The organism is Bacillus sp. AFS029637, from assembly GCF_002584985.1.
Taxonomy (GTDB): Bacteria; Bacillota; Bacilli; order Bacillales; family Bacillaceae_G; genus Bacillus_A.
This window is the reverse complement of record NZ_NUPZ01000010.1, coordinates 57352-172694: the sequence shown is the minus strand read 5'-3', so window position 1 is coordinate 172694 and position 115343 is coordinate 57352. Positions and strand designations below refer to the sequence as shown.

117 protein-coding genes, 5 pseudogenes and 6 other annotated features (2 of these 128 only partly in view) are annotated in these 115343 nt (G+C 36.7%); of the genes and pseudogenes, 28 read left to right on the top strand and 94 right to left on the bottom strand.

Going from position 1 to position 115343, the window contains the following annotated elements:
- The 8 genes from COE49_RS03310 to zapA all read right to left on the bottom strand — a co-directional run.
- A protein-coding gene (locus COE49_RS03310) for an NEAT domain-containing protein (protein WP_141556605.1) crosses the window boundary here: on the bottom strand, positions 1-2308 show its 5' portion. It extends 638 nt beyond the left edge of the window; only the first 2308 of its 2946 coding nucleotides appear in the window; the start codon lies at positions 2306-2308; its stop codon lies beyond the left edge, outside the window.
- Positions 2309-2362: 54 nt separating this feature from the next.
- Entirely contained in the window at positions 2363-3073 is a 711-nt protein-coding gene (gene isdC / locus COE49_RS03305) for a heme uptake protein IsdC (RefSeq protein WP_088230786.1), read from the bottom strand.
- A gap of 485 nt (positions 3074-3558) precedes the next feature.
- Positions 3559-4884, bottom strand: coding sequence for a branched-chain amino acid transport system II carrier protein BrnQ6 (brnQ6, locus tag COE49_RS03300; protein ID WP_088230787.1), 1326 nt, complete (start codon positions 4882-4884; stop codon positions 3559-3561).
- A gap of 114 nt (positions 4885-4998) precedes the next feature.
- Positions 4999-5250, bottom strand: a binding site (T-box leader).
- A gap of 108 nt (positions 5251-5358) precedes the next feature.
- Positions 5359-6048 carry a 23S rRNA pseudouridine(2604) synthase RluF gene (locus COE49_RS03295; protein WP_088230788.1) on the bottom strand — a complete coding sequence of 230 codons (690 nt, stop codon included), beginning with the start codon at positions 6046-6048 and terminating at the stop codon, positions 5359-5361.
- A gap of 193 nt (positions 6049-6241) precedes the next feature.
- On the bottom strand, positions 6242-8602 hold the full coding sequence (locus tag COE49_RS03285; RefSeq protein ID WP_088230789.1) for an endonuclease MutS2: 2361 nt from the start codon (positions 8600-8602) through the stop codon (positions 6242-6244).
- 19 nt (positions 8603-8621) lie between these two features.
- Complete coding sequence (gene polX, locus COE49_RS03280) at positions 8622-10340, bottom strand: DNA polymerase/3'-5' exonuclease PolX (RefSeq protein ID WP_088230790.1); 1719 nt, start codon at positions 10338-10340, stop codon at positions 8622-8624.
- A 55-nt stretch (positions 10341-10395) separates the two neighbouring features.
- Positions 10396-10935: a CvpA family protein gene (locus COE49_RS03275; protein ID WP_088230791.1), complete on the bottom strand. Its 540-nt coding sequence runs from the start codon at positions 10933-10935 to the stop codon at positions 10396-10398.
- Between the two features lies 1 nt (position 10936).
- Positions 10937-11206, bottom strand: a complete 270-nt coding sequence (gene zapA, locus COE49_RS03270) for a cell division protein ZapA (RefSeq protein WP_000082701.1) — start codon at positions 11204-11206, stop codon at positions 10937-10939.
- 124 nt (positions 11207-11330) lie between these two features.
- Here zapA and rnhC point away from each other — a divergent pair, with 124 nt between their 5' ends.
- Positions 11331-12269 (top strand): ribonuclease HIII, encoded by a 939-nt coding sequence (gene rnhC / locus COE49_RS03265; protein WP_088230792.1) that lies wholly within the window; start codon positions 11331-11333, stop codon positions 12267-12269.
- Between the two features lie 175 nt (positions 12270-12444).
- Here rnhC and COE49_RS03260 read toward each other — a convergent pair whose 3' ends face one another.
- The 6 genes from COE49_RS03260 to COE49_RS03230 all read right to left on the bottom strand — a co-directional run bounded on the left by COE49_RS03260 (position 12445) and on the right by COE49_RS03230 (position 20298).
- Entirely contained in the window at positions 12445-12579 is a 135-nt protein-coding gene (locus tag COE49_RS03260; RefSeq protein ID WP_002138569.1) for a YuzL family protein, read from the bottom strand.
- A 75-nt stretch (positions 12580-12654) separates the two neighbouring features.
- Positions 12655-13557, bottom strand: a complete 903-nt coding sequence (locus tag COE49_RS03255) for an SDR family oxidoreductase (RefSeq protein WP_088230793.1) — start codon at positions 13555-13557, stop codon at positions 12655-12657.
- A 175-nt stretch (positions 13558-13732) separates the two neighbouring features.
- Entirely contained in the window at positions 13733-15124 is a 1392-nt protein-coding gene (gene asnS, locus COE49_RS03250) for an asparagine--tRNA ligase (protein ID WP_088230794.1), read from the bottom strand.
- A gap of 52 nt (positions 15125-15176) precedes the next feature.
- Positions 15177-15428, bottom strand: a binding site (T-box leader).
- 235 nt (positions 15429-15663) lie between these two features.
- On the bottom strand, positions 15664-18084 hold the full coding sequence (gene pheT / locus COE49_RS03240; RefSeq protein WP_098253176.1) for a phenylalanine--tRNA ligase subunit beta: 2421 nt from the start codon (positions 18082-18084) through the stop codon (positions 15664-15666).
- Between the two features lie 18 nt (positions 18085-18102).
- Positions 18103-19137 (bottom strand): phenylalanine--tRNA ligase subunit alpha, encoded by a 1035-nt coding sequence (gene pheS, locus COE49_RS03235; protein ID WP_088230797.1) that lies wholly within the window; start codon positions 19135-19137, stop codon positions 18103-18105.
- A 43-nt stretch (positions 19138-19180) separates the two neighbouring features.
- Positions 19181-19409: a binding site (T-box leader), on the bottom strand.
- A 91-nt stretch (positions 19410-19500) separates the two neighbouring features.
- Positions 19501-20298 (bottom strand): TrmH family RNA methyltransferase, encoded by a 798-nt coding sequence (locus COE49_RS03230; RefSeq protein WP_140417361.1) that lies wholly within the window; start codon positions 20296-20298, stop codon positions 19501-19503.
- Positions 20299-20380: 82 nt separating this feature from the next.
- On the opposite strand from COE49_RS03230, the gene sspI reads away from it, so the two are divergent.
- The 3 genes from sspI to COE49_RS03215 all read left to right on the top strand — a co-directional run bounded on the left by sspI (position 20381) and on the right by COE49_RS03215 (position 22207).
- Positions 20381-20590: a small acid-soluble spore protein SspI gene (gene sspI / locus COE49_RS03225; RefSeq protein WP_000009509.1), complete on the top strand. Its 210-nt coding sequence runs from the start codon at positions 20381-20383 to the stop codon at positions 20588-20590.
- A gap of 177 nt (positions 20591-20767) precedes the next feature.
- Entirely contained in the window at positions 20768-21325 is a 558-nt protein-coding gene (locus COE49_RS03220; RefSeq protein WP_098945702.1) for an HD domain-containing protein, read from the top strand.
- 168 nt (positions 21326-21493) lie between these two features.
- Positions 21494-22207 (top strand): CPBP family intramembrane glutamic endopeptidase, encoded by a 714-nt coding sequence (locus COE49_RS03215; RefSeq protein WP_088230800.1) that lies wholly within the window; start codon positions 21494-21496, stop codon positions 22205-22207.
- 27 nt (positions 22208-22234) lie between these two features.
- On the opposite strand, the pseudogene COE49_RS27140 reads toward COE49_RS03215, so the two are convergent.
- The 4 genes and pseudogenes from COE49_RS27140 to COE49_RS03200 form a co-directional block, all read right to left on the bottom strand.
- A pseudogene (locus tag COE49_RS27140) lies at positions 22235-22378 on the bottom strand (DUF4179 domain-containing protein); the annotation flags it as partial.
- Positions 22371-22538, bottom strand: a pseudogene (locus COE49_RS03210) (sigma-70 family RNA polymerase sigma factor); the annotation flags it as partial. The pseudogenes COE49_RS03210 and COE49_RS27140, both read right to left, overlap by 8 nt.
- Positions 22539-22649: 111 nt before the next feature.
- Entirely contained in the window at positions 22650-24443 is a 1794-nt protein-coding gene (locus COE49_RS03205) for a DHA2 family efflux MFS transporter permease subunit (RefSeq protein WP_098945701.1), read from the bottom strand.
- Positions 24444-24455: 12 nt separating this feature from the next.
- Complete coding sequence (locus tag COE49_RS03200) at positions 24456-25109, bottom strand: HlyD family secretion protein (RefSeq protein WP_071771032.1); 654 nt, start codon at positions 25107-25109, stop codon at positions 24456-24458.
- Between the two features lie 296 nt (positions 25110-25405).
- Between COE49_RS03200 and COE49_RS03195 the strand changes: the two genes are divergently transcribed.
- Entirely contained in the window at positions 25406-26023 is a 618-nt protein-coding gene (locus tag COE49_RS03195) for a TetR/AcrR family transcriptional regulator (protein WP_088230804.1), read from the top strand.
- Positions 26024-26064: 41 nt separating this feature from the next.
- On the opposite strand, the gene COE49_RS03190 is transcribed toward COE49_RS03195, so the two are convergent.
- From COE49_RS03190 to COE49_RS03065, 24 genes are all read right to left on the bottom strand, one after another.
- Positions 26065-27150, bottom strand: coding sequence for a M42 family metallopeptidase (locus tag COE49_RS03190; protein ID WP_060632484.1), 1086 nt, complete (start codon positions 27148-27150; stop codon positions 26065-26067).
- A gap of 70 nt (positions 27151-27220) precedes the next feature.
- Positions 27221-27712: a dUTP diphosphatase gene (locus COE49_RS03185; RefSeq protein WP_000365050.1), complete on the bottom strand. Its 492-nt coding sequence runs from the start codon at positions 27710-27712 to the stop codon at positions 27221-27223.
- Positions 27713-28182: 470 nt separating this feature from the next.
- Complete coding sequence (gene rplT / locus COE49_RS03180) at positions 28183-28539, bottom strand: 50S ribosomal protein L20 (protein WP_001138362.1); 357 nt, start codon at positions 28537-28539, stop codon at positions 28183-28185.
- Positions 28540-28576: 37 nt separating this feature from the next.
- A complete protein-coding gene (gene rpmI, locus COE49_RS03175) occupies positions 28577-28777 on the bottom strand; it encodes a 50S ribosomal protein L35 (RefSeq protein WP_001125945.1) in 201 nt (66 codons plus the stop codon).
- 21 nt (positions 28778-28798) lie between these two features.
- A complete protein-coding gene (infC, locus tag COE49_RS03170) occupies positions 28799-29302 on the bottom strand; it encodes a translation initiation factor IF-3 (protein ID WP_000973214.1) in 504 nt (167 codons plus the stop codon).
- Positions 29303-29364: 62 nt separating this feature from the next.
- Positions 29365-29485: a sequence feature (ribosomal protein L20 leader region), on the bottom strand.
- A gap of 210 nt (positions 29486-29695) precedes the next feature.
- The gene (thrS, locus tag COE49_RS03165) at positions 29696-31633 is read right to left on the bottom strand and encodes a threonine--tRNA ligase (protein ID WP_098253179.1); all 1938 of its coding nucleotides are present in this window, start codon (positions 31631-31633) and stop codon (positions 29696-29698) included.
- A 48-nt stretch (positions 31634-31681) separates the two neighbouring features.
- Positions 31682-31910 (bottom strand) — a binding site (T-box leader).
- 31 nt (positions 31911-31941) lie between these two features.
- Positions 31942-32823 (bottom strand): putative sporulation protein YtxC, encoded by an 882-nt coding sequence (ytxC, locus tag COE49_RS03160; RefSeq protein WP_098945700.1) that lies wholly within the window; start codon positions 32821-32823, stop codon positions 31942-31944.
- 279 nt (positions 32824-33102) lie between these two features.
- Entirely contained in the window at positions 33103-34041 is a 939-nt protein-coding gene (gene dnaI / locus COE49_RS03155) for a primosomal protein DnaI (RefSeq protein WP_088230807.1), read from the bottom strand.
- Positions 34042-34074: 33 nt separating this feature from the next.
- Positions 34075-35481 carry a replication initiation and membrane attachment family protein gene (locus COE49_RS03150; protein WP_088230808.1) on the bottom strand — a complete coding sequence of 469 codons (1407 nt, stop codon included), beginning with the start codon at positions 35479-35481 and terminating at the stop codon, positions 34075-34077.
- Between the two features lie 139 nt (positions 35482-35620).
- Complete coding sequence (nrdR, locus tag COE49_RS03145) at positions 35621-36082, bottom strand: transcriptional regulator NrdR (protein WP_001203687.1); 462 nt, start codon at positions 36080-36082, stop codon at positions 35621-35623.
- A 286-nt stretch (positions 36083-36368) separates the two neighbouring features.
- Complete coding sequence (gene speD, locus COE49_RS03140) at positions 36369-36752, bottom strand: adenosylmethionine decarboxylase (RefSeq protein WP_098413228.1); 384 nt, start codon at positions 36750-36752, stop codon at positions 36369-36371.
- Positions 36753-37137: 385 nt separating this feature from the next.
- Positions 37138-38166 (bottom strand): glyceraldehyde-3-phosphate dehydrogenase, encoded by a 1029-nt coding sequence (locus COE49_RS03130; protein ID WP_088230810.1) that lies wholly within the window; start codon positions 38164-38166, stop codon positions 37138-37140.
- A 109-nt stretch (positions 38167-38275) separates the two neighbouring features.
- Entirely contained in the window at positions 38276-38878 is a 603-nt protein-coding gene (gene coaE, locus COE49_RS03125; protein ID WP_088230811.1) for a dephospho-CoA kinase, read from the bottom strand.
- A 53-nt stretch (positions 38879-38931) separates the two neighbouring features.
- Positions 38932-39564: a sporulation membrane protein YtaF gene (ytaF, locus tag COE49_RS03120; RefSeq protein ID WP_000281732.1), complete on the bottom strand. Its 633-nt coding sequence runs from the start codon at positions 39562-39564 to the stop codon at positions 38932-38934.
- Positions 39565-39636: 72 nt separating this feature from the next.
- Entirely contained in the window at positions 39637-40467 is an 831-nt protein-coding gene (mutM, locus tag COE49_RS03115) for a DNA-formamidopyrimidine glycosylase (RefSeq protein WP_098253180.1), read from the bottom strand.
- A gap of 12 nt (positions 40468-40479) precedes the next feature.
- Positions 40480-43113: a DNA polymerase I gene (gene polA, locus COE49_RS03110; RefSeq protein WP_141556604.1), complete on the bottom strand. Its 2634-nt coding sequence runs from the start codon at positions 43111-43113 to the stop codon at positions 40480-40482.
- 285 nt (positions 43114-43398) lie between these two features.
- On the bottom strand, positions 43399-45168 hold the full coding sequence (phoR, locus tag COE49_RS03105) for a sensory box histidine kinase PhoR (RefSeq protein ID WP_098841308.1): 1770 nt from the start codon (positions 45166-45168) through the stop codon (positions 43399-43401).
- Entirely contained in the window at positions 45161-45880 is a 720-nt protein-coding gene (gene phoP / locus COE49_RS03100) for a two-component system response regulator PhoP (protein WP_088230815.1), read from the bottom strand. The genes phoR and phoP overlap by 8 nt, the downstream gene beginning before the upstream one ends.
- Positions 45881-46042: 162 nt before the next feature.
- Positions 46043-46279 (bottom strand): hypothetical protein, encoded by a 237-nt coding sequence (locus COE49_RS03095; RefSeq protein ID WP_088230816.1) that lies wholly within the window; start codon positions 46277-46279, stop codon positions 46043-46045.
- A 77-nt stretch (positions 46280-46356) separates the two neighbouring features.
- A complete protein-coding gene (locus COE49_RS03090) occupies positions 46357-46830 on the bottom strand; it encodes a MaoC family dehydratase (protein WP_088230817.1) in 474 nt (157 codons plus the stop codon).
- Between the two features lie 216 nt (positions 46831-47046).
- Positions 47047-47985, bottom strand: coding sequence for a malate dehydrogenase (gene mdh, locus COE49_RS03085; protein ID WP_088230818.1), 939 nt, complete (start codon positions 47983-47985; stop codon positions 47047-47049).
- A gap of 19 nt (positions 47986-48004) precedes the next feature.
- Positions 48005-49297: an NADP-dependent isocitrate dehydrogenase gene (gene icd, locus COE49_RS03080; protein ID WP_000206898.1), complete on the bottom strand. Its 1293-nt coding sequence runs from the start codon at positions 49295-49297 to the stop codon at positions 48005-48007.
- Positions 49298-49457: 160 nt separating this feature from the next.
- Positions 49458-50606, bottom strand: a complete 1149-nt coding sequence (citZ, locus tag COE49_RS03075; RefSeq protein WP_140417363.1) for a citrate synthase — start codon at positions 50604-50606, stop codon at positions 49458-49460.
- 376 nt (positions 50607-50982) lie between these two features.
- Positions 50983-51444, bottom strand: coding sequence for a DUF441 domain-containing protein (locus tag COE49_RS03065; RefSeq protein WP_000625505.1), 462 nt, complete (start codon positions 51442-51444; stop codon positions 50983-50985).
- A gap of 577 nt (positions 51445-52021) precedes the next feature.
- On the opposite strand from COE49_RS03065, the gene ytvI reads away from it, so the two are divergent.
- The gene (gene ytvI / locus COE49_RS03060) at positions 52022-53140 is read left to right on the top strand and encodes a sporulation integral membrane protein YtvI (RefSeq protein ID WP_088230821.1); all 1119 of its coding nucleotides are present in this window, start codon (positions 52022-52024) and stop codon (positions 53138-53140) included.
- 504 nt (positions 53141-53644) lie between these two features.
- On the opposite strand, the gene COE49_RS03055 is transcribed toward ytvI, so the two are convergent.
- The 8 genes from COE49_RS03055 to dnaE form a co-directional block, all read right to left on the bottom strand.
- Complete coding sequence (locus COE49_RS03055) at positions 53645-54034, bottom strand: FxsA family protein (protein WP_088230822.1); 390 nt, start codon at positions 54032-54034, stop codon at positions 53645-53647.
- A gap of 195 nt (positions 54035-54229) precedes the next feature.
- Positions 54230-55987, bottom strand: coding sequence for a pyruvate kinase (gene pyk / locus COE49_RS03050; protein WP_098882753.1), 1758 nt, complete (start codon positions 55985-55987; stop codon positions 54230-54232).
- Positions 55988-56040: 53 nt separating this feature from the next.
- Positions 56041-57000 (bottom strand): 6-phosphofructokinase, encoded by a 960-nt coding sequence (gene pfkA / locus COE49_RS03045; RefSeq protein ID WP_088230824.1) that lies wholly within the window; start codon positions 56998-57000, stop codon positions 56041-56043.
- 129 nt (positions 57001-57129) lie between these two features.
- Positions 57130-58104: an acetyl-CoA carboxylase carboxyl transferase subunit alpha gene (gene accA / locus COE49_RS03040; RefSeq protein WP_098945698.1), complete on the bottom strand. Its 975-nt coding sequence runs from the start codon at positions 58102-58104 to the stop codon at positions 57130-57132.
- On the bottom strand, positions 58092-58961 hold the full coding sequence (gene accD, locus COE49_RS03035) for an acetyl-CoA carboxylase, carboxyltransferase subunit beta (protein ID WP_088230826.1): 870 nt from the start codon (positions 58959-58961) through the stop codon (positions 58092-58094). Before accD ends, accA begins: the two co-directional genes overlap by 13 nt.
- 185 nt (positions 58962-59146) lie before the next feature.
- Positions 59147-59791 carry a FadR/GntR family transcriptional regulator gene (locus COE49_RS03030; protein WP_088230827.1) on the bottom strand — a complete coding sequence of 215 codons (645 nt, stop codon included), beginning with the start codon at positions 59789-59791 and terminating at the stop codon, positions 59147-59149.
- 14 nt (positions 59792-59805) lie between these two features.
- Positions 59806-61014, bottom strand: coding sequence for an NADP-dependent malic enzyme (gene ystJ, locus COE49_RS03025; protein ID WP_161508111.1), 1209 nt, complete (start codon positions 61012-61014; stop codon positions 59806-59808).
- A 133-nt stretch (positions 61015-61147) separates the two neighbouring features.
- Positions 61148-64474, bottom strand: a complete 3327-nt coding sequence (dnaE, locus tag COE49_RS03020) for a DNA polymerase III subunit alpha (RefSeq protein WP_088230828.1) — start codon at positions 64472-64474, stop codon at positions 61148-61150.
- Positions 64475-64516: 42 nt separating this feature from the next.
- On the opposite strand from dnaE, the gene ytrH reads away from it, so the two are divergent.
- Positions 64517-64930, top strand: coding sequence for a sporulation membrane protein YtrH (gene ytrH, locus COE49_RS03015; RefSeq protein WP_140417364.1), 414 nt, complete (start codon positions 64517-64519; stop codon positions 64928-64930).
- On the top strand, positions 64927-65430 hold the full coding sequence (ytrI, locus tag COE49_RS03010; RefSeq protein ID WP_088230830.1) for a sporulation membrane protein YtrI: 504 nt from the start codon (positions 64927-64929) through the stop codon (positions 65428-65430). Before ytrH ends, ytrI begins: the two co-directional genes overlap by 4 nt.
- Positions 65431-65484: 54 nt before the next feature.
- On the opposite strand, the gene COE49_RS03005 is transcribed toward ytrI, so the two are convergent.
- Complete coding sequence (locus COE49_RS03005; RefSeq protein WP_088230831.1) at positions 65485-66417, bottom strand: DHH family phosphoesterase; 933 nt, start codon at positions 66415-66417, stop codon at positions 65485-65487.
- A gap of 156 nt (positions 66418-66573) precedes the next feature.
- Here COE49_RS03005 and COE49_RS03000 point away from each other — a divergent pair, with 156 nt between their 5' ends.
- Positions 66574-66879: a YtpI family protein gene (locus COE49_RS03000; protein WP_088230832.1), complete on the top strand. Its 306-nt coding sequence runs from the start codon at positions 66574-66576 to the stop codon at positions 66877-66879.
- Positions 66880-66886: 7 nt separating this feature from the next.
- On the opposite strand, the gene COE49_RS02995 is transcribed toward COE49_RS03000, so the two are convergent.
- The gene (locus COE49_RS02995) at positions 66887-67150 is read right to left on the bottom strand and encodes a DUF3949 domain-containing protein (RefSeq protein ID WP_140417365.1); all 264 of its coding nucleotides are present in this window, start codon (positions 67148-67150) and stop codon (positions 66887-66889) included.
- A gap of 221 nt (positions 67151-67371) precedes the next feature.
- Complete coding sequence (locus COE49_RS02990; protein ID WP_088230833.1) at positions 67372-68685, bottom strand: CBS domain-containing protein; 1314 nt, start codon at positions 68683-68685, stop codon at positions 67372-67374.
- 244 nt (positions 68686-68929) lie between these two features.
- Between COE49_RS02990 and COE49_RS27500 the strand changes: the two genes are divergently transcribed.
- On the top strand, positions 68930-69091 hold the full coding sequence (locus tag COE49_RS27500; RefSeq protein WP_088230834.1) for a hypothetical protein: 162 nt from the start codon (positions 68930-68932) through the stop codon (positions 69089-69091).
- A 39-nt stretch (positions 69092-69130) separates the two neighbouring features.
- Here COE49_RS27500 and COE49_RS02980 read toward each other — a convergent pair whose 3' ends face one another.
- On the bottom strand, positions 69131-69814 hold the full coding sequence (locus tag COE49_RS02980; protein ID WP_088230835.1) for a metal-dependent hydrolase: 684 nt from the start codon (positions 69812-69814) through the stop codon (positions 69131-69133).
- Positions 69815-69963: 149 nt separating this feature from the next.
- Between COE49_RS02980 and pepQ the strand changes: the two genes are divergently transcribed.
- On the top strand, positions 69964-71061 hold the full coding sequence (gene pepQ / locus COE49_RS02975) for a Xaa-Pro dipeptidase (protein ID WP_088230836.1): 1098 nt from the start codon (positions 69964-69966) through the stop codon (positions 71059-71061).
- A gap of 30 nt (positions 71062-71091) precedes the next feature.
- Here the strand turns inward: pepQ and COE49_RS02970 are convergent, their stop codons facing one another.
- From COE49_RS02970 to COE49_RS02935, 9 genes and pseudogenes are all read right to left on the bottom strand, one after another.
- The gene (locus tag COE49_RS02970; protein ID WP_088230837.1) at positions 71092-71454 is read right to left on the bottom strand and encodes a DUF3221 domain-containing protein; all 363 of its coding nucleotides are present in this window, start codon (positions 71452-71454) and stop codon (positions 71092-71094) included.
- A 129-nt stretch (positions 71455-71583) separates the two neighbouring features.
- A complete protein-coding gene (locus COE49_RS02965; RefSeq protein ID WP_140417366.1) occupies positions 71584-71790 on the bottom strand; it encodes a hypothetical protein in 207 nt (68 codons plus the stop codon).
- 63 nt (positions 71791-71853) lie between these two features.
- Positions 71854-71928 (bottom strand): annotated as a pseudogene (locus COE49_RS28405) (anti sigma factor C-terminal domain-containing protein); the annotation flags it as partial.
- A 198-nt stretch (positions 71929-72126) separates the two neighbouring features.
- Positions 72127-72471 (bottom strand): DUF6176 family protein, encoded by a 345-nt coding sequence (locus COE49_RS02960; RefSeq protein ID WP_088230839.1) that lies wholly within the window; start codon positions 72469-72471, stop codon positions 72127-72129.
- Positions 72472-72473: 2 nt separating this feature from the next.
- Positions 72474-73262, bottom strand: a pseudogene (locus COE49_RS02955) (GNAT family N-acetyltransferase).
- On the bottom strand, positions 73259-73591 hold the full coding sequence (locus COE49_RS02950; protein WP_088230841.1) for a cupin domain-containing protein: 333 nt from the start codon (positions 73589-73591) through the stop codon (positions 73259-73261). The pseudogene COE49_RS02955 and the gene COE49_RS02950 overlap by 4 nt, the downstream one beginning before the upstream one ends.
- 35 nt (positions 73592-73626) lie before the next feature.
- On the bottom strand, positions 73627-74055 hold the full coding sequence (locus COE49_RS02945) for a hypothetical protein (protein ID WP_098945697.1): 429 nt from the start codon (positions 74053-74055) through the stop codon (positions 73627-73629).
- Positions 74056-74195: 140 nt separating this feature from the next.
- Entirely contained in the window at positions 74196-75329 is a 1134-nt protein-coding gene (gene ald / locus COE49_RS02940) for an alanine dehydrogenase (RefSeq protein ID WP_097905731.1), read from the bottom strand.
- A gap of 213 nt (positions 75330-75542) precedes the next feature.
- On the bottom strand, positions 75543-76301 hold the full coding sequence (locus COE49_RS02935; protein WP_141524791.1) for an SDR family oxidoreductase: 759 nt from the start codon (positions 76299-76301) through the stop codon (positions 75543-75545).
- Positions 76302-76482: 181 nt separating this feature from the next.
- On the opposite strand from COE49_RS02935, the gene COE49_RS02930 reads away from it, so the two are divergent.
- Entirely contained in the window at positions 76483-76941 is a 459-nt protein-coding gene (locus COE49_RS02930) for a universal stress protein (protein WP_001066672.1), read from the top strand.
- Positions 76942-77256: 315 nt separating this feature from the next.
- Here the strand turns inward: COE49_RS02930 and COE49_RS27490 are convergent, their stop codons facing one another.
- Positions 77257-77406, bottom strand: coding sequence for a hypothetical protein (locus COE49_RS27490; RefSeq protein ID WP_088232193.1), 150 nt, complete (start codon positions 77404-77406; stop codon positions 77257-77259).
- Between the two features lie 245 nt (positions 77407-77651).
- Here COE49_RS27490 and COE49_RS02920 point away from each other — a divergent pair, with 245 nt between their 5' ends.
- Positions 77652-77831, top strand: coding sequence for a ProA domain protein (locus COE49_RS02920; protein ID WP_140417458.1), 180 nt, complete (start codon positions 77652-77654; stop codon positions 77829-77831).
- A gap of 95 nt (positions 77832-77926) precedes the next feature.
- Complete coding sequence (locus COE49_RS02915; protein WP_088232195.1) at positions 77927-78493, top strand: DinB family protein; 567 nt, start codon at positions 77927-77929, stop codon at positions 78491-78493.
- A 56-nt stretch (positions 78494-78549) separates the two neighbouring features.
- On the opposite strand, the gene argH is transcribed toward COE49_RS02915, so the two are convergent.
- Both argH and COE49_RS02905 read right to left on the bottom strand, forming a co-directional pair.
- Positions 78550-79938, bottom strand: a complete 1389-nt coding sequence (gene argH / locus COE49_RS02910; RefSeq protein ID WP_088232196.1) for an argininosuccinate lyase — start codon at positions 79936-79938, stop codon at positions 78550-78552.
- Positions 79935-81140, bottom strand: coding sequence for an argininosuccinate synthase (locus COE49_RS02905; protein WP_088232197.1), 1206 nt, complete (start codon positions 81138-81140; stop codon positions 79935-79937). Before COE49_RS02905 ends, argH begins: the two co-directional genes overlap by 4 nt.
- Before the next feature lie 167 nt (positions 81141-81307).
- Here COE49_RS02905 and COE49_RS02900 point away from each other — a divergent pair, with 167 nt between their 5' ends.
- Positions 81308-81625, top strand: coding sequence for a hypothetical protein (locus COE49_RS02900; RefSeq protein ID WP_000417201.1), 318 nt, complete (start codon positions 81308-81310; stop codon positions 81623-81625).
- A 737-nt stretch (positions 81626-82362) separates the two neighbouring features.
- Complete coding sequence (locus tag COE49_RS02890) at positions 82363-83031, top strand: YitT family protein (protein WP_088232198.1); 669 nt, start codon at positions 82363-82365, stop codon at positions 83029-83031.
- 31 nt (positions 83032-83062) lie between these two features.
- On the opposite strand, the gene COE49_RS02885 is transcribed toward COE49_RS02890, so the two are convergent.
- Complete coding sequence (locus COE49_RS02885) at positions 83063-83896, bottom strand: EcsC family protein (protein WP_088232199.1); 834 nt, start codon at positions 83894-83896, stop codon at positions 83063-83065.
- Between the two features lie 178 nt (positions 83897-84074).
- Here COE49_RS02885 and COE49_RS02880 point away from each other — a divergent pair, with 178 nt between their 5' ends.
- Positions 84075-84506, top strand: a complete 432-nt coding sequence (locus COE49_RS02880) for an NUDIX hydrolase (protein ID WP_088232200.1) — start codon at positions 84075-84077, stop codon at positions 84504-84506.
- Between the two features lie 24 nt (positions 84507-84530).
- Here the strand turns inward: COE49_RS02880 and ackA are convergent, their stop codons facing one another.
- From ackA to COE49_RS02855, 5 genes are all read right to left on the bottom strand, one after another.
- Positions 84531-85724: an acetate kinase gene (gene ackA, locus COE49_RS02875; protein WP_088232201.1), complete on the bottom strand. Its 1194-nt coding sequence runs from the start codon at positions 85722-85724 to the stop codon at positions 84531-84533.
- Positions 85725-86023: 299 nt separating this feature from the next.
- Positions 86024-87010 carry a class I SAM-dependent methyltransferase gene (locus COE49_RS02870; protein ID WP_141524792.1) on the bottom strand — a complete coding sequence of 329 codons (987 nt, stop codon included), beginning with the start codon at positions 87008-87010 and terminating at the stop codon, positions 86024-86026.
- 198 nt (positions 87011-87208) lie between these two features.
- A complete protein-coding gene (gene tpx, locus COE49_RS02865; RefSeq protein ID WP_000024529.1) occupies positions 87209-87709 on the bottom strand; it encodes a thiol peroxidase in 501 nt (166 codons plus the stop codon).
- A gap of 134 nt (positions 87710-87843) precedes the next feature.
- The gene (gene ytfJ, locus COE49_RS02860) at positions 87844-88236 is read right to left on the bottom strand and encodes a GerW family sporulation protein (RefSeq protein ID WP_088232203.1); all 393 of its coding nucleotides are present in this window, start codon (positions 88234-88236) and stop codon (positions 87844-87846) included.
- A 12-nt stretch (positions 88237-88248) separates the two neighbouring features.
- Positions 88249-88887, bottom strand: a complete 639-nt coding sequence (locus COE49_RS02855) for a DUF2953 domain-containing protein (RefSeq protein ID WP_088232204.1) — start codon at positions 88885-88887, stop codon at positions 88249-88251.
- Between the two features lie 204 nt (positions 88888-89091).
- Here COE49_RS02855 and COE49_RS02850 point away from each other — a divergent pair, with 204 nt between their 5' ends.
- On the top strand, positions 89092-89895 hold the full coding sequence (locus COE49_RS02850; protein WP_088232205.1) for an NAD kinase: 804 nt from the start codon (positions 89092-89094) through the stop codon (positions 89893-89895).
- A gap of 120 nt (positions 89896-90015) precedes the next feature.
- Here COE49_RS02850 and COE49_RS02845 read toward each other — a convergent pair whose 3' ends face one another.
- The 8 genes and pseudogenes from COE49_RS02845 to COE49_RS02810 all read right to left on the bottom strand — a co-directional run.
- Positions 90016-91584: an amidohydrolase gene (locus COE49_RS02845; RefSeq protein WP_098945696.1), complete on the bottom strand. Its 1569-nt coding sequence runs from the start codon at positions 91582-91584 to the stop codon at positions 90016-90018.
- A gap of 71 nt (positions 91585-91655) precedes the next feature.
- Positions 91656-92087, bottom strand: a complete 432-nt coding sequence (locus tag COE49_RS02840; RefSeq protein ID WP_088232207.1) for a VOC family protein — start codon at positions 92085-92087, stop codon at positions 91656-91658.
- Between the two features lie 104 nt (positions 92088-92191).
- Positions 92192-93778 carry an acyl-CoA synthetase MbcS gene (gene mbcS / locus COE49_RS02835; RefSeq protein WP_088232208.1) on the bottom strand — a complete coding sequence of 529 codons (1587 nt, stop codon included), beginning with the start codon at positions 93776-93778 and terminating at the stop codon, positions 92192-92194.
- 176 nt (positions 93779-93954) lie between these two features.
- Positions 93955-94149, bottom strand: a complete 195-nt coding sequence (locus COE49_RS02830) for an alpha/beta-type small acid-soluble spore protein (RefSeq protein WP_088232209.1) — start codon at positions 94147-94149, stop codon at positions 93955-93957.
- Positions 94150-94229: 80 nt separating this feature from the next.
- On the bottom strand, positions 94230-95444 hold the full coding sequence (thiI, locus tag COE49_RS02825) for a tRNA uracil 4-sulfurtransferase ThiI (protein ID WP_088232210.1): 1215 nt from the start codon (positions 95442-95444) through the stop codon (positions 94230-94232).
- A gap of 6 nt (positions 95445-95450) precedes the next feature.
- Positions 95451-96593 carry a cysteine desulfurase family protein gene (locus COE49_RS02820; RefSeq protein WP_098945695.1) on the bottom strand — a complete coding sequence of 381 codons (1143 nt, stop codon included), beginning with the start codon at positions 96591-96593 and terminating at the stop codon, positions 95451-95453.
- Positions 96594-96825: 232 nt separating this feature from the next.
- Positions 96826-98535 (bottom strand): septation ring formation regulator EzrA, encoded by a 1710-nt coding sequence (gene ezrA / locus COE49_RS02815; RefSeq protein ID WP_088232212.1) that lies wholly within the window; start codon positions 98533-98535, stop codon positions 96826-96828.
- 393 nt (positions 98536-98928) lie between these two features.
- Positions 98929-99735, bottom strand: a pseudogene (locus COE49_RS02810) (LysR family transcriptional regulator); the annotation flags it as partial.
- Between the two features lie 124 nt (positions 99736-99859).
- Between COE49_RS02810 and COE49_RS02805 the strand changes: the two are divergent.
- Positions 99860-100804, top strand: a complete 945-nt coding sequence (locus tag COE49_RS02805; protein ID WP_088232214.1) for a DMT family transporter — start codon at positions 99860-99862, stop codon at positions 100802-100804.
- A gap of 11 nt (positions 100805-100815) precedes the next feature.
- Here the strand turns inward: COE49_RS02805 and refZ are convergent, their stop codons facing one another.
- Positions 100816-101454, bottom strand: a complete 639-nt coding sequence (refZ, locus tag COE49_RS02800; protein ID WP_088232215.1) for a forespore capture DNA-binding protein RefZ — start codon at positions 101452-101454, stop codon at positions 100816-100818.
- 147 nt (positions 101455-101601) lie between these two features.
- On the opposite strand from refZ, the gene COE49_RS02795 reads away from it, so the two are divergent.
- Entirely contained in the window at positions 101602-102081 is a 480-nt protein-coding gene (locus COE49_RS02795; RefSeq protein ID WP_088232216.1) for a GAF domain-containing protein, read from the top strand.
- Between the two features lie 62 nt (positions 102082-102143).
- On the opposite strand, the gene megL is transcribed toward COE49_RS02795, so the two are convergent.
- Entirely contained in the window at positions 102144-103319 is a 1176-nt protein-coding gene (gene megL, locus COE49_RS02790; protein ID WP_098253191.1) for a methionine gamma-lyase, read from the bottom strand.
- 399 nt (positions 103320-103718) lie between these two features.
- On the opposite strand from megL, the gene rpsD reads away from it, so the two are divergent.
- A complete protein-coding gene (gene rpsD, locus COE49_RS02780; protein ID WP_071710345.1) occupies positions 103719-104321 on the top strand; it encodes a 30S ribosomal protein S4 in 603 nt (200 codons plus the stop codon).
- A gap of 216 nt (positions 104322-104537) precedes the next feature.
- Here rpsD and COE49_RS27485 read toward each other — a convergent pair whose 3' ends face one another.
- The 3 genes from COE49_RS27485 to COE49_RS27900 are packed head-to-tail and all read right to left on the bottom strand — an operon-like array spanning position 104538 to position 105081.
- The gene (locus tag COE49_RS27485) at positions 104538-104684 is read right to left on the bottom strand and encodes a hypothetical protein (RefSeq protein ID WP_170933782.1); all 147 of its coding nucleotides are present in this window, start codon (positions 104682-104684) and stop codon (positions 104538-104540) included.
- The gene (locus tag COE49_RS27480; RefSeq protein ID WP_170933783.1) at positions 104681-104830 is read right to left on the bottom strand and encodes a hypothetical protein; all 150 of its coding nucleotides are present in this window, start codon (positions 104828-104830) and stop codon (positions 104681-104683) included. The genes COE49_RS27485 and COE49_RS27480 overlap by 4 nt, the downstream gene beginning before the upstream one ends.
- Before the next feature lie 38 nt (positions 104831-104868).
- Positions 104869-105081 carry a hypothetical protein gene (locus COE49_RS27900; protein ID WP_088232343.1) on the bottom strand — a complete coding sequence of 71 codons (213 nt, stop codon included), beginning with the start codon at positions 105079-105081 and terminating at the stop codon, positions 104869-104871.
- Positions 105082-105135: 54 nt separating this feature from the next.
- Between COE49_RS27900 and COE49_RS02770 the strand changes: the two genes are divergently transcribed.
- The 4 genes from COE49_RS02770 (at position 105136) to COE49_RS27130 (ending at position 108447) form a co-directional block, all read left to right on the top strand.
- Entirely contained in the window at positions 105136-106761 is a 1626-nt protein-coding gene (locus tag COE49_RS02770) for an EndoU domain-containing protein (RefSeq protein ID WP_088232218.1), read from the top strand.
- Positions 106762-106781: 20 nt separating this feature from the next.
- Positions 106782-107096 carry a hypothetical protein gene (locus tag COE49_RS02765; RefSeq protein WP_098356947.1) on the top strand — a complete coding sequence of 105 codons (315 nt, stop codon included), beginning with the start codon at positions 106782-106784 and terminating at the stop codon, positions 107094-107096.
- 478 nt (positions 107097-107574) lie between these two features.
- Complete coding sequence (locus tag COE49_RS02760; RefSeq protein WP_088232220.1) at positions 107575-108009, top strand: hypothetical protein; 435 nt, start codon at positions 107575-107577, stop codon at positions 108007-108009.
- A 138-nt stretch (positions 108010-108147) separates the two neighbouring features.
- Positions 108148-108447, top strand: coding sequence for a hypothetical protein (locus tag COE49_RS27130; protein ID WP_098356948.1), 300 nt, complete (start codon positions 108148-108150; stop codon positions 108445-108447).
- On the opposite strand, the gene COE49_RS02755 is transcribed toward COE49_RS27130, so the two are convergent.
- A complete protein-coding gene (locus COE49_RS02755; RefSeq protein WP_088232221.1) occupies positions 108394-108999 on the bottom strand; it encodes a beta family protein in 606 nt (201 codons plus the stop codon). The genes COE49_RS27130 and COE49_RS02755 overlap by 54 nt on opposite strands.
- Before the next feature lie 105 nt (positions 109000-109104).
- Here COE49_RS02755 and COE49_RS02750 point away from each other — a divergent pair, with 105 nt between their 5' ends.
- Both COE49_RS02750 and COE49_RS02740 read left to right on the top strand, forming a co-directional pair.
- Entirely contained in the window at positions 109105-109392 is a 288-nt protein-coding gene (locus tag COE49_RS02750; protein ID WP_088232222.1) for a hypothetical protein, read from the top strand.
- 286 nt (positions 109393-109678) lie between these two features.
- Positions 109679-110143, top strand: a complete 465-nt coding sequence (locus tag COE49_RS02740; RefSeq protein WP_088232224.1) for a hypothetical protein — start codon at positions 109679-109681, stop codon at positions 110141-110143.
- A 61-nt stretch (positions 110144-110204) separates the two neighbouring features.
- On the opposite strand, the gene COE49_RS02735 is transcribed toward COE49_RS02740, so the two are convergent.
- Positions 110205-110333, bottom strand: coding sequence for a transporter (locus COE49_RS02735; RefSeq protein ID WP_088232225.1), 129 nt, complete (start codon positions 110331-110333; stop codon positions 110205-110207).
- Positions 110334-110520: 187 nt separating this feature from the next.
- On the opposite strand from COE49_RS02735, the gene COE49_RS02730 reads away from it, so the two are divergent.
- Positions 110521-110823, top strand: a complete 303-nt coding sequence (locus tag COE49_RS02730; RefSeq protein WP_088232226.1) for a YjdJ family protein — start codon at positions 110521-110523, stop codon at positions 110821-110823.
- A gap of 78 nt (positions 110824-110901) precedes the next feature.
- Here the strand turns inward: COE49_RS02730 and tyrS are convergent, their stop codons facing one another.
- From tyrS to acsA, 7 genes are all read right to left on the bottom strand, one after another.
- Positions 110902-112158: a tyrosine--tRNA ligase gene (gene tyrS / locus COE49_RS02725; RefSeq protein WP_000512075.1), complete on the bottom strand. Its 1257-nt coding sequence runs from the start codon at positions 112156-112158 to the stop codon at positions 110902-110904.
- A 70-nt stretch (positions 112159-112228) separates the two neighbouring features.
- Positions 112229-112457 (bottom strand) — a binding site (T-box leader).
- Positions 112458-112534: 77 nt separating this feature from the next.
- The gene (locus tag COE49_RS02720) at positions 112535-112780 is read right to left on the bottom strand and encodes a hypothetical protein (RefSeq protein WP_088232227.1); all 246 of its coding nucleotides are present in this window, start codon (positions 112778-112780) and stop codon (positions 112535-112537) included.
- Entirely contained in the window at positions 112761-113306 is a 546-nt protein-coding gene (locus COE49_RS02715; protein WP_088232228.1) for an RNA polymerase sigma factor, read from the bottom strand. The genes COE49_RS02720 and COE49_RS02715 overlap by 20 nt, the downstream gene beginning before the upstream one ends.
- Positions 113287-113742 (bottom strand): hypothetical protein, encoded by a 456-nt coding sequence (locus tag COE49_RS02710; RefSeq protein WP_088232229.1) that lies wholly within the window; start codon positions 113740-113742, stop codon positions 113287-113289. Before COE49_RS02710 ends, COE49_RS02715 begins: the two co-directional genes overlap by 20 nt.
- Positions 113743-113808: 66 nt before the next feature.
- Positions 113809-114369, bottom strand: a complete 561-nt coding sequence (locus COE49_RS02705) for a maltose acetyltransferase domain-containing protein (protein WP_088232230.1) — start codon at positions 114367-114369, stop codon at positions 113809-113811.
- Between the two features lie 75 nt (positions 114370-114444).
- Entirely contained in the window at positions 114445-114993 is a 549-nt protein-coding gene (locus COE49_RS02700; RefSeq protein WP_088232231.1) for a GNAT family N-acetyltransferase, read from the bottom strand.
- A 67-nt stretch (positions 114994-115060) separates the two neighbouring features.
- On the bottom strand, positions 115061-115343 hold the 3' end of the coding sequence (acsA, locus tag COE49_RS02695; RefSeq protein WP_088232232.1) for an acetate--CoA ligase. Its footprint extends 1436 nt past the window's final position; the window shows 283 of its 1719 coding nt (coding positions 1437-1719); its start codon lies beyond the right edge, outside the window; its stop codon occupies positions 115061-115063.

Below are 115343 nucleotides of genomic sequence, written 5' to 3'. Positions count from 1 at the left end.
CTGTTACGTGTCCATTTTTGTTATTATTTCCGCCTTGGTTACCGTTACCATCTTGATTATTGTTTCCACCTTGGTTACCTTTACCATCTTGGTTGTTGTTTCCGCCCTGGTTACCTAAAGCTTTAATACTACCTTTATCAAATGCAAATTGAATATCGTAAACATGGTGATAGTTCATCGCATCGATATCTACTTTCACTTTTGCATTTAGCTTTTTCGATAAATCATCTACTTCCACTTCTACTACTCTTGTATCTCGCTCTTTACTTGTACCTAATACTTTTGCATCGACGAACGCGCCATTCTTTTCAAACTCAAACTTTGTAATCCATGAGCTATTCGTTAATGTGAAGGATACATACTTCTTACCATCTTTCACTTTTAATACGCCTGGACTCTTCGTATATGTGTTCATCATTGAAATTTCTTCAGTTTTATCTTTTAACACTTTAAAACCGATACTGTATTCACCATCTTTAAGAGCATTTGGATCAATTGTTATGTTATTGTCTTGATTGTTGTTTCCACCTTGGTTGTTGTTTCCGCCTTGGTTGTCTTTTCCATCTTGGTTGTCTTTTCCGCCTTGGTTGTCTTTTCCACCTTGATTGTTGTTTCCAGCTTGGTTGTCTTTTCCACCTTGGTTGTTGTTTCCGCCTTGGTTGTCTTTTCCATCTTGGTTGTTGTTTCCGCCTTGGTTGTCTTTTCCATCTTGGTTGTCTTTTCCACCTTGGTTGTTGTTTCCGCCTTGGTTGTCTTTTCCGCCTTGGTTGTTGTTTCCGCCTTGGTTGTCTTTTCCACCTTGGTTGTCTAAAGACCGTATGCTGTCTTTATCAAATGCAAATTGAATATCATAGAAATGGTGGTAATTCATTGAATCGATATCTACTTTCACTTTTGCATTCAATTTTTTCGATAAATCGGCTACTTCTACTTCCACTACTCTTGTATCAGCTTTCGAATCTTCGCTTAATACACTTGCATTAACAAACGAATTATTTTTCTCAAACTCAAACTTTGTAATCCATGAACTATTCGTTAATGTGAAGGATACATACTTTTTGCCCTCTTTCACTTTTAATACACCTGGACTCTTCGTGTACGTGTTCATCATTGAAATTTCTTCGGTTTTATCTTTTAACACTTTAAAATTGATGCTGTATTCGCCATCTTTAATTGTTTCAGCATCTGGTTGTTTGTCTCCGTCTGGTTGTTTATCTCCATCTGGTTGCTTGTCTCCGTCTGGTTGTTTGTCTCCATCTGGTTGTTTGTCTCTGTCTGGTTGTTTGTCTCCATCTGGTTGCTTGTCTCCGTCTGGTTGTTTATCTCCATCTGGTTGTTTATCTCCGTCTGGTTGTTTATCTCCGTCTGGTTGTTTATCTCCACTTTTAATTGGTTCAAGTTTGTCTTGCTCAAATACAAGTTGTACGTCATGCGTTTGCTTGTAATTTTTTGATGCCATCTCGATGAATACTTTTGTATTCAGTTTTTTTGATAAATCGGCTACTTCAAACTCTACTACTCTTGTATCTTTTTCTTTATCCTCACTCACTACTTTTGCATCAACAAATGCACCATCTTTTTCCGTTTGGAAATTTTTAATTAATGAGCTACTTTTTAGCGTTACAATTGCTTTTTTCTTACCATTTTCCACTTTCAATACCCCTGGATTTTCCATGTAAGTATTCATTTTAGATTCTTCATTTGTTTTATCTTTTAACACTTTAAATGGAATGCTGTACTCACCATCTGCAATTGTGTTAGAATTTGGTTGTTGATCTGGGTCAGGCTTTTGGTCGGGCTTCTGACCTGGATCCGTAGTTTCATTTGGATCTGGCTTATTAGCTGGGTCCTCTTTTTCGTCTGGTTCTTCTACATGAATTGGTGTAATGCTATTTTGATCAAATGCGATACGAACGTTATAGTCATGATGATAATTTAAAAAGTCAATATCTACTTTTACTTTCGCATTTAATACCTTCTCTACATCTTCTACATCAAATTCTACTACTCTTGTATCTTTTTCTTTATCTTCACTAATTACATTTGTCTCAATGAACTGACCTGCTTTTTCTGTTTCAAACTTCGTAATCCACGAACTATTCGTTAATGTAAAGGATACTTTCTTTTTCCCATCCTTCACTTTTAAAGTTCCCGGGCTTACTGAATATTGATTCATCATTGACTCTTCATCTGATGTATCTTTTAACACTTTGAACCCAATTGAATACTCACCGTCAGCTAAAGTTGTAGCTGCTTGAACTGCAAGGGGGTGTAGTGTTGATACGAATGTAAAAATCGTTAGAAACATTGCAACAACAATCTTTAAATACCTGTTCAATAGAATTACTCTCCCTTTTAAAATTTATTTACTTAACTTCACTTTACGAACTAAGAAAACGCCCGAGATAAGAACTAACGCTGCAAATAATCCAATGCGTGCATCATCACCTGTTTTTGGGTTATCTGTTTTTTCAGCCTTGCCACTCTCATTTGTTCCTTTATTTGCATCTTTGTTTGTTTCTTTACTTTCTTCTTTCTTTTGCTCTTCTTTTACTTGTCCATCTTTTTTAGTTTGATCATCAGTTTTTGTTACAACAGCTGCATTGTTATCGTCGCCTACAGCTTTTACGTTTGCATCAAATGCAAAACGAATTGTGTAGTGGTGATCATAGTTTGCACTTGGTACAACAACATGAATTTTTACTCCTAACGGTTTAGATAAATCATCAACTTTAAATTCAACCGTTCTTTTATCTGCTGCTTCGTCCTTACTAATTACTTTTGAATCAACAAAATTACCATTATCTGGTGATTTAAATTCTGTAATCCAAGCACTATGATTCATTGGAACTTGTACTTTCATCTCACCATTTTTTACAACTAACTTAGCTGGTTTTTCAAAATAATCATTTGCCATTGAAGCCGAATCATCTTCCGCCTTTTTGATAACGTAGTTAATATCGTAAATACCGTCAGCTAATTTTGCTGAAGCTTGTCCAGATGGCATTACGAGAAAAGCTAGCATACATACTAACGTTATGATAAATGCGGGTAATACTGAAAACTTTCTCATCTTGCTTACTTCCTCCTTGTTTATCTTTCGCTTTATAATTTGAAAATGATAATTATTCTCAATAAGTAAGAGAAAATAATCTCTTCTCCTTTATTTAATTGTCATTACTTTATGTAACATAAGCATCGTTGATTATCATTCTCATTGAAGGTCAAAAAAATAATTCCCTTCATTTCCGCTATAATAAGCTCTATAAAATACTTCAATTGTTTTATTGATTATCATTCTCAATGAAAATCAAAAAAAATAACCTACCTCTTCTATTGTTCTATCACCTCTTCTTCCCAAAATGATATAGTCATAGAAAACCTCTTTCCTTGCTCCCGTCACTTCCTTTCCAATATTTCCACAACTAAGTCAATCTTAGCCTACTCATAATTTTTTTGTCAACTATATTACGTATAAAATTTTTAATATCTAAATTTCCCTATATACGGCTTTTCCTACAAAAAAAGAGGCCTCCTTTCATAGAAAGCCTCTTTTCTCTATTTTTCTACAGCAATTTCATGCTTTTGAAACTTAGAAATTATATAACCAAATCCTATACCGATCATACCTGGAATTAACCAGCCAATCCCTACACTATATAATGGGATCTTATCTAAAATAGGTGCTAATGCTGCAATTTGAAGATTCGCATTGTGTAGTCCATCAAAGAAACTTATTGCAAATGCTCCTACAATCCCCCCCACGTACATCGCTAATGGAAGACGAACGTAGTTTTCAACGAGTGATAATACGATAAGAACGATTCCAATTGGATAAATTGCAATTAAAATTGGTAATGCTAATGCATTTAACTGAGTTAATCCAAGATTCGCTACCATAAATGCTAATACACAGAAAATGAAAACAACTTTTTGATATGAAAGTTTCGGTAATAAGGAAGAAAAGTATTCTCCACAAGCAGCGACGATACCTACAGAAGTTGTTAAACATGCTGCTGTAATCGCAATACCTAGTAATAAAGTTCCGTAACTTCCAAATAAATGATTCACAACATTTGTTAAAATAATTCCTCCGTTTGCACCCATTCCAAGTGATACACTAGAAGCTCCAAGGTAAGCAAGTGCTAAATACACAAGTAATAAACCAAGTGCTGCAATAAACCCTGCAAAGATTGTTACTTTCGCAATGCTATTCTTATTTGTAACACCTTTTGCTTTTAACGCATTAATAACAACATTTCCGAAAACAAGTGCTGCAAGTCCATCTAACGTTAAATATCCGTCAATAAAACCTTTAAAAAGAGGAGCACTATATGCTTCTGTCGGTGCACCAAATTCTCCGATTGGTGTAATAAGTGCTTTCCCTACAATAATTGCAATAACAGCTAACAAAATTGGAGTTAATACTTTACCGATGCGTCCCACTAATTTCGATGGATTTAAAGCTAAATAGAAAGTTAGTGCAAAGAAAATAAATGTAAAGATAACAAGTGGATATGATTGACCAGCTACCTCACTAGGTAAAAACGGTGCAACACTCATTTCATAAGCAACTGTTCCTGTACGCGGAACACTTACGAATACACCTAAACATAAATAAATGGCAGTGATAAAAACAAGTGCAAATATAGGATGTACACGTCCCGCTAGCTCGTTAATATCTCCCTTTAACGCTATAACAATTACGCCTAATAAAGGCAATCCAACTCCTGTTACAATAAAACCAAACAAGGCGATCCATACATCAGTTCCAGCACCTTGCCCTAACGCTGGTGGAAAAATCATATTACCTGCGCCAAAAAATAGTGCAAATAACATTAAACTTATTGCAAACATCTCAGAAAACTTTAAAGATGATTTCATTTCTACTAACCCCCTAAATGATTTATTAACAAAATATTCTGAATTAAAATCCGTCAAATATCCTCTTTCAAGCATACTTCCCCGTAAAAGAACGCAAAAAACACCCGTCCCTAACAAAGGGACGAGTGTTGAAATCGTGGTTCCACCCTTATTCTAATAAAATGAATTTATAACGAAATAAGCTCATTTTATAGCTCGTGTAAATTGATAACGGTTTTATCCGTCAAGAATTACAATGCATCATGCAGTTCACTCTTGAAGTTTAGAGGTGGTAAGCTTGTCTTTTCGTATTAGGAAGCTCACAGCCTAAGGCTTCCCTCTCTGAGAATCGTAAAAAACAACTCATGTCCTCATCATTACTTTTATTAAATATCTTGTCGAAACTTGTTGTTTTTTATTATATGGGCTATTTTTTTAAAAATCAATAGTTTTATTTTTTCTGACAAAAAAATATAGGGAGAAAATTTTTCCTCCCTATAACTGTCCTATTAATAATTCTAATTCTTCAGCTGTAATGTCTCGCCACTTTCCTACTTCAAGATCATTTAGCTCTATATTCATAATGCGTTCTCGCTTTAGCTTTATTACAGTAAACCCGAAAGCTCGGCTCATTCTACGAATTTGTCTGTTCATTCCTTGCGTTAAAACGATGCGGAATGTAGACTGATCCACTCTCGTCACTTTACACGGCTTCGTCATCCCATCTTTAATCTGTACACCGCTGGACATCTCATCAATAAACCAATCTGTAAAAGGCTTATCGACCGTCACAACATATTCTTTCTCATGCTCATGATCTCCGTGTAAAATTTGATTCGCAATCGCACCATCATTCGTTAATAAAATAAGTCCTTCTGACGCTTTATCTAATCGTCCAACAGGAAAGATACGCTCTGGGTAATTGATATAATCAATTATGTTATCTTCAATATGATCAGCTGCTGTACAAGTAATTCCGACTGGTTTATGAAAGGCGATATACACTTTTTCTTTCTCTTCTTTTACAATAATCTGTCCATCTATCGTTACAACATCACCATCGCTCACGAGTGCACCGTGCGTACATATTTCCCCGTTAATAGCCACGCATCCAGCTTTAATAAGGCGATCTGTTTCACGTCTTGAGCAGGATTTTGCTTCGCTTATGTATTGGTTGATTTTCATAGCTTATTCCTTTTCATATATTAAAAGCGTCAATCTATGGCAATATTATTATGCCACGATTGACGCTCTTTCACTTCGCAAAAACAACTAAATAAATAACCCCAATCACCAAAAATATTCCACAACAAGCTAACAATACTTTTGCAAGTTTGTCCATAAACATATAATGGTTTCCCCTTTGTTTCGTTGTTTTCTATTTTAATTCGACAACTGTTACGCCTAGGCCTCCCTCGCCCATGTCACCGTAACGGAAGGTTTTCACACCGCGGTGCTTCTTCAAGTACTCTTGAACACCTTGGCGAAGTGCTCCCGTTCCTTTACCGTGAATAATTGATACGCGCGGATAGCTTGCAAGCTGGGCATCGTCTAAATATTTCTCAACGCGCGCCATTGCATTTTCAAATCGTTCACCACGAAGGTCAAGTTCTAATGAAACGTGATAGTCTCTACCTTTTACTGTTGCGACTGCTTTTTTCTCTGTTTGTTTCGGTGTGTTAATGTATTCCATGTTAGACTCTTTCACTTTCATCTTCAGAATACCGATTTGTACGCTCCACTCTGTATCGCTTACTTTTTCAAGTAATTGACCTTTTTGACCGAACGTTAATACTTTTACTTCATCACCTGCGCGCAACTGTTGTTTCGGCGCAGTGTTTTTCACGTTTACTTTTTGTTTCTTCACAAGCTCTGGTGCTGCGCCTTCTAGACGGCTCTTCGCTTCAATAAGCTCATGGTCTTTCACATTTACAAGCTGTGCTTTGCGCAATTGACGTAGTTCTTGAATAATGCCTTCTGCTTCTTTCTTCGCAGCTTCGACTTTTTCTTCGCCTTCTTTTTGCGCTTTTAATAATCGCTCATCACGATCTTCGTTAAATTCAACAATTTGACGTTGTAATTCACGATGAAGTTTTTCAGATTGTTTGCGAAGCGCTTCTGCTTCGTTCCAGTCACGCTCTGCGTTCTTTTGACTTTCTTCTAACTTCGCGATCATATTTTCAATTTTATTTGTATCTGTACTAATATGGTTACGTGCTTGATCAATCACGCGATCAGATAATCCAAGACGCTTCGAAATTTCAAAGGCGTTACTGCGCCCTGGTACACCGATTAATAATTTATACGTTGGACTTAACGTGTTCACATCAAACTCAACGCTCGCATTAATAACTTGCTCACGGTTATATCCGTATGCTTTTAATTCTGGGTAATGCGTCGTTGCAACAACGCGAGCACCACGATTACATACTTCATCTAAAATTGAAATTGCAAGTGCAGCCCCTTCTTGTGGGTCTGTTCCAGCACCTAGTTCATCGAATAAAACTAAGCTTTCAAAATCCGCTTTTTCTAAAATATCAACAATGTTCACCATATGTGAGGAGAACGTACTTAAACTTTGCTCAATCGATTGCTCATCACCGATATCAGCAAAGATATTTTTGAATACACAAATCTCTGACTCATCCATTACTGGAATGTGGAGACCCGATTGCGCCATTAATACACAAATACCAACTGTTTTCAGCGTAACTGTTTTACCACCTGTATTCGGTCCTGTAATAACAATTGTCGTGAAATCTTTACCTAACATAATGTTATTTGGCACGATAATTTCTGGATCAATAAGCGGATGACGTGCTTGTCTTAAATCCATGTAACGCTCGTTATTTACGATTGGTTTCGTTGCTTTAATACGTTTCGCATAAAAAGCTTTCGCAAAAATGAAGTCAAGATTCGCAACTACTTCTACGTTAGATAAAACGATATCTGCTTCTACTGCCACTTCTTCTGTTAACATCAATAAGATGCGTTCAATTTCTTGTTTTTCTTTCACACGCGCTTCTTGAAGCGCGTTATTTAATTCTACAATGACTTGCGGTTCAATAAATAACGTTTGTCCAGAAGCCGATTGATCGTGAACAATACCGCCATATACGCCGCGGTATTCTTGTTTTACCGGGATTACGTAGCGTTCGTTACGAATCGTAACAATCGAGTCAGACAGCATCTTTTGCGCGTTTGAAGAACGCGTCATATTTTCTAACTTTTCACGAATACGGCTTTCCGCAGTACGAATTTGAGTACGAATACCACGCAGTTTATCACTTGCGCTATCGACTACTTCACCGCCATCACCGATGCAATTTGTAATTTTCTTTTCTAAGTCATATAAAGATACAATTTGAGCGACATGAGTTTCTAAAATTGGAAGCTCGACACCATTATCAACCATATCTTCAATGAAACGTTTCATATTACGACTACCGTACATCGTATTCGCAATATCCAGTAGTTCATTTGGGCTTAACATACTTCCGATCTTTGCACGCTTCACATTTGAGCGAATATCCGTAATACCACCTAATGGTGCACTACCTTTTAAACGAATGACTTTCGCTGCTTCATCCGTTGTATCTTGCATCTCTACAATTTCTTCAAAATCGGTGCTCGGCACTAAATGCTTCACTTTATCACGACCAAGTGAAGAGGCTGTATGTTCAAGTAATTGTTCTTTTACTTTATTGTATTCTAATACACGCAACGTTCTTTCTAACATGTTGCAGGTCCCCCTTGTGTTACTTATTACGTTTAATATAGTCTAATAAACGTTCAATATCCCACGTGTTAATCACGTTATCTTTTTGAATCCAACCTTTACGTGCTGCCGCTACACCTGTTTCCATATCTTCTAACATTTCAAGCGTATGAGCATCCGTATTAATCGCTACTTTTACACCAGCATCTTGTGCTTGTTTTAATAATTTCGCGCTTAAATCTAGGCGGTTCGGATTCGCATTTAATTCTAAAACTGTATTTGTCTCTTTTGCGAGCTCGATTAATAAATCTGTATCTACATCATAGCCTGCGCGTCGTCCAAGAAGACGTCCTGTCGGATGAGCAATCATTGTGACATGCTTATTCTCTAGCGCAGCGCGAAGACGTTTCATAATCGTTTCACGGTCTTGTGAGAAGCTAGAGTGAATCGCTCCAATGACATAATCTAGTTCTGCCAATACTTCGTCATCAAAATCAAGCGAGGCATCCGGTAAAATGTCCATTTCAATTCCGCGTAAAATTGTAATGTCTGGGTACTTCTCATTCATACGTTCAATTTCTTTCGCTTGTTCACGAAGACGCTCTTTCGTTAAACCGTTCGCTACTTTTAAGTATTGTGAATGGTCCGTAATCGCCATAAACTTATATCCACGAGCACGACATGCTTGTACCATTTCTTCAATGGAAAAGGCACCGTCACTCCATGTTGTATGCATATGTAAATCACCTTGTATATCAGAGAACTGAATTAAGTTTGGATACTCTTTAATTAATTCAATTTCTTTTCCATCTTCACGTACTTCTGGCGGGATAAATGGAAGACCGAAATGAGCAAAGAACTCCTCTTCTGTTTCAAATGTCTTCACTTCACCTGTTTCCAAGTTCTCTACACCGTACTCACTAATTTTCTCGCCTTTATCTTTTGCGATTTGACGCATTTTTACGTTATGGTCTTTTGATCCTGTGAAATGGTGAAGAGTTGTAATAAACTCTTCTGGTTTTACTAAGCGGAAATCAATTGAAATATCATATTCATATTGAAGACGAACAGAAACTTTCGTATCACCGCTCGCGATTACTTCAATCATATTATCGAATTGCAGTAAATGCTCACGTACTGCAGCTGGTTCTGTCGTTGCAATAATGAAGTCTAAATCTTTCACTGTCTCACGAACACGGCGCAAACTACCAGCGCGAGAAAAACGAATTACTTCAGCAATATTCGACAATTTCTCCTCTATTTCCCCGGCAATAGGCAATACCATCGCAATTGGTAAACGCTCTGGACGAGACCCTACTTGCTCAATTGCTTCTAATATTTTCTCTTCTGTTTTCTTACCAAAACCTGCTAAAGCTTGTACTTTATTTTCCTCACAAACAGCTTTTAGCGAATCCATATCAACAACACCAAGTTCTTTATATAACTTAGCTACCTTCTTACCACCAAGGCCTGGAAGTTTTAATAACGGTAGTAAACTACTCGGTACTTCTTTTTCAAGCTCTTGCAATACTTCAGATGTTCCCGATTCTATATATTCTTGAATAACTGCTGCTGTTCCTTTTCCGATGCCTGGAATCTTTGTAAAATCTTCAATTTCAGAAAGACTACGATCATCAATTTCTAACGCTGCTGCCGCTTTACGGAATGCAGATATTTTAAATGGATTTGCACCCTTCAGTTCCATAAAAAGCCCAATTGTTTCCAGTAATTTAATAACTTGTTTTTTATTCACTTTCATCATTGCCCCGCCTTTCTTTCATAGAAAAAAACTTCCCTTTCCGAAAAAAGAGAAGTTATACTCTGCTACCTGTCTGCCATAGCTCCTTCACCTTTTCAGAAAGAATCGGTGTATCGTCTACAATTATTTTGCTAATTGATGATTTTTGTAATGGTGTTTGTATTTGTTCAATTGGAAGAATCGTTCCAACGATAATTAAGACAAACAAAATAATATACACTTCTAAAAATCCGAGGATTGCCCCCGCAAACGCATTTACTTGCTTTAAAACCGGTATTTCTGCAAACATATTTAATAAATTACCAAGCAATGAAAGTGCGATTTTTGTAATAATAAATAATACGATAAACGCAATCGCTTGATAAAATACAGTTTCGATATTATTTGCATCAATCCATTCTGGAACAGATACATTTTTATCAAATGGATACGGAATAAATTTCGCAAGTGCTGGCGCTAAATCTTTACAGTACCAGTATGCAACAAGGTATGCGATAATAAAGCTTGTTAACTTTACAAGTTGTAGAATAAACCCTCTGCGTAAGCCGAGGAAAAACCCCATAACAAGCAGTAAAATGATAATAATATCAATCATGTTATTCCATTCCTTTTTTTGTCATACTTTCTTTCAATTTTTCATGTTCTTCTTTTAATTTTATGTAATCGTGTATGACGTTTACCGCCGTCAATACCGCTAGTCTACTCGTGTCAAGCGAAGGATTCTTGGCATTGAGTTCGCGCATTTTATCATCCACAATCGCTGCTACCATGCGGATATGACTTGTACTTTCATCGCCAACAACTGAATATTGCTGACCATAGATTTCTACATTAATTCGACTTTTCTTTCCCTTTTGTTGTGACAACTCACCGGCCTCCAATCACGTACAGAATCCTAAAGTTTATCATACCATGAACCATCATATTATGGAAACAGAAAGAACAATCCGATATGATAAAAATAACAATATAAAAAAAGGAGTGACCATCTTGTCAAATTCTATCGTAATACAAACAAGTTCCACAGTAATTGAAGACATGAAACAACAATATAAACAAGCACTTAGCCCCAAAATTCCGCAAGGCGGTATCTTCATGGCAAAGGTGCCATCTTGCACGATTACAGCGTATAAATCCGGAAAAGTTATGTTCCAAGGAGGCCGTGCTGAAGCAGAAGCTTCTCGTTGGCAAACTGTCTCTCAAACACCAAAAACAGCTGTAAAAAAATCTGTCGATTCACACCGTTATGCACCGCCTGCTTCCATCGGTACAATGTCTATCGTAGGGTCTGATGAAGTTGGTACTGGCGATTACTTCGGACCGATGACAGTAGTTGCTGTATATGTGGATGCGAAGCAAATTCCACTTTTAAAAGAACTTGGTGTAAAAGACTCCAAAAACTTAAATGATGATCAAATTACTGCGATTGCGAAACAACTTCTACACGTTGTTCCTTACAGCTCTCTTGTCCTTCATAACGAAAAATATAACGAGCTGTTTGATAAAGGAAATAATCAAGGTAAGCTAAAAGCTTTACTACACAATAAAGCAATTACAAACTTATTAGCAAAAATGGCCCCAACAAAACCAGAAGGCATCTTAATCGACCAATTCACACAACCTGATACATACTATAAATATTTAGCAACACAAAAACAGGTACAGCGTGAAAATGTTTACTTCGCTACAAAAGGCGAAAGCGTCCATTTAGCAGTAGCTGCCGCTTCCATTTTAGCCCGTTACTCATTCGTAAAACAGTTTGATGAACTAAGTAAAAAAGCTGGTATGCCACTTCCAAAAGGTGCTGGTAAACAAGTTGATATCGCCGCTGCTAAATTAATTCAAAAAGTTGGTAAAGAAAGATTACCTGAGTTTGTGAAACTGCATTTTGCTAATACAGAGAAGGCGTTTCGCTTATTGAAAAAATAACTACTTTTTAGTATCGACAGGATTTTTATGAACTAAACAAGGCGAAAAGAATTGAATTCTTTTCGCCTTTTATGAATGAAATATGGGCAAATTAATATGCTGTTTCGAATCCCTAATATACAACATTCTTTATTAAGTAAAAAAGGAGAGTCTCCATGACTCCCCTTTTTCATATTTAACTTCGCTTCTGCTTCTTATTTGATGAAGGTACTTTATGAGAACCCGTTTCATGCGTAGTTGTTCCTTGTCCTTCCACCTCTGGAGAACCTAGGACTGATCTAGAATGATCTGTTTTCACTTTTTTACTCATTGCACTCACCCCCAAGATTACTTTTTACTTAAGGGTAAAAAACTATTCAACATAGCCATATGAACAAACACTCATTTACTCTCCTATCTGTTTTTCACTAATGTCCCATAGACGTTTTGCGGCATCTTTATCCAAGGCAGCTTCAGACGTTTTTCCGATTTGCTTATCGGCATAGTAACAGCCACTATGATTAGTAACTCCAGTTGATTCTGCTAGCCATATTAAAGTTTCAGCACCTTCCTCGGGCGTACGCGAGAAAGGTTTCATTGCTGCCATCGTTAAGCGAGCAACTAGACCATTATGTTGGTTGAAATTCGTAGCCACTAGCCCTGGGTCGAAGCTGTATGCACTAACACCCGTCCCCTCCAACTGCCTTGCCAATTCAGTGGTAAATAAAATATTTGCTAATTTTGATTGAGCATAACGCATGGTAGGACCGCCCATAAACTTCTTAACACCACGATAAAGTTGTTCTGCATCTAAATCACCGAAATCAATTCCCTTTTTAGCCATTTTGTGACCGTGAGATGCGGTGGTGATCACACGAGCAGGAGCACTTTCCTTTAAACGCCCCAACAGTAAATTAGTAAGTAGGAATGGACCTAAATGGTTTACCGCCCAAGTCATCTCCAAACCGTCCTCCGTAAGTTGCCTTGTTTGAAATAAAGCTCCAGCATTATTCACTAATATATCAATTCTCGGACACCTTTCTAAAATCTCAGTAGCTACCTGGCGTATAGATTGTTGGGAAGCCATATCAGCGAAAAATATGTCTACCACTGCATTCCCATTCGTTAAATTTTCAATTTGAGTCATCACATCATTCGCTTTCACTTCATTACGAGCAATGATTCCTAGCTTGGCACCACGTTCTGCAAATACTTTAGCTGCCGCTAATCCAATACCACTTGTTGCACCAGTGATTACTATATACTTGTCACCCAAATTCCACTTTGTATGACTTGGAATGTCCCCCATTGTATCAAAACCCCTTCCCCATAAATGTCGCATTCATTTTACTTATATATGAGGTGAGAAGGAAACTTTGAACAACATCTTTCCCAATCGTAAAATACTTTATAAAATTCGAGTTCTAATTACACCCTGTTCCAATAAAAAAACGAGAGCAATCGCTCTCGTTTTTTTGTATATTTTAGAATTCAGAAGAACCTGGAGTTCTTGGGAATGGAATTACGTCACGGATGTTAGCCATGCCAGTGATGTACATTAGGAAGCGCTCGAAACCTAGACCGAATCCAGCGTGTTTTGTACCGCCGTATTTTCTAAGTTCTAAGTACCACCAGTAGTCCTCTTCGTTCATACCTAGTTCTTTAATTCTGTCTACTAAAACGTCCATTCTTTCTTCACGTTGGCTTCCGCCGATTAATTCGCCGATGCCAGGAACTAGAAGGTCAGTAGCAGCTACTGTTTTACCGTCGTCATTTAAGCGCATGTAGAATGCTTTAATGTCTTTCGGATAGTCAGTTACGAATACAGGGCGTTTGAAGATTTCTTCTGATAAGTATCTTTCGTGCTCTGTTTGTAAGTCAATTCCCCATTCTACTGGGTATTTGAAGTCAGCACCTGATTCTTGAAGTACTTTAATTGCTTCTGTATAAGTGATGCGACCGAAGTCAGAGTTGATTACGTTGTTCATGCGCTCTAGAACTGTTTTATCAACGAAGCTGTTGAAGAATTCCATTTCTTCTGGTGCATGCTCTAATACGTATTTCATTGCATATTTCAGCATATCTTCTGTAAGGTTCATTACGTCGCCTAATTCAGCGAATGCAATCTCAGGCTCAACCATCCAGAACTCAGCCGCGTGGCGAGTTGTGTTTGAGTTTTCTGCACGGAATGTAGGTCCGAATGTGTAAACATCACGGAATGCTAATGCGTAAGCTTCAGCGTTCAGCTGTCCACTTACTGTTAAGTTTGTTTCTTTGCCGAAGAAGTCTTTTGATTCGTCAACTTGTCCGTCTTCACCTTTTGGTACGTTGTTTAAATCTTGCGTTGTTACGCGGAACATTTCACCAGCACCTTCTGTATCACTACCAGTGATGATTGGTGTGTGAACATGTACGAATCCACGCTCTTGGAAAAACTGGTGAATTGCAAATGCTGCGATAGAACGTACGCGGAACGTTGCAGAGAATGCATTTGTTCTTGGGCGTAAGTGAGCGATTGTACGTAAGTATTCAAATGTGTGACGCTTCTTTTGAAGTGGGTAATCAGAATCTGATAAGCCCTCGATATCAATTCTGTCTGCTTTAATTTCAAATGGTTGCTTTGCTCCAGGCGTTGCAATTACTTTACCTTCTACTTTAACTGAAGAGCTAAGTGGAAGCTTTGCAATTTCTTTGAAGTTCTCTAATTCTGTATCGAAAACGATTTGAACGCTTTTGAAGAAGCTACCGTCGTTTAATTCGATGAAACCAAATGCTTTTGAATCACGTAAGTTACGAATCCACCCTGATACTTGTACTGTTTGATCTGCATACTTTTCTGTATCTCTATACAGACTTTTTACTAATGTGTTTTCCATAGTGAAATGCTCCTTTACTCATATATTTAAATACAAAAAAACCTTTCATCCATAAAGGGACGAAAGGTTAAACTTCGCGGTACCACCCAATTTGTCATAAAGACCAACTTTAACTCGTATGTAATACATACTTCCCGGTTTGTAACAGGCCGGATTCCCGTCTAAGTCTACTCTTGAATACAAGATTCAATTTCGGTTAGCAACTCCAAGGTGTTCTTCACATATACCGCCTCATCAGGCTCTCACCGTCCCTGACTCGCTTTGGATTATAGTATATACTACTTTTCCTTATCATCGTCTTTCATTTTGTTAAACTAAAATTAATGTACTACATTCGAGAGAAAGATGCAAGACGCCAGAAAATATATCGGCGATTTTTACAATATATCAACCGTAACTCCAAATATATCAGCGATTTTCATAATATATCAACCGTAACTTTAATTATATCGGCGGTTCGACACAGAATATCGACCTACCGACACTTTCCGACAATCGTTCCATAAAAAAATTGCCGGAATGAATCCGGCAATTTCTTATTATTTACGTAACTCCGCACCAAATTTCTCTTCTACCGCTGTTAATACACGGTTATGTGCTTCTGTTACTTCTTCGTCTGTTAACGTACGTTCTGCATCGAAGTAATTCATAGAGAATGCAAGTGATTTCTTGCCTTCTTCCATTTTTTCACCTTCGTATAAGTCAAATAGTGTTACGTCTTTCAGAAGTTCTCCACCAGCTTCAGCAATAACTTGCTTCATTTCGCCAGCTTTTGTTTCTTTCGTTACGACAACAGCCATATCACGTGTCATAGATGGGAAACGTGGAATTGCTGAGTAGTAAGTTTCTTCTGCGTCTGCACCGAATACTTTTACAAGAGATAGTTCGAATACGAATGTATTTTTCACATCTAATTGTTTTTCTGCTTCTGGGTGCAATTGGCCGATGAAACCAATTACTTCGCCATCTAATACGATGTCAGCTGTACGACCTGGGTGCATACCTTCACGTTTTGTTGGTGCATATGTGATTTGGTTTGCAACGCCTAGTACGTCGAATAATCCTTCTAACACACCTTTAACTACGAAGAAGTCTACAACTTTCTTCTCACCTTGCCACGCATGGTGAAGAGCAAGACCTGTCATAACACCTGCAAGATGTTGTTCTTCTTTCGGAAGTTCTCCTGCTTCTGTTGGTAAGAAGATAGAACCTACTTCGTATAAAGCAACGCTGTCGTTTTTACGTGCAACGTTGTATGAAACTGCTTCTAACAATTGTGGCACTAAGCTTAAACGAAGTTGGCTACGCTCTTCGCTCATTGGAAGTGCAAGGTTTACAGGTGCTTTTTCGTTTGGCTCAACCATGTATTGTTTCGCTTTGTCAGCGCTTGTTAATGAATACGTGATTGCTTCATATAAACCAGCACCTTCTAGGAAGCGACGTACTTTACGACGTTTCGTTTGTGCTGCTGTTAATTTACCACGAGTCATCGTTCCAGAAGGTAATGTAACTGGAATGTGGTCATAACCGTATAGACGGCCCACTTCTTCTACTAAGTCTTCTGAAATTGTAATATCAGGACGACGTGCTGGTACATTTACATGGAATGTTCCTTCTACTTCTGTGAATGGGAATTTCAAGTTTGTGAACATTGTACCCATTTCACTCGCAGAAATATTTGTACCTAATACACGGTTTACTTTTTCAGCAGTAACAGATACTGTACGCTCTTCTACTTGTAAGTTATCAGCTTCTACTACACCTTCAAGTGCTTCACCACCAGCGTATTTCGCCATTAAAGCAGCTGCGTGTTGAATTGCTTCGAATGTACGTGTTGGGTCGATTCCTTTTTCGAAACGTGCGCTTGATTCACTACGAAGACCTAAGTCTTTTGATGTACGGCGTACTGTTTGACCTGCAAAGTATGCAGACTCAATTAGAACGTTTACTGTATCATTTGTAACTTCAGAATCAGCTCCGCCCATTACACCAGCAACAGCTAAAGCTTTTGTGCCATTTGTAATCACAAGGTGATGGCTTTGTAATGCACGTTCTTGATCATCTAACGTTTGAATCTTTTCGCCTTCTGTTGCTAGACGAACAACGATTTCTTTTGAACCTAATTTATCGTAATCGAATGCATGTAACGGTTGACCGTATTCCATTAAAATGTAGTTTGTAATATCAACTACATTGCTAATTGGACGAATACCAGCTGCCATAAGGCGCGTTTGCATCCACATTGGTGATGGACCAATTTTTACGTTTTTAACCATTTTTGCAATGTATAATGGATTTTCTTCTTTCGCTTCTACGCTTACAGAAATGTAATCAGAAGTTTTTTCTGCTGTTTCTTGTAAGTCGATAGCTGGAAGTTTCACTTCACGTCCGTAAATAGCAGCTACTTCATATGCTACACCTAACATGTTTAAGCAATCTGCACGGTTTGGTGTTAAACCAAGCTCAAGTACTTCATCATGTAAGTTTAGAATTTCAAGTGCATCCGCACCAACTTCAGCGTCACTTGGGAAGATGAAGATACCATCTGCGTATTCTTTTGAAACTAACTTTCCATCAATGCCAAGCTCTTGAAGAGCACAAACCATACCGTGAGAAGCTTCACCACGTAGTTTTGCTTTTTTAATTTTAAAGTTACCAGGAAGTACAGCACCAACTTTTGCAACTGGTACTTTTAAACCTTTTGCAATGTTAGCAGCACCACAAATAATTTGTACTGGTTCTTCTTCACCGATATCGATTAAGCATTTGCTTAATTTATCAGCTTCTGGGTGTTTTTCACATTCTAATACGTGACCAACTACAACACCTTTTACACCTTTATTTAATACTTCAACACCTTCTACTTCAATACCACTTTTCGTGATTTTGTCTGCTAGTTCTTGTGCTGTTACATCTTTAATATCTACATACTCTTGTAACCAACGATATGATACGAACATATTTATCCTCTCCTTCCCTTACGCTCGTTTGAATTGTTGTAAGAAACGTACATCATTTGTATAGAAATGACGAATGTCATCAACGCCGTATTTCAACATTGCGATACGCTCTGCGCCCATACCGAATGCGAAACCTTGATATTCTTTTGAATCATAACCAGCCATTTCAAGCACGTTCGGGTGAACCATACCTGCTCCTAAAATTTCAATCCAGCCAGTTCCTTTACAAGTGCCGCAACCTTTGCCGTGACACATCATACAAGAAATATCCATCTCTACAGATGGCTCTGTGAATGGGAAGAAACTTGGACGAAGACGGATTTCACGATCTTCACCGAACATCTTCTTCACGAAGACTTGCAGTGTACCTTTTAAGTCACTCATGCGAATATTTTTGTCAATTACAAGACCTTCAATTTGCATGAACTGGTGTGAATGCGTCGCATCATCGTCATCGCGGCGATACACTTTACCAGGACAAATAATTTTAATTGGGCCTTTTTCTTTATTATTTTCCATCGTACGTGCTTGCACAGAAGATGTATGCGTACGTAGTAACGTTTCTTCTGTAATGTAGAATGTATCTTGCATATCACGCGCTGGGTGATCTTTCGGTAAGTTTAGTGCTTCGAAGTTGTAGTAGTCTTTTTCTACTTCTGTTCCTTCAGCTACTTCATAACCCATACCGATGAATACATCTTCAATTTGTTCAACAACAGCTGTTAACGGATGATGACAACCTGTTTCAACAGGACGACCTGGCAATGTAACATCAATTGTTTCAGTAGCTAATTTCGCTTCAATTACTGCTTTTTCTAAGTTACCAATTTTGTCTTCTAGACGCGTTTGAATCGCTTCACGTACTTCATTTACTAATGCTCCCATACGTGGACGCTCTTCTGCTGATAATTTTCCCATACCACGTAATACTTCAGTGATTGGACCTTTTTTACCTAAATACGCTACGCGTACATCGTTTAAGCCTTTTAGCTCTTTCGCTTCTTCAATAAGCGCTAACGCTTGTTGTTTTAGCTCTTTTAAACGTGCTTCCATTTGGAACCCTCCTAATTTTAAAAATAAAAAAACCTCGCTCCCAAAAAGGGACGAGGTAAATTCGCGGTACCACCCTAAATTGACAGAACAAGTCTGCCCACTCATTAGTTATAACGATCAATTCTGACCGGAACGCCTTTACATATACATGGTCCTGGCGTCAACTCCAGAGGTGAATTCACTTCCATCTACCATAAGAATGCTTTCAGTCTACGGCATTCTCTCCCTATATGGCGATTTTGTAAGCTACTCTTCTCTATCAACGTTTTTCGTTATTTAACTTTTATTGTATGTTCAAAAAAGTTCGATACTCAGTTCACCACTTTTTATGAACATGTACTTCAACTTATTATAAGAAGTTTTTTATTTGTTCGCAACTGGACTTTGTAAATAATACGTTAAAATCCCTGCTGCAACCGCAACATTTAATGATTCTGCCCCGCCGCAAATCGGAATATACAAGTTTTGATCCGTTTTTGCAAGAATTTCTTGGCGTACGCCGCTTCCTTCATTTCCTACAATTAATGCAAAACTTCCGGCCGGTGTTACTTCACCATACGGAACTCCATTTTCAAGAGCTGTTCCATATACAGGGACGTGATTTTCTTTTAGCTTGTCTACCCATTCTTCTAAGTTTCCTTTTACAATTGGTAAGTGGAAAATAGAACCTTGTGTAGAGCGGAGTACTTTACTATTATAAACATCAACACAACCTTCTCCAAGCACAACGGCATGAATACCAGCTGCATCAGCTGTACGAATAATCGTTCCTAAATTACCTGGGTCTTGAAGACCATCTAATAAAAGAAATTTCCCATCAGTAAGTACTACTTCTTTCTCATGCTTTTCACAAACAGCAAATACACCTTGCGTCGTTTCTGTTTCACGAAGTACTTTCACAATTACCTCAGGCACGATATACATTTCCACATCATTAACTGTCCAATCTTTCGGAAGGTCCGTCTGATCTGAAACGATAAGTTCTGTTACAACTCCTGCCTTTAAAGCTTCCTCTACTAAATGGAACCCTTCTACAAAAAATAAACCTTTTTTATCGCGCTCTTTTTTCGTCTGCAGCTTTTTCCACTGCTTCACACGCGGATTTTGTACTGAATCAATGTTTTTCATAATATGTATTTCCCTCTCTTCTTGTCTTATCATTATAGCCTATTTTTCATACATATTTACATAAAAAAGAACAAAAACTAACGTCAGTTTCAATTCTGAAAAAGAGGTGAAAATCATGAGTTTTAATTTACGCGGCGCTGTATTAGCGAATGTATCTGGAAATTCACAAGACCAATTACAAGAAACGATTGTCGATGCAATTCAAAGTGGCGAAGAAAAAATGCTTCCAGGTCTTGGCGTTTTATTCGAAGTTATTTGGAAAAATGCTGATGAAAATGAAAAACACGAAATGTTAGAAACACTAGAGCAAGGGTTAAAAAAATAAGCAATAAAAAATCACCTTAGAAAACACTAAGGTGATTTTTTATGCCAGTAAAATTTTTCTTTTCCTAAACATTTCTACTTTACTAACGCTACCCCGATGGAGTACAATGTTCAAAATACATTTAAACCGATCGATTTTTCTTCATATACACCATTAGATAAAGGGAGTGAATGTTTTATGCAACGTATTACGCTTGAACAAGTTTTTAAACACCACATTACACAAAAATACGTAAACCGTTCTGGGATGGTCCACGCGATTGCTGTCGCTTACCATGCGTTTCACTTAGCTAAAAAGCATCACGCCTCAGTCGATGCTGCGACAAAAGCTGGTTTCCTTCATGATATCGGACACCATACGTGGTACACAGGCGGCGAATGGGACTATGACTTATATAAAAAGAATGATATCCATGCAATTAAAGGCGCTGAAAGAGCACATAAATTGCTTATTAGATTAGGAGAACATCCGAAACTAGCAAAAGAAATTTCTGTTGCAATTCTTCTACACACCGATTCTTTCCTATTAGAACAAACGCTTGAAAGAACACCTCTACAAAACGTTATTAAGTGGGCGGATGAAGCCGATGAAGAACCGGGCGGGGCACATCATTATAGAACGATTTCTTATAAAAAAGCATTGAAAGCAATTCAGCAATTAGACCGATTGGTAGAGCGCGAATTGCAAATAGAGCAATCAAAATCGAACAATAAGGCAGAACATAGTTATCAATGAGAGAGAGGCATCACTATAGGGTGATACCTCTTTTATTATTTTTACTAATCATGTAACAAGAAGTTCAATTTAAAAATTTCTAACTTTGTATGTAATATTTGAACATAACATTATAAATAACAATACTTTATAATTATATATAAGAATATAAAAGAGGTGATTTTATACATGCAATCCACTACACAACTTCCATACGAACAGAAACACTCCATGTCATGGGGACAATTTATTAGCTCTGTCTTATTTGCCTTTTTTGGAACCGGACTTATCACTTTATTTCTAGCATTACCTTTAATGATTTATACAGCTGGTCTCACAAATAAAAAGCAAATAGCCTTATATGATTCTATTGCAAATACTACAAGTATCGCATTGCAACTAGGGATTTTATTGTTCTTCATTTTTAAATACGAACCTGCAAAAAGACTATTACTAGAGGCATTTAACTTTAGGGCACTCAAAGAATGGCGTACATACATATACTTGTTCCTGTTTTTCGCATTAAATATTCTTCTTAATTTCATCATGTCAAATTATGTATTTCAAGACGCAACAAAACAACAATCTTCTGCACTAAACTTAGAAGTTTTTAATCAATATCAAACATTACTACTTATTGGCTTTGCAATACTCACACCCATTTTTGAAGAACTCATTTTCCGTGGCTTCATACTTCGCTTCTTCTCAGAACGCTTTCCATTTTGGATTGCAGCAGTCTTAACGAGTTTCTTCTTCGGTATCGCACACACATACTCACTCGGAGTCATGGTAATCACCTTCTTCATGGGACTTTTAATGGCTATTTTATGTAAGAAAACAAATTCCATTATTCCAGCTATGTTATTTCATATTATGAATAATATGTTCGCCTTTTTAGTATAAAGAGAGGTATCATCCAGATACCTCTCTTTATTCTTTTATCACAACTTCAAACTCTTCTTCCGTTAAAACTTTTCGATAATTCGTTTTCTTTTCTCCTTCTTCACCAGAAGTTAAGACAGGCGTCAGGACAATTTTCGTTACACTATCCTCTAGTTTTTCAAAACGCCAATAACACATCATCCATGCATTCCTCTTGTACATCTTGAAACGAAGCTAAATGCTTCTGAATAATACTTTTTATAAGTCCACCGTAATGATCGATAATAAAGTATAGTGCTTTTTCGTTCCTTTTCCTTAGCTGATTCACAACGTTCTCTTCTGTAAGTTTCATGTGTCCCCTCCTCTCTAACGTGCTCTACATCTATTAATTCGTATCGTCACTACTCATTTCTATCAAATTATATACATTTATTAATAATACCCAAATAAAAAAGCAGGGAAATTAATTCCCTGCTTTTCTATTTCGTTTATTGCCTGATGGTAAGAAGAACGATAGCACCCAAGCAACACCTGCGAGTATTGTTGCAATTAAGAAGGCATCGTTAATACCGTTAATTGCAGATAGCTTTGAAATTTGTCCATATAATAGTTGCGTACTCATCGCATCTCCTGCTTGCGCTGAGCCGGCTAATGCCGCTAAGCTTTGCCCCATACTGTGTACTTTATCAACTAATATTGGGTTTGACGTTGTTAACATATTTCCGTAATCTGCTACGTGAGCAGTCGTTTGTTGCGTCATAAGTGTAATTAATATCGCCGTTCCGATTGAACCAGCTACTTGTCTTGACGTATTTTGCGTCGCTGTACCGTGAGAAATTAATTTCATCGGCAATGCGTTCATACCAGCTGTCATAATTGGCATCATAATGAATGACATACCAATTGAACGTATAATATAATCCGTCATAATAACGCTATACGGTGTATCCATCGATAACGTTGTAAATTTATATGTCGCAAATGTCGTAATCGCTAACCCAACAATCGCTAATGGACGAATGCCATATTTATCGAATAACTTTCCTGCTACTGGTCCCATAATCCCCATAATTAATGATCCTGGAAGGAGTAATAGACCAGATTCCATCGGCGTAAAGCCGCGAATATTTTGCAAGTATACTGGAAGTAATAGCATACCTCCAAATAACGCCATCGTTACAATTGCGTTAATTACTAATGTGAAAGTAAACGTTGGATATTTAAACACTTGTAAATCCAGCATTTTATTGTCTGTTGTTAACTCTCTCCAAATAAATACTGCTAAACCAATGACACCGATGATAAGTGTTATAATAACTTCTGCACTAGTCCAGCCATTATTTCCAGCTTCACTAAATCCGTACAGTAAGCTACCTAGTCCAATACTTGAACTAATAACACCAAATACATCTAACTTTGTTTTAGACACCGGCTGTGCTAGTGTAAAGAATTTTAAAGATAAGAACGTAATAATTAAGCCAACCACAAACATTCCATAAAACATTAAGTTCCAGCTATAATTTTCAATTACCCAACCTGTTATAGTTGGTCCGATAGCTGGCGCTAAAATCATCGCTACCCCTAATAATCCCATCGCTGCTCCGCGCTTATGAGGAGGGAATAATGTCATGAAGATATTCATACCAACAGGCATTAAAATACCTGCACCAACCGCTTGAATAATACGGCCCGTCATCATCATTGTAAAGTTACCTGATGTAGCACAAATGATAGATCCTACCGTGAAAAATAGCATTGCCGCTACAAATAATTTACGATACGTAAACCGTGAAACTAAAAAGGCACTAATCGGTACTAAAATTCCATTTACAAGCATGAAGCCTGTAATTAACCATTGGGCCGTTGAAGTTGATACGTTAAATTCGTTCATTAACGGAGGCAATGCAACATTAATGATCGTTTGATTTAAAATAGAAATGAACATACCGAGAATTAATACCGTTACAACTGCTTTTACATTCACATTCTCTACTGGTAATTGTCTTTTCAGCATTTCTTTTTCCTGTTTTACTTGCTCTTGCTTCCCTGTTTCTAATTCTACAACGTTAGAAGCTTCTGTTTCTTGTTTTTGTTCGATTTCTTTCTCTTCTATTTCTACCTTACTTACTTCTATTTTACTTACGGCTGGGACTTGTTCTTCTCCCACGTTCGTTTTTTTCTTTCGTAAAAGACGATTTACAAGGAAGAAGACGATTATACAAAATAGTGCATATCCTACAATTGCAATTGAGGACATTTCATCTCCCCCTTACTTATGAATACGAACTGACACATTCATTCCAGGAACAATATTTACTGATTTACTATGATCTAAAGAAATTTTAACTGGTACAACTTGCTTTACTTTCGTATAGTTCGCTGTTGCGTTACTTGATGGTAACATTGAGAATGTATTTGCTGTTGTTAATCCAACTTGTTCTACTTTTCCTGTTAACGTTGTATCTGGGTATGCATCTACATACACATCTACTGTTTGGCCTTTTTGAACATCATCAATAGTTGTTTCTTCAATATTTGCTGTTACCCACAAATTATTCATATCAAATGCGTAAGCAATTGGGCTTCCCGCTCCAACGAAGGCATTTGTTGTTGCGTTTGATTGTACAACTGTTGCATTTTGCGGAATTGTTACGTCTACTGTTTGTTCTCCATTAGCCGCTGCTACAGTGACAGCACCTAACTTATCGTTCTCATTGTAATTTTTGCCTACTTCAGCTTTCCAGTCGGTTAATTTACCCGCTACTGGTGACGCAATTGGAATTACCTTTCCGTCAATTTTTGCATTGTCTGTTTTTAAATAGTTTTCCGTTTGATTGTAATAGTAATAACCGCCGATACCGCCGCCAACTAATACAATTAATGTGATAATGTTGATAATTACCATTCTTCGAAACTGATTCATTGCATTCCTCTCCTTATATCGCATATAATTTTTTTCTAAACTATTTACATCCTTATTGTTTATATTGTTTAATTGTTAATTATATTAACTTTTAAACAAAAAAATCACACCTTTGCAGTGTAAACTGTAATTCGTCTACCTGCGAGCGGTGCTGATTACTGAAGGACTATCGTTTATAATTATAAATAATTATTTTGAATCTACAACCGACAATTTAAGCATGAAATGTCGGTTAAACAACAAAATAATATAAATGTGTTGTTTAAATATAAAAAACTAAACAAGGAGAAGTTAAAATGTCTATTAAAAATACAAATGATCCCCGTGTAAAACGAACGAGACAACTCATACAGGATGCTTTTGTCGCTTTAGTAGGCGAAAGAGGATTTGAAAATGTAACTGTTCAACATATCGCAGAACGTGCTCCTGTAAATCGTGCTACGTTTTATAGCCATTACCACGATAAATATGACCTATTAGAAAAAAGTATTGAAGAAATGTTAGAGAAGTTAACGGAAGTAATTAAACCGAAAATTAGAAATAAAGAAGAGTTTCAACTGACATTCGATTCACCACATCCGACATTTTTGGATTTGTTTGAGCATATCGCAGAAAATGCTCAGTTCTATAATGTTATGCTTGGTGATAAAGCAGCTGGAAACTATACTCATAAAATGATGAAAGCCATTCAAACATACTTAACATTAAGCTTATCTATTTCACAGCCTAACGATGAAAAACTTATGGTCCCTCGTGACATTCTCATTAGCTATGTTACTGGTGCTCATCTAGGAATGATTATGTCATGGCTTAAAAAAGGTATGATCTATACCCCACATTTTATGGCCATGCAATTAACGCGCTTAATTATTTTAGGGACCCATACTGCTGCAGGATTAGAAAGACCTTTTTAAAACGTAAAAAAGCGAAGGAGAATCTCCTTCGCTTTTTTCTATTAATTAAAAGTAATGTTATGTACAGCCTCTTTATCAAGACGTTTAATAACTTCTACAATTAACTTCACTGCATTTTCATAATCATCACGGTGTAACATTGCCGCATGTGAATGGATATAGCGCGTTGCAATCGTAATTGCCATAGATGGAATACCGTTTACAGCAATGTGAATGGCACCTGCATCCGTTCCACCACCCGCTACAGAGTCATATTGGTATGGAATTTGTAATTCATCAGCAACATCAACTACAAAGTCACGTAAACCTGTATGACCAATAACAGAAGCATCATATAAAATAATTTGCGGTCCATCACCCATTTTACTTTGCGCTTCTTTTGCCGTTACACCAGGTGTATCCCCAGCGATACCAACATCTACTGCGAATGCGATATCTGGTTTAATATAGTTTGCAGATGTTTTCGCACCGCGAAGACCGACTTCTTCTTGTACAGTCCCTACGCCATATACAACGTTCGGATGCTTTTCATCTTTTAATTGTTTTAATACGTCAATTGCAATTGCACAACCAATTCGGTTATCCCATGCTTTTGCAAGCAACATTTTTTCATTCTTCATCACTTGGAATTCAAAGTACGGTACAACTTGATCTCCAGGTCGCACGCCCCATTCCATTGCTTCTTCTTGGCTAGAAGCACCGATATCAATGAACATGTCTTTAATGTCAACTGGCTTTTTACGTGCTTCTGGAGGTAAAATGTGTGGTGGTTTTGAACCAATTACACCTGTTACATCTCCTTTACGCGTTACAATGGTTACGCGCTGTGCAAGCATAACTTGTGACCACCAGCCACCAACCGTTTGGAAACGAAGGAAACCTTTGTCATCAATTTGCGTAATCATAAAGCCAACTTCATCTAAATGACCTGCAACCATAATTTTCGGGCCGTTTTCTTCCCCTACTTTTTTCGCAACTAAACTTCCTAAATTATCAGTAGAAAGTTCATCTGCAAACGGCTCGATATATTTCTTCATTACTTCACGTGGTTCACGCTCGTTACCAGCAATACCACGTGCATCTGTTAATTCTTTTAGCATTGTCAATGTCGCGTCTAATTTTGTCATTGCCAACACCCTCCTTTTTCTTCAGTCACTTCATTATACAATAATTAAATTGAAATATTCAAAAATTAAATTAGTATCCTTGTGTTTGACGCTGATGATTTACTTCATTTTTGTCTAAATACGCTTTCTCAATCTCTTCTTGTTCAAATTCAAGCGCCTGTCCAAGTCGAAGATAGCTTGTAAATAATTCAATATAGTTTGTAATAGATGGTTGATCTGTAAAACGAATCACTTTCGCATATGTGTCTAGGAAAATTTCTACTTGTGTTTTATTCGTTTGTGCACACTTATAGAATAGGAAGTTTTTATCAATACCTAAATCAATTCCGATTGATAAAATAAAATGTAAACCATCTACGTATTCTTCTAATATCACTTCACGTTCTGAAGCTGGTTTGTTGCTCCAATATTTAAAACAACGTGTTTCGTTTGCAAGTTCTCCGATTTCCACAAGAAGAGCTAACATTTTTTCTTTCAACAACTTTTTCGGTTGTAAATCATGTTCTTTCGCAATACGGTCATCTAATTCCTTTTGTAATTTAAATAGTTGTAGTAAGTCCATTCTATTGTCCTCCTCCAACATCGCATTTTATGCAACAATGTTGTTTCATCTCAAAGTTCATTATTATGTTTCAGTTCTTATTAACAAGTCAGCTATCTAACTCTTTATAAAATAGCTTGTCCTTAATTTACAAATACGTTTCAATCATCACTATTCGATTGTTCACACGATCGGTAATAGCTAATACTTAGCCAAGGGTAGCACCCACTGATTAAAGTTTTACTTCATCTGATGAAAGTTCCATATCATCTTTCCATTATAGCAGTGTCGTTTCTGCTAGGAAAGATACTCTTCTTTCCAAAGGAGTATAATTGAAAAAAGCCAGGAGAATTCTCCTGGCTTCATATGTATATTCTTCTATATTGCTATAGCTTTTATCTTGATTTTGTCATATCGATAACGACATACTTCACTTTGAATACAAACAAAAAACCTTAGAAGAAAAATCTTCTAAGGTTTCAACTAATTAATTAGTTAATGTTGTTTTTTGCAACTGTTGCTAATTCAGCGAAAGCTTTTTCGTCATGAACAGCTAAGTCAGCAAGCATCTTGCGGTTAACTTCGATGCCAGCATTTTTAAGACCGTGCATTAAGCGGCTGTAAGAAAGACCATTCATACGAGCTGCTGCGTTGATACGTGTAATCCATAATTTACGGAAGTCACGTTTCTTTTGACGGCGGTCACGGAATGCATACATTAGAGATTTCATAACCTGTTGGTTAGCAACCTTGAATAATGTATTTTTTGAACCGTAGTAACCTTTTGCTAATTTAATTACTTTTTTACGACGTTGACGAGTAACTGTACCACCTTTTACTCTTGGCATAATATTACCTCCTAATTGTTCTATATATCAGCCGAACTTATTTTAAGTTGTCAAGCATTTGACGAATGCGTTTGAAGTCACCAGCGCTTACTACACCAGCTTTACGTAGTTTACGTTTAGCTTTTGTAGATTTGTTAGCGAATAAATGGCTTGTGTAAGCGTGAGAACGTTTCAGTTTACCTGATCCAGTCTTTTTGAAACGCTTTGCAGCGCCGCGATGAGTTTTTTGTTTAGGCATAGGTATTTCCTCCTCTATCTATTACTTATCGTTTTTCGGTGCTAAAACTAAGAACATACTACGTCCTTCCATTTTAGGCTTAGATTCGATTGTACTAACTTCAGCACAAGCTTCTGAGAAGCGATCTAAAACACGTTGACCGATTTCTTTATGAGTAATGGCACGTCCTTTAAAGCGAATTGACGCTTTAACCTTGTCGCCTTTCTCTAAAAACTTGATAGCATTACGAAGTTTTGTGTTAAAGTCGTGTTCATCAATTGTTGGACTTAAACGAACTTCTTTCATGCTAATTACTTTTTGATTTTTGCGCTGTTCTTTTTCTTTCTTCTGTTGCTCAAAGCGGAATTTACCGTAGTCCATAATGCGGCATACTGGCGGTTTCGCATTTGGAGCAACTAATACTAAATCAAGATTAAGATTTGCAGCTAAGTCTAAAGCATCATTACGAGACTTGATTCCAAGTTGATCGCCATTTGCGCCAACTAAGCGTACTTCACGTGCACGAATTTGCTCGTTAATCATCATATCCTTGCTAATAGTAAGCCACCTCCAAGGTTTTCTCAGAACATATTTTGTAGTCATAGAACCCGACAAAAAAAGTGCGGGCATACGACACCCACACTTGTAAAATCTTAAGTAAGAAATACATTTACCTGTAAACTGCGAATGCGTCCATCAGGTGAGAAGCGGGTGCTTCTACTTGTTCCACAAAACAATATTCTATTATCCTTGATGAGTTTATCATAGGACATGACGTCTGTCAAGAAGACGCGATGTGTTTTACTAACAACAAGAAATATTGTAACAAACAACTACCATACTTGCAATACTTTTTTATGATAAGTGTTATATGGTTATTTTTGCTAATTTTCCTCACTTATCTTATATAGAAAAGCCGCGGTATACCGCGGCTCTTTCTTATCGTTTTCCTTCTACTTTAATCATGTCAACAAACGCCTCTAATGCGATTGTCTCTGATTTTTGTTCACCATATTTACGTACGTTTACGCCGTTTTCAGTTACTTCATTGTCACCTACTACAAGCATGTACGGAATTTTTTGCATTTGTGCTTCACGGATTTTGTAACCGATTTTCTCTTCACGAGTATCTAATTCAACACGGATACCAGCACGTCGTAATTCGTCTTGTACTTTCTTCGCGTAGTCTAAATGCACTTGTGGAGAAACTGGAATCACTTGTACTTGAACTGGAGCTAACCAGGTAGGGAATGCACCTTTGTATTCTTCAATTAAGAAGGCTACGAAGCGTTCCATAGTTGATACAACACCACGGTGAATTACAACTGGACGATGTTGTTTACCATCTTCACCAACGTAAGCTAATTCAAAGCGTTCTGGAAGTAAGAAGTCTAATTGTACAGTTGAAAGTGTTTCGTCTTTTCCAAGAGCAGTACGAACTTGAACATCAAGTTTTGGACCGTAGAATGCCGCTTCACCTTCAGCTTCATAGTAATCAAGACCCATTTCGTCCATCGCTTCTTTTAACATACCTTGTGCTTTTTCCCACATCTCATCATCCGCATAATACTTTTTAGTATCTGCTGGGTCACGATAAGATAGACGGAATGAATAGTTCTCTAAACCGAAATCTTTGTACACTTCTAGAGTTAAGTTTACAACACGTTTTAACTCTTCTTTAATTTGATCTGGACGAACGAAAATGTGCGCATCGTTTAAAGTCATTCCGCGTACACGTTGTAATCCAGATAACGCACCTGACATTTCATAGCGGTGCATTGTTCCAAGTTCCGCAATACGGATTGGTAGTTCACGGTAGCTGTGAATATCGTTTTTATAAACCATCATGTGGTGAGGGCAGTTCATTGGACGAAGAACTAATTCTTCATTATCCATTTCCATTGATGGGAACATGCCATCACGGTAGTGGTTCCAGTGACCAGAAGTTTCATAAAGCTCTCTGCTTCCTAGTACTGGAGTGTATACGTGATCATAGCCTAAGCTTGCTTCTTTATCAACGATGTAACGCTCGATAATACGGCGAATTGTTGCGCCTTTTGGTAACCAAAGTGGTAAACCTTGTCCTACTTTTTGGCTATTAGTAAATAGTTTTAATTCTTTACCTAATTTACGGTGATCGCGCTCTTTTGCTTCTTCAAGCATACGTAAGTGCTCATCTAATTCTGCTTTCTTAACGAATGCAGTACCGTAAATACGTTGTAACATTTTATTATTGCTATCGCCGCGCCAGTAAGCACCCGCAACGCTTAATAATTTAAACACTTTAATTTTTCCTGTAGATGGAAGGTGAACACCACGACAAAGGTCGAAGAATTCGCCTTGCTCATAGATTGAAATAACCGCATCTTCTGGAAGATCGTTAATTAAATCTAATTTTAACTCATCGTCAATTTCTTCAAAGCGACGAAGTGCTTCTGCACGTGGTACTTCATGACGAACGATTTCTAAGTTCTCATTCACGATTTTTTGCATTTCTTTTTCGATTTTCTTGAAGTCTTCAACTGTAATTGCTTCTTCCATATCAATATCGTAGTAGAAGCCATTTTCAATTACTGGACCAATACCAAGCTCAAGCTTAACATCTTTATATAAACGTTTTAACGCTTGTGCTAAAAGGTGGGCTGTTGAATGGCGTAAAATGTATAAGCCATCTTCAGAATCTAATGTAATAATAGAAACTGCACCATCTTCTTCGATTGGTGTAACAAGATCGATCATCTCATCATTTAATTTTCCAGCCACAGCCTTTTTCTTTAAGCCTGGGCTAATAGAAGCTGCGATTTCTTCAGTTGTTACGCCTTTTGGAAACTCCTTCACAGCTCCATCAGGGAAAGTAATTTTAACTACATCTGCCATCACTGGTCACTCCTCTTTTTTTTCAAAATAAAAAACACTCATCCCGTAAAAAGGGACGAGTGTTGAATTCGTGGTTCCACCCTTGTTCCAATTAACATAATTGTTAATTGCTCAAGTTCAACATAACGGTGTTGTCCGTTAGCAATTACTAAAAAAATCGTTCACTGCTAAAGTTTAGAGGTGGTAAGTAATAATCCCGTACTAGGAAGCTCACACCCTAAGGCTTCCCTCTCTGAAAATCGTAGAAAACTACTCATGTCCTCATCATGACATTTCAATATATTTCATTTATGTAGGTAATTATATGCTCAAAAACTTAGAAAATCAAGGGCGTTACCTTTATTTTTTAAGTTTTTCACATTGCGTTCAAACTCATGTAATCCATGTAATTGTAATCGTTCTTGAAATACGTTTCGCAACGTAATAATCATATTATGGTCTTGTTCTTTCGTATATAAATAAATTTTTTTCGGCGAAATAGAAAGAAGTGGTGCAATTACTTTCGTATCAATATATACATCCTTTTGCTTTAATAATTCTTCATCTATATATTGGACCAATTTCTCCTGTTTTAAACGTCTACCTTTATCATCATAAAAAATAAAGCTTTCATCAAAAATAAGGTGCATACAGGACAAACGCGATTTCCGGCTACTCACTTGTTGCCGGAGCGTCTCAATGAACATTTGATATTCTTGTTCCATCTTATACTCATCAATCGCTACTTCCGCAAGCTTAGCTACCATTTCCCTATATGTACGAAGACGAAAACGAACATACGATGAAAACGAGAATGAGAGCGGATCACAAATCCAGTTATTTAAAGAAGACTTAATGTATGATTCAAATGTATTGCGTGTTAAATCCTGAGCTACACCTTTTCTTCTTCCCTTTAAAATCTCCTGTGCCATATGCAATATTTGATGACACTCTTCTTGTTCTTCATAAAAAAACTTTTCTTTTAAAATTGTATATATCCACTCATTTTGTTTCACATTCACAATGAAATACACCATTACTGGCAATAAAATCTTTTCAATATAATTCGATTCACGCACTGGTATGTGAATCACAACTTTCTGTTCCTGTAAGTACACACTCGTTTCCTTATATAACATTTCCGCTCTTTTCAGTAGTTGTTTATATACGTGCATAGCATCATTTTTTTCTTCGAAGCAAATTTCAATCACTTTTGTCCCCCCTTTTATCCCCGCTCTAAAGGATTGTATCTATACGTTACAAATCCTATAAGAGTTTTGGCCCTTGGAAGTTCACTCTTAGTAGAATTTCATTTCCTATCGTTAGAAAACCCACTCGATATGGCTTGCTAATTTTATATATATTAAGGGAGAAAGAAAAAAATGATACAAGCCACAATGAATTTTCTATAAGAACTTTTCATTTTACAATTCGACTACTATGAAAAGCATTCCAAACGAAAAAAAGAGCAAGCTTCTCAGCTTACTCTTTTACTTATGACGACGGTTTTTCCCGCCAATTGGAATTGGTTTCGCTAAATACTTAATTCGTTCCATAATACGAGCTGCTTTCATTTCTTCCGCTTCACCGCGCTGTGTATACGTTAAATGATGTTCCAGCTCCTTGAAATCAAAGTTAGACGTAAAGAACGTCGGCAAGTTTTCAAGCATACGGAATTGTAAGATTGCGCCAAGCACATCGTCACGTACAAAGCTTGACATCGCTTCGGCTCCAATATCATCTAACATTAACACTTGTACACGTTTCACCGCATCAATCTTTTCCCCGATTGAATTATCTTGAATCGAACTTTTAATTTCACGTAAAAATTCCGGGAAGTATACGAGCATCGAACTTATTTTCTTTCGAGCAAGTTCATTCGCGATTGCTCCTAACAAATACGTTTTCCCTACACCAAATTTACCGTACAAATATAAACCTTGTACTTTTTTACCTGGTTCATATGTACTTAAAAATTCATTCGCCGCTCCAATTGCATCGATACGTGCATCTAAATCGGAAGGATCTAAATTCTCCATCGTTGCCTGTAAAATATCAGTTGGCATATATACACTTTGAACGAGTTTTTCATATTTCTTTCTCTCGTCATACGCTACTTTTCTAATGCAGCGATCATATTGAATATCAATCATCTTACCTTGGATAACAAGCTTTGGCTCATATCCTTGCAGCATGTTTTTACATGATCCTAAATCCGGACAATCCGCACAACCTACACTTTGTCCAATATATTCATATAACTTCACAAGACTGCGCTCAATCATCGAAGTTGTTACTTCACCTTTATGTTCGTCTATAAATTCTTTCACACGCGGGTGTGCCATCACTTCTGCCTTTAATACTTCATATCTATTTTTAAAATTTTTATTCTCCATTAATTTTGCAAATGAATTTTGAATATGCTCCATTTTCTCACCTCAAAGAGCGTTCATTCTCTTCTATTAATCACGCTTATATTTTTTCAACACTTCTTCTAGTCGTTTTCTTTCATCTTCTAACGTACTTGCACCTTTTTCCGAACTTACATCTTTCTTCGCAATTTCTTTCGCTTGTTCCTTCGGCTCTTCTTTCAGCCAATCTGGTACCATTTCTTTTCGTACTGTTTTCTTCGACGTACGGCCTTTTTTCTTCGTTTCAGCCCACTCTTGATATTGACGGTTTTCTTCTTTCGCCAATGCCATCGCTTCAGCTACTGTACCGACCTTTTTACGCGCCCAATGACCAGCAATCTTCTCCACATACGTTTTCGCGAGCTTCATATCTGAGCGTAGCATAACGTAATAAATAAGTACATTTACAACGCCTGGCGTTAGTTTTTGATTGATCATTACATCTTCAACGATTTGCAAGTCCGCTTTCGTCGCCTCTGCACCACCAGATATCTCTTTCAATAGTTGTTTTGGCGAGATTTCTTCTAACTGCTTTATTAGCATCTCTTCCTGCGTTGAAGGCTCTTTCTCTTTCATCATACGCGCACTATGAGGCTGCACTCTTTCGCTTAATACAGGTAATGCTTGCCCGTTTTCAAATTGATACCAATCGCGCGCTCCTTTTCTAAGCCTTTCGATATCAATTGTTTGCATCTCTGTCACCGCACCAAGAACGATATTTTGCATCGATAACACATCTACACCATATACGTAAGAAAGCGTAATCACACACTCTCGAACTGGATCTGTAATCGCCTTTTTAGGAACAAGAGCGGACAATCCGTCTACAAATAAGGAGAAATCAAAGAAATCATTCCAAACTTTCGGAGCGTCTCCCTTCTCGTTACTTGGCATAGTTGTCGTTTTTGGAATACGAAGGTCTTCTTGCGCATGCTCAAGCTGTCCTGGATTAAACGAACCAAACACATCATTGAACGAACGCGTAACATTTTCATAAGAGGCAAAATCAAACTCTTCCTCTAAGAAATATTGCTTTACTTGATTATATTTTGTCCGACTCAATCGATTGTATAAAAAGATACTTAAAACAATATCATCAAAAAACTGCTTTGGAGATAAAGGCGGTTGCAACTCGTATATAAACATTCGAATATCTTTTTCTTTCTTAATATATACCTTTAAAAGCCCAATTGCCTCTAACTTCACTCGTTCCTCATATATTTCAGGAAGTTGCATTTGCATGGTCACCATAAGGGAATGGTGTGTATTCTCTTTTCCAAATACACGATCTTGTTCTAACTCTCCCCATAGCGTCATGTATAAGCTAAAAGCTCTACTACCTATTAACGGTTGATACAACATTGTTAACACTTTTCGGTCGTAATTATGTAGTAGCCCTTTCGCACTTACTTTATAACGATCAATCGGCAATAGCTCCATCCATGACTGTTTTTCCATTCTTGCTTTTCCTTTCTCTCATCCAATCTATCCTCTACTGATCAAAGCTTCACTTTATTAGCGAAAAAGAGCTATTAGCTTACGCTCCTAGCTCTCTTATCTCATTACTTACAGTATGTAAAGAGAATTGAATAGGCTTCTATTCTCTTTCTTTTTGCAGTATATCTTTCAATTCTTCAATAAATACATTTAAATCTTTAAATTGACGATATACAGAAGCAAAACGTACGTAAGCAACATCATCGATATCACGAAGCTCTTCCATAACTATTTCACCAATCATATCACTTTTCACTTCTGAAATACCTAAATTACGAAGCTCACGTTCCACACTTTGTGTTACTTCCTCTAATTGTCTTAAAGATACTGGTCTTTTTTCACACGCTTTAATTAAACCGCGTAAAATCTTTTCTTTATTAAACTCTTCTCGTGTACCTTCTTTTTTAACAACGATAAGAGGTGATTCTTCTACTCTTTCAAATGTCGTAAAGCGACTTAAACAGCTTTCACACTCTCTCCTTCTTCGAATAGAGCGTCCCTCGTCTACCGGACGCGAATCTAACACTCTTGTGCCATTATGAGAACAGGACGGACAACGCAATATATTCACTCCTTTACACTATACCCTTTATTTTTTCTCTACTCACTTCGCCTGAAAATATATATACAATATTATATAACTCATTCTAACGCTCTTACCACTTTAAGTTTACACGCATTATGTTATCATCCCGTTTTCAAAAAATAAGATGGTAGATGAAGCGCTAACTTATTTGTAAAAGTTCAATTTATTCAACTAACGAGTACGTTACGTTTTTCCCTTTTTATAAACTAAAAAAGAGGTGCATTATACACCTCTTTACATTTTAAATCAATTATGTTCTTTTTTAAAGAGCTTTTGTTTCTCTCTGCTTAATTTCGAAGCTACCAGTGCCTCGAGGAAGCTCGATGCTCTCACGCGTTTTCGCGTTTAAACCTTCTGCAATATATTCTGCAGCAACATTTGGATCAATACGATCCCCACAAGTATAAACATCAATACTTGCGTAACCATGCTCCGGAAAGCTATGAATTGTTAAATGTGATTCCGAGATAATTACTACTCCACTTACACCTTGTGGTGCAAATTTATGAAAAGCAACCTCACGTACTTCAGCACCAGCTTTTAGTGCTGCATCCACAAATAATTGTTCAATATATGGCATGTCATTAAGCTTGTCGAAATCGCAATCCCAAAGTTCAGCGATTACGTGACGACCCATCGTATCCATAGTATCCATTCTACAGTTCCCCCTTGTAAATTTATTCTAACTGTTCGAATTGAAAACTAATTTGCAATTTGGCTTGCTCCACTACCACGGGGGAAAGTTAGTCCAGAGAGGTCCTAACCCTTTAAGTAGTGACTACGTACCTCAGCTCTTAAGTTTACGAGTGTTAGTATACTTTGTTTATTTTCATTTTGCAACAACAGTTTTTTCGATTTTCTGTCATAATTTCCTCTTTACTTTTCCCTAAAAAAAATAAATGATTCACAAATACAGTAATAACAACGGTTCGTGGTATGTCCACTTTTTAAAATATACTCATATATTTTTTCCTTTTCAGAAAAAAATAAAAAAAGAGGGCAAATATTTATTTGCCCTCTCCCTCATTCACTTAAATATGTTGCACATTTTTTTGTTTCGCTAATTCATCAACAACTAACGTTACAAGATCTACAACACGACGAGAGTAGCCCCACTCGTTATCATACCAAGCAAGTACTTTCACTTTACGATCACCCATTACCATTGTAGATAAACCATCAATAATAGCTGAGTGTGTATTTGTATTAAAGTCAATAGATACTAAAGGCTCTTCGCTAAATTCTACAATGCCTTTTAATGCACCATTCGCAACAGTTTTGAATGCATCATTAATAGCTTCAACTGTCACATCACGTTTTACATCTACTACTAAGTCAACAAGAGACACGTTTGGTGTTGGTACACGAAGTGCCATACCATGAAGTTTTCCATTTAAGTGCGGAAGAACTTTTGCTAGCGCTTTCGCAGCACCTGTCGTTGTCGGAATAATTGACTGTCCGCAAGCACGTGCTCTTCTTAAATCTTTATGTGGGTTATCAATATTTTTTTGGTCATTTGTATAAGCGTGAACAGTCGTCATTAAACCGTTTTCAATTCCGAACTGCTCATCTAACACCTTCACAACAGGCGCTAAACAGTTTGTTGTACAAGATGCGTTTGAAATAACAGTATGTTTTGTAATATCTAGTTGGTCTTCGTTCACACCAACTACAATTGTTACATCTTCATTTTTACCAGGCGCTGTTAAAATAACTTTTTTCGCTCCAGCTTCAACATGAAGAATTGCTTTTTCTTTTGAATTAAATTTACCAGTTGCTTCAATTACAACTTCAACACCTAGATCTGCCCAAGGCAATTCCTTTGGATCGCGGTTGTTTAAAAGGCGAATCATTTTCCCATCAACTAATAAGTGATCTTCAAATGCTTCTACTGTTCCGTCAAACTTGCCGTGAACTGTATCATATTTAATTAAATGTGCTAACGTTTCAGATGGATAGCTTGCATTGATTGCTACAATTTCGAATGCGCTTTCTTTTATTGCCTGACGAAATACCATTCTCCCAATACGTCCAAATCCATTAATTGCCACACGAGTCATAATATGTTATCCCCCTTGAATGCGTTATACTATTTATCTCTAATCCCAATAATAGTATAGCACAAAAAGAAGATATGTCACTAAGCATTTTCATTAATTTCACAATTTTTTAAGTAATAATGTTCCACTTCTTTAAAATAACCTGTAATTGTGTTTTCGTTTCCATAATTGTGCCATCATTATTTATCACTTCATCTGCGTATTTTACTTTTTCTTCCAATGTCATCTGAGATTGAATACGAGCTGTTGCTTCTTCTTCTGAAAAGTTATTTCGTTTCATTAAACGTTCTAATTGTATATTCGGTGTAACTGCTACAACTAAAACACGATCCACGAGACTTGTTAATTTACTTTCAAACAAAAGAGGGATATCTAACACAACCGCTTGCACCCCTTCTTTTATGTACATTTCCTTTTGCGTATTCATTTCCTCACGCACTGCAGGATGAACAATTTTATTTAACTGCAATCGTTTTTCTTCATTATGGAAAACGACACTTCCTAATTTCGGGCGATCCAATTCTCCACCTTTTTGTAACACTTCCGTTCCAAATACCTCTACAATTTTGTTATATGCTGGTTTTCCTCGTTCTACAACTTCTCTTGCGATAATATCTGCATCAATAACTGGTATACTTAGCTCACGAAACATTTGAGACACTGTACTTTTTCCACTTGCAATGCCTCCCGTTAATCCAATTACTACTGTCATAATAATCCCCCTCACAATATAAAAGGCGCGAAACTAATGTTCCACGCCCGTACTTACATTTTCCAAATTCCAATAATAATGAGTAATACTCCAGGCAGGAATGTAAATTTTTGTAACCATTTCATATTTGATAAAACCGTTCCCAGTTTCATTCCAATAAATAAAAACAAAGAACTCATCACTGCAACTAATACCGCCATCATCGCAGGTGCATATCCTAATAAAGATGCACCAATTCCAGCACCAAACGAATCTACAGAAAGAGCTATACCGAGAAGTAATGCTTCTCCTGCAGAAATAGTTCCCGATTTATCAAAATCTGCAACTGTCGGTTTCCGTAAAATTTGAATCACTAGTCCTAGTGAAGCGATCTCTAATTTCCAAACCTTCTCTTCTTGCTTCGGTTCTTCTTTTTTATCACTCCGAAAAAATTGGTATAATACCCAAATCCCGATTCCAATAAGAACAAGCCCACCGATACGCGTTGCGATAACAGGTGAAAAAATTTTCGCGATCATATGTCCAATTCCCATTGAAACAAGCATAACAGCCGCTGAACAGATTCCGATAATTATAATTGATCTTAGTGGAATCCTTACACTTCTTAAACCATATGTTAGCCCTACACTACAGCTATCTAAGCTTAATGTAAAAGCTAATAAAATAAGAGATAAATAAAGGTACATCGGTAAGCTCCTCCCTTATACATAGCTCTGCTGTATGTATATGACAAATGCCTATCCGATGTTATCTCTTTTCTATATTCTAGGCTGACAAATTGGGCAGTAATGTGTTCCTCTTCCACCAACAACTGTTTTTTCTAAAATCGTACCGCAAGTCACACATGGTTCTCCCTTTTTTCCATATACATTTAGAAGTTCTTGGAATGAACCAATTTGCCCTTGCGAATTGATATACGTTCTAATTGTACTTCCGCCTCGCTTCACTGCTTCGCCTAGCGTTGTAACAATCGCTTCGTATACTCTCTCGATTTCTTCTTCTGTTAAAGACGACGCTTCCCGTTCCGGATGGATGTGAGAACGGAATAAAACTTCATCTACATATATATTTCCAAGCCCTACTAAAAGACGCTGGTCTAATAATACGACTTTTATTTTGCGATTTGTCTTTTGCAATCTCTCTTGTAAATACTTCGGTGTCAATTCAGCATCAAATGGCTCCGGTCCTAAATCAGCAAGAGGCATTTGATTTAATTCTTCACCTTTTTTAAAGAGATGCATCGTACCAAACTTTCTCACATCTTTATAATGCAATTCCGTTCCATCTGTAAATAAGAAACGGACATGCGTATGTTTATCAATCGGCTCACCCTCTTGATGTAGTAAAAACTTACCTTCCATACGCAAATGGGAAACAATGACATAATTCGTTACATATAAAAGCAAAAACTTTCCTCTTCGCTTTATATTTTCAATCGTCTCGCCTCTTAGCATTTCTTTAAAAATTTCCACATCATCTGGGCGCTTTACTATTTTTGGATAAGTAACGATGACATCTTCAATCGTTTTTCCTGTCACAAGATTTTCAAGCGTCCGTCTAACATTTTCAACCTCTGGTAATTCAGGCATTTCATCACGTCCTTATTTTGCGTCGTACCAAGTTGGACCGTAAGAATAATCAACTTTCAGCGGCACTGCAAGTTCAATTGCATGTTCCATTACTTCTGGTACAAGCTTCTCTAATTTTTCAATTTCTTCTTTTGGTGCTTCAAAGATTAATTCATCGTGCACTTGCAGAAGAAGGCGCGCTTGTAATCCTTCTTCTTCTAGACGATCCGCCATAATAATCATCGCTTTTTTAATAATATCAGCTGCAGTACCTTGAATTGGTGTATTCATAGCTGTACGTTCAGCAAAGCTACGTAAATTGAAATTACGACTCGTAATTTCTGGAATATAACGGCGACGATTTAATAATGTAGCCACATATCCTTTTTGTTTCGCATCTTTTACGATGTCCTCCATGTATTCTTGTACACCAGGGAAACTTTCTAAATACTTTTCAATAAATTCTGCTGCTGCTTTTCTTGTAATTCCTAAGTTTTGCGAAAGACCATAATCACTAATACCATATACAATTCCGAAGTTAACAGCTTTCGCTTGTCGTCTCATATTTGAAGTTACTTCATCTTTTTCAACACCAAATACATCCATAGCTGTTTTCGTATGAATATCCATGTCATGTTGGAACGCTTCAACTAGCCCTTTATCATTTGCAATATGAGCTAATACACGAAGTTCAATTTGCGAATAATCTGCTGCGTACATAATCCATCCTTCTTCTGATGGAACGAATGCCTGACGAATCTTTCTTCCTTCTTCTAATCGAATCGGGATATTTTGCAAGTTCGGATCAGTTGAGCTTAATCGGCCTGTTTGCGTTAATACTTGATTGAAACGAGTATGGATTTTACATGAATCTTCATGTACAACTTTCAATAAACCTTCAATGTAAGTTGAATTTAGTTTCCCTAATTGACGATAATGTAAAATATTTGGAATGATCTCATGGTGATCCATAAGCTTGTCTAGTACATCAGCTGACGTAGAATAGCCTGTTTTCGTCTTTTTAATAACTGGTAAGTTTAAGTTTTCAAACAGAATAACACCAAGCTGCTTCGGTGAATTAATATTAAATTCTGTTCCCGCAAGCCTATAAATTTCCTGTTCCATTTCCTTTAATCTACCTGCAAGCTCTTCTCCCATATTACGAAGACGATCCGTATCAACTTTTACACCTTTTACTTCCATATCAGCTAATACACGTGCAAGTGGCAATTCTAACTCTGTAAATAGTTCATATTGCTCATTTTTTTCTAACTCTTCAATGAATGTTTGCTTTACATCATATAATACATGCACTTTACGAGCGACATGCTCTGCTACTACTTCTAGCTCTGGAACAGCACGCTTCGCGCCTTTTCCGTAAACTTCTTCATCGGATTTCACAGCATGCGTTTCTTTCATTTTCGCTACAGTACGGAAATCTTTGTCCGTATCAGCTGGATCAAGTAAATACGCAGCGATTAATAAATCAAAGTCAATCCCTTGAATATCTATCCCATTCCATTTAAGCGCAACGATCGCACGCTTCGCATCAAATGTATGCTTTCTCATTTCTCCATTTGCAAGCCACTCTTTAAAAGCATCTGACTTAAGGGCAATGTCTGTCTGAATAAAGTAGCAACCATTTTCATTTTGAATACCAAAACCCTGAATATCTGCTTTATGATAATTATCTTCTTGCACTTCAACAATAAGCGCACTATCTTGCTGAAGCATCTCTTCTGTAACTTCTTCCACGATATCAAATGTAATATCATCTAATTCAGCTGGAGCTGTTTCCTCCGGCGTAACACCTAACTTATTTAAAAGAGATGTAAATCCTAAACTCTCGAACATTGGAATGACATCACTTGGTTCATATCCTTTATATTCCATATCATCTACATGCACAGTAATTGGTGCATCTGTAATAATAGTTGCAAGATCTTTACTCATAAGAGCTTGGTCTTTATTTGCTTCCAGCTTTTCTTTTAATTTCTTCCCGCTTACTTGATCTATATTTTCATACACCTCTTCAACCGTTCCAAACTGTGTTAACAATTTAATCGCAGTTTTTTCACCAACTCCTGGTACACCCGGGATATTATCTGATTGGTCTCCCATTAAACCTTTCATATCAATAATTTGCTTTGGTGATAAGCTGTATTTCTCAAATAAAGCTTCTGTCGTATATTCATCTACTTCTGTAATCCCTTTTCGTGGAATACATACAAGTGTGTTATCAGAAACAAGTTGAAGTAAATCTTTATCTCCTGAAATAACTTTAACGTAAGCCCCTTGCTCACTAGCTTCTTTCGCTAACGTCCCCATAATGTCATCCGCTTCGTAATTTTCCAGCTCATAACGTGGTACGTTGAATGCATCAAGCATCTCACGAATAAACGGGAATTGCTCTGATAATTCAGGTGGCGTTTTTTGACGCCCTCCTTTATACTCGCTATACGTTTTATGACGGAATGTTGTTTTTCCTGCATCAAATGCTACTAACATATGCGTCGGCTTTTCTTCCTCTAATATTCTCATTAACATCATTGTAAAACCGTAAATTGCGTTCGTATGTATACCTTTGTCGTTATTTAAAAGCGGTAGTGCAAAGAAAGCACGATACGCGATATTATTACCATCTACTAGTACGACTTTTTTTTCCAAAATCGAAACCTCCCCATACAAATTTGAAATGATTTTTTTCACAGAAAAAAACCGTTCCTTTCCTCTCTCTATATTAACATGACTAATAGAGAGAAGAGAAATAACGGTTATTTTCCTTCATATATAATACAGGCTTATATTAGCATAAAGGGAAGTGACGAGAATAGCACAACTATTCTCGTCCAAAATTACTCCTTGGATGAAGGGGTTTTCATCTATTATATTAACAGAGCTTTATTAATATTTAATTAAGCCATTGTTAATATATTGTAAACATCCATCATCCTATTTATCAGTTGCCGATTTTGGTAAAACAACCGTAAATGTTGTCCCTTCTCCAACTTCACTATCCACTGTAATTGTACCGTGATGCGCCTCAACTAAATGCTTTACAATCGATAACCCAAGGCCTGTACCACCAGTATTTCTACTTCTCGCTTTATCCACTCGATAAAAGCGTTCAAAAATACGTGGAATTTCATCTTTACTAATACCAATTCCAGTATCAGATACTTTTATATAAGCATTATATTTATCTTCTGCTAACTCTACAGAAACAACGCCTCCAGCTGGTGTATATACGACTGCGTTATTAATTAAATTTATAAAGATTTGTTTCAATCGGCTTGGATCTCCAATGACAGAAACACGTTTCAATACATTCACTTGTAAAGAGATTTCTTTTTCGCCTGCCTTATTATCCAGCACCATATGAATATCTTCAAGAAGCCCCTTCATATCAACGGTCCCCATATTTAATTTAAACCCTTGTTGCTCAATCTTTGACAAATCTAATAAATCTTCAATTAAGCCTTGCATGCGTTCACTCTCTTTTAAAATAATGTGTAAGAAATGTTCGCAGAATTTTTTATTATCCATCGCCCCATCCAAGAGCGTTTCTGAAAAACCTTTAATAGAAGTAATTGGCGTCTTTAGTTCATGCGAAACATTCGCTAAGAAGTCTTTTCTCATTTGTTCTAACTTCTTCAGCTCAGTAATGTCATGGAATACGAGAACAATTCCTTTCCACTCATGGTTTGTCCCAATAATTGGCGCTCCGTATACTTCAAAATGCTTTCGCTCAATACCAAGTAGCAACAACATTTGTTTACGCACTTTCACTTCTGTCATAAAGATTTCTTCCACAAGCTCTATAATTTCTGTATGATGAAACGACTCGTAGTATAAACGATCTAAATATTCTTCGTCTGTTACGTGGAAAGTCTCCTTATACGAACGGTTTACAAGATTTATATAACCGCGGCTATCAATTAAAATCATTCCACTTCCCATATTTTCAATTAATGTGTGCAAACGGTCTTGTTGCATTTCTTGTTCAAGTGTCATCTCTTGTAAGTTACGCGCTAAAATATTAATTGCTTTACTCAACATCCCAGTTTCATCCGAATGACTTTCGTATGCACGCGCTTTATAATTACCCTTCGCTAATTCGATTGCAACTTTCGTAACTGATTCAATCGGCCTAATGTACTGCCCTGTAATTTTCACGCCTAGAAATACGACTACGAGACAAGCGATAACAAATCCGATAATTAATAATCCCCACGTTTTTTGGTGAACATCCCTCAAAGTATCAATTGTACTTTTCACCAAAATATATCCTTGTTTTCCCTCTACATCCTGAACAAATATAGCATGATAAAACTCATTCTTTTGATCCGTTTCTTTCGTAATAACCTTATTTCTTTGTTTCGCTGTTTCGGAAGAAAGTTCTTTAATTATCTCTGGACTAAATGCAGCTTGTTGACCTTTGCCTTTGCTATATTGAACTTTCTTTTTTTCATCCACAAATATAATAGAAGCTGGTATTTTCTCTTCTAACTTTTCAAATACATACGGATTTTTTAAAACATCATCAAAACCTTGTTCTTCTGCTAATACTGCGACATACCCTGTCTCTTTTACCATTCTCTCTTTAGCATGATCTATATAGTAGTTTTCAAAAACAGTTTCTAGCAATAAACCTAGTCCGACTAATATAAACACAACAAGAGAAACAAATGTAAAAAGAAGCCTGGAACGAAATTTATTCATCCCCCTTCGGCTCCTCTAATTTATATCCTAAACCACGTATCGTTTTAATGTACGTCGGTTTTTTCGTATTTTGTTCAATTTTATCGCGCAAGTGGCTAATATGGACATCAACAATTCGTGTATCACCAGCAAAATCATAATTCCATACAGCACTTAATAATTGATCACGCGTCAACACGCGACTTTTATTTTTCGCAAGATATACAAGTAGTTCAAATTCTTTTGGTGTTAATTCAAGCTTTCTGCCTTGGAAATAAGCCTCATAAAACTCCGGTAAAATTTTAAGTTCTGCAATTATAATGCTATCTTCGGCTGGTGCTTCTACAACTTGTTCTTCTTGTTGCAATTTCGTACGACGTAAAATCGCCTTCACACGGGCAACAACTTCCCTTGGACTAAATGGCTTCGTCATATAATCATCTGCCCCAAGTTCAAGACCTAGCACCTTATCAAATTCATCATCTTTTGCTGTTAACATTAAAATCGGCGTCATGACACGCTGCAATCGTAATTCTTTACAAACTTCCATACCATCCATTTTCGGAAGCATTAAATCTAATATAATTAAATCTGGACGTTCTGTTGTCGCTTTTTGAAGCGCCATTTCTCCATCCATCGCTGTTATCACTTCAAAACCAGCTTGTTGTAAATTAAATTCAATTAAAGTTAAGATAAACTCCTCATCATCAACTACTAAAATACGATTGTTCATTCTTTTCCTCCAAGTTATAGACTTGAAACCTTCTTCATCCTAGTATTTTCCCCGTTATTCTCATCATACTAGAAAACAGGTTCCCCCTCAATATAATTGTCTATTCATGGAGTTCGTTTGTATACAACTAAGAAAATAGAAGTAATTACACTTCACCTTCAACTACACAGGATTTTGCCAAACTTTATAGATCGCTCTCTCTTTTTTAAAGCTCACTTCCGTATGAACTATAAAATCTTGATTTTGCGCTAGGAAAAACGAAAGAGCATATGCTATTTTATAATCCGGTGTTTCATATCCATCAAATACTCTCCCATACATTTCATTCGCGACCCCGTCGGCCCACACTTCAGCTTCCCTTATCGTTTCAAAGATTATATCCTCTCTTTCCCATTTCACAGTTATATCCCCCTTTCAAAAAAATAGCGCTAGCTTCCTTATTAAAGGTATGCTAGCGCTATTCGTATTTTCATCTTTTAAAAATTATCTAATGCTTTTTCCATAATAGAAACTGATTTATAAGGCGGTGTTACTGTTAATGAGCCTTTCACAACAGTATCTCCTTTTTCATCATGAGCAGATACAAGCATATCAATTGTATGTTCCTCCTCAGAAACACCCACAACTTCAAAGTGGATTTGTAACGTTTCATAATGGTGAACATGCTTCACGAACGTAAGGTCCTTCCTAGTAATATGACTACCTGGACCTGGTAAATATTTCGTAACTGCCGTTGTAATCATCCCAGTTAGCATAATGCTTGGTACAATCGGCTTTTCATACGGAGTTTGGGATGCGTAATCATGCTGAATATATAATGGATTGGCATCATTCGTTAATCCTAAGTACAATAACAAATCTTTATCCTCAATTTTTTCAGTGATAGATAATTTCTCTCCTACTGTAATTTCATCCATTTTACGACCAATTTGAACTTTTTTCTTTAACATGTTACAACCCCCTCCGATTTTTTCACCTTATTATCCTACTAAAAGCGATACCTTATCCGAAACTTACTATGATGAGGGCAATGTATAGTATAAGTCTATTGTTTCATTATAGGATACACCAAATGATAGCGTTTTCATATTATTTCAAAAAAATATTTTAATAAATAGTAGAAAAAGATTCGGGGCCCCGAATCTTTTTCCGCTTATATTTAATTATTAAACAAGAACTTTCATAACGTTACGTACAGATTCTACAGAGCGATCTAACGCTTCTTTTTCCTCTGCAAGAAGTTCTAACTCAATAATTTTTTCAATTCCGTTACCACCTAGAATTACTGGTACCCCTAAGTAAAGGTCACTATAACCATATTCACCTTCAAGGTACGCAATAGCCGGTAATACACGACGTTGATCTTTTAAGATTGCTTCTGTCATTTCAACTAAAGAAGCAGCTGGTGCGTAATATGCACTACCGTTTCCTAATAAGCCTACAATCTCGCCGCCACCTTTACGTGTACGTTCTACAATTGCTTCTAAACGCTCTTTCGGAATTAACGTTTCTAACGGAATGCCACCTGCATAGGAATAACGTACAAGAGGTACCATATCGTCACCGTGTCCACCAAGAACAAATCCTGTAATGTCTTTCACAGAAAGATTTAATTCTTGCGCAATGAATGTACGGAAACGAGCTGTATCTAATACGCCCGATTGACCGATTACACGTTCTTTTGGGAATCCCGCTTCTTTAAATACAGAATATGTCATTGCATCAACTGGATTTGTTAATACAAGAATAATCGCATTTGGTGAATGTTTTGCAATGTCGCGCGTAATACTTTTCATAATTTTAGAGTTTGTTGCTACTAAGTCATCACGGCTCATACCAGGCTTACGTGCAATACCTGCTGTAATAACGACAACGTCAGAATCAGCAGTATCTGCGTAATCAGATGTTCCAATAATGTTAGCATCAAAACCTTGTACTGGGCTCGCTTCTAACATATCCAACGCTTTCCCTTTTGTTGGATTTTCCAGTTGTGGAATGTCCACTAATACAACATCTGCAAGTTCTTTTTGTGCTAATAAGAATGCTGTTGTTGCTCCTGTAAATCCTGCACCGATGACTGAAACTTTCTTGCGTTTGATTGTCATAATTTACCCCTCACTTTAATTATGCGTTTTTGATTATCGCTACATCCATGTTTTTAATAAGTTCATTAGCGAACTCAGAACATTTCACTTCTGTTGCGCCTTCCATTAGACGAGCGAAGTCGTATGTTACTACTTTTGATGCAATTGTTTTCTCAACTGAAGCTGTTACTAATTTCGCAGCTTCGTTCCATCCTAAGTGCTCTAATAATAATACACCAGAAAGAAGTACAGAAGATGGATTTACTTTATCTAAACCTGCATATTTTGGAGCTGTACCATGTGTAGCTTCAAAGATAGCATGTCCAGTCACATAGTTAATGTTTGCACCAGGTGCAATACCAATTCCACCTACTTGTGCAGCAAGTGCATCAGAGATGTAGTCTCCGTTTAAGTTCATTGTTGCAACAACATCGAACTCACGTGGACGAGTTAAAATTTGTTGTAAGAAGATGTCTGCAATAGAATCTTTTACGATGATTTTTCCAGCCACTTCCGCGTCTGCCATCGCTTTATTCGCTGCATCTTTTCCATCTTTTTCAACGATACGATCATATTCAGCCCAAGTAAATACTTTGTCGCCGAATTCTTGTTCCGCTACTTCATAACCCCAGTTTTTGAAAGCACCTTCTGTAAATTTCATAATGTTTCCTTTATGAACTAATGTAACAGAAGAGCGTTTTTCGTTAATTGCATATTGAATTGCAGCACGAACAAGACGCTTTGTCCCTTCTTCTGAGATTGGCTTAATACCAATACCAGATGTTTCTGGGAAGCGGATTTTATTAACACCCATTGCTTCTTTTAAGAAAGCAAGAACTTTTTCTGCTTCTGGAGATCCTTGTGCATATTCAATTCCAGCATAAATGTCTTCTGTATTTTCACGGAAAATAACCATATCAGTATCTTCCGGACGTTTTACAGGTGAAGGAACACCTTCAAAGTAACGAACTGGACGTAGACATACATATAAATCTAATTCTTGACGAAGCGCTACGTTTAGAGAACGAATACCACCGCCAACTGGAGTTGTAAGTGGGCCTTTAATCGCGATTAAATATTCACGGATTAAATTTAAAGTTTCTTCTGGTAACCACTCGCCTGTTTGGTTGAATGCTTTTTCCCCTGCAAGCACTTCTTTCCAAACGATTTTCTTCTCACCATCATAAGCTTTTTCCACTGCCGCTTCTAGTACGCGAGATGCTGCTGCCCAAATATCAGGACCAATTCCATCTCCTTCGATAAATGGAATAATCGGATTGTTTGGTACATTCATAACACCATTAGTTACAGTAATTTTTTCACCTGTCGTCAATGTGATAACCCCCATGTTTGAAATTTCATATGTATGAAACTGAGGGAATAACCCCTCAGTTCAAACCGTTAGTCAAATTTAAATATTCTAATCATTACATCTTTCCGAAAAAATCAGACTTTTGAAAGCGTATTTTCACTATCAAAATAGTGTTTTTCGCTTATCGTTGTGCAATTGGAACATACACTTGATGTGTTGGTCCGTTATAATCAGCACGCGGACGGATTAAACGGTTGTTTTCATATTGTTCTAGAATATGAGCTAACCAGCCTGACATACGGCTAATTGCAAAAATAGGTGTAAATAAGTCATGGTCAATTCCTAAACAATGGTATACAGAAGCTGAATAGAAATCAACATTTGGTGGAAGACCTTTTTCTTTTGTTACAATGTCTTCAATTTTGATAGACATATTATACCATTTGTCTTCTCCTAAAAGCACGCATAATCTCTTAGACATTTCACGTAAATGTTTTGCACGTGGATCACCATGCTCATATACACGGTGGCCAAATCCCATAATTTTCACTTTATTTTGAAGAGCATTATGAATATATGATTCTACATTTTCTTCTTCGCCAATTTCAGTTAACATCTTCATTACATTTTCATTTGCCCCGCCGTGAAGAGGACCTTTTAATGCACCGATTGCTGCTGTAATACCAGAATATACATCTGAAAGTGTAGCTACGCAAACACGTGCAGTAAATGTAGAAGCGTTTAACTCATGATCCGCATGAAGGACAAGCGCCTTATCAAAAGCTTCAATTTCAACTTCATTTGGCTCGCGGTCATTTAACATGTACAAGAAGTTTGCAGCTAATGATAACTCTTTTTTCGGCTCAACAACGTCTAAACCTTTACGAATTCTCGCATAAGCAGCAATTAACGTTCCCACTTGAGCCTGTAATTTAACCGCTTTCAAATAATTGGACTTTCCATCCATAATTTCAGCGCTCTCATCGTATAATGATAGCATGGAAATTGCAGTTCGTAAAACAGACATCGGATGTGCGATTTTTAAATCTACTTGTTTCAAATATGTTAAAATCTCACCTGGAACTTTATAATATTCAGATACAGTATCTGTAAATTCCGCTAGTTCTTTTTCGTTAGGAAGCTTGCGGTGCCATAATAAGTACACTACTTCTTCAAACGTAGCATTCTCAGCTAAATCATCAATATTATACCCAACATAAGTTAATGTATCATCAATAATAGAGCTCACAGATGATGTTGTTGCTACTACCCCTTCTAAACCTCGAATAACAGTCATGACATTCTCTCCTTTTCCTGAAAATTCTCCCAACCTTGCTCCTTATATCTATTTGCTCCCCTTATAAATTATGAACGCCCGTTCACTCTTTAGGCAAGCAAAATGCACGATCATGCAAATTTTTTGCGATGTTCCCCTCTTAATGTCCATTACCAACATGGAAAGCATGAGCGTGAATGTCTCCCCGAATCCTCACGCTCAAAACAACAAGTTAGTGAGGAAAATGAATTCCGAAGAGTTTTATGATAAAAACAACATAAAACAANNTTGTTTTATGTTGTTTTTATTTTATCTGGTGTAAAGTCTCTGCTGTTATGTAACTTTTCAAAGTTTCTAATCCTATTATAAACAATTATCTGACTTTTGTGAACAGAAAGAATTCAAAATTTTTATATTACTATAAAATTCCTTATTTAAACATCTGTATAATACTCATAACTGCATAGGCAATTCCAGCCCCAATTAACGGACCTACAGCAACCCCATTAAATAAGGCAACCGCTATAATTGTCCCAAAAACAAGCGCAGTTGTAATATGAGGATCCGTCGCCAATAATTGCACGCCGCCTTTCGCTAACAAAGCAACCGCTACCCCTGAAGCTAGAGCAATCCATGCATAATACGATTTTGCCGCTTCTCCCAGTTGTTTAAAACCGATTTCTCCCGTCGCAATCGGTACGAGTACTGCTATTGTAATGACTGTTACACCGAGGTTAATCCCTTTCGTTTGTAAATAAGGAAAGACTTTATCTCCTAAAAACGTAAACTTCAATAAAAACAACACACCAATCGCTACAGTAAGCGACTGGTTTTTCGCAATAAGTCCTATGATAAGTAGTATGAATAAAAATAACGTCGACTGACTAATCATGATTACACTTCCTTTCTGAAAATAATGAACTCGTTTCCAAACGAAAATACCTTTAAACCCATCGTTATACATGCCATATCCACCCATATTTGCCAATGACAAACAGGAAACAACTTCATTTTTATATGTATTTTTACATTACAAAACGAGACTTTAACACAAAAAATTAAAGCATGTATACAATTTTGAAAACGATTGTCTCTCCTTTCTTTTCTAATAAGAAACAGGTAAAATAAAAAGAAGAGAAAATGAAGTTTTTACCATATAGTAACGGCATCAACAACAAGCTTTTACAGTCATTCATATACCGAAAAAAGCAGGCTAAATCCATCATTCCACTATAACATAAAGTGAAACTTTAATCAGTGAGGGCATTTTTCACTGATTATTAGTTGAACCAATCGGGCTTTTACGGGCAGTTTATCTCCCACCTAACTGCTTTGATCCAGCCACACTTTTGGTAGGAGGTTTACTGCCCGTTAATGCGGGATAAAGTGAAACTTTAATCAGTGAGGACACACTCGTTATAAGTTGAACAGATTAGGATAATACAAATCGGAATGGGAGGTATACATCTTTGAACCGAAACTTACTATATATGATATTGCGACTTATATTTGTCATTGTAGCAACGGTAGTTGGGTTCTATGCATTGTTATATATGTCAGGGCTTATCTATCCTTTTATTATCGCTTTTGCATTTGCTTATTTGATTAATCCTGTCGTCAATTTTCTTAATCAAAAACTACAATTTCCTCGCGCACTGGCAGTACTCGTTAGCTTAATTCTCGTATTCGGAGCTATCGTCGGACTTGTTACATACCTTGTAACGGAAGCAATATCCGCCACAACATACTTACTACAAATTGTTACAGTGAAGTTTCCAGATATCGTTACATTCGCTCAGCAATTTGCACTTAATCATATTATGCCTCTCTACGATGATTTAATCTCAAAATTTAATCATCTCGGAGAACCACAGCGCTATACGATTACACAAAACATTCAAAACTTAGGAACTGAAGCAACGACGCAAATGAAAGAACTTTTAACAGCTATTATAAGCGGGTTAACAAATTTCATTAGCGCATTACCAACGACTTTAACTGTCCTTGTATTCGTTTTATTAGCCACTTTCTTCATTAGTTACGATTGGCACCGTCTTGCTCAGAAAGTAAGAAAATTGCTCCCTAATCGGGTACACGGCTACGGAAAAACGATTTTTGTCGATTTAAGAAAAGCATTGTTCGGTTTTGTTAAAGCACAACTTACACTCGTATCTATGACAACCATTATTGTACTAATCGGGCTTTTAATATTACGCGTACCATACGCTATTACTATCGCAATTATTACAGGAGTTGTAGATTTACTCCCGTATTTAGGAACAGGAGCTGTCTTCGTTCCTTGGGTTATATACGTATTTTTCACTGGCGACACCGCATTCGCCATCGGTCTTCTCATTTTATACATCGTCGTGATTGTCCAAAGACAAATTATGGAGCCTAAAGTACTTTCCTCTAACATCGGCCTCGATCCATTAGCGACACTAATCGCTCTATTTGTCGGCTTTAAGCTCTTTGGTTTCTTAGGATTAATCATCGGTCCAGTCACATTAGTACTACTTAATACATTACACAAAGCTAACGTATTCCATGACTTGTGGAAATATATTAAAGGATCACCTTCAAAATAATAATTTCTAATTCATATACAACAAAAAAACTTAACTGTAATCAGTGGGAAATTCCCACTGATTATTCCTTATACTTATTTTTCACACTACTCACATGCAATAAGAGAATTTCCCATAAAAAGGATAATACTCTTGTTTTTTTGCATAAAAACGCATATTCTGAGGTATTTTTACATATTTATTCTATCTGTTTTATAATTATTACTTACATTTATTACTTTTTATGTAAATGAATAAATATACAAAATGGTATAATAGAAAGCTTAATCTACGTTTTTCCTACTCTTACCTAACCCCTTCGCCCGATCGATCCTTTATTTAGCATAATTTCTATTCGCCAAAAACGAATAAAAGCTAACATCACATATTTAATCGAACCCGTACAAAGGCTCAAGCGAAAACACACAACAAACATACTAAAGTAGAACTTCTATCAGCAGTCCCCCTATTACCCACACTTTCGCTGAACAAAAAAATAGTGCTTAGATTGATATAATCTAAGCACTACTTCTGAATAATAATAGTAGATCTCTTCCTAAATTTCCATTCCATCCATTTCATAACAAGCGGTTTCAACAAAGCCCTCGTAACAGGGATAACAAAAATAAAACCCATTACATCCGTCACATAGCCAGGAAGCACTAAAAGAATACCTCCTACAAACACAAAAATACCATCTAGTACCGACTCACCTGGCATTTCCCCTCTATTCAACTTAGATTGAATCTCTCTAAGCACTTTAAACCCTTGCCTTTTCGCCAAATATACACCTACAACACCAGTAAATATAATCATAGCGAACGTAGACCATAGACCTATTAGATGACTCGATCCAATTAAGACTGTAATCTCAATCGCCGGTATTAAAATCAACAAGAATAGCAACCATTTCATAGTGCCACACCTCTTTCATACTTCGTTTTAAACACCTCTATAACGCCCGTACAAGCCTTTTAGAAACGAGAATACCCCTTTTATTACCCCTCACAACAAACGGTTTTTACAAGTGTTTTCAAGCTCCTCAAACTATTCACATCCTATTTTTGTGTAAAAAAAAGAGAAGGACTCCGATCCTTCTCTCCGTATTACTTATAGCACTTCCGCATGTCCATTATAAACAATTCCGCGTGCTGCATCAACTGTTACTTCTTGGCCATTTTTTAAAGTTGTTGTTACGCCGTTTACACCAACGATAACAGGAATACCGATTGATACACCTACAACAGCCGCATGGCTTGTTAGACCGCCTTCTTCTACAACTAGAGCAGCAGCTTTTTCAATTGCAGAAATCATATCTTTATCAGTGCTTGTTGTAACAAGGATATCACCTTTGTTTACGTTCGCTACAGCTTCAGCAGCTGTTTTCGCTACAACTACTTTACCTTTTGCAGCTTTACGACCGATCCCTTGCCCTTTAGCAACTTCTTCACCAACAACGTGAATTTTCATTAAGTTTGTTGTACCAGTTTCAGCAACTGGAACACCCGCAGTGATTACTACAGTGTCTCCAAGTCCGATAAGACCTGCATCCATACCTGTTTGAATTGCTGTATCTAACATTTCGTCAGTAGAAGCTGCGCGCTTCCCAGCCATAAATGCTTGCACACCCCAAACTAGTGCAAGACGACGTCCTACTTGCTCGTCAGTTGTTACAGCTACGATTGGAGATTTTGGACGGTATTTAGAGATCATTTTCGCAGTATATCCACTTTCTGTTGGAGCTACGATTGCAGCTACACCAAGAGCAAGTGCTGTATGCGCAACAGATTGGCTAATTGCATCTGTAATTGTTGGAGTGAACTCTTTAATACGTTTTTTGAACATATCTTCATATTGTAATGATTTTTCAACACGTACTGCAATGTTAGCCATCATTGTTACTGCTTCTACTGGGTATTGACCAGCAGCTGTTTCACCTGAAAGCATGATTGCATCTGTACCATCGAAGATTGCATTAGCTACGTCACTTGCTTCCGCACGAGTTGGACGTGGGTTACGTTGCATAGAGTCTAACATTTGTGTTGCAGTAATAACTGGTTTACCTAACACGTTACATTTTTTGATTAGACGTTTTTGTACTAATGGTACTTCTTCTGGTGGAATTTCTACACCCATATCACCACGAGCTACCATTAAACCGTCAGAAACTTCTAAGATTGAATCGATATTATCTATACCTTCTTGGTTTTCGATTTTTGGTACGATTTGGATGTACTGAGCGTTATGTCCTTCTAATAATTCACGAATTTCTAATACGTCAGCCGCTTTACGTACGAATGATGCTGCAATGAAATCAACTTTTTGCTCGATACCGAAGATGATATCTTGTACGTCTTTTTCAGTGATACCAGGAAGCTTAATGCTTACGTTTGGTACGTTAACACCTTTTTTATTTTTTACAGTTCCACTGTTTAAAACTTTTGTACGGATGTTTCCGTCAGCTTTTTCGATCACTTCAAGCTCGATAAGACCGTCATCGATTAAAATGCGAGAGCCTGGGTCTACATCGTCATAAAGACCAGCATAAGATACAGAGAACTTCTCTGCAGTACCTAATACTTGCTCAGTAGAAAGAACTACTTCTGCACCTGTTACAAGCTCAGCTTGTCCATCTACGAAGTCGTGAGTACGGATTTCTGGACCTTTTGTATCAAGTAAAATACCAACTGTTTTACCAGTTCTCTTTGAAGCTTCACGGATGTTTTGAATACGAGCGCCGTGTTCTTCATGGCTACCGTGAGAGAAGTTTAAACGAGCAACGTTCATACCCGCTTCGATTAATTGCTCTAATTTCTCAATACTTTCACTAGCAGGACCTATAGTACATACAATTTTAGTTTTACGCATATTGCACCTCCGAAAATTATGAAACCGTTCCCAAATATCTGACATTAAGCCGATTAGATGGATAATTCTTTAGATAATTGATACATATCTTTATCGATTGTATGCTTTTGAGCTAACGCTTCAATGATATCATGGTCAACAAGTTTGTTATCTTGAATACCTACACAACGTCCACCTTTACCAGCAAGTAATAATTCAACTGCTCTTGCACCAAGACGACTTGCTAATACACGGTCTTGTGCACTTGGTGATCCACCACGTTGTACGTGACCTAATACCGTTACACGAGTATCGAAACTTGTTGCTTCTTCAATGTGCTTACCGATGTCAATTGCACTTCCAACACCTTCAGCTACAACGATAATACTGTGCTTTTTACCACGTTCACTACCACGTTTCAGACGAGCGATAACATCATCCATGTCATACTTCTCTTCTGGAATTAAAATTGTTTCTGCACCATCAGCTAAACCAGCCCATAATGCGATATCACCAGCGTGACGTCCCATTACTTCAATAACATATGTACGTTCATGAGATGTAGCTGTGTCACGAATTTTATCAATTGCATCAATAACAGTATTTAAAGCTGTATCGAAACCAATTGTGAAATCTGTTCCAGGAATATCATTGTCGATTGTACCTGGTACACCAACACATGGGAATCCTTGCTCAGTTAATTTTTTAGCACCTTGGTAAGAACCATCTCCACCAATAACAACAAGCCCTTCGATACCATGTTTCTTTAATTGCTCGATACCCTTTAGTCTTACTTCTGGATCTTTAAACTCCGGACATCTTGCTGTATATAATTTTGTACCACCGCGGTGGATAATATCGCCAACAGAACCAAGTTCTAATTTTTCAATATGACCAGAAATTAAACCAGCGTATCCATGGTAAATACCATATACTTCAATATCATGGAAAATCGCTTTACGAACAACTGCACGAATGGCAGCATTCATACCAGGTGAATCTCCACCACTTGTTAATACACCAATACGTTTCATTTGTACTCACCTCATAAAGATTATTTGCCTTATATTAAAATAACACGAAAAAATACAAAATTACAATGGAGAAGATGTGTCTTTTCATAATAAAAAACGTGCATTCGCGAAGTGGAACGCACGCTTTTCTTATTTTATCCAAATGGAAGCGTTTGAAAACGAAACTTGCCCAATTTTCATATATTTTTCATAACGTTTTTCGATTAATTCATCTTTCGAAATTCCGTTTAATTGTTCAAAAGTTTTTCTAATCATTAAATCTATATTTTCCGACTGCTTCAAAATATTACGGTGTGCTCCACCTTTTGCTTCTGGAATAATTTCGTCAATTACACCTAATTCTTTCAAATCTGCCGCTGTAATTCTCATCGCTTCTGCAGCTTCTTTCGCTTTTCCTGCATCTTGCCAAAGAATTGCTGCTGCGCCCTCTGGTGTAATGACAGAATAAGTGGAATTTTCTAGCATATGAATGTAATCCCCTACTCCAAGACCTAGCGCACCACCACTACCTCCTTCACCGATAACGATACAAATAACAGGTACTGTTAAACCTGCCATTTCAAATAGGTTACGGGCGATCGCTTCACTTTGACCACGTTCTTCAGCAGCTTTACCAGGATAAGCTCCTTTCGTATCAATGAAACAAATAATTGGACGATTAAACTTCTCCGCTTGCTTCATGAGACGCAGTGCTTTTCGATATCCTTCTGGATGAGGCATCCCAAAGTTACGACGAATATTTTCTTTCGTATCTTTTCCGCGCTGATGCCCAATTACAGTTACAGGCATCCCCTTATATTTCGCAATGCCGCCGACAATCGCTGCATCATCACCAAATAGGCGATCTCCATGACATTCGAAAAAATCAGTAAATAAGTGCTCAATATAATCGAGCGTTGTCGGTCGTTCTGCATGACGAGCAATTTGAACACGGTCCCATACTTTCATATTGCCGTATATATCTTCCTCTAACTTTTCTAACTTGTCTTCCAAAATACGAATCTCCTCGCTGAAGTCCATCTGGCTGTTTTTCGTATAGTCTTTCAGTTCACGAATCTTATTTCTTAGCTCAACAACTGGTTTCTCAAATTCTAGCTCTGCCATACAGCCATTTCCCCTCCTTGATGAACTTCTAAAATCTTGCGAAGTGATTCTCTCATATCATCACGATGCACAACCGCATCTAATTGACCATGATCTAGTAAGAATTCTGCCGTTTGGAAATCTTCCGGTAGTTTCTCACGCACGGTTTGTTCAATTACACGTCTACCGGCAAATCCGATAAGTGCGCCTGGTTCTGCAAGATTATAATCACCAAGTGAAGCAAAACTCGCTGAAACCCCGCCCGTCGTTGGATGAGTCATAACAGAAACAAATAATCCTCCTGCATTACTATGCTTTTTCAAAGCTACGCTTGTTTTTGCCATTTGCATTAAACTTAATATCCCTTCTTGCATACGAGCACCACCCGAAGCAGTAAAGATAATAAATGGAACTTGTAAGTCGTATGCCTTTTCAACCGCACGGGCAATTTTTTCTCCTACTACAGAGCCCATGCTCCCCATTCGAAAACGAGAATCCATTACTGCAACAACAACAAGCATGTCATCAATTGTTCCTTCACCAGTTACAACCGCTTCGTTTAATTCAGTCTTCTTACGATCGCTCTCTAGTTTCTCTTCATACTCAGGAAACTCGAGTGGATTTAATGAAACCATTTCTTTGTCATACTCACGGAATGACCCTTCGTCCAATATACTATCAAGACGTTCCCATGCATTCATAGGATGATGATATCCACAGTTCACACATACTTTTAAATTTTTTAAAACTTCTTTCGTATACATGATTTTTTTACATTTCGGACATTTTGTCATAACGCCATCCGGTACATCTTTCCGTACTTGTTCTGAAGGTATTGCAGCGTACTTTTTCTTTTTCACGAATAAATCTCTTAGCACAATTTGACCCCCTTCGTTGAGAGCTAAGGTTAGCGTAAGAAGAAAATTGGGCTAACACCAAAGTTTGATGTTAGCCTTATCTTCTCAATCTGTCTAATAACCTCTCTCTTTACGTTTAACTTTAACCGCTATGCGGTAGAATGTTTGTCATAACGTGTCATGGTCATTTCGACAAATTTTATACATTACGAGTGAAACTGTATATTCTCTACTAATTCATCGTAAATTTTTAGTGCATCATTTTCTTGTTTTTCTTCCAAAGTCGCATAAAGCTTTCTATACAAATCGATAGAGTCCCCTGAAACTTCACAAGAAAGAGTTGCTACGTAATCATTTACGATCATCCAGATGCGATATAGTAAATAATTATCAACTTGTTCAATAAGTGTTTTAAAGAACGTTTGATGAAGCGTTGGCATTGAGCTTTCATTCTCTTCAAGCACTTGATCTAATTTCCTTAGTACTTTAGAAAACGTTTCTTTCGGTAAATTACATACAATACGAATCATATCTTTTTCAAGCAATCGTTTTGTTTGTAATAAATCACGAATTGTCTTCTCATCTTGCAGTAAAAACGGAGCAATTAATTGTACAAGACCGTTATCGTAAAAGTTTCGAATAAACGTCCCTTCACCACGTCTCGTTTCAATTAACCCTACAAGTTCTAGAGCACGCAACGCTTCTCTTACAGAGGAACGTCCAACGTTTAAGCGTGAACTTAACTCACGCTCAGACGGCAAACGATCCCCCGCTACCAATCCATCCTCTTCCATAATGGAACGGATTTTTTTTACAATTTCGAGATATACTTTTGTATTTGATGATGTCAATGGAAATTCCTCGCTTATTCTTTACCAATCAGCGCTAATTGTTTTGTTTTCTCAGCGATCTCATTCGGATCTACTTGACGGCGAGCTACTCCTGTCTCCATTGCTGCTTTCGCAACATAAGCCGCTACTTGAGGCGCTACACGCGCGTCAAACGGTGCTGGAATGATATAGTCTGCATTTAACTCGTCTTCTGCTACAAGTTCAGCAATAGCCTGTACAGCTGCCATCTTCATTTCTTCGTTAATTTGTGTCGCATGTACATCAAGTGCTCCGCGGAAAATACCAGGGAACGCTAATACATTGTTTACTTGGTTCGGGAAGTCAGAACGACCTGTTCCAACAACAGCTGCGCCCGCTGCTTTTGCCAATTCTGGCATAATTTCTGGAACCGGATTCGCCATTGCAAAAATAATCGCGTCGTCATTCATTGTACGAACCATTTCTTCTGTTAATGCACCTTCTGCAGATACACCAATAAATACGTCCGCACCTTGTACTACATCAGCTAAAGAACCTTCAATACGATTCTTATTTGTATATTTTGCAACTTCATCTTTCACCGGATTCATACCTGTAGGACGGCCATCATAAATCGCGCCTTTACGGTCACACATAATGATGTCGCGTACACCATAACGATATAAAAGTTTAATAATTGCAATACCTGCTGCACCTGCGCCATTTGCAACAACTTTAATGTCAGACATTTTCTTTCCAACTAATTTCAGCGCGTTCACAAGACCTGCTACTGTTACGATAGCTGTTCCGTGTTGATCATCATGGAAGATAGGAATATTTGTTTCTTTTTTCAAACGTTCTTCAATAATGAAGCAGTTTGGTGCTGCGATATCTTCTAAGTTAACACCGCCAAAAGTTGGCTCCATTAATTTTACAGTTTCAACAATTTTATCTACATCGTTTGTATTTAAGGCAATTGGGAATGCATCTACACCAGCAAAGCTCTTGAATAATACAGCTTTACCTTCCATTACTGGAAGAGATGCTTCAGGTCCAATGTTACCAAGACCAAGTACAGCTGTTCCATCTGTCACAACTGCTACCATATTTCCCTTCATCGTATATTCATATACCTTACTTTTATCGTCATAAATTTCTTTACAAGGCTCTGCAACCCCTGGAGAATATGCAAGACTTAAATCTTTTGCATTTTCTACTTTTACTTTTGATACCGTTTCTAATTTTCCTTGATGCACTTTATGCATGTGAAGTGCTTCTTCACGAAGTGTTGACAAACTATCCACTCTCCTCAAATTATTCTAGCTGATATCAATTTCTCCAAGTGGTCTGACCACGAACACTACTAATATAATAATCGAAGTGTAGGGAAATTGTCCATTATATTTTCACAACCACATTTTCTTCCCCGACAATTTCACGAAGTGCTCTTAAACATTCTTCACTTGGATGAATCGATAAACTCCGAGATAATTGTACCATTTTATGTTCCTTTTCATAATAAATTAGTACTTTCGCAAAACCCGAATAGTCAAACAATAATTTTGTAACTTGATTTAAAAGCTTTTTCTCATACTGAGATGGTAATTTCACATAAACGGATGCGTCTTTCTTTTCTTCATAAGCGTCCATTTCTTGTAACGGATAGAGTCCATTTACAATCCATTGCAGCTTATGATTTCTTAGTTCAATCGTACCGTCAACTAAAACAATTGCTCCTTCTTGTAACTTGTCTGAGAAATGTATATACGTTTCCGGGAAGAGAACCGCCTCCATTTCATCATTTTGATCACAGAATGTAATAAATGCCATCTTTTGCAACTTTTTCGTACGAATCACTCTCACACTTGTTATATACACGATCGCTCTTTGTACTTTTTTCTTATGTCGCATCGCCTGAGCGAGAGATGGAATTTCTAATTCTTTTCCTAACTTCACATACTGTGCTGTCGGATAACTGGATAAATAAAAGCCAAGCGACTCTTTCTCTTTATTTAATTGTTCAATAAAAGAAAGCTCTTCTCCTTGTACGTATTTTGATTTTGGAACAGCATCTCCTAAATCACGTGCAAGATTGGCGTACTCTAACGCCCCTTTAAGGCTTTTCCATAAATTTGTTCTCGAAATACCAAAATCATCGAAACATCCTGACCAGACGAACGCCTCTAAATTTCGCTCTGTTACAAACTTTGCTGGCATACGAAGGCAAAATTCAAATAAATCTTCGAACATTTTTTTCTCACGTTCTTCTAATAATGCCGTCACTGTAGCCATTCCGATGTTTCGAATGGAAAGTAAACTGTAACGTATTGCATTCCCTTCTATTTGGAAGTTATAACCGCTTCTTTGAAGAGACGGTGGCAAAACGTGAAAACCTTTCCGCTTCGTTTCTCGTATATACTGTACAATCTTATCTTCATTTCCAATTGCACTTGATAATAATGCCGTCATAAATTCCAGCGTATAATTCGCCTTTAAGTAGGCAAGTTGATATCCAATCATACTGTAAGCTACAGCATGACTTCGGTTAAAACCATAATTTGCAAATCTTACAATTAAGTCATAAATTTTATTTGCAGACGTCTCTTCATAACCGTTTTTCAAACAACCTTGCACAAAATGCTTACGTTCCTGATCTAAAATATCACGATTCTTTTTACTCACTGCACGGCGCAATAAATCTGCTTCTCCGAGCGAAAATCCAGCTAACTTCGAGGCAATTTGCATAATTTGTTCTTGGTATACAATTACACCGTATGTTCTTTCTAAAATCGGTTTTAAATCCGGATGTAAATATTCAATTTTTCTTTTTCCGTGCTTCGATTCAATAAAGGTGGGGATTTGTTCCATCGGTCCTGGTCTGTATAACGAGTTAACAGCGACGATGTCTTCAAATTCATTCGGCTTTAACCCGCGAAGCACATTTCGCATACCACCTGATTCTAGCTGAAATACACCTGTTGTATCCCCTCTTCCTAACAGTTGAAACGTCTTTTCATCTTGAAGAGGTAACTTTCTTATATCAATTTGTTCCCCCGTTTTTTTCTCGACAAACTTTATAATATTTTCAAGTAACGTTAAATTACGTAATCCTAAAAAGTCCATCTTGAGCAATCCGAGTTCTTCTAATGCATCAGCTGGATATTGTGTAACATAAACATCGTTATGTCCTTCTTGAATTGCTACACTTCCCGTTAATGGTTCTTGACTCATAATAACACCAGCTGCATGAATAGACGTATGACGCGGTAAGCCTTCTACACGCTTTGCAATTTCAAATACACGTTCATGCAAAAGATTTCCTTGAATAAACTCACGAAGCGATTGTGATTCTTCATAAGCATCTTTTAACGTTATACCAAGCTTTGATGGGATAAGTTTTGAAAATATATCAATATCCCTCGGCGGCAGCCCCATTACACGAGCGATGTCTCTAATAGCTGCTTTCGCCGCAAGCGTACCAAACGTTACAATTTGTGCAACACGAAGCTGACCATACTTATCTTTCACATATCGAATCATCTCATCACGTCTTATATCTGGAAAATCGATATCTATATCTGGAAGTGTCACACGTTCGGGATTTAAAAATCTTTCAAATAATAAATCGTATTCAATTGGATCGATATCTGTAATTTCTAATACGTAAGAAACGAGTGAGCCAGCAGCTGATCCACGGCCTGGTCCTGTTAAAATATGATTTTCATGCGCATACTTCATAAAGTCCCATACGATAAGGAAATAATCACTAAATCCCATGCTAGAAATGACATTTAATTCATGATTCAAACGCGCTATATGTACTTCTTTCGGCGTACCATATCGTTTACGCATACCTTCTTCACAAACACGGCGCAAATACGTATCATTCGTTTCGCTAGATGGAACAGGAAATTTCGGTAATTGATTTACATGAAACGGTATTTCTACGTTACAACGTTCTGCGATTTTTGCTGTATTATAAATCGCTTCTTCTGCTTGAGAAAATAGTGCTCCCATTTCATCTGATGACTTTAAATAATATTGATCCGTTTTCAACCTCGGTCTATCTGGATCGGTCATTTTCGTTCCACTTTCAACAGATAGTAAACATTCATGAACAAGCGCATCGCTTTGATTGATGTAACGCACATCATTGGTTGCAACGACCGGAACATTTACTTTATTAATAAATTCAGGTAGCTTCTCTTGTAAAAGCAGCTCATCTTGAATCGCATGATGCTGTAAACTTATATAAAAATCACCGAACATATTTTGATATGTACGAGCTACTTCTTCAGCCTGACTCTCTTTGTCTTCTAATAATAACTGTTCAATTTCTCCATCTTTCCCTGGTGAAATTGCAATTAGCCCTTTCGCATAATGCGCCAGCCATTTCTTCGGAATACCTTCTTTTGATTTCGTCATAATGCTACTAGAAATCTTTAATAAATTTTGATAGCCTATTTCATTTTCAGCAAGTAAGAGAAGCGGATAAGATCTTTCTTCTTCTTCACTAAAAATAGAAGCTGTTAAGCCGATAATAGGCTGTATACCATTTTTCTTACATGCTTTATAAAATGGTATAACGCCATACATAACATTTTCATCCGTAATAGCCAGTGATGAAAAACCAAGTTCTTTCGCCCTGACTACAAGCTCGTCAATTTTACAAGCACTTTTTAATAAACTAAAAACGGTTTGACATTGTAAATGCACAAACTTCACTGTTGTACCCTCTCTTTACCTATTTGACTACTTTTATTATAGGTGAAGAGGAAAGCGGAAATCAAAACATACTTCTTATACTTTGTCCATATATATGAAGAAGAAAGGGGAATGACGATGGATGTAAGAGAACATACTTTTTTCTCTCTGCTTATTATTAGTTATTTTATTGCCTTTGGGGTTATACTTGGCGGTTCATTAATTGGCGGATTTGGTGCATTTCTTATCGGAAAACCAGCTCTAACTTATATTAATCAGTTTGCTCAAAATTTAAGAATTTGGGCACTTGTTGCAGCAATTGGCGGAACATTCGATACTTTTTACAGCTTTGAAAGAAGTTTTTTTGGCGGAGATATGAAAGATATCGTAAAACAAATTCTCCTTATTTTTTTCGCAACTGGTGGCATGCAAACAGGTCTTACTATTATTAAATGGCTAACGCAGGAACATGTATGAGAGTACCAAGTGCCAATACAGCTAAAAGATGGTATTTAGTTTTAGCTGGTGCTGCTGTTGGAGGCGTGTTGAGTTGGTTTATTTTTTTGTACATATACGGTGTTTTTCAACAAGAACAAGCTAGTAAAATAGCACAGCAACGAGAAATTATAGAAAAGCAAGAAGCAAAACTCCACGTCCTTCTCGAAGATCAAGAAAAATTGAACACAGAAAACAAACGGCTCTTAACCATTCAAGAGATTAAAATAAAAATTATAAATCGAGAAAAATACGATTTAGACAACCTTACACTCGAAAATATGACCACTTCTATCCATAATGACCTTCAACATCTTTTAACGAAAAACATTCAAAGTATCGCAAAAAATAAAGACCTTCTCAAAAAAGCAATCGAAAATAAATCGTACAAACATTACGATCGTATATATCGTTTTAAAGTCGATACAATATCTTTTGATACTGTGCTTGAAATTAGCATTGCTATAGAGAAAGAAAAATAAAAAAGAAGGCGGGTCTTAGCGACGCTCCTTCTTTTTGTTTTACTATATAACCTCTTATTTACAAATCTCACATAAATCAGCAAAAAGACGATCCGCTTCTTCCCAAGAAGATGCTTTTGCACCTGAAGCCATCGGATGCCCTCCACCGTTATATTGCATTGCTAATTTATTTATAACTGGCCCTTTTGAACGAAGACGAACACGAATCACATCATCTTCCTCTAAAAACAGAACCCAGGCCTTTAATCCATCAATATTGCCAAGCGCTCCGACAACACCAGATGCTTCAGAAGGAAGTACATCAAACTGTTCTAATACTTCTTTCGTTAATTTAATGTAAGCTGCTCCTTCTTCAACCATCGTAAAGTTTTGTAAAATATGGCCGTTTAAACGAGCAATCTTTTCTTTCGTCTTGTACATTTCATTGTATAAATCTGTGAATTTCACACCCATATCAACAAGCTCACTTACGTAACGAAGTGTTTTCGCTGTTGTATTTGGGAATAAGAAACGACCTGTATCTCCAACAATTCCTGCTAAAATAAGGCGGGCTGCTTCTGTTGTTATCTTTAATCCTTTATCTTTTCCGTAACTGTAAAACTCATAAATCATTTCACTTGTAGAACTCGCTGTCGTATCTACCCACGTAATATCTCCGTACGGATCTTCATTCGGATGATGATCAATTTTAATTAACATCTTCCCTTTTGTATAGCGTTGATCACAAACACGTTCTTGGTTCGCAGTATCACAAACGATAACAAGTGCATCTTCATATACACTATCTTCAATATCATCCATTACTCGTAAAAACGATAAAGAAGGCTCATTGTACCCAACCATATAAATATTTTTCTCTGGAAACGATTCTTGCAAAATTGTACCAAGACCACACTGAGAACCTAACGCATCTGGATCCGGACGCACATGACGATGAATAATAATTGTATCAAACTCTTTAATTGCTCCTAAAATTTGCTCATGCATATGTATAATCTCCTTTTCATTCAACTTCTTCACTTTATCCTCCATTATAACGGAAAGTATTTCATACATGCGAACAATTGCTTTATAATAAAAGTTAGAAAGTTTAGATATTTCTTCTCCACTATTATTTTTCACAAAGCGATGGGAGTGTGCATTATGCCAGTATTAGTCTTCTGTATTATCGTCTCATTTATGTTGTACCTCTTCTACAAAACAAAATACTTTCGTACAAACCGCCCGATGGAGAAAGGTTGGCTCTCTGGAAAATCTGCAATGGCACTCGGTTCATTCGTCTTGTTTTTCGGGATCAACCAATTCTTTTTAGAACTTTCAACTGCCCGTATGATCGTTGGTGTTTTATTCGTTCTATTTGGTAGTGCAAGTGCATTTAATGGATTTCGCCAATACAAACATTTCTTACCGTTAGCAGTTCAAGAGGCCGAATCTTATGAAACAACGTAAAAAAGCATCAACATTGTGATGCTTTTTTACGTCCTCTAACTTTCAAAATCATATATGCAACAAACGCAGAAGGTATATTGAATGGATTGCCTTGCACATGAAAATGTAATTGTTCTTCTTCAAAAGACATTTTTTCATATAATTCTCGCTGAGATAATCCTGTCCGTTTCTTTTTTTCATTCAAACCTTGTATGTATAAATATTGAATCGGTATCATCACAAGAAAGTAAAAGAGTGCGACACCACCAAAAAAGAGCACTTCTGATGACATATGGCATACCACCTTCCTAAAATCCATTTCCTTACAATATAAGTATAACATGGTATATAGTTGATATGAATTAATATTCTGTCTTTTCACATTACCTTCCCACTAATTTTTCCCGCTCCACCTTACACATATTCCGCTAAACCTCACATCTTTAATAATAATTTCCAAACTCAAACTAATAAAAAAAGATAGAACAAATCAAAACGATTTGTTCTATCTTTTTATTTATCGATTAACTGCACCATAAGTAATGCTTTTCCTACAACATTACCTTCATGATGCACTTCTACATCAACCTTACCAAATTTACGTCCAATTTCTAATACTTTCGGATGAACGGATACAACATTATCAATTTGAACTGGCTTTACGAAATAAATCGTTAAGTTCTCAACAATTAAATCGCTCTTCTTTTGCGCACGAATAACACGGTTCGTCGCTTCCGTCACAATTGTTGCAAATACACCGTACGATAACGTTCCGATCGAATTCGTCATCTGCGGTGTCACTGAAAATTGATACAAATGCTCATTTTTTGCTTCTTTCGGCGTCATAAATTGATTCGTTACAATGTCATCAATTGTTTCGCCGACTTGTGGTTGACGTTGAATCATTTGCAACGCCTGCAGTACATCTTGACGGCTAATAATACCTTGCAGTTTATTCCCTTCATCCACAACAGGAAGTAATTCAATGCCTTCCCATACCATCATACGCGCTGCGGCTGCGACAGACATTTTACCATTCACTGTAATTGGATGTTTTGTCATGACTTTATCAATCGGTGTTTCTTTCGCTACACCAATCATATCTTTTGAAGTTACGATACCTAGCACTTTTTTATTTTCATCGACAATTGGATATCTTCCGTGCATTGTCTCTTCATTATACGCATGCCATTGCTGTACTTTATCATCTGGCTTTAAATATAGTGTCTCTTCAATTGGCGTTAAAATATCTTCGACGAGTACAATCTCTTTCTTAATAAGCTGATCGTAAATCGCACGATTAATTAACGTTGCAACCGTAAATGTATCATAGCTACTTGAAATAATCGGTAGCTTTAATTCATCTGCTAATTTCTTCACATAATCTTCCGTATCAAATCCGCCCGTAATTAACACCGCTGCCCCAGCTTCTAGCGCTAATTGATGTGCATTCGTACGGTTACCGATAATAAGTAAATTTCCTGCTTCTGTATAGCGCATCATCGCTTCTAATTTCATAGCCCCGATTACAAATTTATTTAATGTTTTATGTAGCCCTTCTCTACCCCCAAGTACTTGACCATCGACAATGTTAACGACTTCTGCATATGTCAGTTTTTCGATATTCTCTTTCTTTTTTTGTTCAATTCGAATTGTTCCGACACGTTCAATTGTACTAACATACCCTTTATTTTCTGCATCTTTAATTGCACGATAAGCTGTCCCTTCACTTACACTCAAATCTTTCGCAATTTGCCTTACAGAAATTTTATGCCCTACTGGCAGACTATTAATATGTTCTAAAATTTGATTATGTTTGGTAGCCAAATGGTTTCACCATACTTTCTTTTCCCTAAATTCTTCATGTGTTGTATTTTCAGTATACTATATTTTCAAAACTGTTACACTCTCTCTTTCTATATCTGTACTATTTTTTTTATAACAAAATGACCCTTACATTCCATTAGTCACTCTATTACAACAATGTAATGCTATTGTCACCTCGTTCGATAGTTAGTCCACTCGATTCCCTATACAATTAAGACAAGAAATGAAACAAAGGAGCGAATATATGATGAAAAAATTTTTAGAGGTTATTGGTGCTGTATTTTTAGCTTTCGTAGACGGGAAAAAAGTTGCAATGGAATTGAATGAAACACCTGAACAGCCACGTACAAAAAGAAAAGAATCATCAAAACAAGTTCAATCTTTAAAAGCTATCCTACACACGTAAAAACCCTTCACTTGTCTTTCCAAATGAAGGGTTCCTTTTCTATAATGTAATACTTTCACCAGCGTCTAATACTTTCCCTGTACAATTTTGTAGCTTTTCAACAAATTGATATGGATCTTGTTCAATAACCGGGAACGTATTGTAATGCATCGGTACAACTATTTTCGCATTAATCCATTTTGCAGCTAAAACAGCATCTTCTGGTCCCATTGTAAAATTATCACCAATCGGTAAAAATGCTACATCAATATTATTCAGTTCTCCAATTAATTTCATATCAGAGAACAATGCAGTATCTCCTGCATGATATACCGTTTTCTCTTCTGCTGTAAATAAAATCCCCGCTGGCATACCTGTATATGTAATTGTCTTATTTTCTTCATCAATATGACTAGAACCGTGGAATGCTTGTGTAAATTTCACTTTTCCGAAGTCAAATTCATGTGCACCACCAATATGCATCGGATGTGTATTTACACCTTGCCAACTTAAAAATGTCGCCAGTTCAAATGGTGCTACAACAACTGCATTATTTTTCTTCGCAAGCTCTACTGTATCCCCAACATGATCACCATGACCGTGCGATAAAAGAATCGCATCCACTTTTACATCTTCAGCTTTTAAATCTGTTGCCGGATTTCCCGTTAAAAATGGGTCAATTAAAATCACTTTTCCATTCGTTTCAATCTTTACAACTGAATGCCCGTGATAAGATACTTTCATTATTACATTCCTCCCCTATTCACATTCTCACTTTTTATTCTACATGATTTCTCAATTCCCTGTCTTTTCTAACATCTATTTACTTGTCATAACGCTTTCATCCGATGTAAAGTTATATTTGTAATTAAATATCTCGGGGGTGCCAATCGATGAATGCTAGATTAGAAAATTTAATGCAATGGCTAAAAGAAAAAAATATAGAAGCTGCGTTCCTAACTTCTACACCAAACGTTTTCTACATGACGAACTTCCATTGTGAGCCACACGAACGACTACTTGGTATGTTTGTATTCCAAGAAAAAGAACCGATTTTAATTTGTCCTAAAATGGAAGAAGGCCAAGCACGCAACGCTGGCTGGGCACATGAAATTATCGGATTTACTGATACAGACAGACCGTGGGATATGATTGCAAAAGCAATGAAGGACCGCGGCATCAATGCAAATGCTGTTGCAATTGAAAAAGAACATTTAAACGTTGAACGCTACGAAGAATTAACGAAATTATTCCCAAATGCAGCTTTCAAATCTGCTGAAGAGAAAGTACGCGAGCTTCGTTTAATTAAAGATGAAAAAGAACTTTCTATTTTACGCGAAGCAGCTAAAATGGCAGACTATGCTGTTGAAGTTGGTGTAAACGCAATTAAAGAAAACCGCAGCGAGCTAGAAGTATTAGCAATCATTGAGCACGAATTAAAAACAAAGGGCATACATAAAATGTCATTTGATACGATGGTATTAGCAGGTGCAAACTCTGCTCTTCCACACGGTATTCCAGGTGCTAACAAAATGAAACGCGGTGATTTCGTACTATTTGATTTAGGCGTAATCATTGACGGCTATTGCTCTGACATTACACGTACAGTAGCATTCGGCGAACTTTCTGAAGAACAAACTCGCATTTACAACACTGTACTTGCTGGACAACTACAAGCAGTTGAAGCATGTAAACCAGGTGTTACACTTGGCGCAATCGACAACGCTGCTCGTTCTGTTATCGCAGATGCAGGTTACGGCGACTTCTTCCCGCACCGCCTTGGTCACGGACTTGGAATTAGCGTACACGAATATCCAGATGTAAAAGCTGGAAACGAATCTCCATTAAAAGAAGGTATGGTCTTCACAATCGAGCCAGGTATTTACGTACCAAACGTAGGCGGCGTTCGTATTGAAGATGATATTTACATCACAAAAGACGGATCAGAAATTTTAACGAAGTTCCCTAAAGAATTACAATTTGTGAAATAATAAAAAAGGCAGCGTGATTGCTGCCTTTTTTTATTTGTCTACTATTTCAAATTTCTCTACAATCATTTTTGCTGGATAGCTTTCAATTATTTGAGAAGACCATACTTTTATCTTATTTCCTGTTTTTAGTTGATTATATGCGTGTTTATCCTTAAAGCTCAACACTATATCTGATGGATGCTCTTTATTCATTTGTTGTTCTATATAATTTTGCAACTCAACCTTCATCTCAAAAGTTTTATCACCTATAAAATATACCCTATCATTTTTCAATATTACGTATCCTTCTTTAGTCACTGTTTGCTCCACAGTTGTGCTTATTTGAGGGCTAGTACACGCTGATAAAATTATTAAAAAAACATATAAATAAGCCATTAAAGAGTTTCTCTTCATAATGACCCTCCATTCAAAAGCACTTATTTCTTGTCTAATTCTTCTCAATGCCTATATGCAAAGAAACTAAATGCGAAATTGAAAAATTATTACAAGAGCTGCCCCAATATTATTAAAAAAGAAGGCCACTCAAAAAGTGCCTTCTTCAATTTCACTAATATTCAATTGAAATTTCACGATCCAAACTGAGAAAAGATGGACGAGAAGCGCAAACGCCATGCATGCTCCGCTTAAAAAAGTTAGTATAGGATGCGAATACACGTGCGCTAATCCATAAGATATCGCCACGAAAAACATTGTTATGTAAATATAAATTGCTCCATGTATTTGCCTCATATAAACCTCCTTTTCCCATATTATAACATAAATTTTCTGATTATTCACATTAATTACTTGTAATCAATATTTCTCAACTGTTACACCTCTTACAGCAGCCTTAATATACGGTGACCCTTGTAAACTTTGTAAATTTTTTAGTTTGAAGCTTTTCATCTCATTATAGTTTGCCCTAAAATATTTTTGAAATCCCACTTTATTTTCACTTAAAGATATCCAAACATACCACGACTCCTTATGCTCTCCTCTCTATATACTGTTTGAGAGCATAAAATGTATATTGTTTTTCTAAAAAATGTTCATAATAAAAAGCACATCTATTTTAATGTGCTTTTATTATTTCATCGCTTCTTTCACAACATCTTGAATCATAACAACTTCTGTTTTCATATCAACAGATGGTGCTTCTTCATCAATACATTCACACCAAAATTCCAAGTGCTTTTTATCAATTTCATGATGAGAATTTTCGACAAGAGCCCCGCCTTCTCCTTGCGCAGAATACCAATATAAGTACTCTTCTCCATCTCTTATTTCCCGGAAAATTGTCTCTACATACATCTTTTCGTCGTTTAATGTCAAAAGTACTTCTTTCATATTGTCATTAAGAAGCTGCATCCATTCATCTACACGATGACTTTTTCCAGGCTTCACTTTAAATCTTGTTAATTCTACATTCATTTTTATTCCCCCGTTTTCTTACGCACAAACAATCTATATTCTATTGGATTATAAAAACTTAATTTACTAGCTAATTTTTGCGAAGGAATATTAGCTACATAACAATCCCAGCACGGTATAATATCATTTTGCATGCAATGTTCAATGAACCGTTTTGCAACAGCTTGAGCTAACCCTTTCCCTTGATACGCTTCATGCGTCACAATATCAATTTCAGCAAATCCATTCCCGCTAAATATCGAAACACATTCCGCTACGATCATCCCATTTTGTTCTATACAAAATCCAAAACCATTATCCAAAAACGCTTCGGTTGATCCCAAATATTCTTTATAATATTCCTCTGTAAATTCATTGCTTTGTGCTATATCTTTTCTATCAATACGCTTCACTTCATATGTATTTTTGTTACAATCTCGTTTTCTCTCTTCAAAGGTTACGCTTTGAAATTTCATTCGCGGGATGTTCCGAAGTGCATTACTAAAACGCTCTTCTATCATCATTTCCCACTCTTCACTCGAAGTGAACACTGTAAATCACTTCTCTTTTTTTTCAATAGCTGTTTTTATATACGAAAATAGCTCTTCGTTATAACTTTCATCTTGCGTATTACCAAATACATAATAAATGCCATTAGCTGTACAAATTAGTCCCGCTGTTAACTTCTCATTTGTAAAAACCTCACCATCTATCATTTGGTCACATACCGCATAAGCAAACGTCGTCGTTCTTGTAAGACTTTCTAAAACCGGAAGGATTTTTCTATACTCGGCTACAGATAATTTTTTCATAATCGCTCCACTTTAATTGTATCAGCCTCTATATTTTCGAAACAAAGATTTACCGTTCTCTTTAATGCTCTCGTTCTATGAATCGTACATGCTGGAATTAAAATAGAATCATTTGGCTTTAATACCGCTGTTTCTCCATCTTCAAAATCAATAAGTAATTCTCCCTCTAACACAATAAATAATTCATCCGAATTAGAATGATAGTGCCAATCATATTCACCAATAAATACAGCGATTCGTAAGCAATGACTGTTCACATTTGAAACGACAAAGTTTTTATGTTGATCTTGAATGTCCTTCGTTAATTCTATTAAGTTCACAGTTTCCATCTTTCGTCCCATCCTTTCATGAGTCAAAAACTAATTTAGTCTCCACCACCTCCGCAATCGCCTCCACCATCACTTGAGCTGCTACAATCATTGCTACTGTAGTCGCCAAATCCACTTGATGAGCTTGAATCGTATGAAGATTTTTTTCTCTTTTTTCTTTTCCTATCTCTCTTACTTTCATGACTAGGCCATACTTTACCAAAGAATATAACAAATAAAACTAATTCTATTACAGCAAGTATAAATACTAAAATACTCTCAATAATATTGGGAGTTATCCCAAAACTGTAAAACACGCCAAATGAATACATACATAAAATTACATACAGAGCCATACAAATATACCGAAAAGTTTTTTCTATCATAATGACTACTTTTTTTGAAACAGGTATGTTCTGTTCCTGTTTTTTCTTTATGTATTTCTTTTTTCTAGCTTGCTTTTTTTTTCTGCTTTTTCTCCCCATCGAATCCCCTCTTTTTTATTATATAATTCTAAATTATCATAATAAGGGTCGATTAACATCAATAAATACCAATTTTTACATGTTATTGCCCATAAAAAAAGACCCTCCCCATAAAAAGGAAGGTCTCGCATATATCTCTATTATGATAAAGCAGGAGCTTTTTCAAGAAGCTCTTTCGCATCAGCGTATTGTAAGCCGTGAGCTTCTGCAACCGCTTCGAATGTTACATATCCATCTAATGTGTTAATACCTTTTAATAATGCAGCGTTGCCTAAGCAAGCATCTTTATAGCCTTTGTTCGCAATTTGTACTGCATATGGTACTGTTACGTTTGTTAATGCAAGAGTTGATGTACGTGGAACCGCACCTGGCATATTAGCAACTGCATAATGAACAACGCCATGTTTTTCGTAAGTTGGGTTGTCATGAGTTGTAATACGGTCAGTTGTTTCGAAAATACCACCTTGGTCAATCGCGATATCTACAACGACAGAACCTGGTTCCATTGATTGAATCATTTCTTCAGTTACAAGTTTTGGTGCTTTTGCACCTGGAATTAATACTGCTCCAATTACAAGGTCAGATTCTTTTACAGCTTCTGCAATGTTGTATGGATTAGACATTAACGTTTTTACTTGGTTACCGAAAATGTCATCTAATTGACGAAGACGTTCTGCACTTAAGTCGATGATTGTTACATCTGCACCTAAACCTACTGCAATCTTCGCTGCGTTTGTACCAGCTTGACCACCGCCGATAATTGTTACTTTGCCGCGTTTTACCCCTGGAACGCCTGCAAGTAAAATACCTTTACCACCTTTGTTTTTCTCAAGGAATTGTGCACCGATTTGCGCAGCCATACGACCTGCAACTTCACTCATAGGCGCAAGTAATGGTAATGAACGATTATCTAATTGTACTGTTTCGTATGCAATTGATACGACTTTGTTATCGATTAATGCTTTCGTTAATTCTGGCTCTGGAGCTAAGTGTAAGTATGTGAATAAAATTAAACCTTCGCGGAAGTAACCATATTCACTTGCAACTGGCTCTTTTACCTTCATAACCATATCTTGATTCCATGCTTCTTCAGCAGTTTCAACAAGTTTCGCACCAGCTTGTACGTATTCTTCATCCGTAAAGCCTGATCCTATACCTGCTCCTTTTTGAACAAAAACTTCATGACCATTTTGCACTAAATGTACAGCTCCCGCTGGCGTCATTGCCACGCGGTTTTCATTGTTTTTAATTTCTGTTGGAATACCGATACGCATTATTAGTTCCCCCTTGAGTTATGAAATGACCCCTGAATCATTTTTTAAAGCGCTTTCTACGCTCTTATATTTTAACATAATATCTCAATATTTGACAAAAAATAAGACAAGTTTTCCGATAGATTTAATCTTACATTAAAGGACAGTATTATCCGCACCTTTCAGTATAAAGGATAAACTGTCCAATTATTCGAAACTTCACTTTATTTAATTCTATCGATGTCTATGAATAACATCCACTGCACCGGTTACTTCAATAATTGTACCGGTGATCATATCGGAATCGTCCTCACATAAAAACGAAATAGTTCTTGCGATATCTTCACCTGTTCCAGATCTACCAATTGGTGTTTTATGTTCTTTCTGCTGACGCGCTTCTTGAATTGTCGCCTCTTTCATTTCACCAATAATATCACCAGGACATACCATGTTCGCAGTAATACCATATTCCGCTTCTTCGTAAGCAACTGTTTTCGTTAATGAAACAAGTCCTACTTTCGCTGCCGCAAAAGCTGAGCGATAAATCCATCCCGGCGCACTATCTGCCCCTTGGAATCCGTAATTAATAATACGGCCAAAGTTCTGTTTTCTCATAACCGGAATGACAAGTTTTAATAAATGAAATACCGCTGTTAAATTGCCCTGAATCATTTCATTCCATTCATCTTCTTCATAATCGACTAACTTTTTTCGTTCAAATACATATGGACCAGCATTATTAATTAAAAAGTCAACTTTGCCAAAACGGCTTATCGCTTCTTCTACCATTTTATGTAAATCTTCCTTTTTCGTGACATCAGCTTGCACGAACTGTAGACGTTCTTCCACATTTTTATATGTTTCTTTCATTGTTTCCATAGCCGCTATATCGCTATGATACGTTACTGTTACTGAATAGCCTTTAGCCAATAACTTTTCTGTTACTTGCTTTCCTAAACCTTTCGTACCGGCTGTAATGAGCGCGTGTCTCACAAACATGCCCTCCTTTTAAATTGCTATATTTCATATGTAACAAGTTCTAGCTCCAATTACAACTAAAATGAATTGAAATAAAGTTTTCAAAATTCTGTAACGTTTTCGGCAAGCACATTACCAAAATTTGTTTTATAATAAAGTTGTAAACGGTAATAAAAATGATTGGGAGGAATTTACTATGAATAATACATATACAAATATTTTGATTGCAGTGGATGGTTCTAAAGAAGCAGAAAAGGCGTTTAAAAAAGCAATCCAAGTCGCAAAACGAAACAATGCAACATTAACAATTGCTCATATCGTTGATGTAAAAGCGTACTCAGCAGTAGAAGCTTATAGCCGCGCAATTGCTGAACGTGCAAATCTATTTGCAGAAGACTTATTAGAAGACTACAAAAAAACTGCGCTTGAAGCTGGCCTTGAAAAAATTGAAACTGTATTAGAATTTGGTAATCCTAAATCTAAAATTTCAAAAGAAATCGCTCCAAACCATAAAGTAGATTTAATTATGTGTGGTGCAACTGGTTTAAATGCCGTTGAGCGTTTCCTAATTGGTAGCGTCTCTGAACATATTATTCGCTATGCGAAATGCGATGTCCTTGTTGTTCGTGGTGATGAGGAGCAAGGTGATCTTTAATTTATAAATAGTCCATATGCTTTACCAAAAGACAATGATAATGAAAAAGGAGTGAGGAATTCACTCCTTTTTTTATTACAACAATTAGTGATTAAAACCATGAGAAATAGGCGTATCAAGCAAAGTGCTGGTACACCTTAAAACTTACATTACGGGGTAGCGTCAGGAACATGCTGATTTACAACGCTAAGGAAATGTCACTTATTAAAAAAGCCGATTTCCATCTCAAGGAATCGGCTTTTTTAGTTATTCTTAATGAACTAACACATGTGTTTGTTTGCATCATATACAGCAAATTAGGAAAAACACAACATATTATTGATCTGTTTGTTTTTGCTTCTTTTTCAAATACTCCGCACGCAATTTTTCAAGTTGCTGCTTTTTATCAAATTTGGCAGGCTTCTGTTTTTCATGAAACTTTGCCACAGCTACCTGACCTTTGTAATCCAATTGATATTTCCCCACTTTGTTCACCTACTTTTCTTGTCTTTCAAAAAATCTATTCAACAAATATAATATACCTTATTTTGCTGAAGTAAACCTTATTACTTTATTAGTTGCAAAGTCTTTTTACTATTTTTTTAAAAATCTACATCCCCAATATTTTTCTACTCATATCTACCCTTTTCTTATGTTCTAACATTACGTTAACATACATTTTTTAATAATAGACGGACAAAATATATATGTTAAAAAAAGGAGGATGCTACATGGATGATTCTGAACGTATTATTTTAGATGTGCACGGAAAAGAAATCGAAATGTTAGATACGATCCGCTCACATTTTAAAGACAAGCATGGAATTGAACTGAGTAACGGTGCATTACTACGAGATTTGATGGATATTGAGTATATTCGAATTACGGAAGATCGACATAAGTATGAATAATCAATACATTGTAAGCCTAGAGCAAATTGCGCTAGGCTTACTTACATCCACACGAAAATGTTATAATTAGGAAAAAATGTGGAGGATGTCAAAATATGAAATCTGAAAATATCGCAAAGCATTTTCAAACATTACATGTACAAAGGAACGAGTTCCTTCCTCATCTCCATTCACTATCCCAAGAACAACTATGGTATCGCTCAAAGAATGGAAAATGGTCTATTGGAGAGCATTATTATCATTTATATTTAATTGCAAGGATGCTCAAAGTAGCGATTAAATTTTCTTTTACCCTTATCCCTTATGCCAAACTACGAAGAAACACCCCATTCGAAACTGACATATACGACATTTATGCCGAATACAAAGAGAAACATGGTAGAGGAATGAAAGCACCTTGGATTTTAATCCCTTCAAAAAATGTCTATCATTCTATGAATGTAACTGAATTAGAAGAATTACTTGCACGTGAAACTGATGAAATAAAAAAACTAGTTCAAAATATAGAGGAAAATATCGCAGGGCATATCGTATTTTTAGATCCCATTGCTCACTACCCTAACCTTATTCAATCTATTCAACTATTAGCAATTCATGAGAAGCATCACTTTATGATTATGCAAAAAAATTATGAAATGATAGATGCGCACCTAAAAGTCTAAATACAAAAAGGTAAGGTACTTAAAAAAAGCACCTTACCTTCTATATCATACATCATTTAACTTCCAACAAACTCTCCAACTAACCCCTTCGCTTTTTCCAAAGCGTTTTGGATTTGTTCAAACCCTGTTCCGCCAGCACTATTACGGCGCTTTACAGCCGCATATGGTGAAAGAACTTCATATAAATCTTCTTCAAATAACGAACTCATTTCTTTATACGTTTCAAGTGGTACATCTAATAAATAAATTCCTTTTTGTGTGCAATGTAGAACTAACTTTCCAACAATTTCATGAGCTTGACGGAATGGTAGTCCCTTGTTTGCTAAATAGTCAGCAATTTCTGTTGCGTTAGAGAAATCTTGCGTTACAGCTTGCCCCATTTTTTCTTTGTTTACAGTCAGCGTTTCTAGCATGCCGGCCATAATATGAAGGCACCCTTCTACTGTTTTTACTGTATCAAACATTCCTTCTTTATCTTCTTGCAAGTCTTTATTGTAAGCGAGTGGTAATCCTTTCATTACTGTAAGTAAACTGAATAAGTTACCATATACTCTGCCCGTTTTACCACGGATCAGTTCCGCCATATCCGGATTTTTCTTTTGCGGCATAATACTGCTTCCTGTTGCGTATTGATCACTCATTTCAATAAATTGAAACTCTTGACTACTCCATAAAATAAGTTCTTCGCAAAAGCGTGATAAGTGCATCATAAGTATGGATGAGTTACTTAAAAACTCCAGTATGAAATCACGATCACTTACTGCATCTAAACTATTTTCATAGATTCCATTAAATCCAAGAAGCTCTGCACTATATTCGCGGTCAATTGGGAATGTTGTCCCAGCTAACGCCCCTGCTCCTAATGGTGAGATGTTAATGCGCTTTAACGAGTCTTCATAACGATTTACGTCACGCTCTAACATCCAAAAGTAAGCAAGAATATGATGTGCAAATGAAATCGGCTGCGCACGCTGCAAATGCGTATAACCAGGCATTATGGTTTCAATATTATTTTCTGCTTGATGAACAAGAACAGTTTGCAATTGTTTTGTCGCTTTTACAATGTCTTCTACCTTTTCTTTTAAATACAAATGCATATCTGTTGCCACTTGATCGTTACGGCTTCGGCCCGTATGAAGTTTTCCTCCTACTTCACCGATTTTTTCAATTAACATCTTTTCAATATTTAAATGAATGTCTTCAGCTTCAACCGAGAAAGAAAGCTTATTTTGTTTCGCTTCCTCTAATAAATATTGAAGCCCCATCTTTATTTTCTCTGCTTCTTCTTTCGTAACGATGCCTTGCTTCGCTAGCATCGTTACGTGCGCAATACTCCCATTTATATCTTGATTTACTAATTGTTGATCGAAGGAGATGGACGCTCCAAACTCCTCAACCCACGCTTCCGCTTCTTCTGTAAAACGTCCGCCCCAAAGTTTGCTCACGCTTCCACCTTCTTTTGATTTACTTGGCTGTATACTTTCGTAGGTAAACCGAATAATGAAATGAATCCAACTGCTGCATCATGATTAAATTCATCCTGAGCAGTATACGTTGCTAATTTTTCATCGTATAAAGAGTACTCAGATTTACGTCCTTCTACAATTGCATGACCTTTAAATAATTTCACACGTACTGTGCCTGTTACATTCTTTTGTGTTTCTTGTAAGAACGCATTGAGTGCTTGTTTTAAAGGAGAGAACCATAAACCGTTATAAATAAGTTCTGTTATTTTCTGCTCAATCATCGGTTTAAAATGAGCAACCTCTTTCACAAGTGTTAAATCTTCAAGTTCTTTATGCGCTGTAATTAACGTCATTGCCGCTGGGCATTCATACACTTCACGAGATTTAATACCGACAAGACGATTTTCTACGTGATCGATACGTCCAACACCATGTTTTCCAGCAAGTGCATTTAACGTTTTAATTAATTCTGAAAGTGGATATGCAGTGCCGTTTAAAGTAGTCGGTACTCCTGCTTCAAATCCGATTTCTACAAACTCTGGTTTATTCGGTGTATCTTCTAATGCCAATGTCATCTCATATGCATCTTCTGGTGGCGCCGCCCATGGATCTTCTAAAATGCCACATTCGTTGCTGCGTCCCCATAAGTTTTGATCGATTGAAAATGGGCTATCTAAATTAATTGGAATTGGTACATTATTTTCTTTTGCATATGCAATTTCTTCTTCACGTGACCATTTCCATTCACGCACAGGTGCAATCACTTCTAAATATGGATTTAATGCTTGAATAGAAACTTCAAAACGAACTTGGTCATTCCCTTTCCCTGTACATCCGTGTGCAACTGCAGTTGCGCCTTCTTGCTCTGCGATTTCTACTAATTTCTTCGCGATAAGCGGACGAGATAATGCAGAGACAAGAGGATATTTCCCTTCGTATAATGTGTGTGCTTGCATCGCCATCAATGCATATTCATTCGCGAATTCTTCTTGAACATCCACCATATACGATTTAATTGCACCTACTGAAAGTGCTTTTTCTTTTACAAATGCTAAGTCTTTACCTTCCCCTAAGTCTAAGCAAAGCGCGATAATATCATAATTTTTCTCTTGTAACCATTTAATTGCAACGGAAGTATCAAGACCTCCAGAATATGCTAACACAACTTTTTTCTTCTCCATTTTTGCATCCCCCTAAAGAATAAATATTCATTTTCTTTTATAATAATTCACACTTTAACACCTTTTACAAAATGTATCAAGAGTCATTTTCAATTTTTTTCAAACAATTTCGTCGAACTTCTTTCTTTTTTTATGTAAAATAGAGGCAGGAAAATGGAGGTGTATCTATGGAAAAATATTTTATATACAACGAGCATCTAGGAATTGCAGTGCCGAATATACAAGAAGAATGGGATGACATCTCCGAAAAAACACAGCACGCTATTTTATTAAAATGGGAGCAAATTCGCGGAAAAATACCCGATCGTATAAAAGAACTTGAACATTACATTAATCAAAAACAACATCGTTTAAATAACGAAGAGAATTTTGAAATTTCCTGTAGGCTTAATTCTGAAATTGCTGATCTCGCTTCAATTATTAACGACCTTTGGCTTTGGTATCGTCTTACCCAAAACGTATCTGAGGGGAAAGCACACCAATGAAAAAAGCATGCCCTCAATTACTTTGGGTCATGCTTTTTTGTCGTAACAAACTTTGCAATATATTTCTTGCGCCGTTTTTGCCAAACATACATCAAATGGACCTACTAGCAGATTCTTTCCTTACTTATTGGACAAACTTTAAAACCTTTCCTATCTTACGAAATAACTTAGGCTTTTCTACAAAAATATTTAAACATAACAATTTTTGTAGATTCCCTCCGTTTATTGTCGGTTTCCATCCGCATACATTTTTTGAAAGTATGATATAATAATATAAATCTTGAAGGAAGGGATTTTGATATCATGATCGCTCGAAGGAGCATGTGGCATCGTATTGACGAATCATACACGTAGCGTATTTTTCAGCTCAGATACTTTAGTCTAGCGAAAAAAATACGAGAGTGGGGAAATTATGATTGCCCGAAGGATAATTTGGCAAAAAAAAGACTCTTCTTACACGTAGCGTTTTGTTTAGGACTTAATTGTTACTAACTAAACAAAACAAAGAAGAGCAGGATTGCTAAATGAAGAATCCTACTCCACGTTTTGTTTAGTCGATTTAAGACTTAAACTAAAACGAAGGTAGGGAAACTTGATGGACGAGAGGATTATTCGTTATTTCTTCAGCGACATATAGCGTAGTTAGTTTTTTCGTAAACTAACTGATAGCTACATGTGAGCTCGTAGTTAGTTTACAACACAAAAAGGACTACTAACTACGGAAAGAAGGAATAACGATGAGGAACATCCAAAGTCGACAAATTATTAAAGAAATTTTTATGGTTTTAATCGGTTCATTTATTTTAGCAGCAGCGCTATATCACATTCACTTCCAAAACCACTTAACAGAAGGTGGCTTTGTAGGTATTGCACTATTCATCCAAAATTTTTATGATATTTCACCATCTATTTCAACTGTAATCATGGATATTCCTATTATTTTACTGTGCGCTTCATTTTTAGGCAGAAAAATGGTTGGTTATTCATTCCTAGGTTCGATTTCATTCGGAGTATTTTATTCTCTTATGGAAAATTATTCTCCATTTACGGTAGATTTATCAAATAATTTATTTGTAGCTGCGGTAGTTGGCGGTGCGTTAGCTGGTATTGGACTCGGTTTTATATTGCGATTTGGCGGTGCAACCGGTGGAGACGATATTTTAACAATTGTATTAAGTAAACGAACTCGTTTTACAATTGGGCAAATTTTCTTCGTCTTTGACGCGATTGTTCTTGCGCTTTCATTATATTATTTAAATTGGACAGAAATTGCTTTTACTATTCTTTCGATTGCCGTACAGGCAAAAACATTGGATTTAATTTATTATCCAAAAACAGAAAAAACAGCAGAAAAGCAACCACAACCAGTATCAATTCCAATGTCCAAAAAACATGCAACAAACTAAAAAGCGAAAGGCTTCGGCCTCTCGCTTTTTTTTATATACTCTTTTCTTTTTCAACTATGTGGCGCACTTGATAAAATCGATTCGCAAATTCAGTAACATTTCTCGTTAAGCGATAATTCACTGTAGATCCGATTGCCATTCCAATTACCGGAATACCTTGGAATAATTTACGACGAAGCGCATAAATCGAAAATGTTTTCAAAATTTGTTTTAACACAACTTCAGTAGAAGCTGGTTGTAACACCGCCTCGTCTCCTTCATAAAAGAACGAATCTTCTTGCCCCAGTTCTTGCAATAAATTGTACCATGCGTACTGCTGAAGTCTTCCTGGTAGTAATGACGCATGAAACACCTTTAACGCAAGCATCATTTCATAAGGCTTGTTCACATCATGCCCAAATGATGTCGCAATAAGCTGTACGGCCTTCACATTTAACGCAATCATAACTGGAAAATCAGCCGTTAATAATAATAACCCTCCAGCACCCGTTGCTCCGCCTTGTACGAATGAATATAGACGATGACGTGCTGTTTGCTGCTCTGCTATGTATGTTAATTGATCAATCGATAATGCTTTCAAATCCTCGAGTTGTTCGATTGACTCGTCAAATAATCTCGATGTTCCTAAAATACGATTACGCGCATCTAACTGTGATTGTGAACTTTGAATCAGTGCATGTAAATGAAAGAGCCATCCATCTGCTTTCGTAAAGAAATCTTTTCGTTTTTTCTCAGGTAATTTCGCAATTGTAGTATGTACCCATTTATCAAACATTTTTTGAAAATCAGTCGCTTCTTGCTCAACTAATTGCGCTTCCCATTCTTTTATATTGTCTAAAATGGCTTGTTCTCGCTTCGATCGCATCGTAACAACCACCTCGTTCGATTTTTTTCTATTGTAACATATTTGCAAATACGCTTGTACATTGCATGTTCTTTATTTCAGGCATAGGTCACAAGAATATATCCGAATATATGTTACTAATTTCTCCTTAGCTACACTATAATCATCCTTATATAAAACAAATAAGGAGCGATTACATATGTACCCACGCGCAAAAGCTTTTGGCATTGCTATACATCATGATCGACTTCTCGTACAAGAATATAATATGGACAACGAAATCTTTTATCGACCTCTCGGCGGTTCAATTGAAATTGGTGAGAAATCAGCAGATACCGTTATTCGAGAATTTACCGAAGAACTTCATACAGAAATAGAAGTTACCGATTATTTAGGGTGCTTAGAGAATATTTTTTATTCGGGTGAGGAAATTGGTCATGAAATCATTCAACTATATTCTTTGCGTTTATTAGACACATCCCTATATGAAATGGAACTACTACATATAAAAGATGAACAAACAGCGTCATGTGCAAAATGGATTCCCATCACAGCATTCATTCAAAAGGAAAAAATACTATATCCAGATCGAATTTTAAAGTATATACAAAAAAAAGACGAAATCCTTTAGGATCTCGTCTTTTTCATTCATATATTAACCAATATCTCCAAGACGTAGTACGTCACGAGCAATCATAACTTCTTCGTCAGTTGGAATTACGATAATTTTTACTGGAGAGTGTGGGAAGCTGATGAATGCTTCTTCGCCACGAATGTCGTTACGTTTTGGATCGAAGTATACGCCCATAAACTCAAGGCCTTCTAATACACGCTCACGAATTAGAGCACTATTCTCTCCAATACCAGCTGTAAAGATGATTGCGTCTACACCTTTCATACGAGCTGCATAAGAACCGATATATTTATGAATACGTCCTACGAATACCTCTAACGCTACTTCTGCACGGTGGTTTCCTTCTTCTTCTGCTTGTTCGATATCACGTAAGTCACTAGAGAATCCAGAAAGACCTAACATACCACTTTTCTTGTTTAATACGCTAAGAACTTCTTCTACAGTTTGGCCTGTTTTTTCCATGATGTATGGAATTAACGCAGGGTCAATGTTACCAGAACGTGTACCCATTGTTACACCAGCAAGTGGAGTGAAGCCCATAGAAGTATCGATAGATTTACCGCCTTCTACTGCTGCGATACTTGCACCGTTACCTAAGTGACAAGAAAGTAAGCTTAAGCTTTCAAGTGGACGACCTAATAATTCAGCCGCACGCTCAGTTACATATTTGTGAGAAGTTCCGTGGAAACCGTATTTACGGATGCCAAATTTCTCATAGTACTCATATGGTAAGCTGTATAGGAATGCAGATTCCGGCATTGTTTGGTGGAATGCTGTATCAAATACTGCTACTGCTGGTACGTTTGGTAATACTTCTTGGAATGCTTTAATACCAACAATGTTTGCTGGGTTATGAAGTGGTGCTAAATCGCTTAATTCTTCGATATCAGCTAATACTTCATCAGTAATTAAAACAGAGTCAGCAAATTTTTCGCCGCCGTGAACAACACGGTGACCGATACCGCCAATCTCATCTAGAGACTTAACGATTCCATTTTCAGTTAATTTTTTTAGAAGCATGTTAACTGCTACTGCGTGATCTGGGATGCTTGTAATTTCTTTTTGTTTTTCGCCATCTACAGTAATAGTGAAGATACTATCTTCTAAACCGATACGTTCTACTAAACCTTTTGTTAATACTGTTTCACTTGGCATTTCAAATAATTGGAATTTTAAGGAAGAGCTTCCTGCGTTAATCGCGATGATTTTTGACATCTAGTCTTTCGCCCCTTTTTCTCTTGGTAGTTGTGTGGATGTTTCCACAAACCGCTCGATTTTATCTGATTAAACTTACTCATTATGAAAACGTTTCATCATCAGTAAGTTTTATACTCACGATTTTAATTTAAACATCGTCCGACATATATTTCAAGTGAAAAAATTGTAACACCAAGAAAAAATATATATTACAGATTTCAAAAAAATTCAGTTTAATCTAGTATATGTTTAAAAATATGACATATTATATAAAACTGTACTACATGAATTGCTACCCCTGTTACATATACCTTGCCTTATTTGTGAGTTGCAAACCAAGTATTTAATTGATCCATAATATCCTCCATCGCCTTCATGTTGGAGAATTTAGGTAACTCCACTAATAGCGCCTGTTTCGGCATTATTACATTAGGCCCTTTCTTTTGGAGAACAAATATACTTTTTGCATTTTTCTCGTTTTTAAACATGGAAACAGGTAACTGTAATAACCCTTGAATAAAACATGTTTCTTTAATAAATGCATGTAATTTTGGTGCTTGATCACTTTCGAAAATAAAGTTTGGTACTAAGAAGAATAAGTACCCTCCTTCTTTCGTATGTTTCACACTTTGTTCAATAAATAAGTGATGTGCATACGACATTCCTTCATCTGCTTTTAATTTATATTCACTTGCACCGATTTCATTTGGATAGTAACCGATTGGTAAATCCGAAACAACTGCATCAACTGGATCGATATAAAGTGGTGCTAGTCCATCTTGGTGGAAGAACTCGATTGCATGCTTTTGTAAATTCGCATTTACTAAAGCAAGTTTAATTAGTACTTCATCCACTTCTACACCGAATCCACTCATTGTTAATCCGTCTTTAGCGCTATTAAACACTGTAGTCATTAAGTTACCTGTTCCAATTGCAGGATCTAACACAGTAATTTCGTTTTGACCTTGCATAAATTTATGGAATAAGTAACTCATGAACATGCCAACTGCATCAGGCGTCATTTCGTGATTCGCTTGTACGCCTTCTTTCATTCCTTTTAAGATGGCTAACTGAAATGCTTTACGAATTTCTTCTCCTTTATATGTTTCTTCATTAAACGTACTATATTCACGATTCAGCCTTTCAATTGCTGATTCAGATAATTCCTCTTGTAAAATTGCTCCTTCAAACAAGTTATCACCTGTTTCTACAAGCGCCTCTAAATATGTTACATCTAATTCTTTACGTAAAACTACCGCAGAAGAATCAAAAATAGAAAATAATGTTTCTACTGTCTGACTCACGTACATTCCTCCTTCTCTTTTTACACATAACTTATATCATACCACAAAGTGATTTTTTCCAAAAAGAAAAAGCGACCTCCTGTAAAGAGCTCCCCTTTAAGTTATATATGATATAACGTTTTTTCTCATATATTGATACCGTTACAGAGCAATATATGAGAAAAAACGACCTCTTTATAAGAGGTCATTTCCTTTGCATTATTTTGCAGATTTTGCTGCTTCTAATGCTGCTTCATAGTTTGGATGGCTTGTACCTTCGCTTACGTATTCTACGTAAACTACTTTGTCATTGCTATCTACTACGAATACTGCACGAGCAAGTAAACGAAGTTCCTTCATTACTAAGCCGTAAGCTTCACCGAATGAAAGGTCACGGTGGTCAGAAAGTGTTACAACATTTTCTAAACCGTTTGCTGCACACCAGCGTTTTTGAGCGAATGGTAAATCAGCGCTAATTGTTAATACTTTCGCGTTTTCAATACCTGCTGCATCTTGGTTAAAACGACGTGTTTGTGCATCACAAACACCTGTGTCGATTGAAGGTACAACACTAATTAATTTTACTTCGCCTTTGTATGTTTCTAAACTTACTGGAGATAAGTCGTTTGCTAACACTTGGAAGTTTGGCGCTTGATCGCCAACTTTAACTTCTGTTCCAACTAAAGTCATTGGGTTACCTTTAAAAGTTACGTTTGCCACTTGAAAATCCTCCCTTATTTAAACAAAATATGTACACTGTAAATGATAGTTTGTCCCTATCGATAATGCAAATAAAATCGCTTTATTTACAAAAAAATAAAAGAAGCTAACCTATTGATTAGCTTCTTTATTCGTTAAATTTGAAATTCCGGATCATCTTCTTTGCGTTTATCCATCATTTCTTTCACTTTATCAACAGCTTGTGGCGCTAATTCAATTATTTTATCGATGACGTGTGTTTGTTTATCTAAATGTAATACTTTCACACCTTCTCCATTTATTACAAGAAAAGCGACAGGATTAATAGAAACTCCTCCACCACTTCCCCCGCCAAACGGATGACGCCCTGAATGGTCTTTACCAAATTCACTTCCACCAGCAGCAAATCCGAAACTAACTTTCGAAACGGTAAGAATTACACTTCCATCTGCCGCTTTAATTGGGTCGCCTACAATTGTATTTACATCAGTCATTTGTTTTAAATGCTGCATTGCAGTTGTCATTAAACCTTGAATTGGATGGTCCACTCTATATCCCTCCTATGCTTGAACAGATTCTTCTGTCATACCAGATTTTTGTTTTCTCATAAATATGAGTAATTTCACTGCTATTTTTACAGTACGGAATATACGGAAAGATGCTGTTAACTCGCATCTTGATGCAAATCCCTTCCCTTGAAAAACAGGAGTAATTTCAAATTCTGGCACGTCGACAATATGCATATATTGCCCTACAACTCCAGCAGCCATTCCTTTTGTCCCCCATGCATATCCTGTGACAATTCCAGTACTAGCTGCGTCGCCTGTTCCAATTTGCGTGTGCCATTTCCACCCATTGATTTTCACTCGTTTAAGAAAATCTTTAACAATAGTATGAACTTCTTGAAGCCTTTTTATCAGTTCCCCCATGCTATCAAGTTGGGCCATAATTTTATTTTCTAGCCCACCGTCCTTTTCAGCTTTTTTTATTTTTTGTCCGGTCTTCTTCTGTTGCTTTTCAATTCTTTCCAATACATCAAATGTATATCGAATCATCCATATTTTCACTTGAAACAAACATTGCTTTTCCATTTCAGAATATAAAAATGTCACTTTAAGTGATATTTTCGACAATAGTATAAGCAAAATAAATAGGAGAAGAATTAACATTCCACTTGCGAGCCACTCCATACGTATCATCCTTTCACTCCGTACCCATTATCGACAAGTTTATTCATCATTAAACAACCTTTGATAAAATTGAATATAAAAATTTTTCTAAAAATAAAAAGGGATTTTGACAATTTGTATCGAAATATATTATTTGAACATATCATCGAGAATACATTCTAATGATATGGAGCACTAAAACTAGAAAATTTAACTGCAGTGGAGGGATACATAATGGCAGATCGTCGCAATTTATTTTTCTTTTATGGTGATGACAAAATAACGCTCGTTGAAAAAATGAAACCAATCTATAGTATTTTAGAGGAGAATGGATTTACCATATTAGATCATCCAAAAAATGCAAACGCTATCGTCAGCGTTGGAGATGATGGAACTTTCTTACAAGCCGTTCGTAAAACCGGTTTTAGAGAAGATTGCTTATACGCAGGGATTTCTACGAATGATGAAATTTCGTTCTACTGCGATTTCCACATTGATCACGTTGATACAGCCCTTCAAGAAATTACAAAGAACGAAATTGAAGTGCGAAAGTATCCAACAATTCAAGTAGATGTAGATCACGGTACATCTTTCCATTGTTTAAATGAGTTCTCATTACGCTCTAGCATCATTAAAACATTTGTTGTAGATGTGCACGTCGACGATTTATATTTCGAAACATTTAGAGGTGATGGATTAGTTATCTCCACACCAACAGGCAGTACCGCTTACAATAAATCATTACGCGGCGCAGTTGTCGACCCACTTATCCCGTGTTTCCAAGTAAGTGAACTAGCATCTTTAAATAACAACACATACCGTACACTTGGTTCACCGTTCATTTTAAATCACGAACGTACATTAACTTTAAAACTAAGACCAGACGGTAATGATTATCCTGTTATCGGCATGGATAACGAAGCGCTTAGCATTAAACAAGTGGAAAAAGCTGTTGTACGCTTAAGTGATAAACAAATTAAAACAGTTAAATTAAAAAATAATTCTTTCTGGGAAAAAGTACAGAGAACGTTTTTATAATATTAAAAACCGACAAATTATAATTTGTCGGTTTTTTTATTTACCTGGATTGACGCGGGTCGCAGCCTCTATTATTCGATAGCTATTCTTTTCATTTTCCATCGATAAGTCGATATATTTTCACGCATCTTTTCTATACACAATCTCCCCATCAATGACGGTCATTTCTGCTTGTACCTCTTTTATTTCTTCTGCCTCGATTTCAAATATGTCACGGTCTAATATTGTAAAGTCCGCTTCATATCCTGTTATAATTTGCCCCCGCTTTGCTTCTTTTCCGATTGCATAGGCACTTCCTGCTGTAAATAAAGAAATAGCCTCATACACTGTTAGTCTTTCTTCTGGCATATAACATACACCATCAATAAAACTTCTACGTGTAACAGCGCTGTATATACCTAAGAAGGGGTTTACTTGTTCAATTGGTGCATCAGAGCCACCGTTACAGTGCAATCCCGCTTCTAGTAGCGTCTTCCAAGCGTACGCATAACGAAGACGATGCTTTCCTAACTTTTCAATCACTGACGGGAAATCTGATGACACAAAGACAGGCTGAATATCGATAATAGCCGGCAAATGTTTCATTCGTTCAATCAACTCTTCACGAGCAAGCTGACAATGAATAATGCGGTCACGTAATCCTTTTGCTGGCGGATGTAATTCGAGTGCATCAATGACGTATTCAAGTGATAAATCACCAATTGTATGAATAGCAACTGGCATATGTAAATCTCGTGCTTTTTTCACTAGCTCCGCAAGCTCTTCACGTGAAAAAATTGCAACGCCATTCGTTCCCTTCTCATCTTCATACGGTTCACTTAATAAAGCTGTTCTTCCGCCAAAAGATCCATCCGAAAAAATTTTCATCGCACCAAATTCAATATAGTGCTCATTTTCATATTCTTTTCGTTCATTCGCTACTTCATGGTGAACGAGTAAGTGCGCTTTAAATGGCATTTCTTTTATGACATGAGAAAACGCATTATATGTTTTTCTAAAACCACCATAATAATTTAAATCTTCCGTATGCCCGCCGGTAAGTCCATATTGCCAACAGTCTTTAATCGCTGTTTGCAGAGCTCTTCGTAAATAAGCTTCATCAATTTCAGGTTGCACATGTTTAATTAATTCTTGCCCTTGTTCATATAAAAGTCCTGTTAACTTATTTGATGAATCTCGGCCAATTTTTCCGCCTTTTGGTTCTTGCGTCTCTGCTGTTATGTTCGCTTCTTGCAATATGTATGAATTCACCCATGTCACATGGCGACAAACGCGCTTTAATAAAATGGGATGCTCTTTTGAAATTGCATCTAAATCACATGCATGAACGTTCTTTGTATCTGTAAAATTATTTTCATTCCATCCTTCTCCAATAACCCAAGACCCTTTTGGCGCTTCTTCTACTCGCTTTTGAACAAGAGTAAGCACTTCGCTATAAGATGTACAACTTGATAGGTCTAGACGAAGTAGCCTCTCCCCATGACCAATAAGATGCATATGACTATCGACGAGACCTGGAATCATCGTTTTTCCTCTTAAGTCGTATAACTTCACTTCTGAATATCGGTTTTCTAACTCTTCTTTACTCCCGACATCAACAATCATACCGTTTTCAACGTAAATCGCATCTACTTTTTCGTTTTTTTCTCTCATTGTGTAAATGGTGCCGCCGTACCAAATTTCTCCCATATATCCCATCTCCTTTATTTTTTATTGTATAGAAAAAAGCACCATTTCAAAACATGGTGCTTTTCTAAAAATTACTTTTGCTCAGTAGTAGACGTTGTAACTTGCCATTCAATATTAAATTTATCTTTCACTTGTCCGTATGCTGGGCTCCAGAATGTTTCTTGAAGTGGCATAATAACCTCGCCACCTTCTTGTAACTTATCAAATACTTCTTTCGCTTTTTCCGCGTTACTAATTTGAATTGCGATTGTCACTTGAGATCCGATCGCATGCCCTTTACCTGGGAATGTATCAGAAATCATCAGTTCCGTATTGCCAACTTTTAAAGTAGCGTGTAAAACGCGCTCTTTCGCTTCAGCTGGAATCGGGTATTCTGGATTTTCAGGCATGTCACCAAACGTTTGCATGACTTCTACTTTTGCATCTAACGCCTCTTTGTAAAACTGAACAGCTTCTTGCCCACTACCATCTAAAACTAAGTAAGGATTAATACCTAAAATCATACGGACACCTCTTTTTTAAAATTTATAAAATCGAACTAATGTTCGTTTTTATAATATCATACGTTTTACATTTCATTCAACTATTTCCTTCACTATTTTCGAAATTATTTTGAAGGAATCTCCATCTCTTGGTTTCTCAGCTCAATGCGGCGGATTTTTCCAGAAATTGTTTTTGGTAGTTCATCTACAAATTCAATTTTGCGAGGGTATTTATATGGTGCAGTAAGTTCTTTGACGTGTTGTTGCAGTACTGGAATCAACGTTTCTTCGTTCTTTTCTATATTCTCTCTTAATACGATAAATGCCTTCACGACACTTCCGCGAATTTCATCTGGACTTGCAACAACCGCACATTCTCTTACGTATGGATGTTTTACAAGTGCATCTTCGACTTCGAACGGTCCAATTGTATAACCGGAGCTAATAATAATATCATCTCCGCGTCCTTCAAACCAGAAATAGCCATCTTCATCTTTCTTCGCTTTGTCACCGGTAATATAATAATCACCACGGAATTGCATCGCTGTGCGCTCATCGTCTTTATAGTACTGTTTAAAGAGGGCTGGTGTTTCAATGTGAACAGCGATGTCACCAACTTCTCCAAGTTGTACAGGAACTCCTTCTTCATTTACGATATCAACATGATTGCCTGGCGTAGGTTTTCCCATTGATCCTGGTCTAATGTCCATCCCTTTCATTGTCCCTACTAGTAATGTGTTTTCCGTTTGTCCATAGCCATCTCTGACTGTAATATCGAAATGCTTTTGGAACGTTTCAATGACTTCTCTATTTAACGGCTCACCTGCTGATACAGCGCTATGTAACGCTTCTAAGTTGTACGTATTTAAGTTTTCTACCTTGGCCATTAATCTATACTCAGTTGGCGTACAACAAAGCACATTCACTTTATTATCATCTAATAAATTTAAATACGTTTTCGGTTCAAATTTACCATGATATACAAATCCCGTTGCCCCTGATCCAAGAGTTGCTAGAAACGGGCTCCAAATCCACTTTTGCCAGCCTGGACTAGCTGTTGCCCATACAACATCATTCTCTTCAATTCCGAGCCAATTTGGGGCGCTCGTACGTAAATGAGCGTATGCCCACGCATGTGTATGAACGACACCTTTTGGGTTTCCTGTCGTTCCTGACGTGTAAGATAAAAAGACCATGTCTTCTTTATCTGTCTTCGCCATTTCTAGCTTGTCGCTTTCTGTTTCTAATGCTGTTTTTAAATTCATCCAGCCATCTACTGACCGCTCGCTCAGGACGAATTTTTGAAGAGATTCCATCGCCTCTATGTCATCAAATTGTCCAATGTACGGTTCATAACTTACAATCGCTTTTACTTCCCCATGTCCAATGCGATATTCGATATCTTTTTTGCGTAACATTTCTGAACTCGGAATTACGACAAATCCCGCTTTAATCGCAGCAATATACGTCATGTACGCTTCAACTAAGCGCGGCATCATAATGAGAAGCTTGTCCCCTTTTTGCAAGCCACTTTTTATAAAAGCGTTTCCAATTTTATTCGCACCTTGCATTAATTCACAATATGTAACTTCTTGTCTATTCCCTTTATCATCTTGCCAAATTAAAGCAAGCTTCTCTTTATCACCTGTATATTTCTCTATTTCAGAAACTAAGTTATAAGACGGTGGCGCCAATAATTCCTCTCTCTTCATAAAATTCCCTCCTTTATTTCTATGCCTCCCTTATATAATAAAGAATTTTCAGTCAATTTTGAACCCTCTTCTTTTGACAAATTTTTTACGTCTATGTCGAATTAAATGTATAACGATGCAAACGACAAAAAGAAAGAGCGGGAGAACCCGCTCTTTCTAAGCCATCATATATGGGATTATTTTTGGAAACCGCCTAATTGTTGCTCAGCTAGTGAAACTAGACGTTTAGTAATTTCGCCACCAACAGAACCGTTAGCGCGAGATGTTGCATCAGCTCCAAGTTGAACACCAAACTCTTGAGCGATTTCGTATTTCATTTGATCTAATGCTGCTTGAGCACCAGATACTGCTAATTTATTGTTGTTTGCCATGTTGTATCACCTCCTTGTGAGTATAGAGTGTGATAAACAACATGACTTCATACATATTTTAGATATGGTAATTTATGGTTTTAGAAAAGTTCTTCGAATTTTTCTTCTTCCGCAACTACTTCTACTGTTTGTAAGATCATTGTTTCTTTGTTTGCTACAGCTTCATCGATTAACGGTGTGAAATCATATTTCGCTTCAAAACGGTTTGCTTTTTCACGCTTCGGTTTTGTAGCTGGGCTTGCTGGTGTGAATACTGTACAGCAATCTTCGTACGGACGAATTGAAATATCATATGTGCCAATTTCTTCAGCGATTTTAATAATTTCTAATTTATCCATCGTAATAAGCGGACGAATAACTGGGTAGTTTGTTACTTCGTTAATCGTATGCATACTATCTAACGTTTGGCTTGCTACTTGTCCAAGACTTTCACCAGTCGTAATTGCAAGTGCGTTGCGCTCTTCTGCGATACGCTCTGTAATACGCATCATCATACGGCGCATAACCGTCATTGAATAGCTAGATGGAATTTCTTTATTAATCGTTTTTTGTACTTCTGTAAATGGAACAAGGTGAAGCGTTACACGTTTACAGTACTTCGTTAACTCTTGTGCTAAATCGATTACTTTTTGTTTTGCACGCTCGCTTGTGAAAGGTGGACTATGGAAGTGAACTGCTTCCACAGATACGCCGCGCTTCATCGTTAAGTACGCTGCTACCGGGCTATCAATACCACCAGAAAGAAGTACCATTACTTTACCGCCAACGCCAACTGGTAAACCGCCAGCTCCCATGCGCTCGTCGCACATAATGTAGCTATAGCCACTGCGAATTTCTACGCGTACATTTACATCTGGATTATGAACATCTACTGTAATATCTTCTGTATTTTCTAGAATGTACCCACCAATCTCAGGTAGTAATTCCATCGTTCTCATTGGGAAATGCTTATAAGAACGGTGTACAGTAATTTTAAATGTTTTCACATCGCCTTTTACTTGTAAGAAAGCTGCTAATGCACCTTTTTTAATATCTTCTAATTCTGATGGTACTTTCATTGCTAGGTTAAACTTATGAATACCAAATACATCTTGCAATCTTTCAGAGATTGCTTCATGGTCTTCACCATTTAATTGGATGTACATGCGGTCATGTGTTGCATCGATTTTAATATTTGGGAACTTTTTCAGTTTGAACTTCACGTTATCTTTTAATGTGCTTACAAACTTAGAACGGTTCTTACCTTTTGTCGTCATTTCTCCGTAACGCACTAAAATATATTCATATGTCATCATATTTCTTTACCTCATCACTTCATATAATTTTGGCATTGTCTCTTTTACAATACCTTCAAATTGTTTTACTTCTTCCATCGTGTTTTCTGGTGCCAAACTAATACGAATAGCGCTTGCAGCTGCGGCATGCGGTACGCCCATTGACACTAACACTCTGCTCACTTCATTTGCTTTTGAAGAACAAGCAGACTTTGTCGATACATAAACACCGTGTTCTTCTAAAGCATGAACGACCACTTCCGGTTTTAAACCAACAAATGATACATTTAAAATGTGCGGTGCTGCATATGCAAGCGACGTATTAATCGTTACATCTTCCATCTCTTTAAAGAAACGTACAAGCTCTGTTTGTAAACTTTGCAAATGAGCTATCTTTTCTTTCACTTGTTCCATCGTCATGCGAAGTGCTTTCACCATCGCTACAATGCCCGGTAAGTTCTCTGTACCGGAGCGATACTTAAGCTCTTGTTGACCACCTGATAAGATTGGATCTAATCTTACGCCATCACGTACGTAAAGAAGTCCTGTTCCCTTTACGCTATGAAATTTATGCCCAGATATTGAACAAAGATCAATATGAGAAGCGTATAAATCAAGTGTTACTTTTCCTATCCCTTGTACATGGTCCACATGGAATCTTATTTTCGGATAATTCGATAATAACGTTCCAATTTCAGCAACAGGCTGAATTGCTCCAGTCTCGTTGTTCACATGAATAATTGACACAAGAATCGTATCTTCACGAAGCGCTCGTTTTACATCTTCTACCGATACAACACCATGCTCGTTAACCGGTAAATATGTTACATCAAACCCAAGCTCTTCTAATTGCTTATATGCTTCAAACACAGACGCGTGTTCAATATTCGTTGTAATGATATGTTTGCCGCGCGAACGATTCCTCATCGCAATCCCTTTAATCGCAAGGTTATTCCCTTCCGTTCCACCTGATGTGAAAATAATTTCAGAAGGTTTAACGTGAAGGAGCTGCGCTGCAATTGTTCTTGATTGTGTTAATAGACGCTCTGCCTCTCCTCCTAGCGAATGAATAGAAGAAGGATTTCCAAAATATTTTCCAGCAACCGTTACGTACGATTGAAGGGCTTCTGGATATGGCTTCGTCGTCGCACTATTATCAAAATAGATCATCGTTCTTCCCCTTTCAGCGCTATCACATCATATAATCATATCACAAATACGTGTAATTACGCTAAGACTACTCAAAGGTTCCGTTTTATCTCGATTGATGAAGGCTAATAATTAGTGGGATGCCCCTACTCATTATAATTTCACTTTCTTTTCAAACGAACAACCTTACTGTATTCCGCTATTCATTATAGCAACATCGCCCTTAAAATTACACAAAAAAACAAACCCTTTATTAAAGGGTTTGCTCATTGTCTACATATTCAGCTATTTTTTGAACAACACCAGGTTCAAGTTGCTCTAGTACAGAAGCCGCTTGTTCTAAAGCTGCATCGTATTGATATTCGCGGAATAATTTCTCCGCATAATTTAAGCTCTCTGCAAGATTCTCATCGTGACTGCGGTAACGATTACCGTATTGAATTAATTTTTCAACTAAATATGCTTGTCCAATTAACTCTTCTGTCATTTCAGCTACACCATTAACAGTTTTGTATGCTTCTTCTAAACTACTATTTACAGCATTCATATTTAACGGCTTCACTTCTAATTGATCATAAACAGCTTGCATCGCCATTTGTCCTCTTTGTAAATCTTCCATAATGCTCTCTGGAAGACCTGGCAAATTTGATTTTTGCATAAAGCGCTTCGTTTCTACAATTGTATTTCGCATTTCTTGTAATTTCTCACGCGCTTCAAATTCTTCTTTACGCATCGTTTGTAGCATTTCTTTATACTCTGCATGAAGTACTTTCAACGTTTCACATTGCTCATAAATCTCTTCTAGTTCCTCACGAATAATAGAGAAAGCAATATCTTGCTCAGCAACGCGTAATTGCAGTACTTCAAAACGTTTCGTTAAAATGTGCATTTGCTTTTCAATTACTTTTTGAGACTCAATGTCCTTATCTTGTAATTGATAGCTTTGTTTCACAAGTTGTGTTTCTGCTTTCGTTTCAATCGTTTCAGTTCGGATTTCTTCTAAATCTTCATAAACAGAAAGTGTTTTTTGCTCCACATAATGTCTCGCATGTACTTCTTGTTCAAGTTGATCATAGAAACCATCTAAACGAGTTTTTAAGTTTTCTACTTTTTCAGCTGCTTCCGTTATGTGCAGCTCCTGTATATCCATTAAACATGTGTGTAGTTGTGTCGTCATATCGCGTACTTCTTTAGGAATTTCCAAATACTCTAATACATAGCCTTGTCTTACCATATCATTATGGCCGTGCAATAAATCTTCCAGCTGAACTGGTAATGTCGCCTGACATTCTACCAATAAATCTGGAATTTGGTGAATAATGATTTCTAAATCCGCTAAACCTTCTTCCAAACTAATAACGATTTCTCTCGCTTTTAAATAATCGCCATTATCTGTTGCTTCTTCAAAAGTTTTAAATTTATTAGATTCAGCATCTAGCATTTCTTCAATTTTCTGTTCAGCAGCTCCATACATATGTCTATGTGCTAGAACACTCTTTTTCATACTACGATATGTATCACGTAATCCTTCAATTTCCGAACTATTTTTCTCATGGCTTTCTAACAATTGCTGTAATTCATTTAAAATGTCAGTAATACGATTATCAGCGTCATCTAAACCACTTATGGATTCATTCATCGCATGCTTTGCTTTTCGGAAGGAGAATTGCGAGGCGAATTTTCGCGCTTGCGCTAAATCTTTTTCAGCTTTCGGAAGGGTTGTTGATACAATTTCATCCCATTCTTCACGCCATTTGCCAAACAGTTCTTCTGTTTGACCCGTCATATTTAAATCTTTTACCCGTTTTAGTTCATCTGCCACAGGCTTATCTTTTATTTCTTGTTTCCACTGCTCCAGTGCCGCAATATCTTTATATGAACGATTTCTTATCACAAGCTCTATCATGAGCAGCACTAGAATAGAGCTTACTACAATGATAACGATCGTCAGGATAGAATCCATGCAAAAAAGCCTCCTAGTTATATCTCTTTTTTTGTCCGTTCCGTTTATGAAATGGAAGGCATTATGTATAAAAAGGGAATTCCCCTATATTTAACAACTAACAATGTACTAATCATACCATGTAATGGCGTGTTTTTGACCTAGTTTTTTTTAAAATTTCATGTTTCTTTCAATGCAGACGTAATCTTTTTCAATATTACGTTTGCATTACCTCTTATCATCAAATGAATGCCATAAAGTGAAACTTTAATCAGTGTGTGGGGGGCCCCCCACTAATTATCAGCCCTCACCAATCGGGCTTTTACGGGCAGCCCGACCCCCACCTAACTTCTTTGCTTTCGCTGAATTTTGAGGTGGGGTCTTACTGCCCGGCAAATAGCGAGATAAAGAGCCTTCTTCCCTATGTGATATGAAATAAATTTTGCGCATGAGTGGGGGTTCAACAGAAATCACATGTACATTCCCTTGCCTTACCGCTTGCTCTACCGCCATTTCTGGAAGTAACGTAATACCAAGACCAGCTTTTACCATTGCAAGCATCGGTTCTGCATAAGATGTTTCAACAGCTATAGTTGGGTTTACACCTATATCGTGAAACATGTTCATAATCATTTTCCGTACATCACATATTTCTGGATATACAATTAACTTGTCGTTTTGCAACTCTTCCATTTGAATGACCGTCTTCTCTTTGTACGGATGGTTATTTGAAACGGCGCAAACGATTTTTTCTTCTCGCACTTCTTTTATATACGTAGCGTCTTCTACTACTGAATCAATGAACATCGCTTCAATCTCCCGCGCTTTAAATAATTCCCTTAATCCTTTCGTATGCTCGATTTTCCACTCTACTTCGAATGCATCACCTAATATATCTTTACACTCTGATATGTAATGCTCGGCTAAACTTGGTAATATACCAATTGAAAGTTTCCGGTTCTCTTGATACCCCTTCATTTTCGTTCTCACTTCATGTATTTGTTCCAAAATCGGTAACATTCTTTGTATAAATAACTCTCCCGCCTCTGTTAACTCCACTCCTTGAGCAGAACGCTTAAGTAACGTAACCTCTAAATCCGCTTCTAATCTTTGAATTTGTTTACTAAGCGCTGGTTGAGAAATATGTAAAAGCTTACTCGCCTTTGATAAACTTCGCGTATGCTTTACTTCTATAAACGATCGTACTGCCTCTAAATCCATCGTACACACCTCTAACAAAAAGTTATAACTGCTATAAAAAATTGATATTTCCTCTTAGAAGAAATCAATCTTTATACTTATTTCATCAACTTACTATAACGAAATGTAAAGGGGAAAGATACTCTTGAACAAAAAACAAATGCTACTCGGATCCACCCTATGCTTACTCGCTGTAATCGCTTGGGGATTTATGTTTCCCGTAATGGCGAATGCTTTGCAATTTATAGATCCGTTCTTCTTCACCACTATCCGATATGGATCAGCAGCTATTATTTTCCTTATACTTCTCTTAATCGCTGAAGGAAAACATTCACTCCGCTTAGAAAAACGAACACTTTCGTTATTCTTTTATGGAACAGTCGGTTTCGCAGGATACGGTTTTCTCGTTTTTTATGGTCAACAACTTGCTGGGCCTGCTGGAGCAATCCATGCGGCGATGATTCAATCTCTTATGCCACTCATCGCCTTATTATTACAGTGGATAATAAAAAACAAGCGCCCACAAAACTACACATTTCTTTGTATGTTCGTTGCACTATTCGGTGTTATGCTTGTCATTTCGAAAGGAAATATTCACTTATTATTTGGAGCAGCAAGTCACTTCTCCACGAATATACTCATGTTATGCGGCGTTACTTGTTGGGTCATTTACACGAACGGTGGTGCACAATTCCCGTCTTGGTCACCACTTCGATATACGACATTAACTTGTTTATTCGGCTCGATTTCACTCGTTTTTATTGTCACTGTATTAACATATACAAACGTAATTACTGTACCGTCACTACGTACAATCGTAAGCGTTCGTTTTGAACTCTTTTACATGTCGATTATTGCAGGCGTTATCGCTGTATTTTGCTGGAACACAGGAAATCGCTATATTTCAGCAATTAACGGCATATTATTTATGAACTTAGTTCCTGTACTTGCTCTTATCGGTTCCATCTTCCGAGGTTATACAGTCGACAAAATTGAAATTGCTGGCGCCTCATTAACAATTATTGCGTTATTATGCAACAATGTATGGCAAAGAAAAGAAACTACAAAAATCCCCACCTCAGTCCATTAGGTGGGGATTCTTCACATATGAACAGCTCTTGGCCATTCATAATACGTATTCGTTTTACACAACGCTTGTTCCATCCATTGCTCAATTTCTTTCGTGTACATTTCTAAGAAGAATGTCTCAGACGGAAACGAATGCAATACTTCTGATATATATTGCGGATATAAAAACGGCATATTCATCATGCCTTTTAATTGCGTCATAAACATTGTAAAAGATACCTTTTGAAACTCTTGTTTCGTCTGCCCTTGTCTAATAATTTGCTCTATATAATATCTTTCTTTTGAAAAATAAATCGTCATCACTTCACGAATTAATGTCGTATCAAGCGAAAGCTCTCGGTAGAAGAAACGTGTTAGCTCTCTATTTTCAAATTGATATCGTAAAATCCCGCGCACCATTTGCACCATCACATCTTTAGCCGGTAAATACTCTCTCTGTTCAAATGACGTTTCAATTACATGAATATATCCTTCTAAAAAATCAGTAATAAGCTGTTCTAATAAACCTTGCTTTCCAGCAAAATAATATGAAATATTCGCTACATTCACATCCGCTCGCTTTGCAATGTCTCGCACCGACGTTCCGTCATACCCTTTCGTATTAAACAACGATATTGCCGCATCAATTACTTTTTGTTTCGTCTGTTTCATGCGCTCACTTCCTCTCACTGAACAGCTATAGTTTAAATTTCTTGACTTTTAAGACAAATTCCTTTAATTTTCTATCGACAAAGTCATGTGAAATACATCGTATTTTGCTAATATTTTACACATCTCGATAAAAAGGGAGTTGTTTCCATGTTTACTAAAGAAAGTTATGCAGGATCTCGTGAACAGCAATATGAGACAGTAATTAAACAACTGGATGCATTATTAACTGGCGAATCAAACGTAGTCGCAAACTTATCAAATGCGTCCGCATTATTAAACCAATTTTTAGATCGTGTGAATTGGGTTGGCTTTTACGTAACAGAAGGAAATCAGCTTGTTCTTGGACCATTCCAAGGAATGCCTGCTTGCGTGCGCATTCCATTTGGGCGAGGCGTTTGCGGCGCGGCAGCTGAAACGAAAACAACGCAGCTTGTAGCAGATGTTCATCAATTCCCAGGACACATCGCTTGCGATAGTGCTTCTAATTCAGAGATCGTTGTACCGATTATGAAAGAAGGAACTGTCATCGGTGTACTTGATATTGACAGTCCCGAAAAAAATCGTTTCGACGAAGTAGATCAGCACTATTTAGAAAAGTTTGTGGAAACACTCCTAAAACATATGTAACAAGAAAAGAGCGAGCTATCGATTCAGTACATCACGTACGAAACCGATAGCTCGCTCTTGTTTTATTGATTCACAGTAGATATTTTCTTTAACGCCTGTTCTAAGTCAGAAACGATGTCCTCCCACGATTCTAAACCGACAGATAAACGTATTAAATTATCATAAATCCCCATTTCTTGTCTTAACTCAGCTGGAATCGCAGCGTGCGTCATCGTCGCTGGATGCTGAATTAACGTTTCTGTATCTCCTAAACTGACCGCAATCGTAATAAAGTGTAAATCATTGATAAACGCTTGCGTCTCTTCTTTCCCGCCTTTTATTGAGAAAGAAATAACACCGCCGCCCCGCTTCATTTGGCGAGATGCTAACTCCCCTTCTGGATACCAAACACCTTCTACCGCGTCATGATTTTTTAGAAACGATACAATTTTTTCTGCATTATCACAATGGCGATCCATTCTTACAGCTAACGTCTTTAATCCGCGTAACAATAACCACGCATCAAACGGCGCCATAATACCGCCGATATCTTTTCGCATCGGGCGAATTTTTTCGGCTAACGCCTTCGTTTTACAAATCGTTACACCCGCTACTACATCGCCGTGGCCACCAATATATTTTGTCGCACTATGCACAACAGCGTCACAGCCAAGTTCCAGTGGTCTTTGTAAATAAGGTGAACAGAACGTATTATCAACAATAACAAGTAAGCCATTTCGCTTCGCAACCCGAATCACCTGTTTTAAATCAATTAATTTCATCGTCGGATTAATCGGTGTTTCAACGAAAATAAGCTTTGTATTGGGGCGAATCTTACTTTCAAGATCTTCTTCTGTCTCCATATCACAAAACGAATGTGTAATCATAAATTTCTCTTCTAGCACTTCTAAGAAGCCGTACGTACATCCATATAATCCATTTGAACAAATAATATGATCTCCAGCCTTTAAAAAACCAATTAAAGTTGCTGAAATAGCTGCCATACCGGATCCGAAGGCAAGCGCTTCTTCTCCTCCTTCTAACACCGCCATACGTTCTTCAAATAATTTCACAGTTGGATTTCCAAGTCTTGAGTAAATATAAGATGGATCCACTCCCGCAAAACTCGCCTCGCCTTGCTCCGCCGTCTCAAATGTAAATGTAGACGTTTGAAATAAAGGTGGTGTTAAACTTCCTTTATGTTCCTCAGATGTATAACCGTGATGAATTAACGCTGTCTCCATATGCTTCTTTTTCATAAAAACATCCCCTTTTATGTTTTTATTGCCGCATATCCATCAACAAAAATTTGATGAACGTTTTTACTACATTTTATGTAAGCGTTTTACTTGTGTTTCTATCTCTTCTTTTATATTGTTTTAAATTCCTTCTTGTTAATTTCCAAAATTTATATGCATAAAACAAAAACGTACTCGCTTGACGAAACTCTAGGTAAAAGATATAATAGCGTTTGTGTAAAATAAAAAGGCAGCCTTGTAATGTGAGTTTATCGTTTGTATTTTGTTCCTCTACGGAGGTGTATCTCGTAACTCCCTGCTGCTGGAGCGAAGGTACATGAAAACAAAATGCCCGTAAATATCGATTACGTCTGTTTTTATTTTACGTAAATAAAAACATTTTTAAAGGAGGAGTCAACTATGGCTCGTTATACAGGTCCAGCTTGGAAACTGTCTCGTCGTCTTGGAATCTCTCTAAGCGGCACAGGAAAAGAATTAGAAAAACGCCCTTACGCACCAGGTCCTCACGGTCCTAACCAACGTAAGAAACTTTCAGAATACGGTTTACAATTACAAGAGAAACAAAAACTTCGTCACATGTACGGCATGACTGAGCGTCAATTCCGTCGCACATTTGACCAAGCAGGTAAAATGCCTGGTAAGCACGGCGAAAACTTCATGATCCTTCTTGAAGCTCGTCTTGACAACTTAGTTTACCGTATGGGCTTAGCTCGCACTCGTCGTGCAGCTCGCCAATTAGTAAACCACGGTCACATCACAGTTGATGGATCTCGCGTAGATATCCCATCTTACCGTGTAAAACCTGGTCAAACTATCAGCGTTCGCGAAAAATCTAACAGCCTTGTTGTTGTTAAAGAAGCGATCGAAGTTAACAACTTCGTACCAGAATACTTAACTTTCGATGCTGACAAATTAGAAGCTACTTACACTCGTCACGCTGAGCGCGCTGAGTTACCAGCTGAAATCAACGAAGCATTAATCGTAGAGTTCTACTCTCGTTAATTCAATCGCTTAGTAGATGACAGTATTAAAAACCCTAGAAAAAGCGTTATTACAACGTTTCTAGGGTTTTTTCTATTCTCATGCTTTGTAAAATACCCTAAATAAAATTAATGATTTGGGGGAGGTTTTTTGGGGGACTTTTGGGATAAAATAAGCGTGGGCAAATGCTATTTCCCCTAGATTTTTATATGCAACTTAGTATAAAGATTACTTCATTTATTTTTCATTTTTAATCGTTATATCCCCCATTGTTAGTGACGTAATTTTAATTATTTTACCATGCTTTCTAGATAAAACACTTTCAAAAATAGGCTTTAACTTACGAACCTTTTCTTCTGTTATTTCAATGGTCCATTTAGTCATATTCTCCCATCTTTCTCAGCTTCCTCTTCAGCTTTACGTGCTGCCAATATACGTGGTACCGAAGTTCTCATAAAAAATTCCGCCATTTTTAATGCTGTTTCATCACTTGGCGGATTATCTAACACAGTTCGTTCTTTTCTTTCCATAAGAGCAACTCACCTTTCATTTTCGATACGGATAAGTTTTACTTTGAGGATTTTTTACCTCTTTTCTTTTTATCTCCTTTGTAAGTGAGTATCGTACACAACTTACCATCTTCCAGAACAAACTTTCTATCATAATCCGCTAAAATTTCCTCACGATTTATTCTTTCTATTTTTTCACCAACTCGCCAGTATCCTGCACGAAGCAGAAACTCAGAATAACCTTCTGGAATAGGGAATTTAGAGGATGTAATATTTACATTTTCATCCTTAAATCGGTATGATTTACTTGTTGAGGAAGGGAATTTATGAGTTTAAACATGTATCTAGGAGAAGTACATACCCAAACACAAAGCATGAATGCTGTATGTACGGCTACCATTCAAGGCATGGAACAAGCCATTCAGTCGATTGACGCTTTTGCAGTTGATACTGTTCTACAAGGACAAACATATAGCAGTGCAAAATCATTTTTTGTACAAACCTTTCGTCCTTTAGCACAAGGGATCATTTACTTATGTGAAGAATTAATCCGTCAGAATGATGCCTTTCCAAGTCAATTTCAATCACAGGTAGCTTCAACCGATGTAATCGAACAAGAAATACTAGAACAAATTCGAGGGATTGACCGAATGAGAGCAGGTGTTGAAGGGATTAGTAATGTCCTTCCAGCTATGCAAGCGATGATGAGTATTTGTGATATGATGAAACGGAAACTGCAAGAAAAGTTAGAACACCTACATGAATTCAATTATACTTCTAGTAGTAATTATGATACAGCACTCCAACTAGCCACTAGTATTGCTACGGGGCTTGCAGAAGTACAAAGTGGAAAAGGTTTTAGTCCTACAAGTGGTACATTTAGTACACAAGGGTTGAATATGGAATGGGCAACGTCTATTCAAGCGATAGAAGAAGATAGGGCACGTAAAGCGGACAATTCGATTAAAGATGGAGAAATGTGCGGTAGGCTAGAGGAGAAATCTCCGATTAGAAAGGCTTGGGACGATAAGGTAGACGATGTAGTTAAAATGTTCGAAACAGTAAAAAAAATGTGGAATGGTACTGTAATCGGAACAGGGAAAGCTGTTGAAGATGAAATCAAGTCCATGGAAGCTTTAAGTAATATGGATATAGGAACTTTTATTAATGTTACATATGCGATTTTACATTTGGATGAAACGACAAAAAATATGTGGCATACATTTTCAAGTACTGTGAAACGAGATATTATAGATGGAGATGCAGAGAGCATTACACAATGGACTACTTATGGATTAACCCAAATAGGCATCGGTCTAATTCTCGATAGGGGACTAGGTAGAGCAGGCCTCGTCACAAAAGGAGCAGGTGGAGCAAGTACATTAGCTAAAGGTGTAACGCTAGTAAAAGAATTGAAGCAAGTATCGGAAATTTTACAATCTTTTAAGAAAGATGTTTCTTATGCTTTCTCTGGTGGAAATGGTATACGATCTGGATTTGATACACCTGATTTTAGACAAGCTAACAAGATTACCATACCTGAAAGCAGTATTAAACATTCAGATATAGGTGACTTTACAACAAATCCTAAAACAGGTGATATTTCAAAAATGAAGGGTGGAGGACATGGACAAAGTAATATTGAATTCTTAGAAGAAAACAATATGGATTATGAAATAACTAAAGTATACGAAAACGGTGTTAGAGTAGGTAATGTTCCTGAACACAAGGTGAAAAGAAAAAGAATAGGTTCAAATCAATCATGGTTTCCCGAAAACTGGACAGATTCTGATATTGCAGCGGCAGGTGCTAAGGTTGCTGAATTACCCGAATTTTCCAGCGCAGAAAATGGTGTGACTATTTTCGGAGAGTATAATGGGGTTAGGGTTGGAGTTATAAAAACAAATGGAGAAATAGGGACTATTTTCCCAGATGCTACTCAACAACCGTAGATAGAGTTTGGAGGATTAATATGAATATAGAAAATAAAATGCAAGTTATATTAGATAAAAGAAAAAAATTAAATTTAAATGATGATTATGGAATACAAAAAAGTTGGAATGAAATAATAGAAGTTCTCTCAGAAAATGAGGAAAATACTATAAGATATTTAGAGAATTGTAGTAAAGAAGATTTATATTGGATAAGTGAAGTTTTTGAAGATATTGCAGAAATTGTGCAAAGTAAAGAATTTATTAATTGTTTAAGAAAATTAGATAAAAAATTTCCAGAATTAGAAATGACAAAGGATATTGATATAGCAGAAAGTTATATAGAAAACCTTTAAATTAAATGGTAAGCCGCCCACCTAAAAATGAGCGGCTTTCTTCATTACCTAATTCATTTTATACTGTCTTATTTGATCTAATGTTAACATTTCGTTTCAATGCTAATAATACATTAGAATTATCATTTCTAAATTTAGAACGTGTACCTTCTTTTACACCTTTCAATGTAATAAATAAACATATACTAAATAAAAAAGTTTACTGATTATATACCTCAGTAAGCTTTTTATTGAATATGGATAAGTTCGTTTTGTCATATATTAATACCTTTAATCAATTTATAAAACGCAATATTTACAGTCTTTACATTAAATTGGTATAATTTAACTATTAAGTCAACTTATTAATATCCTATCTATTTTATATAACATAGAGTAATTTAAAGCATAAAATTAAAGGTTAATAAAACTTTTTTATAGAAAAAATACATAAATGAATTTATAATGAGAAAGGCTTTTAGAAAAGGAGGATAGAAAGGTGTTACGTAAATGTTTAACAATTATAGAAGATAATTTACCTCAACATGAACTAGAGAGGGTCTCCCGACTCCTTTACTCATCATATAATCCTTTTGACTTCGATTCTAAAATTTGGACTAACATACAAGAAATAATTCCAAATGAAGTATTTGATAAAATAAAACCCTTTAAACGAACAGTAGTCGGTCACGCTATCATAAATGAATTGGTTATGAAATACTTCCCTGGTGAAATTACCATAAAATACAATTTCATTAAAAATCACCTTAATCGCCTTAATGAAATTACTGTATTTGAATTAAAAATAAATTCAAGTAGGTTAGATATCGGAAGGATTAATGGTAAGTCTATTGCATATGAAATAAAGACAGAACTAGACACATTGGATAAATTACATAAACAAATTACAGACTATTCAAAGGTATTTGAGTAGGTTTATGTCATTATTCATCCTTCACATTTAAAAAAGGTCACTGAATTAGTCCCGCAGCATTGCGGAATAATTACCTATAATTTAAAACATGGTGTTTGTAAATTTAGTTTCCGAAAAAAGGCGTTAAAAAGTGACAATATGAAACCAGAAGCACAACTTTCAACTTTAACAAATAAAGAGTTAGATTGGATTATAAAAGCAAGTAAAATTGACAATATTGTTTCTAATAAAAAGGTAAAAGAAGAAATAATTGTCGAGAAAGTAAATTATAAAAAAATTAATACCCTCTATAAGAAGGTATTAAAAAAAAGATATAATAAAAATTGGGGATACCTTTGTAATCACTTTGAAAAAATTATGCCAGTGGATATTCAGTCTTTTTTCTCAACACAAGCTGATCCTTACTGGGTATATTATAAAAATCCCTCCATAGTATAAAGGTAAAAGCCAACCTTTCCACTCAGGTTGGCTTTTACCTTTTTTAATTTTATTGTATATTCCATCTATACTTTTACATCCTCGACAATTATCTTTGTGCACTTTCGTAAAACTACTCCATACTTGAGAAGAAACTATAGATGGAGCTACCATACTTTCGAAAGTATCTGCCTGTTCTTTTATACCTTTAAATCCATAATAAGAATTATCGTCCCATGAATACTTAATATAACCAGGGCTTATTATCCCACCATCAGTTAATTCATCTTTTTTAACTCCACAATAATCCCCAAATGCTGAAAAACCAAGTGAACTATAAGCAGTTAACAAACTATTATCAGCCTCTTGAATAATAGCATTGTGATTTAAACTCACATTTGAAACAGTTCTTGGAATAGCCGATCTTAGTAGTACACTCTTACATTTTTTTGATGAACTTAGCTGTTGTACACTTTTATACAAATTATCATTTGCAGGGTGCGTGTGCGGAGTTTCATCTAAATCGAGTATTATAATATCCCTTTCTGTAACAATGTTGACTAATTCCTTCATAGGAAAAAACTCGCTCTAAAGTGGACAAAAAGAGATAATGAGTATTTGATAAAAGGCGAGATACCAAAAGACTATTTCAGAATTCATGAATAAGAGGGTGCAAATATGAAATTATACTTTAAAGATAATGAAATAGGTGAAATTAGAGACATTTTTGTAGAAACACCATGGATGTATGGAACTATACATTTAAATGATAATAGTAAACCCTATCAAGAATATTTTCGTGAAATGGTAGACGAAGAGAGTACTTTTGACTTTGAAAGTATTGACCCTGAATTTCTAGACGATGAAAATTGGTCCGTTTTCGATGAAAACGAAGGGAAATATTTAGGAATCGACATTCCAGCAATCCACATTGAAGATAAAACGATTGCATGGCGATGGAGATAAAAATCACACAAAGAAGAACACCTGATTAATATTTAAACTAACGTTTACGCTAGCTTTCTCCTTTGTTTCGAATCAAATATCATGGAAAAGGAATATTTGATTCTACTGGTGAAAATATCATAACTAAGATACTTCCCAATGAACTGTATCAAGCAAATTATAAATTTGCAAAGACTTCAATTTCACGTACGAAAAAAGAAACAAATTTAGGGAAAATTTTGAGACGTATTTTAAAAAAATGAAAGGTAAATATGCTATTAAGATTAGATTTAGGGAGGAATAATTGATGGCATATGATTTAGAACTTGAAATAAAAGAGGTACTTGAGAAAATTGAATTTGTAGAAAGATATAAATCCTTATCAGAAAAATTTTCCGATAGAACAAATACATTTGAAAACTATGAAAATGAAAAAGCTATTGAAGTATTCGAGTCTCTTGGCTATAAAGCTCGTTACAATAAAAAAGAAGACTTTTTTATTGTAGGAGAAGTAAAAAACAAAGATGTCTACACCTTTAGATTCAACATCAGCTTAAAATATGGTGTTGCTGAATTGATTTGGGAAGCATGGCATAATGGTGAAGTTAGAGTTGGAGACCCTTGGGACATATTTATAAGATTGTTATCAAATGACACGGAAAAAGTACCCGTGCTATATTTCCACAGTTACAATGAACTCAAAGAAATCATGAAAATCGCCTTTGAAATGTACGAAGATTTTAAGCGAGAATTAATTCCTATTTATTCATAATTTAAAAAGCTACCGAAGACAACTAAACAGTTACTTCGAGTAGCTTTTATTTATATTAAAGTTATTTATTTTCCTCTTTCTGAACATATACATAAGCATCTTTCTGCTCTTTATGTATATCAGCCTTCGTATCCTCTGCAAGCTGACCCGCATTTAGCAAAGAAAAGATAATGAGCGCTTCTAGTGACATTTCGTTTTACCACTCCTTTCTATTTGTTATACGTTTATCATACCGCTTACATGTGATTTCCGTATGAACTCGAAAAGGAGATTACAACAAAAAAGTTCAGATTTGCTAACTGTATTTTATCCCCAAAATAGTTTATTAAAGTACATTCTTACGATATAATAACCAGAAAATGGGGGTGTAATTCGTTTTGACAATAAACCAAATGGTTCAACTCGGAAGTTCATTTATGCTATTTATTACTTCAGCACTGATGAGTTGGTATCAGGGGAGTAATTTGATAGATGATCCTGATGAATGGAAATATAGTGCTAAGTTTACGAATTACTTTAAAGGCACTGTTTCAAATTACCAAGATATTTATCAAATAGACTTCTTTATATATGCAGCAAAATTCTATCCGGCGGCATTTATCGTTATGTTAATTAGCTTGCTTTATATGCTCGTATTAATTCTTCATATTCTATTTACAAGAAAGAATCAGGTAATCTAAATTCATACATAAAAACCCCGAATCATAAACTTTTCAGCCTACAATTCGGGGTACTATTTGTTATATATTCGTTTCTAATTAGTAACGAATTAAGAAATATTTCTTTTTACCGCGGCGAATGATTGTGAATTTACCTTCGATGCGGTCGTTTTCTGTTACAACGTAGTCTAATGCTTGTGTACGCTCACCGTTTACGTAGATTGCGCCGTTCGTTACATCTTCACGTGCTTGACGTTTTGATGGAGAGATTTTGCTTTCTACAAGTAAGTCGATTAATACTGTATCTTCTGCAGTACGTTCTACAGATGGTACGTCTTTGAATCCTTGTTCGATTTCGCTTGCAGTCAGTTCTGCTACAGAACCGCTGAATAGTGCAGCTGAAATTTTAATTGCTTGCTCTAATGCTTCTTCGCCGTGAACAAGTTTTGTCATTTCAGAACCTAATGCTTTTTGTGCTGCACGTTTTTCTGGTGCTTCAGCTACTTGCTTCTCAAGCTCAAGAATTTCTTCATGAGATAAGAATGTGAAGTATTTTAAGTATTTAACAACGTCGCGATCATCTGTGTTAATCCAGAATTGGTAGAACTCGTAAGGAGTTGTTTTTTCTGGGTCTAACCAAATTGCGCCGCCTTCTGTTTTACCAAACTTCGTACCGTCAGATTTAGTAACAAGTGGAATTGTTAAACCGAATGCTTTCGCATCTTCTTCTGATTTACGGATTAATTCAAGACCAGCTGTAATGTTACCCCATTGGTCACTACCACCGATTTGTAGGCGGCAATTATGGTTTTGGTATAAGTTTAAGAAGTCGTATGATTGTAAAATCATGTAACTAAACTCAGTGAATGAAATACCAGTATCTAAACGAGATGCTACTGTATCTTTTGCTAACATATAGTTTAAACCGAAGTTTTTACCGATATCGCGTAAGAATGAAATTACATCTAAGTTACCTAGCCAATCATAGTTGTTAGCCATTGTTGCTGGGTTGTCCACATTTTCAAACTCTAAGAAGTTTGAAAGTTGGTTTTTAATGCTTTCTGTGTAGTAAGCAACTGTATCTTTCGTATTTAATGTACGCTCTGCTTTTTTACCACTTGGGTCACCGATCATACCAGTACCACCGCCAACAAGTGCGATTGGTTGGTGACCAGCTAATTGGAATCGACGTAACATTAATACTGGTAACATATGACCGATGTGTAAGCTATCCGCTGTCGGGTCGAAACCACAGTATAATTTAACGCTTTCTTTTTCTAGTAATTGCTCAAGGCCTTCAGCATCTGTTTGCTGATTAATTAGACCGCGAAATTCAAGATCTTGTAAAATACCCATATCCTACATACTCTCCTTTAAGTTCATTACTGGCGTGAAGGTTGAAAACATAAAAAAATCGCCCCTTCAAATAAGGGACGATTTTAATCATCGCGTTACCACCCTAGTTGCAGACCAAAAAAGCCTACCACCTTATTTACATAACGGCTTAGCACCGTCTTTTCCCTTTTGAATATAACTCAATCGAAAAAAGATGCTCTAGGGGCGTAATTCGCGATCATCTATGTGCTGATTTTCACCGGCCATCAGCTCTCTAAAACAGGGAAATGATCACTACTTCTCCCTTTCCACGCTCAATTATTCATATACTTTTCTTTATACCATCATTTATATAGGCGTGTCAAATAAGGGCCTGATTTCTCACCTTTCCAATCCTTTACAACGTTGCAAAGAGTATCGTAATAAGAGAAAGAACTGGAACACCAACTAATATCGAAATATGAAAAACCATCGATAGATCATTCCCAATCGTCGCTTCCACAGGATCTTTCGCCGGAGAAGCAAGAAATCCGATTAATCGATCGAAGCGACTTACCGTTTTTGGAAAATCTGGTATTTCTACATGGTCACTATCTAAATGCTGCTGTAATTTATATTCATTCTTAAAGGGATTTTCGCTCAATTTCATCCACCTCCAGCAATTGTTTCAATTTCTTTATTCCGTTATGAAGTCTCGACTTCACCGTTCCGACTGGAATACCTAACACCTCTGCAATCTCTTTTTGCTGCATGTCATGATAATAAGAAAGGATTAGGACCGCTCTTTGCTCTTCGGGAACTTTCAAAATTGCCTCTCTTACTGTGAGCCGATCTTCGTGAGAAAATTCTTTTTCCTGAATCGGCACTAAAAATGGCAAAAGCGTACGCCACTTTTTTCTTCTATTTAATTTATTAATCATAAGACGATAACCAATTTGAAATAAATACGTTTTTATTTTACCCTTTTCAGGTTCATACATATGTTTCTTACGCTCTAGCGTCAAAAACGTATCTTGCACGAGGTCGATACTCAATTGTTCATCTCGGTTAAATCGATACAAAAATGTGTATAACGCTGGTTTGATTAAAACATATAGTTTTTCTCCCGCCTGCTTATCCCCACTTTGATACGCAAGCATGAGTTCCTCCTCAATCCCAATCTGCGCCATGATTTTTGATCTCCTTTATTCCTTTTAACGTTAATGAAATGCGGGAAATTAAATAGCAACTAGCAACAATGATCCATACTTGCGATTGATTCGTAAAAAATTGAACATACGGGTTTTGAATTGTCTGTCCGGTTGAAACTAAAATATTTAATGTTTGCACACATATGCATGCATACACTGCAAGACAAGCCGAAATCGTATCAAATACATTCCAGCGAAAGTACACTTTTGTTTTTGTAAAATCAATTTTATATCCTTTTTTCCGTACTATATATTTTCTATCAAATGGAATGATGATGGAAAACATCACAATCATCATAACGCCAGCTGTAATCATTGAAACTTTAAATCCGATTGGCATCGGTAATAGCAAACCACAAGAAAATACGACTATAATTCCAATTAAAGCAAAAGTAAGAAGTAACTTATTAGACATATAAAAGCCTCCCTCATCTATTCTTTCATAAATGTATACAGACGAGGAAGGCGCTTCGTTCAAATATTATTTTATTTTTTTTATAATTTTTGCAGGATTCCCGCCAACTACTACATTAGCCGGTACATCTTTCGTTACGACGGCGCCAGATGCGATAACGGCATTGTCTCCAATTGTTACACCTGGATTAATAATCGCTCTTCCGCCAATCCATACGTTATCGCCAATTGTAACTGGTTTTCCATATTCTAATCCACTTATGCGCTCTACTGGATCAAGCGGGTGTGTTGCTGTATAAATGTGAACGCCTGGAGCTAACATACAATTCACTCCGATTGTTACTGGGCATACGTCTAAAATCGTACAGTCAAAGTTCGCGTAAAAATTTTCGCCAACATGAATGTTGTAACCGTAATCGCATCTAAAAGAAGACTCAAGATGAATATTATCTCCTGTTGTTCCGAATAGTTCTTTTACAATTTCGCTACGCTCTTTTAATTGCACTTCTGGCGTATCATTGAATTTTCTCGTTAATATACGTGCTTGCGCTCTCTCTTTTACTAAAACTGGATCAGCCGGTATGTACATTTCTCCTAGTATCATCTTTTCTTTTTCTGTTTTCATCATACTATCCCCTTTAACTCGTATGTATAAGTTTGATTTTATTTTACATCAACAAATATTTTTTTCAACCATAACCTTTTATACAAGCCAGCCCTTTTTATATAGCACATAATGGTTTTCTAAAAACATTTCATTGTATTTAGGGAATAGGCGTTTCACTTGTTTCTCTAATTTAAAACCTATTTGTTCCATAGACCTGCACGAATTGATATTATTATCCCAAGCCTGCGCATGAACTTCATCCACATCTAAAGTTAAAAATATGTAATTATATATTAAGTTTCTCGCTTCTCTATTGACACCTGTTCGCCAAAACTTACGTGCAATTCGCTGAGCTTCTGAAGTTACAATTAACTTTTTATTTTCATTCACCGTTGGCATAGAGATCCAATATGTCCCTATCATTTCCTTTGATTGTTTCATTACAATTGACCAAGCCATAATATCTTTTAAATTTTTATAAGTATGCAACAAGTCCTTAATTTCATTACTATCTTTTGGAATCGTATTCCCCGTCCAACAATGCATATCGGGATCTTTCATTACCTCATACCATTGTTGGTAATCCTTTTCCGGTTCTACAGAACGTAAGCACACTATGTCTCCTTCTAAAATTGGTATCTTCATCTATATTAACTCCTTTATTATTTACAAAAAGAAAAGTCTGAACGCTTTTCGTTCAGACCTTTCTCTCTTAATCTTCCATCGTTGATAAGTCACCTGTCGGTAAATTCAGCTCCCACGCTTTTAATACGCGGCGCATAATTTTACCACTTCTCGTTTTCGGTAATTTATCTTTAAATTCAATTTGCCTTGGCGCTGCATGAGCTGCTAGACCTTTCTTTACAAATTGACGAATTTCTTCTTTTAATTCTTCTGACTGCTCGTACCCTGCACGAAGCGCGATAAATGCTTTAATGATTTCGCCGCGCACTGGATCCGGAATACCAATTACACCAGCTTCTGCAACCGCAGCG

Bases quoted from the DNA above. Each gene is read 5' to 3' on its own strand.
- isdC (WP_088230786.1), bottom strand. From the start codon at position 3,073: ATGAGAAAGTTTTCAGTATTACCCGCATTTATCATAACGTTAGTATGT.
- brnQ6 (WP_088230787.1), bottom strand. From the start codon at position 4,884: ATGAAATCATCTTTAAAGTTTTCTGAGATGTTTGCAATAAGTTTAATG.
- COE49_RS03295 (WP_088230788.1), bottom strand. From the start codon at position 6,048: ATGAAAATCAACCAATACATAAGCGAAGCAAAATCCTGCTCAAGACGT.
- COE49_RS03285 (WP_088230789.1), bottom strand. From the start codon at position 8,602: ATGTTAGAAAGAACGTTGCGTGTATTAGAATACAATAAAGTAAAAGAA.
- polX (WP_088230790.1), bottom strand. From the start codon at position 10,340: ATGAAAGTGAATAAAAAACAAGTTATTAAATTACTGGAAACAATTGGG.
- COE49_RS03275 (WP_088230791.1), bottom strand. From the start codon at position 10,935: ATGATTGATATTATTATCATTTTACTGCTTGTTATGGGGTTTTTCCTC.
- COE49_RS03260 (WP_002138569.1), bottom strand. From the start codon at position 12,579: ATGAGTAAAAAAGTGAAAACAGATCATTCTAGATCAGTCCTAGGTTCT.
- COE49_RS03255 (WP_088230793.1), bottom strand. From the start codon at position 13,557: ATGGGGGACATTCCAAGTCATACAAAGTGGAATTTGGGTGACAAGTAT.
- asnS (WP_088230794.1), bottom strand. From the start codon at position 15,124: ATGGAAAACACATTAGTAAAAAGTCTGTATAGAGATACAGAAAAGTAT.
- pheT (WP_098253176.1), bottom strand. From the start codon at position 18,084: ATGTTCGTATCATATCGTTGGTTACAAGAGTATGTAGATATTAAAGAT.
- pheS (WP_088230797.1), bottom strand. From the start codon at position 19,137: ATGGAAGCACGTTTAAAAGAGCTAAAACAACAAGCGTTAGCGCTTATT.
- COE49_RS03230 (WP_140417361.1), bottom strand. From the start codon at position 20,298: ATGATAAGACAAGAAGAGAGGGAAATACATATTATGAAAAACATTGAT.
- sspI (WP_000009509.1), top strand. From the start codon at position 20,381: ATGAGTTTTAATTTACGCGGCGCTGTATTAGCGAATGTATCTGGAAAT.
- COE49_RS03220 (WP_098945702.1), top strand. From the start codon at position 20,768: ATGCAACGTATTACGCTTGAACAAGTTTTTAAACACCACATTACACAA.
- COE49_RS03215 (WP_088230800.1), top strand. From the start codon at position 21,494: ATGCAATCCACTACACAACTTCCATACGAACAGAAACACTCCATGTCA.
- COE49_RS03205 (WP_098945701.1), bottom strand. From the start codon at position 24,443: ATGTCCTCAATTGCAATTGTAGGATATGCACTATTTTGTATAATCGTC.
- COE49_RS03200 (WP_071771032.1), bottom strand. From the start codon at position 25,109: ATGAATCAGTTTCGAAGAATGGTAATTATCAACATTATCACATTAATT.
- COE49_RS03195 (WP_088230804.1), top strand. From the start codon at position 25,406: ATGTCTATTAAAAATACAAATGATCCCCGTGTAAAACGAACGAGACAA.
- COE49_RS03190 (WP_060632484.1), bottom strand. From the start codon at position 27,150: ATGACAAAATTAGACGCGACATTGACAATGCTAAAAGAATTAACAGAT.
- COE49_RS03185 (WP_000365050.1), bottom strand. From the start codon at position 27,712: ATGGACTTACTACAACTATTTAAATTACAAAAGGAATTAGATGACCGT.
- rplT (WP_001138362.1), bottom strand. From the start codon at position 28,539: ATGCCAAGAGTAAAAGGTGGTACAGTTACTCGTCAACGTCGTAAAAAA.
- rpmI (WP_001125945.1), bottom strand. From the start codon at position 28,777: ATGCCTAAACAAAAAACTCATCGCGGCGCTGCAAAGCGTTTCAAAAAG.
- infC (WP_000973214.1), bottom strand. From the start codon at position 29,302: ATGATGATTAACGAGCAAATTCGTGCACGTGAAGTACGCTTAGTTGGC.
- thrS (WP_098253179.1), bottom strand. From the start codon at position 31,633: ATGGCAGATGTAGTTAAAATTACTTTCCCTGATGGAGCTGTGAAGGAG.
- dnaI (WP_088230807.1), bottom strand. From the start codon at position 34,041: ATGGAGCATATTCAAAATTCATTTGCAAAATTAATGGAGAATAAAAAT.
- COE49_RS03150 (WP_088230808.1), bottom strand. From the start codon at position 35,481: ATGGAAAAACAGTCATGGATGGAGCTATTGCCGATTGATCGTTATAAA.
- speD (WP_098413228.1), bottom strand. From the start codon at position 36,752: ATGGATACGATGGGTCGTCACGTAATCGCTGAACTTTGGGATTGCGAT.
- COE49_RS03130 (WP_088230810.1), bottom strand. From the start codon at position 38,166: ATGACTCGTGTGGCAATTAATGGATTTGGACGTATTGGGAGAATGGTA.
- coaE (WP_088230811.1), bottom strand. From the start codon at position 38,878: ATGACAGTAGTAATTGGATTAACGGGAGGCATTGCAAGTGGAAAAAGT.
- ytaF (WP_000281732.1), bottom strand. From the start codon at position 39,564: ATGTACCTTTATTTATCTCTTATTTTATTAGCTTTTACATTAAGCTTA.
- mutM (WP_098253180.1), bottom strand. From the start codon at position 40,467: ATGCCTGAATTACCAGAGGTTGAAAATGTTAGACGGACGCTTGAAAAT.
- phoR (WP_098841308.1), bottom strand. From the start codon at position 45,168: ATGAATAAATTTCGTTCCAGGCTTCTTTTTACATTTGTTTCTCTTGTT.
- phoP (WP_088230815.1), bottom strand. From the start codon at position 45,880: ATGAACAATCGTATTTTAGTAGTTGATGATGAGGAGTTTATCTTAACT.
- COE49_RS03090 (WP_088230817.1), bottom strand. From the start codon at position 46,830: ATGTTAAAGAAAAAAGTTCAAATTGGTCGTAAAATGGATGAAATTACA.
- mdh (WP_088230818.1), bottom strand. From the start codon at position 47,985: ATGACAATCAAACGCAAGAAAGTTTCAGTCATCGGTGCAGGATTTACA.
- COE49_RS03065 (WP_000625505.1), bottom strand. From the start codon at position 51,444: ATGATTAGTCAGTCGACGTTATTTTTATTCATACTACTTATCATAGGA.
- COE49_RS03055 (WP_088230822.1), bottom strand. From the start codon at position 54,034: ATGAAATGGTTGCTATTCTTGTTGATTTTAATACCGGCGATTGAGATT.
- pyk (WP_098882753.1), bottom strand. From the start codon at position 55,987: ATGCGTAAAACTAAAATTGTATGTACTATAGGTCCTGCTAGTGAAAGT.
- pfkA (WP_088230824.1), bottom strand. From the start codon at position 57,000: ATGAAACGTATTGGTGTATTAACAAGTGGTGGAGATTCACCTGGTATG.
- accA (WP_098945698.1), bottom strand. From the start codon at position 58,104: ATGGCAGAGCTAGAATTTGAGAAACCAGTTGTTGAGCTAAGAAATAAG.
- ystJ (WP_161508111.1), bottom strand. From the start codon at position 61,014: ATGCATAAAGTGCATCAAGGAAAATTAGAAACGGTATCAAAAGTAAAA.
- ytrI (WP_088230830.1), top strand. From the start codon at position 64,927: ATGAGAGTACCAAGTGCCAATACAGCTAAAAGATGGTATTTAGTTTTA.
- COE49_RS03005 (WP_088230831.1), bottom strand. From the start codon at position 66,417: ATGCATGAGCAAATTTTAGGAGCAATTAAAGAGTTTGATACAATTATT.
- COE49_RS03000 (WP_088230832.1), top strand. From the start codon at position 66,574: ATGCCAGTATTAGTCTTCTGTATTATCGTCTCATTTATGTTGTACCTC.
- COE49_RS02995 (WP_140417365.1), bottom strand. From the start codon at position 67,150: ATGTCATCAGAAGTGCTCTTTTTTGGTGGTGTCGCACTCTTTTACTTT.
- COE49_RS27500 (WP_088230834.1), top strand. From the start codon at position 68,930: ATGATGAAAAAATTTTTAGAGGTTATTGGTGCTGTATTTTTAGCTTTC.
- COE49_RS02980 (WP_088230835.1), bottom strand. From the start codon at position 69,814: ATGAAAGTATCTTATCACGGGCATTCAGTTGTAAAGATTGAAACGAAT.
- pepQ (WP_088230836.1), top strand. From the start codon at position 69,964: ATGAATGCTAGATTAGAAAATTTAATGCAATGGCTAAAAGAAAAAAAT.
- COE49_RS02970 (WP_088230837.1), bottom strand. From the start codon at position 71,454: ATGAAGAGAAACTCTTTAATGGCTTATTTATATGTTTTTTTAATAATT.
- COE49_RS02965 (WP_140417366.1), bottom strand. From the start codon at position 71,790: ATGAGGCAAATACATGGAGCAATTTATATTTACATAACAATGTTTTTC.
- COE49_RS02960 (WP_088230839.1), bottom strand. From the start codon at position 72,471: ATGAATGTAGAATTAACAAGATTTAAAGTGAAGCCTGGAAAAAGTCAT.
- COE49_RS02950 (WP_088230841.1), bottom strand. From the start codon at position 73,591: ATGGAAACTGTGAACTTAATAGAATTAACGAAGGACATTCAAGATCAA.
- COE49_RS02945 (WP_098945697.1), bottom strand. From the start codon at position 74,055: ATGGGGAGAAAAAGCAGAAAAAAAAAGCAAGCTAGAAAAAAGAAATAC.
- ald (WP_097905731.1), bottom strand. From the start codon at position 75,329: ATGCGTATCGGTATTCCAACAGAAATTAAAAACAATGAAAACCGCGTG.
- COE49_RS02930 (WP_001066672.1), top strand. From the start codon at position 76,483: ATGAATAATACATATACAAATATTTTGATTGCAGTGGATGGTTCTAAA.
- COE49_RS02920 (WP_140417458.1), top strand. From the start codon at position 77,652: ATGGATGATTCTGAACGTATTATTTTAGATGTGCACGGAAAAGAAATC.
- COE49_RS02915 (WP_088232195.1), top strand. From the start codon at position 77,927: ATGAAATCTGAAAATATCGCAAAGCATTTTCAAACATTACATGTACAA.
- COE49_RS02905 (WP_088232197.1), bottom strand. From the start codon at position 81,140: ATGGAGAAGAAAAAAGTTGTGTTAGCATATTCTGGAGGTCTTGATACT.
- COE49_RS02900 (WP_000417201.1), top strand. From the start codon at position 81,308: ATGGAAAAATATTTTATATACAACGAGCATCTAGGAATTGCAGTGCCG.
- COE49_RS02890 (WP_088232198.1), top strand. From the start codon at position 82,363: ATGAGGAACATCCAAAGTCGACAAATTATTAAAGAAATTTTTATGGTT.
- COE49_RS02885 (WP_088232199.1), bottom strand. From the start codon at position 83,896: ATGCGATCGAAGCGAGAACAAGCCATTTTAGACAATATAAAAGAATGG.
- COE49_RS02880 (WP_088232200.1), top strand. From the start codon at position 84,075: ATGTACCCACGCGCAAAAGCTTTTGGCATTGCTATACATCATGATCGA.
- ackA (WP_088232201.1), bottom strand. From the start codon at position 85,724: ATGTCAAAAATCATCGCGATTAACGCAGGAAGCTCTTCCTTAAAATTC.
- COE49_RS02855 (WP_088232204.1), bottom strand. From the start codon at position 88,887: ATGATACGTATGGAGTGGCTCGCAAGTGGAATGTTAATTCTTCTCCTA.
- COE49_RS02850 (WP_088232205.1), top strand. From the start codon at position 89,092: ATGGCAGATCGTCGCAATTTATTTTTCTTTTATGGTGATGACAAAATA.
- COE49_RS02845 (WP_098945696.1), bottom strand. From the start codon at position 91,584: ATGGGAGAAATTTGGTACGGCGGCACCATTTACACAATGAGAGAAAAA.
- COE49_RS02840 (WP_088232207.1), bottom strand. From the start codon at position 92,087: ATGATTTTAGGTATTAATCCTTACTTAGTTTTAGATGGTAGTGGGCAA.
- mbcS (WP_088232208.1), bottom strand. From the start codon at position 93,778: ATGAAGAGAGAGGAATTATTGGCGCCACCGTCTTATAACTTAGTTTCT.
- COE49_RS02830 (WP_088232209.1), bottom strand. From the start codon at position 94,149: ATGGCAAACAACAATAAATTAGCAGTATCTGGTGCTCAAGCAGCATTA.
- thiI (WP_088232210.1), bottom strand. From the start codon at position 95,444: ATGATGACATATGAATATATTTTAGTGCGTTACGGAGAAATGACGACA.
- COE49_RS02820 (WP_098945695.1), bottom strand. From the start codon at position 96,593: ATGATCTATTTTGATAATAGTGCGACGACGAAGCCATATCCAGAAGCC.
- ezrA (WP_088232212.1), bottom strand. From the start codon at position 98,535: ATGGATTCTATCCTGACGATCGTTATCATTGTAGTAAGCTCTATTCTA.
- refZ (WP_088232215.1), bottom strand. From the start codon at position 101,454: ATGAAACAGACGAAACAAAAAGTAATTGATGCGGCAATATCGTTGTTT.
- COE49_RS02795 (WP_088232216.1), top strand. From the start codon at position 101,602: ATGTTTACTAAAGAAAGTTATGCAGGATCTCGTGAACAGCAATATGAG.
- megL (WP_098253191.1), bottom strand. From the start codon at position 103,319: ATGAAAAAGAAGCATATGGAGACAGCGTTAATTCATCACGGTTATACA.
- rpsD (WP_071710345.1), top strand. From the start codon at position 103,719: ATGGCTCGTTATACAGGTCCAGCTTGGAAACTGTCTCGTCGTCTTGGA.
- COE49_RS27485 (WP_170933782.1), bottom strand. From the start codon at position 104,684: ATGACTAAATGGACCATTGAAATAACAGAAGAAAAGGTTCGTAAGTTA.
- COE49_RS27480 (WP_170933783.1), bottom strand. From the start codon at position 104,830: ATGGAAAGAAAAGAACGAACTGTGTTAGATAATCCGCCAAGTGATGAA.
- COE49_RS02770 (WP_088232218.1), top strand. From the start codon at position 105,136: ATGAGTTTAAACATGTATCTAGGAGAAGTACATACCCAAACACAAAGC.
- COE49_RS02765 (WP_098356947.1), top strand. From the start codon at position 106,782: ATGAATATAGAAAATAAAATGCAAGTTATATTAGATAAAAGAAAAAAA.
- COE49_RS27130 (WP_098356948.1), top strand. From the start codon at position 108,148: ATGAAACCAGAAGCACAACTTTCAACTTTAACAAATAAAGAGTTAGAT.
- COE49_RS02755 (WP_088232221.1), bottom strand. From the start codon at position 108,999: ATGAAGGAATTAGTCAACATTGTTACAGAAAGGGATATTATAATACTC.
- COE49_RS02750 (WP_088232222.1), top strand. From the start codon at position 109,105: ATGAAATTATACTTTAAAGATAATGAAATAGGTGAAATTAGAGACATT.
- COE49_RS02740 (WP_088232224.1), top strand. From the start codon at position 109,679: ATGGCATATGATTTAGAACTTGAAATAAAAGAGGTACTTGAGAAAATT.
- COE49_RS02735 (WP_088232225.1), bottom strand. From the start codon at position 110,333: ATGTCACTAGAAGCGCTCATTATCTTTTCTTTGCTAAATGCGGGTCAG.
- tyrS (WP_000512075.1), bottom strand. From the start codon at position 112,158: ATGGGTATTTTACAAGATCTTGAATTTCGCGGTCTAATTAATCAGCAA.
- COE49_RS02715 (WP_088232228.1), bottom strand. From the start codon at position 113,306: ATGGCGCAGATTGGGATTGAGGAGGAACTCATGCTTGCGTATCAAAGT.
- COE49_RS02710 (WP_088232229.1), bottom strand. From the start codon at position 113,742: ATGTCTAATAAGTTACTTCTTACTTTTGCTTTAATTGGAATTATAGTC.
- COE49_RS02705 (WP_088232230.1), bottom strand. From the start codon at position 114,369: ATGATGAAAACAGAAAAAGAAAAGATGATACTAGGAGAAATGTACATA.
- COE49_RS02700 (WP_088232231.1), bottom strand. From the start codon at position 114,993: ATGAAGATACCAATTTTAGAAGGAGACATAGTGTGCTTACGTTCTGTA.